We start from the raw sequence: 115,343 nt of genomic DNA on the forward strand, positions 1-115,343 counted from the left end.
ACGGCGGCTTTGGCCAGAGCATCGAGGTCCGCGGCGAGGTATACATGCCCAAGCACTCGTTCGTGCGCCTTAACGAGCAGAACGACGCCGCCGGACGCGCGCCCTTCGCCAACCCGCGCAACGCCGCCGCCGGCAGCCTGCGCCAGAAGGACGCCAGCATCACACGCGCCCGCGACCTCGAGACCTTTATCTATGCGGTGGCCGACGAGGGCCCGCTTGCCGTCGACACCCAGCACGACTTCCTCGACTGGCTGCGCGACTGCGGCTTCAGCGTGAACCCGCACGCGCGCCGCGTGGACAGCTCGGCAGAGGTACACCAGTACTGCGCCGACGCGCTCGCGCATCGCGAGGAGCTCGACTACGACATAGACGGCGTCGTCGTGAAGGTCGACAGCTTTGCGGGGCAGGACTCGTTGGGCTTCACCGCTCGTGCGCCGCGCTGGTCCATCGCGTTCAAGTTCCCGCCGGAGGAGAAGAGCACGGTCCTTCGCGAGATTCGCGTCCAGGTGGGACGCACGGGCGTGCTGACCCCGGTCGCGGAGTTCGACCCGGTCGTCGTCGCGGGGTCGACCATCGCACGCGCCACTCTGCACAACATCGACGAGGTACGCCGCAAGGACGTCCGCGTGGGAGACACCATCGTCGTCCACAAGGCGGGCGACGTCATTCCCGAGGTCGTTGGGCCCGTCGACTCCAAGGACGAGGAGCACCTGCTGCGTCCGCTCTGGAACATGCCGGCCACCTGCCCCAGCTGCGGCAGCCCCGTCGTTCGCGAGGAGGGCGAAGTCGCCTTCCGCTGCGTGTCCATCGACTGTCCCGCCCAGGCGACCGAGCGTCTCATCCACTGGGGGAGCCGCAACGCCCTGGACATCGACGGTCTTGGCGACGAGATAGTGACCCGCATGGTCGAGCAGGGCATCCTGACCGACGCGGCCGACTACTACGACAGGCTCGACGTCGACACGCTTGCGGGCGTGGGCACGGGGCGCGTGTACGAGACCAGCACCAAGGACCACCTTGAGGGCGACGACATCGTCGTCGGCGCCACCATTGCGCGTAAGATCATGGCACAGGTGGAGGAGTCCAAGGGTCGCGGCCTCGGTCGCGTCCTGTTTGGCCTGGGCATCCGCCTGGTCGGCACCAACGTGGCGAACCTTCTGGCCGACCACTTCGGCTCGATGCAGGCCCTCATGCTTGCGAGCGAGGAGGACATCGCGCAGATCGAGGGCGTCGGCCCCAAGATCGCCCACAGCGTGCGCGAGTTCTTCTCGGTCCAGAAGAACGTCGCCGTCGTCGAGCGTCTGCGCGAGGCGGGGGTGAAGCTCGAGCAGGAGGGCTTCGGCCAGGAGCCCGAGCGTCCCCAGACGCTTGCCGGCCTGACCTTCGTTCTCACGGGCTCGCTCCAGAAGTACAGTCGCACCGAGGCCGGCGCCCGGCTGAAGGAGCTCGGCGCCAAGGTGTCCGGTTCGGTCAGCAAGAAGACCAGCTTCGTGGTCGCGGGCGAGGCCGCGGGGTCCAAGCTCACCAAGGCGCAGCAGCTGGGCGTGCCCGTGTTAGACGAGGGCGAACTCGATCGCATCCTCGAGACGGGAGAGGCTCCCCAGACGTAGGGGCCTACCGCTTTCCACGCATGCGAGAAGGGCGTCAACGCCTTGAACGCCACGCCCTCCTCGCTTATGCAATAAGGCATAAAGTAGCTGGTAAACGGTATAAAAACGAATGCAGGCGGAGGTCAGATTACGATTCTGTTTTGAGTCAATCACCCTTTTGCATCAACCTATGCGGCAGAGGTTTGGCTCCGTTGAGGTCGCGGTATCTTCATTGCTGACAACGATTGCAGACCACGACGGAAAGGATGACGCCATGAGTGACAGTGCCGGCATTGCCAAACCCGTTGAGACCAGAAGAGAGCAGCGCCTGCAGTGGATAGACGATGACGAGGCACAGGTTGTTCCCATCGAGAAGGCGCAGACCTGGCTTGAGGAGCTCGGTGAGCGCAACGAGCATGGGCACGAGCTCGACGACCTCAACCTGATGTTTCACTCCTCCTCGTTCAGCCGTACCAAGAGAGAAGAGGAGGAGGGCTGGCTATAGCCTTCCGACGGCTCTGAAACCGGCGTGTGCAGCCACGCGAGCGAATGCGGGCCGCCCTCCTTGCGGAGGGTGGCCCGCGTGCTTTTGCGCGTGGTTTCGCTAGTGCCCTACGCGTCTTGCGCGTCTGCCGCGAAGACCTCTCCGGCGATCTTGGCAGTCTCGGTCGCGTCCTTGGCGTAGTAGTCGGCCCCTACCATCTTCGCGTATTCGGGGTTCAGGACGGCCCCGCCGACGATGACCTTGCACCAGGGAGCCTGGTCGTGCAGGAGCTCGATGGTGTCGGCCATGGCGGGCACGGTGGCGGTCATGAGGGCGGAGAGGCCTGCCACCTTGATGTGCTGGTCGACGACGGCGTCGCAGAAGTCCTGGGGGTCTACATCGCGACCGAGGTCGACTACGTCGTAGCCGTAGTTCTCGAGCAGCATCTTGACGATGTTTTTCCCGATGTCGTGTATGTCGCCCTTGACCGTGCAGATGGCGACCCTGCCCTTTCGAGCCGAGGGCGCGCCCGCATCGGACGCTTGTGCCTTGATCGTGTCGAAACCCGCTTTGGCGGCCTCTGCCGAGGCCATTAGCTGGGGCAGGAAGAAGCTGCCCCTCTCGAAGCGGAGGCCCACCTCGTCGAGGGCGGGAATCAGGACCTCGTTGATTGCGAAGAGGGCGTCGTGGCCCGCGAGGATGTCTGCGATGACCTGGGGCATGGGGCCCTTGCGTCCCGCGATGACGAGCCCCTTGGCCTTTGCCACGGGGTCGGTCTCGCCCTCCGGACTGGACTGGCTTCCGGCTGCGTTGGGGGCCGCTGAGTCCCGACACGGGGCGTCGGATGCCCTGTTGGAGGGCTTGTCGCTTCGGCCGGCGTAGCCCGCCACGTAGGACTGGGCGCTCTCGTCCTCCCCGCTGAGCACGCGCCAGGTATTGACGACGTCGGACATGCGCTGCTGCAGCGGGTTGATGATGCAGAGGTCCAGCCCGGCCGCGAATGCGCCGGCGAGGAAGGTCGCGTTTACGAGCGGCCTGAAGGGGAGCCCGAAGCTGATGTTCGACACTCCCAGGACGCAGCGCACGCCGGGCAGCTCTCGCTTTACCAGGGCTATGCCGTCGAGGATCTCGCGTGGGGCGCGCTGGTCGGTCGAGGCGGCCATGGCGAGGCAGTCGATGATCACGTCGTGGCGCGCTATGTGGTAGGCATCGGTCTGCTCAACGATCTTGCGCGCTATCTCGAGGCGTCCCTCGGCCGTGGAGGGAATTCCCTTCTCGTCAATCGTGAGGCCGATGATCGCGCATCCATAGTGGGCCGCGAGGGGGATGACCGCCTCCATCGTCTCGCGCTTGCCGTTGGTCGAGTTGATGATGGGCTTGCCGGGGTAGGAGCGGACGGCCGCCTCGATGGTTTCGGGGACGGCGGAGTCCACCTGGAGCGGCAGGCCCGAGATTCCCTGGAGGTCCGCCATGAGCTTGAGGAGGGTCGCCCGCTCGTCGATCTCGGGTAGTCCCGCGTTGACGTCGAGCACCTGCGCACCCGCCTTCTCCTGTGCGATGGCTTCGGCCATGATGGCGTCGTAGTTGCCCGATACCAGGGCTTCCCTCATCTTCTTCTTGCCAGTGGGGTTGATGCGCTCGCCGATCACGCCGACGTGGCCCATGGGAAGCGAGAAGAGCCTCTGCGGGCTTGCGACGGCAAGGTCGTCGCGCATCTCGCGTGGGGAGGGCGTGCGGCCGAGCAGGCGGTCCCCCAGGCCCGCGATGTAGGCGGGGGAGGTGCCGCAGCAGCCGCCGACGATCGTGACGCCGGCGTCGAGCATGCCGGCCACGGCCTCGCAGAACTCTGCGGGCTTGACGTCGAACAGCGTGGCGCCGTTCTCCATGCGGGGAAGCCCGGCGTTCGCCTGGGCCATCACCGGGCAGCTGGCCCAGGGGAGCATGCGCTCGACCAGCGGCGCGACCTCCTTGGGACCGAGCGAGCAGTTGATTCCCACCGCGTCGGCGCCCGCCGAGCTCAGGGTGGCCGCCGCGACCTCGGGAGTGGTGCCCAGGAAGGTGCGCCCGTCTTCGGCGAAGGTCATGGTCACGAACACGGGCAGGTCTGAGTTCTCCTTGGCGGCGAGAAGCGCGGCCTTTGCCTCGGCGAGGTCGGCCATGGTCTCGATGATGAAGAGGTCCGCGCCTGCGGCGTCGGCTGCGCGGACCTGCTGTGCAAAGAGCTCGTAGGCCTCGTCGAAGGGGAGCGTTCCCATCGGCTCGAGGAGGGTGCCCGTGGGGCCGATGTCTGCCGCGACGTAGCGTGCGCCGCTCTTGCGGGCGCAGGCGATGGCGGCCTGGAAGACGTCTTCGACCGAGGCGGCGTCACCCAGCTTGAGCGCGCTCGCACCGAAGGTGTTGGCCGTGACCACCTCGGAGCCCGCATCGACATAGGCCTGGTGGATCTGGACGATCTCGTCGGGATGGGTCAGGCAGAGGAGCTCCGGCAGCTCGCCGGCGGCGAGGCCGCGTTCCTGGAGCTGCGTGCCCATGGCGCCGTCGAAGAGCAGGAAGTCCAATCCGGCCAGCACACGGGCGAGGTGGTCGTCCTTTATGCGGAGCCTGCGCTCGTCGTAGGCGCCAAAGTGGCGCCTCGCGTTCGTCTGTTTGCTGCTATCCACGGCAGGTCCTTCCCGTCGGTCGTATCTTGCAGAAGTCGTGGCAGGGACAGTGCGCACAGCTTGCCCGCGTCGAGCTCTGGCGCTGCTCAAACATGCCCACCACGGCGGTCACGCTCTTGGTGGGCGTCATCAGCAGCGTCGGCGAGAGCGTGATGCCCAGGCGCTCGCCCCCAAGTTCTCGGAGCAGGGGAGGCTGGGTCTCCATGGGCAGGTCTCCGTAGCCGGGCGAGAAGCGATAGTTGGTGAAGAGCCCGAACTCGTGCGCCCGGGCGATCAGGCTTGCCTCCGCGGCGTCCGCCGCGCGCTCGACCAGGGCGGTCGCCGCCGCGTCGAAGAGGAGCTGATCGAGGTGGTTGGTGAGGGACAGCCGCCTTAGCTCGCGCTCGACTCCCATGCCTATGGTGACGGCGAACGCGCCCACCTTGACGGCCGAGTCCAGATGCTCGCGCATGGATTCGCCCGCAAGCTCGAGCGGCGACCCCGCGAGGTGGACGACGTGCGTGCCGTCCTCTCGCTGGGAGCGGCTCTCGACGTCGAACACGCGAAGCGATGCCTGCGGCCTTGACGTCCGAATGCAATGGTCGATCTCTTCGTCGAGGCGGGCGTCGAGCTCGGGCGTGACATCCTGTCCCCTGTAGCCGAGGTAGCGAAGAACCTCGGTGCGGTCTACCAAATCGATTTCGTAGCTCTCGAGCACTAGGCCTCCAAGTATCCTGCCGCGACGAGGCACTCGTGCGCCGCGCGGGCAATCTCGGGCTTGTTCATGCTGTAGACGTGGATGCCGTCGACTCCGTTGCGTGCGAGGTCCTCGAGCTGCTCGCAGGCGTACTCGACTCCCGCCACGCGCTGGGCTTCGGGGCTGTCACCGGCTCTGACCAGACGCTTCACGACCGCCGCGGGGATGGACGCGCCGCAGTTGAAGGCCATGCGCTGGATCTGGTTGACGCTGGTGAAGGGCATGATGCCGCAGATGATGGGCACCTTGATGCGCGCACGCGTGCACTTCTCGCGGAAGCGGTAGAAGTCCTCGTTCCGGAAGAACAGCTGCGTGACCAGGAAGTCGACGCCTGCGTCCTGCTTGAGCTTGAGGTTCTCGATGTCGGTCTTGAGGCTCTCGCACTCGACATGGCCCTCGGGGTAGCAGGCGCCACCCACGCACAAGCCGCGCTGTCTGAGGTACGCGATGAGGTCCGAGGCGTGGTGGAAGTCGCTCGCCTCGCGACCGGGGGCGCGGTCGCCGCGCAGGGCGAGGATGTTCTCGACGCCGTGCGACTCGAGCCTGTCCACGATCGAGTCGACGTCCGCCTTGGACGAGCCCAGGCAGGTCAGGTGGGCGAGTGCGGTGGTCTTGCCCGCCTCCTGTATGTCACGCGCGATCTCCACGGTGTTCTGCGAGTTGCCCGAGCCTCCCGCAGAGAACGTGACGGAGATCCAGTCAGGCCGGCACTTCTCCATCTCGTTGGCGATGCCGCGTGCCTGTTCGACCGAGAGGTCGCCCCTCGGCGGGAATATCTCGAACGAGAAGCTCTGCTTGCTTCTGAGGATGCTGTCGATTCTCATGGATCGCCCCTTCGGTTGCTGGCAGGCCGTGCCGAGCGATTCGGTCATAACGATTGGTGATATGAGTATCCTACTTCTTGTATGGTCGCATCTGCGTGCTACGTGCCGATACGAAACCTGTCGCTTGCCGATTGTTCGCGCTCGTGTCGCGTTTGATGAGGTGAAAGGTGGCTTGGGGCTGCCTTTCGAATATAGCTGAACGGGTTATCGCTCCTGTCTATACCCCTTGGCGTCACGGTCGCCCGCTTGCCTTCGATACAAAAAAGCCCGCACGTCACGCGCGGGCGGTTGGGCCTCTATGCTTGGCCTATGTGCGAGGGACTAATAGAGGGGAAGCCCTCCCGTGATGGGGTCTATCTCATCTGCCGACAGGGGTTCGAATGCCAGACAGGTGAAGGTCGCCTCACCGTGGAACTCCGTCAGCCCGGCGTCGCGGACCAGCGATACCACGAAGCCCTTCTCGCGGCCCCTTGCGGCAATCTCGAGCAGCTCCTCCTCGGAGTCAACGTAGACACAGACCTTAGCGACACCGGCATCGAACCAGTCGAACAGGGGGGTGCGGGGCTCGCCTTTGTCCTCGAGGTAGACCCAGCCGTAGTCCTCGGTTGCGCGGACCTCGTCGAGGCGGCCCTCCCTGGCGAGGGCCAGAAGCGTCGCCTCGACGCAGGCGTGGCCTGCCTGGGCGGCAATCTTGCCCTTGCGCATCTTCAGGTCGCGACGCATCACGATCATCTGCTTTGCCTTGTAGGACGAGACTCCCATGCTAGTCCTCGACCTCAAGAAGCTCGATCTCGAAGTTGAGCGCCTTGCCGGCCATCTCGTGGTTCAGGTCGAGGGAGATTGCCTCGGGCGTCACCTTGCAGACCGTCGCGGGAACGGGCAAGCCCTGTGGGGACTGGAGCATGACCTTCTCGCCCACCTTGATGCCGTGCATCTGCTCGGGAACCTGGGACATGGGGAACTCCTGGATGAGGTCCTCACGGCGCTCGCCATAGGCCTCCTCGGGCTCGAGGTGCACGTTGGCGGTCTGGCCGACCTCCATGTCCCTGACGGCCTTGTCGAAGCCGGCGATCATCTGGCCTGCCATGCAGGTGAAGCCCAGCGGCTCGTTGCGGTCACGGGACGAGTCAAACTTGGTGCCGTCGTCAAGGGTTCCGACGTAGTGGACCTTGACCTTCTTTCCTTCGTTGCTCACGTGTGCTCCTGTCGTTTGTCGCGTGCGTACTGTGTCACTTTACCTAATAATGGATGGTAGCCATACCGTGCGTACCCTATCCCGCCACGGCGGGTTCACATATTGAAGGCGAATGACATGATCGACAAGAGTATCAGGGAGATCGTGCGCCGTTGCCGACCACACATGTGGGCGGCCGCCGCTCTGTTCTTCGCGTGCTATCTGGCGGACGTCGTACTCATCACGTGCGTTGCCTATGCGCTGACCACCATCATCTATCCGCAGCAGCCGGTTCTGTGGGTGATTGCGCCCATCCTGCTGGTCGTGGCCGTCCGCTGCGCCCTGCGCATGCTCTCGCTGAGCCAGTGCTCCAAGGTGAGCTCCATGGTCGAGCTCGAGCTATCGGAACGCATCACCGAGAAGCTCACCCGCCTCTCTTGGACGCGCGTGGCCGAGCGCCGCGAGCGCGAGTTCGTGTGGTGCGCGCGAAAGGGCGCCACGTGCATCGGTGACCTCCTGGGCAACGTCGTCCCCGTGGCGGTGGGGACCTTGGGCCTGGTCATCGTCATCCTGATAGGCGGCCTGTACCTGGGCTGGCGCATGCCCGCCACCCTGCTTGCCTTCGTCGTCGCCGTCGTCGCGCTGAGCGGCGCCGCGTATTTCCTGGTCAAGCGCGAGCTGCGCGAAAAGGGGCTCATCGAGGCGGGGGATGACTCCGGCGCGTACTTCGACCTGGTCGTGAAGGAGGCCGACCTGCTTCGCGACTATCGCGTGGGAGAGGACTTCGCGGGCCTTGCCGCAGAGAGGAACAGCCGCGACTCGGACGAGACCCTGATGGGCGAGAGGCGCCGTCGCTACCCGCTGCTCGCCACCCTGATTACCTCGGCCGTGGGCCTGGTGACAATCGTCTACACGACGGCGTTCGACGCGTCGTTTGCGAGCGCGAACATCGTGCACGCCACCTCGATGATCCTCTACACCTGCTACGGACTCCTGCGCGTCTCGATCATGGCCTTCAAGTCCGGCGAGGTCGCCGAGGCCGAAGAGGCCGCGCTGCTCATGGCCGATCTGCTGTCGCTGCGCGTTCCCGACGAGAACGGCTCGCTTGCGACCGTCGCCGGCGACCACCTTTCGACAAACCGCCTCGCCTACAGCTATGACGGCGAGAAGTTCGTTCTCAAGTCCGTGACGATCGACGTCCCCGCGGTGGGGCTCACCGCCGTCGTGGGGGTCGAGGGAAGCGGCAAGTCGACCCTGGCGGGCGTCCTCGCCGGGCACCTGCGCGACTACCGCGGCAACGTTCTGCTGGGCGGAAAGCAGCTGCGCGACGTGCTGCGCACTTCTCGCCTGCGCTACATCACCTACGTGGGCATCGACAGCGAGCTTTTGAGCTCGACCGTCCGCGAGAACCTGCTCATGGGCGACCCTGCGGCCACCGAGGGCGAGATGTGGAGCGTCCTTTCGGCCGTTGGCCTCGACAGTGAGTGTCGCAGGCGCGGCGGGCTCGACTTCGAGCTCGTTGCTGGCGGCACGAACGTCTCGCGCAGCGAGCGCCTGCGCCTGGCGCTGGCCCGCGCCGTGCTGCACAACACGCCGATCATCATCATCGATGGCCTGATGGACGAGATCAACCCCGTCGACCAGCGCAAGGCCATGCTTGCGCTGCGCGGCATAGCCCGCTTCAAGGCGGTCGTCGTGCTGACGCGCTATCCGGTCCAGGCCCAGTTTGCGAAGGTCGTGTACCTGCTCTCAGAGGGGGCCATCATCGCGTCTGGCTCCCACGAGGAGCTCATGGCGAGCTACGAGCCCTACAGAAGCGCGTGCGAGCAGCAGGAGCGCCTGCTTGCCCTGGAGCCTCCCCAGTCGGAGGCCGTCGACGGAGCCGAGCACGACGCCGCGGGCGACCAGGATCCCGACGCGACCAACGTGCTTGTGATGCCTCATCCCGAGGGCGTGGTCAGAACCGGTGAGCCTCGTTGGGGAGAGGGGGTCGAGGGCCATGAGTAGCCTTCTGTCAATCTGGCGAGTCGCGCTCCTGGCGCGCAAGTCCTTCTCGAAGCTCGTCGTGGCGACCCTGTGCGAGCTGGGGTTGTGGCTGCTTGCCACGCACGTCCTTTCCGTCGGCGTCTCGAGTGTCATGCGCGTCGCGCTTCCCGACGTCGGCATCCTTGCGAATTACTGGCTCGAGCTCATGATCGGCTTCTGCCTGGCCGCCTCGGTCTTCTTCTTCGTCTGCCGATGGACGCGCAGGGTCTACCTTCACGACGTCGCCCGACAGGTTCGTGCCTCCATTCTGCTCGACGCCGTCAGGCCGGGCTCACGCCTCGCGGGTGACGGCTCGATCAAGGCCCCCGCAAGCGTCGCGCAACGCCTGGTGAGCGAGATGCTGCCCGTAGTCGAGACCATCTCGACCCTGGCCGCCTCAGTCGTCGCCTGCCTGATCCTGGCCATCGCCTCGCCGCTCTGCGGCTTCGTCACCCTCGCCTGCGTCGTCGCATCGACCGCGGGTATCGCGATCGTCGTCAAGCTGCGCGCGAATGACGTCCAACTCACCGAGCACTCTCTCACGCGCTCGCTCACAGTCCTGGTGAACGACAACCTGCGCTGCGCGGGTGAGGTCGAGCAGTATGGTGCCGGCCCGCAGCGCAACGCACGGGTGATCGCGGATGCGGCCGCACGAAGCCGTGCCGCGCTGAGCGCCACCGTCACCGTCGGCATCGCCCTTGCGGTCGACCTTGCCGTGCTGCTCGCGATGGCGGTCCTGCTCTACGTCAGGCTCGCCTCCGACGTCGCCGCCGGCCAGATGCCCGCCTTCTCGGCACTCCTGGCTGCTGCCGGGGCGGCGACGCTGCTCATAGTCAACTACCGCCCTCGTACCATTATGGAGCTTCCCGTCGCCCTCCAGGCGGTCAAGCGGATCGATGCCATCCTGATGGCCGACGCCGACGACGTTGCCGACGCGCTCGACGCCGAGGCCATGCTCTCGATGGAGGTCGTCGATGGCGGCGGTGTCGACGGCGGTGGAGAAGGCCTCGATTCCGACGGCTCTTCCGAGAATGCCTCCGAGCAGGTGGACCGTGCTTCCGCGAGCGCGGACCCGACGGCGTTTGCCGGCGTCCTTCTCCACGACGTGTGCTGCTCGATCGACGACGGCCGCGGCCTCCAGGGCATCGACCTCGCGATCGCCCCGGGCGAGTTCGTGAGCGTCCAGTGCGACGACGAGGCCGAAAGGGACGTGCTCTGCGCGCTGCTCCTGAGGCACGCCGAGCCTGACCGCGGCATCATCGCGCTCTCGGGCACGCGCCTGGCGAGCGTGTCGGAGGACGAGCTGCGCTCCACGATTGTTCCGGTCATGCGCGAGACGGCGCTCTTCCCCGGGAGCATCCGGCAGAACCTTCGCCTGGGCAAGCCTAGCGCCTTCGACGACGAGCTCGAGGGGGTCCTTCGCAAGGTCGGCCTCGACTTCGTGCTGGAGCTCGAGGACGGCCTGGGGACGGGCGTCGACGAGCCTGCCGCGAGCCGCCTGAGCGAGGACGGGCTTATGCGCCAGCGCCTGGGGCTCGCCCGAGCCATCCTGAGTCCCGCGAAGCTCATCGTCATGAACGACCCGACCGGCGACCTCGGTCCCATTCAGGAGGCCGAGCTGCTCAGGTCCATCGTTGCGCTCAAGGGAAGTCGCAGCGTGCTCTTCGTCTCGAGGACCGATCGCCTCGAGCGCCTGGCGGACGCTTCATACAAGCTTGACGGCGGACGTATACACTAGAGCGCTCAGTTGCGGTTTCGAGGCTCGGCCCGGCTTTTGGCTGGCACCGGCCCTCGTGGTGTTTCGGGCGGGACGTCTTCCCGCGCGATGGGGAGGAAGAAGTGGACAAGCGGGGATTCACGGGTGTGTTCGACTCGGGTGTCGGTGGTATCAGCGTCTTGAAGAGCCTGGTGCGCGAACTGCCATGCGAGGACTTCGTTTTCTTTGGCGACTCTGCGAACGCCCCCTATGGCGAGAAGGACACCGAGCAGGTCATCGAGCTATCTCGCGCAATCGTCGACGACTTCGTGTCGAAGGGTGCCAAGGCCATCGTCATCGCCTGCAATACGGCGACGTCCGCGGCCGCACCCACGCTGCGCGAGGAATACCCGCAGGTTCCCATAGTGGGCGTCGAGCCGGCCCTCAAGCCCGCCACCCTTGCCCCCAAGAGCGACCGAATCCTCGTGATGGCCACGCCCGTCACGCTTCGCCTCGAGAAGTTCCACCGCCTCGCGCAGAAGTGGGGCGTGGGCTCCGAGGTCATTCCCGCTCCCTGTCCGGGCCTTGCCGCACGCATCGAGCAGGGCAGGCTCGACGATCCCGATCTGGTCGAGCTCATCGAGAGCCTCGTGGGGCGCTACAGGGGCGAGGTCGACTCCGTCGTCCTCGGCTGCACCCACTATCCTTTCGTGAAGAGCCAGATTCGCGAGGTCCTGGGCGACGTTCCCTTCTTTGATGGGGCTGAGGGCACGTCTCGCCAGCTGCGCCACCTCCTGGAGCACGGCGGGCTTCTGAACGACTCCGACCGCGCCGGTACGTTAACCTTCCGCTCGAGCAAGAAGGCGGAGGGAGAGCTCGACTTCTATCAGTGGCTCTTCCAGCAGGAGATCTAGCGGCCATGGGAAAAAGGCGCTTCTCGCCCGCCTCACCATATCGGACAAAAAAGAGACCCCATCGAGGGTCTCTTTTCATTGGCTTGGTTTGCCCGCGTCTGGCCTACGCCGTGCGCCTGTCTCCCCAGAAGAAGACGGCTACGGTTCCCGGGCCGGTGTGGCAGCCGATGGTCGCGCCGATGTCGAAGTGCTGCACGCTGCCATCTATCTTCGCGAACTTCTTCTCGAGCAGCTCCGAGACGACCTCGGCGTCGCTCAGGCAGGCGGAGTTCGAGATGAAGACCTTCTTGTCGTAGTCAAGCCTTCCGTCGGCAAGTTGCTCCATGAGCTCGACGACGCGCGCGGCGGCCTTCTTCTTGGTGCGGATCTTCTCCTTGACCGCCAGCGAGCCGTCGGCCTCGACGCTCATGAGGGGGCAGATCTTGAGCATGTTGCCAAAGAAGCCCGCGGTCTTCGAGATGCGGCCCCCACGGATGAAGAACGTCAGGTCGGTCGAGAAGAACCAGTGCTGCACCTCGAGACGGTGCTCCTCTGCCCAGACAGCGAGCTCGTCGATGCCCATGCCGCCGTTGCGAAGCTCTGCCATCTTGTCGACGAGCAGGCCGTAGCCGGAGGAGGCCGCGAGCGAGTCAACCACGACGACCTTCAGGCCGGGGTAGTCCTTCATGCACCGCTCGGCGGCCATGCATGCCGACTGGTAGGTTCCCGAGATGCCCGACGAGAGCGTGACGTGGAGGACGCTCTTGCCCTGCTCGAGGAAGGGCCTCCAGAACTCGATGTAGTCGCCCATGGAGACCTGGGAGGTCTTGACGTCTGATCCGGCGAGCATGCGCGAGAAGAGGTCGCTCGAGGTGTGGGTCCTGCCGAAGTCATCCTTGCAGGCGATGCCGTCGATCTCGTAGTTGAAGTAGACGCACTCGACGTCTATGGCCTTCAGCATGCCCTCGGTGAGGTCTGCGGTCGAACAGCAGCTTAGGATGTAGTCGCACATGCGATGCCTTTCGTCTGATGAGACTTAACGATTCGTACAATGCGTCTATAGGATAGTGTATCGAGACTTCCCCGCGTGCGGTCCCTAACGTGACAAAGAGTCCCTCCCACAAAGAACGCAGGAGGGTGCGGGACCGAAGCTCCGCACCCTCCCGTTGGCGTCTTAGAAGGACCCTACTCTACGACCTTGACCTCTATCTGATTCGCGAGCTCATCGACGCGCGCGAGGTCTCCCAGGCCCGCGCTCGACGCGACGTCAGCTCCCGTGGCCATGGCACGGGTGAGGGCGGGTACCACGGCATCTCGGTCGTCGTGCCAGATCGAGAGGAACGCCGCGAGCGTGGCGTCGCCGGCGCACGCGGTCGAGAGGATCTTGATCTTGGCCGCGCTGGCACGGTAGATGTGCCTGTCGTCCAGGAAGAACGCCCCACGTCCGCCCAGCGTGCACAGGATGTTCTTGGCGCCCAGCTCGTGGATGTGGTGAAGCGCGCTCACGATGTCGGAGTCCGACTTGGTGTCGACGCCGAAGATGGCCTCGATCTCCTCGTCGTTCGGCTTGATGAGCAGCGGCTCCTTCTTGACGAGCTCGGCAAGGCTCTTGTGCGACATGTCCAGGACGATCTCGGCACCCTTCTTGTGGCAGATGTCGGTGAGCTCCTCGTAGTAGTGGGGCTCCATCAGGGGCGACAGCGAGCCAGAGACGACGAGCGTGTCGAGGTCTTCGAGGCCCGCGATCAGGTCGAGCATCTCCTGCTGCTGGGGACGCTCCACGGGGGCGCCCGCATTGGGCATGGTGTACTCGTCCTCGCCGGCGTTCACGAACATGTTCACGCGGGTGATACCGTCGATCCAGACCGGCTTTACGGGACAGGTCCTGGCCGCCTCCTCCGCGATCCACGTTCCCGTGAAGCCGCCGAAGAAGCCGAGAATCGTGCTGGGCACTCCATAGTGCTCGAGCACGAACGAGACGTTGAGTCCCTTCCCGTTTGGTGAGTACGAGGCGTCGCGGGTGCGGGTGACGCGGTTGGGTGTCAATCCATCGCAGCTAACGACCACGTCAACAGCTGGGTTAGGGGTAAGGGTGTAGATCATTGCGACTCCTCGCTTGCTTGGTATGCGTTGCGTACGTTTGGTCGGCGATTGCCTCTTGCGGGCCTAGTCCTCGATGCCCGCGCAGACCAGGGAGGCAATCTCCTCGGGAGAGGTAGACGTGAGCACCTTGGTGCGGAAGTCCTCCTTCATGAGCAGGACGGCGACTTTCGACAGCAGCTTGATGTGGGTGGTTCCCGCCTCGCCGTCGGGGACGAGAAGGGCGATGCTCGCCTTGATGGGCTTCCCGTCCAGTGACTCCCAGTCGGCAATCGGCTCTGCGTACTTGGTTACCAGGACTGCGGCGTCCTGGATGGCGTCCGACTTGGCGTGGGGGATCGAGAAGCCCTCGGTCATACCGGTCGTGCCCAGCGCCTCGCGCGCCTGGAACGCCTTCAGGACGGCGTCCTCGTCCTGTGCCACGCCCAGCTCGACTGCCCTGTGCGCCAAGAAGGCGAGCGCCTCGGCCGTGGTGGCTGCGGGGTTCTCGAGGGAGACGTGCTCTTTCCTGACGAAGCTCTCCATGGTGGTGCTTCCTTTCGGCTTGTCGTTGGTAGAAAAAGCTGGCTCGACACGGGACGCGTCGGGCCAGCCTTCAAGCAATGGGGGCGAAGCTATACGGCCTTGTTGCCGTTCTTCTCGTACTCGTGCTTCTTGAAGAGCATCAGAAGTATTCCACCCACGACCGCGCCGGCAAGGATGGCGAGGACCCACTGGATCGGGTTGGTGACTACGGGGAGCACCAGGAAGCCGCCGTGGGGGGCGGGGTCATGCACGCCAAGGAGCAGCGAGCCGACGGCGCCGATGGAGGAGGAGAGCATCATGATGGGCATGACGGGCCAGATGTTCTTCGCCACGAAGGGGATGGTGCCCTCGGTGATGTGCGTGCAACCCAGGATGAAGTTGACCAGGCAAGCGTTGTAGTCGTCGTTCGTGAAGTACTTCTTGCCGATCACGCCGGCGACGGTGGTCACCAGGGGAGGGACGATGCAGGCGGCGGAGACGGCTGCCATGATTGCGGTGCCGGAGCCGTCAGTGATGCCTGCGGCGACGTCTGCGCCCATGAGGGCGGTGCCGGTGACGTAGGCAGCCTTGTTGACGGGGCCGCCCATGTCAAAGGCGCACATGCAGCCGATGGCGATGCCCAGCAGGATGGCGTTGTTGCCCTGTGCGAGGCCGCCCAGGAAGCCCATCATTGCCTCGTTGATCGAGACCATGGGACCGGAGATTGCCAGCATGGCCAGGCCGACGATGAAGGTGGAGCAGAGCGGGTAGAGGAAGATTGCCTTGAGGCCGTTGAGGTTCTCGGGAAGCTTTGCGAAGACCTTCTCGAGGAGAAGGACGCAGTAGCCGGCGAGGAAGCCGCCAACGATGCCGCCGAGGAATCCGAAGCCGGTGCCCGTTCCGGAGGGGTCGATCATGCCCGTCTCGGCAAGCACGGGCAGGCCCTGGATGGCAATCATGCCGGCGATGAAGCCGGGGACCAGGCCGGGACGCTTGGCGATGGACTCGGCGATGTAGGCCGCGAGGATCGGGACCATCAGGTTCATGCCGATTCCGCCGATGTACTTGAGCATTGCGGCGAAGGTGTTGTACTGGGCGTTGGTGGAGTCGAACGAGAAGATGCCCCAGAGGAACGAGACCGCCGTGAGGACGCCGCCTGCGACGACGAACGGGAGCATGTGCGAGACGCCATTCATCAGGTGCTTGTAGATGACGTGTCCCACGGACTCCTTCTCGCTGGTGCCCGCTGCGTCAGAGGCGTTCGCAACCTCGTCGGAAAGCTCGCCCTGCGGCTTGGCAGCGAGCGCACGGTCGATGAGCGCCGCCGCGGCCTCCTGCGAGAGGCACTTCGACACGCCGACGGAAACCATGGGCTTGCCCGCGAAGCGCTCCGCCTGCACGTCCTTGTCCGCCGCGATCACGACGGCCTTTGCCGCCCTGATCTCTGCGGCGCTGAGCTCGTCCTCGACGCCAACCTGGCCGTGCGTCTCGACCTTGATGGTCAGGCCCTTCTCCTTGGCCGCCTGTATCAGCGCCTCTTTGGCCATGAAGGTGTGGGCGATTCCCGTGGGACACCCAGTCGCGGCAACGATGTCATAACTCATTGTGCTTCCCCCTTGTCTTTTCTTGCCGTGCCCTTCCTTACATTGCTTGTCAGTTTAGAGATATTGTGAAGCGCATGTGAGAGAAAACGGCTGTTTACCTGCGCATACCTAAATAAAAGCGATGTGAGGAGAATTGCGTTTTCTTTCGGTGGTATTACTTTCGTGGACCAAGGTGATGTGGCTCTTGCTAAATGCAAGAAATGCGTAAGTTATTTTCTTGCTACAGAGAAAAGAAGTACGTTCACAAACCCTCCACATTCGATTTTTAGCCGAACGCCAGCAGACATGCATCAAATTGTCGACGAATGGGCACTGCAAGACGGTAGCGGGCCATAATCTGCGCTGGAAGGGGGTGCTGTCACGTCTCTTGGGTTGGTAACATACAATGGTCGTGGTTGTTTATCCAACGCCTAGCAGTTCCTCTGACCATGATCGGAGCGGACATGTCCTTGGATGCCCACTCTATAGAGCGGCTCGTCGCCAGATCCGTCGAAGACGCGCCTGGTGGCTTCATGGTCTGTCTTGCCTCAAAGGAGGCGGAGGACCTCATCCTGTATGCCAGCGACAGCTTGGTCGCGCTTTTCGACTGCGACGACCAAGATGACTTCATGCGGTTCTCTACGGGAAGGATCAGCGGCCTTGGTGACCCCTACGAGGTCAATCGCATGTTCTCGGGGGTGGGGGAGCAGGTCGCCGAGGGACACTGCCATTTTGCCGTTACGACGCACATCATCACCAAGACGGGAAGACGCGTGGCGGTCGGGCTCTCGGGCCTCACTGTCCAGGACTCGGAGCTCGGCCTGGTGGCGATCGTCACCTTCGACACCGACGTCGTTGCCTTCCTCCCCCAAGACGACGACCCCCTCACGGGGCTTTCCGGCATGAGGAGCTTCCTGTCTCGCGCGAAGAGGTCGATGGACGAGGCGAGTCGCTCGGCGCGCGAGTCCGGCGGATGCTACGTGTTTTTCAACATCCACAACTTCAAGCTCGTCAATGCGGCCCTCGGTGTCGCGAGCGGGGACGAGCTCCTGGTCAAGTTGGCCGAGCTCCTGCGCGAGACGTTCCCCAGTGACTTCGTCGCGCGCTTTGCCGATGACCACTTTGCCGTCCTCACGTTTTGCGAAGACGTCGAGAAGCGCGTGACGCACGTGCACGATGCGGTGACGCTCCTGCATCCCAGCGTCGACATCGAGCTCAAGGCAGGCATCTATCCACGCGACCTGACTGTCGACCCCAGCGTCTCCTGTGACAGGGCGAAGCTCGCCTGCGACAGCATCGCCCATGCCGTCGACGTGTACCAGCGTTGGTACGACCCCTCCATGAGCGCGGTGTTCCTTGCGGGGGCGTTTGCGGCCAACAGCCTGGACGAGGCCCTGGCCGCCGGCGACATAAAGGTGTACTACCAACCGGTCATCCGGTCCATCACCGGAAACCTTTGCGGCCTCGAGGCTCTGGTTCGCTGGGACGACCCCGACCACGAGCTGCTCTCGCCCGCGTCGTTCATACCGGCCCTCGAGACGAGCAAGCAGATTCACAAGCTCGACTGCTTCGTCGTGCGCGAGATCTGCCGCAACTATCGCAGGGTCGTCGACTCGGGCGCCGCGACCGTTCCCGTGTCGTTCAACCTCTCGAGGCTCGATTTCATCCTCTGCGATGTGTTTCAAGAGGTGGAAGACGCCGTCATGAGATACGACGTCCCGCGCGACATGATTCGCGTCGAGATCACCGAGAGCATGCTCGCGACCGACGCCGAGCGCGTACGGGGCCAGATGGAGCGCTTCCGCGCGGCGGGCTATCAGGTCTGGATGGACGACTTCGGCAGCGGCTACTCGTCGCTCAACCTTATGAAGGACAATGACTTCGATGCCATGAAGATCGACATGGAGTTCCTCTCGAACTTCAACGACAAGTCGAGGGGAATCATCGAGTCGGTGGTGGCCATGGCCAAGAGGCTTGGCGTGCAGACGCTCGCGGAGGGCGTGGAGACCCAAGAGGAGTTCTGCTTCCTCCGAGACATCGGCTGCGAGAAGGTCCAGGGCTACCTCTTTGGCAAGCCTATGCCCTACGAGCGGTGCATGGTGCGCTGCGAGGAGCTAGGGCTCGAGGTCGAGTCGCGCTCCTGGAGGCACTACTATGACGCGATTGGCCAGGTGGACTTCATGACCGACCAGCCGCTGAGCCTGCTCGAGTACGATGGGGAGTCGTTCAGGGTACTTTTCGGCAACGAGGGGTTCTACGCCCTGGCGCTCCGTGGCCGCTCGAAGAGCGCGCACAAGGTCGAGAGCATCTTGAACATGCCCGACAACCCGGTCTACCGAAGGTTCAGGGAGGCCGTCGAGCGGCAGGCACGTACGGGGCGCACTGAGTTCATCACCTTCATCGACAGGGGCAGGTACTTCTCGGCGACGTTCTCGCTCGTCGCGGACAACAAGGAACTGCGCGCCTTCGTCAACTCGTGGCGCGACGTTTCGGACAGCGAGGAGGCCCGCGTACGCGGTGACCTGGACGAGACGCTCAGGAACCTCTACCTGCTGTACGACTCCGTGCTTTTGGTTGATCGTCAGGACGACACTGTGACGTCGCTGCTCTCGGGAATGAGCGCGGCAGAGTCCGGAGACAGGACCGTGTCGGGGATCGACGCCGTGAGGACGCGCTACGCGCTCGAGAAGGTCTTTCCCGAGGACCGTTCGCGCTATCTCTCGTTTACCGACCCCGAGACCATGCAGGAGCGCTGCCAGGAGGCCGTGGACGGAAAGGTCATGGCCTACTTCCGCACGCGTGGCCGCTACGGAAGCTACGCCTGGAAGTCGTACACGATTCTTGCCCTGCACGAGCTTGGGCCGGAGGGGAGTCGGTTCATGCTGTGCATCGAGGATGCGACCATCAACAACAAGGAAGCGCTGTCGGTGCTGCTCAACGGCTACGGCCTGAGAGAAGGAAGCCTGGTGTCCGACGACCCTTCGGTGCTGACTCCCGAGCTCCTTTGGAACAACCTGCTGCTCAACTCTCACGTGAACTACTTCTGGAAGGACCGCAAGCGTCGCTTCCTTGGGGCGAGCAGGGCCTTTTTGGACTACTACGGATTCCTGTCCGTCGACGAGATCCTGGGCAAGACTGACGAGGACATGGGCTGGCACGTGGACAACGACCCCTACCGCTCGGACGAGCTTGCGGTTCTGAACGAGGGGAAGCACATCTTCTTTGCGCCGGGAAAGTGCATCATCCGAGGCGTTGTGCACAACATCCGTGCGAGCAAGGCACCCATCTACAAGAACGGGAAGATTGTCGGCCTGCTGGGCTACTTCGTGGACCTCGACACATCAGGATTCGAGATCGGCGGGAACGACGAGGCCACCATCACCGACCGCGTGACGGGCGTGACGAACGCCCGCGGCCTGTGGGAGGCGGCCATCGACTACACCGAGGACTACTACCTCCATGCGACGCGCTTTGCGGTGATTGCGCTGGTCGTGCCCGAGTACCTTCGCGAGCTGGACGAGTATGGGCGCGTGGTGTCCGATGCGCTTCTGGCCACCATTGCAAGAAGAATCGTGGGACGAGTCGGGGTGAGCGGGACGGTCGCGCGACTGTCCAACGCGGAGTTCGTCGTGATCGTCCGCTACGGACGCGCCCGAGAGGTCGACGTCCTGGCGCGGGCGCTGTGCAAGGACATCTCGGAGATCCATGAGGCGCAGGGACACGACTGCACCGTGACGGCGCGCTATGGCGTGGCGCTCGAGGACGAGGCAGCGACCGTTAACGAGCTGGTTGACGTGGCGCTGGCCGCTGCTCGCGAGAAGGTCGGCAGGGGGAGCTCGGAGTAGGGCGCCCCGCACTTCTCATCACACAAATATACGTTAGGTTGGCGGACGCCTTGGAGCGTCCGCTTTTTCGTGCGTGGCGTCCCTCTGCCGTCGCAGCGCCTAGGGGAGAAATGCTACCCACCGTCCGCAGATAAATGTGCGCCGTTTGTGAGTTTGCGCGGACTTCATCGTCATCGGAGCGATTCATTGCTTTAATTTGTCTCCCGAGGGTATAACAAAAACATACCAAGTCATACCTTAAACGTAGTAGTGGGGGACCTTGTGAAAGAGAAGATGACCCCAATAGTTGCCAAAGTCATGCCTGGCGAGAAAGACAGGTTCTTCGAGGCAACGGAACAAATCGGCACCACACCCTCGAACGCCATACGTATGTTCATCGCGGCCTTCAACCGCGCCGGTACCTTTCCTTTCGAGATATCGGCGCCTGACCCGGGGGAACTGGTGAATAGGGATGCAGTCTAAATTGCGCTGGCGGGTGTTGGAGTGGGCCCTGTGGCTGGCACGGCGGATGCCGTGCCACGCTACGTCGCGTCTGCGGAGCATGTCCATCAGCACGTGCATGCATCACATGTGGTATTAGATGGGGCCCGGCCGCCTGCTGCGGTCGAGCCCCATCTGCATAGGGGATGGCTTTGTCCTCAAAGAAGGGACCCCGCATGGCGAGGTCCCGGGATGTCTTCCTTGTGGCGAAGCGTGTCCTAGAGGCAAGCATCCTCGATTAGGCTGCGCAGCTCTGCGATGCCTTGTCCGGTCTCGGACGAGGTGACGAGCATCTGCTGGGGGTCGAGCCCAAACTGTCTGGCGAGTGATGCCCTCTGCTGGTTTTGCTTGCTGCGGCTGAGCTTGTCGGCCTTGGTGAGCGCGACCACGAAGGGAAGCTCGCTCTCGACTAGAAAGCCAAGCATGTCACGGTCGAGCTGCTGCGCGTCGTGGCGGATGTCCACGAGCGAGACGACCAGGTTGAAGCTCCTCTCGCTGTCGAAGTAGCCGCCGATGAGGTCGGCCCAGCGCTGCTTCTCGGCGCGGGAGACCTTCGCGAAGCCATAGCCGGGAAGGTCGACGAAGCGGACGCCGTCCACGTCGAAGAAGTTGATGTTGGCTGTCTTTCCGGGCTGGCTTGATACCTTTGCCAGGGACTTGCGGCCGATGAGCTTGTTGAGAAGCGAAGACTTTCCCACGTTAGAGCGACCCACGAACGAGACCTCAGGCGTGGTGGGCTCCGGGAGCTGCTCGATGGTTCCGTAGGAAGATTCGAAGCGAGCGGTCTCGTATTTGAGCTTGGCCATGGGACCTCCTGGCAGCGAGGGGGACATTACAATTCCCGATTGTACCTGAGGCCCACGCCGCCGCATTTGCCGCAAACGGGGTACACTCCATTTCAGCAAACGACGACGAGGGGACGAACATGGACATCCGCCAGCAGATCCATCAGATGAAGCTCGACGCACCCCTGATGGCCGCGAGTGACATCGAGGTGCGCAACGCCGCCCTCGGCCTCATTGCCCGCGCACTTGAGGAGGGACAGGACGAGATCTTTGCGGCCAACCGCAAGGACATGGAAACCGCCGTCGCCTCGGGCGTCCCCGCGACCGTTCAGAAGCGCCTCCGCTACGACGAGGGCAAGCTCCGCGACGGAATCGAGGGACTGAGGCAGCTGGCAGGTCTCGACGATCCCGTGGGGAAGGTCCTTCTGGAGCGCGAGCTGGACGAGGGTCTGCTGATGAAGCGCGTGACCTGCCCAATTGGCGTCATCGGCGTCATCTTCGAGGCAAGGCCCGACGCGCTGGTCCAGATTTCCTCCCTGTGCATCAAGAGCGGCAACTGCGCCGTCCTGAAGGGTGGAAAGGAGACCGCGAACACCAACCGCGTGCTCTTCGGCATCATCCACGATGCGGCGACGAGGGCGGGTCTGCCCGAGGGCGCGCTCCTCCAGGCGGAGCTGCACAGCGAGATTGACGAGCTCCTCGAGTGCGATGAGGACGTCGACCTCCTCATTCCCCGCGGATCCAACAAGTTCGTGCGCTACATCATGGATCATACGCGCATTCCCGTCATGGGCCACTCCTCCGGTGTCTGCCACGTTTTCGTGGACCGCGATGCTGACCAGGACATGGCCCTGCGCGTCCTGGTGGATGCCAAGACGCAGTATCCCGCCGTGTGCAATGCGGCCGAGACCCTGCTGGTCGACCGTGCCATAGCGGCCGAGTTCCTGCCCAAAGCCTCGCGTGCGCTGGCCGAGAAGGGCGCGCGCCTCCGCGGCACCCAGGAGGCCGTCGACCTGTGCCGTCCCGCCTGGGAAGCGGGGGAGGCCCCCGAGGTCGAGCTCATGGGCGACGACGAGTTCAGCACCGAGTACGGAGACTACGTCATGAGCTGCAAGGTCGTCGAGGACGTGTGTGAGGCGGTGGACCACATCAATCGTTACGGTTCGCACCACACCGATGCGATCGTCACCGCGAGCGATGCGGCGGCGGATTACTTCATGCAGATGGTCGACTCGGCGGGCGTCTACCGCAATTGCTCGACGCGCTTTGCCGACGGGTTCCGCTATGGCTTCGGTGCCGAGGTCGGCATCAGCACGGGCAAGCTCCACGCACGTGGCCCCGTCGGACTTGAGGGTCTTGTGACCTACAAGTACCGCATCGTCGGCCACGGAGACATCGTTGCCGACTTTGCAGAGGGCAGAAGGCAGTTCCACTATCGCGACCTGCGATAGATATACCCTGCGACGTGGCTTGCGCCTATGACTCGCAGCCCTCGTTAGCGCGCATCTCGTTGCGCACGAAGTCCTGGAGGGCACGCTCGGCTGCGGCGACCTTGGAGGGGTCGCCGCAGCGCTTGGCTGCCCTGAAGGCGTTCACGGCCTTCATGAAGTCCAACTCCCCGCTCTCGTCGTCAGCTGCGGGAGCGGCGTCCGTCTGGGAGCCCGCGTCCTTCTCGGCGTCGAATGCCGTTGCATAGCCCTGCTTGCGAAGATCGTCCTTGAGCTGGTTGATGAGCCGCTCGTCGCTTTGATCCATGGTGGACCTCCTCGTGCCTCGTGCGTTCTGTCGCAACCAATGCTAGTGGATTGCGGCGGCGGAGTGGGCGCGTGCCTCCTGCGGGGCTCACTTTGGGGCGCCATTATCAAGGAAGTGTGGAGCGCAGGTGGCTTGTTCTTGAGGTTGCGCCCAGCTGACCTACGGTTGGGTAAAACTGTGGCAATGGGGCGGCGTCCGGCCGCCCTCGTCTTACGTTGAGGTGGGGAACATGGTCACGATTCTGACCGCTCTCATTCTTGTCGGCATCGCCTGGCTCTGCATCAAGCTCGTGGGCTTCGGCCTGCGCCTGGTGGGATTCCTTCTTGCCGCCCTCTGCGTCCCGGTGCTCCTCGTCTTCGGCTTTGTTGCCTGGCCCCTCACCGTGCTGCTCATTGGTGGATTTCTTGTCTACAAGGGTGCCCAGCGCGCGCTGTAGGGTTTCTGGTGAGCCCAGCCAGGGTGCTCCCGGCGGGTTGCATGGCTAAAGAAGAGGGTTCGCTCCGTGTGAGCGAACCCTCTTGCTCTACTTGCCCTCGCTCTCGAGGAGGTCTTCGATGAAGCCGACCTGGAAGCGACTGAAGATGGCCTCGCCCTCCTCCTGGGTGGCATCGAGGTCGACGTCTCCCGAGATGCCGAAGTCCCGTTCACCGTCCTCGTCCAGGAACATCTGGCGAACGCGCCAGACATGCCTGCCCTCGGCGTCACCGTGCTCCAGCGACTCGTCGACGAGAAGGAGCTCGCTCGAGTGGGCGTCTGCCGTGAGCAGGATCTCCTCGTGCGCCTCGTGGTAGTCGTGGAGCGCCTTGGACCAGCGTGGACTGCGCCAACCCCAGTCGCCGTCCATGTCGCCCAGACGGTCGGTGTTTCCGAAGGCGGCGTCGCGAACGCGCGCGAAGAGGGCGTTCCTGACCAGCAGCGTGAGAGCTCGCCGATCGCGTACGACCTCGTCGGGGTCCTGCGGCGCGGTTCCCGCCTCGTCGATGCTGGAGCCACCTTGCTCCCACTCGTCTATGAGGCTGGAGTCGACAGAGCGGACGACCAGGCGAAGCCATGCCACGATGTCGTACAGGCGGTCGGTCATCTTGTCTTGGGGGACGGTTCTGTCCAGGACGTGGTACGCGTCCGAGAGGTAGCGCAGCAGCGTGCCCTCGGAGCGGGCGATTCCACAGCGCTGGACGTATCCCTTGAAGTCCGAGGCGGTTTCGATCATGTCTCGCAGGACGGACTTCGGGCTGAGCTCGTAGTCGCCTGCCCAGGGGACCTCCTCGCTGTAGCGCTCGAATGCTGCGTCCAGCAGCTCCTCGAGGGGCTTGGGGTAGGTGACGTCCTGAATGAGCGCCATGCGCTCGTTGTAGTCGACTCCGTCGGCCTTCATCTCGTCCATGGCCTTGTTGCGCGCCCGCCTCTGAAGGGCGCGAAGAATCTGGGGAGGGTCCTCGAGCGTGGCTTCGACCATGGAGATGAGGTCCATGTCATAGTCGTCGTTCTCGGGGTCAAGCAGCTCGAGGGAGGCGAGCAGGAAGGGCGAGAGTGGCTGGTCAAGCGCAAAGTTGTCGGGGAGGTCCACGGTCAGGACGTAGCTCGCCTGGCCGCCCTCCTCTTCCTTTCTCACGACGCCGGCGTCGATGAGGGTGGCGAAGATCTCATCGGTTCGGGTGTGAAGCCTGTCCTTCTCCTCTGCGCCCTGTGCGGAGTCGTCTATGAGCTTATGGGTTCGCGCATAGGCGTCGCCGCCCTGCTCGACCTCGGAAAGGACGAGCGAGTGCGAGATTCGCATGTGCGGCTTGAGGGCCTCCGGCTCGGATGCGATGAGCTTGTCGAAGGTCGCCTCCTTCCAGCCGACGAAGCCCTTGGGAGGCTGTTTTGTCTTGATCTTGCGGGCCTTTTTGGGGTCACCGCCGGCCTTCGCGAGCGCTCGGGCGTTCTCGATGTCGTACTCGGTCGCCTCTGCGATGACGAGGCCCTCGGTGTCGAAGCCCGAACGACCTGCCCTGCCGGCGATCTGGTGGAACTCTCGCGCATTCAGGTGGCGCATGCGTCTGCCGTCGAACTTGCTGAGCGCGGTCAGCAAGACGGTGTGGATGGGCACGTTGATGCCCACGCCCAGGGTGTCGGTTCCGCAGATGACGGGGAGTAGGCCCTGCTGCGCCAGACGCTCCACAAGAAGTCGGTAGCGCGGCAGCATGCCCGCATGGTGCACGCCCACGCCGGTGATGAGCAGGCGCCTCAGGGTCTTGCCGAAGGTCGTGGTGAAGCGGGTGCCTGCGATCGCCTCTTTGACCTTCTCCCTCTGCTCCTTGGTCGAGACGCCATAGCTCGAGAGCGACGTCGCGCTCTTGACGGCCGCCTCCTGCGAGAAGTGCACAATGTACAGGGGCGCCTCGCCCGACTTGAGCGCGAGCTCGACGGTGGCCTCGAGGGGCGTGTCGACGTAGCGGTAGCTCAGGGGCACCGGTCGCTCGGCGCCGGCCACGAGCTCGACGCTGCGGTCGCTGTGTGCCTCGAGCGACGAGGCAATGCCGCTCGTGTCTCCCAGGGTTGCGCTCATCAGCAGGAATTGCGTGTGCGGAAGCGTCAGCAGCGGGACCTGCCAGGCCCAGCCGCGGCCATGGTCGCCAAAGTAGTGGAACTCGTCCATGGCGACGCAGCCGATGTCGGCATCCTCGCCACCGCGCAGGGCGTCGTTGGCGAGGATCTCTGCGGTGCAGCAGATGATGGGCGCGCCCGAGTTGACGGTCACGTCTCCCGTGATCATACCAACGTTATCGCGGCCAAACAGCCTTACCAGGTCGAAGAACTTCTCGCTCACGAGCGCCTTGATGGGGGCCGTGTAGTAGGCGCGGCGATTGGTGCAGACCGAAATGAAGCACAGGCCCAGCGCGACGAGCGACTTGCCCGAGCCCGTGGGGGTGCCCAGGATCACGTGGCTTCCCGACGCGAGGTCCAGGAGCGCCTCCTCCTGGTGGTCCCAGAGCTCGATTCCCCTTGACTCGCACCATTCCAGGAACAGGTCAAGCGCCTCGTCAGCGGGGATGTCCGCATAGCTGTCGTCATCCGGCCAGGGGATGAGCCTGCCCAGCGAGGCCTCGCCGTTGGCTCCCTCGTCGACTTCCTCGCGCTCGACGGCGCTGCTGCTTTGTGTGTTGTCTACCATGAACTGCCTTTGACTTCGAAGTGTCTGCGCCGATGGCGCGGGAATACATGATACGCGCCGCGTGCGGGTCGGACCTTGCACCGTGCCGCGTTAGAGCTTTCCGGCCCAGCGCTCGTTGTTGAGGATGGCTCGGCCGACGCCCGCCAGGTCGCACGAGCCCTCTGCGAGCAGCGCGTCGGCCTGGGACGGCAGCTTGATGCCGCCGGTGAGGAGCACAGGGGTCGGCTGCGCGCCGCGTTCGTCGGCGTCGCCCACAAGCGCGTCTCTGACGGGCCGTGACATGTCCTTGAACCATCCGGGTTCCAGCGTGTGCAGGCGCGAGTAGTAGTTCATTCCGCCCGAGAGGCTGATCAGGTCGACGCCCGCGCCCTGGAGAAGGACCGCCGCCTTGGTCGCGTCCTCAATCGTAGAGCCGCCCTCTCGGTAGTCGCAGCCGCCCAGACGTACGCTCAGGGCTAGGTCGTGCCCGACCTCGGAGCGGATTGCATCGACGACCTGCAGGATGATGCGCATCCTGTTTCGCAGGGGGCCACCGTACTCGTCGTCCCTCCTGTTGGTCATGGGCGAGAAGAACTGGTCGAGCAGATAGCCGTGGGCGGCATGGACCTCTACGCCGTCAAATCCCGCGAGCCGCGCGCGTGCGGCCGCGCGTGCGAAGCACTCGACGATTCGACGGATTTCGTCGCGTGTGAGCTCGCGCGGGAGGGGATGGCCCACCTTGGCTCCAGGGCAGGTCACGGGCGAGGGTGCCACGGCCACCTGGCGTATCACGCTTTGCGGCGCGGCCGATCCCGCATGGCTTATCTGCACGAACACGGGGGTCTCGCAGGCGTGAACGGCTTCCGCCTCGCGTGCAAGTCCGTCGACATCGGAGTCGCGGCTGATTGAGGCCTGTCTTGCCGCCGCGCGGCCCTCGTTGCTCACATAGTGGTGCTCGGTCTCCACCAGGCCGAGGAGGCCGCCCTGCGCGCGCTCGGCGTAGTGGTCACACAGGGCCTGGGTGACGCTGCCGTCGCGCTCCGACTTGGCTGAGGCCATGGGCGCCATGACGATGCGGTTCCTGAGTGTGATCTTGCCGAGCGAGAGGGGAGTGTGGACGTGTGGATACACTATTCGGCCCCTCCGGCGTCTCGCAGAACGGAGCGGCTGGGCGACAGCACGCTGGGCTCGTTGAACCCAACGATCGTCTTCTTTAGCTCGTTGAGGTACTCGCATGCTAGGGGGCTCAGACGCCTGAGCGCATGCGTGATGTAGCCCACGTTCATCACCTCGTCGGTCTCTAGTGGTATCGAGACGATTCCCTGGAACATCTCGTCCGACCTCACGCCGGTCGAGATGAGGAAGCCGTCGTAGTTGGTGAGCAGGCTGGTCATGGTCCCGCGGTCGCTTGCAACTATCCTGCGCGTGTGCGGCAGGTTGCTGAGGGGCTCCTCGGACAGGTAGAGCGAGCTCTTGGGGCCCTGCTCGAATGTGCAGCGCGGCCACTGCGCCAGGTCGTCGAGCCTCACCAGGTCGAGCTTGGCGAGGGGATGCCCCTTGCGGACGAAGACGTGCGGCCTTGCCCGGAAGAGCGAGGAGAACGAGAGGTCAGCGTCGTCAAGTTGGCGCTTGAGCACGTGCTCGTTGTAGTTGCAGAGGTAGATGATGCCGATGTCGCTCCTGAACGAGCTCACGTCCTCGATGACGTCCCTCGTGCGCGTCTCTCTGAGCGAGAACTCGCAAGAGTCATCCTGCCTTCCGCTCACGAAGCTGATGAAGGCTCTCACGGCAAAGGCGTAGTGCTGGGACGAGACGGAGAGGCGCTGGTGCTCGACCTGTCCCGCCTTGGAGTAGTGTCGCTCGAGCAGGTCGGCCTGCTCGACCACCTGACGCGCGTAGCCTAGGAACTCGACGCCCTCGCTGGTGAGCGTGATGCCGCGGCTGGAGCGGTTGAAGATCCTGATGCCCAGCTCCTTTTCGAGCTCGCGCACCGAGACCGAAAGGCTCGACTGCGAGACGAAGAGGGTCTTGGCGACCGAGTTCATGGACCCGTTTTCGGCGATGGCGATAACGTATCTCAACTGTTGTAGCTGCATGCTTGCTCCGATGCCTCGGATGATTAACCTACACGAGCCTTTAGTTTATCGAAGCAGGCGATAAGCGAAGGCCGAACTAGAGAATCTTCTCCATTCCGATCTTATAGGGCACGAGGCCCATCTTCTCGTAGAAGCTTTGGGCGCTCGGGTTGCAGCTCCATACGTTGAGCGTGACGTTGTAGAAGCCCTGCCCGCGCGCGAAGTCGATCACGTAGTTGTAGAGCGTCGAGCCTATGTGCTTGCCGCGGTAGCCCTCCCTGACGCAGAGGTCGTCTATGTAGAGGGTCCTGACGTCCGTCATGTTGTTGCTGTTCACGTGCTGCTGGTAGACGCAGAACGCATAGCCTTCCACCAGCTCTCCCTCGACAGCGACGAAGACGGGGCGTCTCTCGTCGCCGATTATCTCCTCGAGCTCAGCCGAGGTGTATTTGCGCGTGTTCGGGACGAAGAGGTCCGGACGGCCCTGAGCGTGTACGTTTAGCACCTGGAGGAGAAGTTCTTCGATCTGCGGGATGTCGCTCTTGCGTGCGCGTCGGATGTCCATGACTGCGTCCTTTCAAAAAAGTCGGTGGTGCGAACCAATCGCACCACCGACCAGATTAGCCCTTATTTCGCGCCTTCTTGCCTGACGTTCTCGCGTTACTTGCGCTTTTTGGAGCCGCCCTTCTTGGCGGACTTGACGGACGTCGGCTTGGATGCCGCTGTAGGCTTCGCAGCGGGCTTTGCAGCCGGTGCGGCAGCCTTTGCCGCGTGCTTGGCAGCAGGCTTTGCGGCAGCGGCGGCAGGCTTTGCGGCGGCGGGCTTTGCAGCCGGTGCGGCAGCCTTTGCCGCGTGCTTGGCAGCAGGCTTTGCGGCAGCGGCGGTAGGCTTTGCGGCGGCGGGCTTTGTGGCAGCGGTGGCCTTTGCCTTCGACGCAGGCTTGGCGGCGGGCTTGGCGGCCGTGGTGGCCTTTGCCTTCGACGCGGGCTTGGCTTCGGGCTTGAGCTCGACCTTCTTGGTGGCAGTCTTTGCCGCGGCCTTCTTGGGGGCGTCCTTCTTCGTCGCCTTGGCCGTTGCGGGCATTGCCGCGGACGCGGACGCCGCGCTCTTCTCGGCTGTGGTGACCTTCGTCACCTCATCGATGACCTGGGGCATGAAGTAGGCGATCTGCTTCTTCCACCAGTACCAGTCATGGGTGACGTCGAAGCCCCAGAAGTCGCACCAGTGGCTCGCGCAGAGTCGGCTCAATTGGGAGTCGATTTGGCGAAGGTCGTCGACGACATCCTCGTGCTCGCCCTGGCCGACGCAGAAGACCAGCTGACGCTTGCTGTAGAGGTCGACGTACTCGTGGTCCTCGGGCATGTTCGGCAGGAAGGTAGTGATGTCGTTGTCGTAGAGCGTGGGGCTCATCCAGCTTCCGAAGAACCGGCTTGCGCGGTAGAGTCCTGAAAGGGCGATGCAGCCCTGGAACAGGTCCGGACGACGCAGGACGGCGAGGGCCGCCTGGTTCGCGCCCAGGGAGCAGCCGATGGCCAGGGGGCGCCTCGTGCTCCCGTTGACCTTCTGCACCTCCTCGAGCAGCTCGCTGGTCACGTAGGAGAAGTACTCCTCCTGGCGCTGCGCGCGGGCCTCGGGGTCGATGTCGTATGCCGACCAGGACTGGGTGTCGACGCCGTCGACGCAGAAGAGCTGGATTTGGCCGCCTTCGATAAGGTCAGCGAGGGCGTCGACCATGCCGACGCTCTCGAATTCGTTGCAGGATGCGCCCTCCGTCTGGAATGCGATGACGGGGATCCCGCCCTCGCCGTAGGCGATCATAGACATGTCTTGGTTGAGAACGGTGCTGTGATTCTGGTACTGTTCGCGCTTCATGTGAACCAATCCCCTAGATCTCGTGCTGACAAGCTAGGCCGAACTGTCAAGAATGGCCTTGCATGATTCTAGCAGCTAGTTGGGCATAGGGACGCAAATTGTTGACGGAAATGCAAATTGGTACCAATCGAAGGGGCTATTGCGGCACGTTGTTTCATCCTGTTTCGTGTGCGCCGGACGCCCTGACGATGCGGCTCGGCATTTGCTCTCGATTCCGATTTCGCACTTGCTTGTCCGACGTCGAAGTCCCGCGATAGAATTTGGCTCTACGACGCGATTGGTCTTGTGGCTCGTGGTGCCGAAGCTGGCCGTATGGAAGCCTTGGGCGCCTGGGCGTGCAGATGGTGGAGGTTTTGCATGAAGACGGACGACCTTGTATATGTGAGCGCGGCAGGTTGCTACGCCAGCGTCTTCGAGCAGACGGACGAGGGCCTGTGCGAGGTCGGCCTTATCGACCCCAGGGCTGATGACTACTCGCTCACGGTTCCCGCAAGCACGCTCGTCGCGGTCGAAGATGCCGGCCTTGAGGACATGGGCCGCGTCGCACGGGAGCTTGTCCTTCTCCACCTGCGTATCAACCATGGCTTTGAATTCGACCGCAGCCTCCATCTGTATGTGGGTAGGCGCGAGGACGCCGACCTGGACGTGATGATGTCGATCGGCCCCAAGACCCCAGTCCTCATCGCCCGTTGGGGCGAGGTGGAGCGCGCTGCTCTGGAGGGGGCGCTCTCCTCCTTTGACCTGCCTGCATGGCGCGACGGTGGCGGGCTCGCCCCCGCGCTCGACGGCTGGGGCTGGTCTATGCAGGTCATCGGCGCGGGGATGGGGTGCTCGGGCTTCGGGCACAACGACTGGCCCGCGTCGCTCGAGCGTCTGATCGCGACCCTTGGGACCCTGGGGATTCCCGTTTGCTGGTGCGACGGCGATGGCCCTCACGCCAGCTGCTCCTGGGATGAGCTCGTCGAGCGTCGCATCGGGGACCAGGGGGATTCGGCGTCGGGCTCCGAGGACCCCCGGCTTCCCCAGGGGTTTGACCTTTCTGTGTTCAAGGAGCAATTGTGACGACTAGGGAGGTTGACGGCGCCGGGCGTGCCGGTGGCCTTCCTGACTACTACGTCTACGTGCTTGAATGCGAGGACGGGTCCCTGTACTCGGGCATAACGGTGGACGTCGAGCGTCGCATGGCCGAGCATCTCTCGCAGGAGGCGCCGGGCGCCAAGTACACTAGGGCGCACAGGCCCGTCGCGCTCGTCGCCCTGTGGCGCACGAGCGGCCGGTCCTTGGCGTCAAAGCTCGAGTACCGCCTGCACCGCGCCCGGCGTGCGCAGAAGCTGGCGCTCGTTGAGAATCCCGATGCGGCAGGGGAGGACTACGTCTCGCTGGGCGAGGCGGAGCGCGAGCGCTACTGGAAAGCGGCGCTGGAACCTAGAGCCTAATCTTGTCGTAGGAGGTCTTGTAGTCGTCGAGTGCGTTGCTGATCGCGCCGCCTTCGGCACAGTCGTTCTCGAACGGGTCGGTCAGCAGCTGCGGATAGTAGCTGGGGTAGTTGTAGCCCAGGTCATAGCGCCAGTAGTAGTTGACCTTGTCCATGGCCTCGAGCAGGCTCGTATAGCAGCTGCTGATGTTCTGCCAGTCCGCATGGTACTTGGAGTCGACAGGTAGTTCGGTGGAGTTGACCGCCTCCTGCGCGGCCGTCAGCTCCTGGGTGAGCGCCACGGCATCCGCCGCGTTCTTCTCGCGCAAGCTCCTGTCGTCCTCGTGGGTGCCTCGGTAGGTCTCGACGGCCTCGTTGACCCTCTTCGCGTCGTTGGTCAGCGTATCGTAGTAGCCCTTGACCGTCTTGTAGTCCCCGCCCTTGCCCTCGGCCTCGTCGGCCTCCTTGTCGGACTCGCTTTCCTCCTTGGTCTCGGCTTCGCCATTCTTTTGGTCGCTCTGGTCATTCTGGTCATTCTGGTCCGAGGCGTTGGATTCGTCCTTGCTCTGCGTCTGGCCGTTGACGATGTTGCTGAGGTTGCCCTTCTGCGAGTCGGTGTTCTGAGAAGTGCACGAGTGAATCAGGATGAACACGACCACCAGGATCGCGAGGGTGACGGCGCCGAAGATCTTGAGGTAGCGGTGCCCGTCACCGTCCCACTCCTCCTCGACCTGGTAGTGCTTGCCCTTGTGGGGGTCGATGGCCAGAGGAGAGATGATCGTGGGGGCGCTGGGGTCCTCTCCGGCGTCGATCACGGTCGCGGCGTCTACGAGCCTGCCGACCTCGTCGTCCTTGGCTGCTTCGTTCGCGAGGGTTGGGTCCTTCTCGCCCTTGAACTCGCCGGAATCGTGGTTGTCGCCATTTGGGCCTTCCGCGTCGCCCTTCGCATGCTCGTCGTCTGCGTCGACGGCCTGGTTGATGCGGTCCATGATTTGCGTGACCTCGCCAGGGGCCTTCGTCGAGGCGGTCGGGTCATCTTCAAGCCACGCCTCAAGGCGTGCGCCGCACTCTACGCAGAAGACTTGGCCCTCCTTCAGGGGGGCGCCGCACTGGGGGCAATACTTGAGTGACATATGCTCTCCGATGAGGTTGCTTATAGCTTTGTGTATCGTTTGCAAGCAAGCACACTATACGGCAAAAAGTCGCCTTCTTGCAGTTGACACTGCGTGGACGTGCAATTTTGCCCTTGGGACGTTGCATGTTCGGTGCCGTCCCGCGCGCCTGCGCTACTCCTCGGGCGCCGCGACCACGTGGACCACGACGGTGCTTCCCACCGAGGCGGTCGTGCCCATGGCCGGCTCGACCGAGTCGACGGTCCCGACGGGGTTATCGGAACTCGTCACGTCGTTTCCGCGCTCGACCACGAGGCCCATGCCGGTCAGGAGCGTCTTGGCGTCCTCGAACGCCATGCCCTGCAGGTCGGGGATCGTTATGGTCGCCGCGTCGCCCGAGGGCCTCGACGAGCTGCTGCCGGCGGGCTCGGGACCCGCCGAGATGACCAGGTCGATCTTGGTGCCCTTGGTCTTCTGGCTGCCCGCGATGGGACCCTGGCTGATGACGACGCCCTTGGCGATTGTGTCGGAGTACGCGTAGGTGATGTCGTCCTTCACGAAGAACGACGTGGCCGTGATCTGGTCGAGCGCGTCCTGCTCGCTCAGGCCGACGAGCATGGGGACGCGCTGGGTCTCGCTGGAGACCTTGCCCACCATGATCGTCACGGTCCCCATCGTCTCCTCGCCGGAAGACGGCGTGGTGGCGAGGACCCTCCCGTTGTCGTTGATGCTCTGGGTGTCCTGCTCCTGCACGCTCACCTTGAGGCCCTCTGCCTCGAGCAGGTCGCGCGCGTCCTGCTCGGCATAGCCCACGACGTTAGGAACCTGCTTGCGCGTGAGCAGGCCAAAGCCGCCCGTGATGATGGCGGAGGCAATGAGGATTCCGGCGAGAAGTGCCCCCAACAGGGCCACGGCCCAGTGCGGGAGGCCTGCCTTGGTGGTCTTCGAGGGGGTCTTCGGAGGCAGCTTGTAGTCCGTCTGGGGAACGTAGGGCGTCTCGAAGTCCGCTGCGAGGACCGCTCCGGTCGAGTCGTCGTCCGACGGTTCAGCGGGGTCCTCGGGCTCGGCATTGACCTGCGGGTCAGGAAGGGTGCTTGCAAGGGGGTCAGGCACGGCGTCGGCGCGTGGCGTGGCGCTGGCCGCGGGCGCGGTGGAGTCCGTGGGGGTGGCAGGGGTCGCGAAGGCGGCATCGTCAGAAAGAGGGGAGTCGGACGCGGGTACGTCGTGTTGCGGAGAGATGACCTCCGGAAGGTTCTCCAGGCCCCTCCTCTCGCGATCGTTCGCCACGGATGCGTCCTTTCCTCGTCCTGCAGATTCGCGCGCATATTGCACAACAACGCAGAATAATACGCTAACTGTCGATAAAAGCCTAATTCGCTTCCGTTATTGCAGCATAAGGCCCAGGATGACCCGCAGCCCATCCTCGAGGCTGGCCAGGTCCACCCATTCGTCGCGCGTATGTAGAAGGGCTCCGCGAACCGTGCCGACGGTGTTTGCGGGGATGCCCAGGGACAGTGGGATGTTCGCGTCGGTCGAGGCGGGCGAGGGGTCGGGCTCCTCGCCGGTGACCTCGCGGATGATGCGCTCGGTCGCCTCGCTCATGCGACCGAGCTCCTCCTGGTCGACATCGCCGGTGCCGGGGCGGATGCCCAGGGTGCTTACGCGCAGCCCCGCCTCGGGGGCGTCGTCTGCGTGGGACAGGGCCTCGCCTCTGCGCGACACCACGCCTGCGAAGTGGGAGCGCGCCTCCTTGAGGGCGAGGGCTGACGTCGAGCGGAACTCGAAGCGCAACCGTGCCCTTGAGGCGATGGAGTTCACGCTCGTCCCGCCCTCGATGGTCCCCGCGTTGATCGTGATGGGGGTGCCGTCGGAGCCCTCGCGCGGCATGGTCTCGTAGAGCTCCTGAACGAGTCCGCTGAGCTCGACGATGGCGTTGGGTCGGCCGAAGTCGTGGTAGGAGTGGCCGCCCTGGCAGTGGGCCTCGACCTCGTAGCGCTCCGAACCCACCGCCTCGCTGATGCACTGCGGAAGGTACAGGTCGAAGGAGTAGAAGCGCTCGATGCGTTCGGCGTAGCGCTCGAAGAGCGCGCGCGTCCCGGCGAGGTTCCCGAGGCCCTCCTCGCAGGAGTTCGCGACTATCAGGAGGTCGTGACCCTTGGTGGCGCGCTCGAGGGCTGCCTCGTCCTGAAGCAGCAGCTTGGTCGCCATAAGAAGTCCCGCAAGGTTGGCGGTGTCGTCGCCGACGCCCGGGGCGTACATGCGTCCGCCTTCCTCGCGCACGGGCAGCGCGTCGACGTCGGGAAAGACTACGTCCATGTGGGCGGCAAACACCACGAGCGGTCGTAGGTCCGGCGTCGCGCCCTTGGGCGCGAGGTGGCAGATCACGTTGCTCGCATGGTCTATCTCGACCTCGCGCGCTCCCTCCTCGCGAAGCCAGCTTGCGACGAGGCTCGCCCTTTCCTGCTCGTGTCCCGATGGCGCCGGAATGGTCGCGAGCGTGCGAAGGAGGTCCTTCTCGCCCTGCTGTGCGGCGCGTGCGTACGTTCGTATTGTCTCTGTTATCGTGCTGTCCATGTTTCCCTCCACGAGATTGCCCACAGACAGCCTACTCGTTTGCCGACCGGCATGTCTGTGACCTCGCGGAGAGTGCGGCTAGAGGGCGCGCCCGACCGCCGTCCTCCAGCCCGCCAGGAGCTCGTCGGCTCGTGCCTGGTCCATGTTCGGCCCGAACACGTCGTCTGTCGACCGCAGAGAGCGAAGCTCGTCCGTTCCGGACCAGAACCCGCTCGCGAGTCCCGCCAGGTAGGCCGCGCCCAGCGACGTCGTCTCGATGTTCTGCGGGCGCCGTATGCGCGTTTGGAGGACGTCTGCCTGGAACTGCATGAGGAAGTCGTTCTGCGATGCGCCGCCGTCCACGTTGAGCGTCTTCAGGGCAACCCCGGCGTCGTACTCCATGGCGCGCGCCAAGTCGCAGGTCTGGTAGGCGAGCGCTTCGAGCGCAGCGCGCGCTATGTGGGCGGGGGTGGTGCCGCGCGTGAGACCGCAGATGAGCCCGCGCGCGTCCGGCTGCCACCAGGGCGCGCCCAGCCCGGTGAACGCGGGGACGATGTAGACGCCACCCGTGTCCGGCACGCTCTTCGCCAGAAACTCCGTCTCCTGGACGCTGCGAATTAGGTGGAGCTCGTCGCGCAGCCACTGTATGAGGGCGCCCGCGACGAAGACGCTCCCCTCGAAGGCGTACTCTACCTCACTCACCGAGGGTGGGGAGGCGACGATCGTGGTCACGAGGTTGTTGCGCGAGGTGGCGGCGGTCGCCCCCGTGTGCATGAGCAGGAAGCAGCCCGTGCCGTAGGTGCTCTTGGCCTGGCCGGCCTCGAAGCAGCACTGCCCGAAGAGGGCGGCCTGCTGGTCTCCGGCCACGCCGCAGATGGGAATGCCTGCGGGAATGCCGGGGTAGCTCGTCTCGCCAAAGGGCGAAGCCGAGGGCCGTACCTCGGGCAGCATCTCCGTCGGCACGCCGAAGAGCTCCAGAAGCTCCGGGTCCCAGCGGCACTCATGGATGTCGTAGAGCATCGTGCGACTAGCGTTGGTGCGGTCGGTCGCGTGGACAAGTCCGCCTGTGAGCACCCATACCAGCCAGGTGTCGACGGTGCCAAAGAGCAGCTCTCCCGCCTCGGCGCGCTCGCGGGCGCCCTCGACGTTGTCCAGCAGCCACTTTATTTTGCTAGCCGAGAAGTACGCGTCAGGCAGGAGCCCGGTCTTCTGCCGGACCATGCGTCTGACGTCCTCGGAGCCGCAGAGCTCGTCGACCATCTGGGCCGTTCGGCGGCACTGCCACACGATGGCGTTTGCGATAGGCTCTCCGGTGGCGGGGTCCCACACGATGGTCGTCTCGCGCTGGTTGTCGATTCCGATGGCGGCCACGTTCTCTCGAGAGAGACCGTGCCTGTTAATGAGCTCGGTCAACGCGCCCAGCTGGGAGAGCAGGATCTCGTGCGGGTTGTGCTCGACCCATCCCGGCTGAGGATAGATTTGCTCGAACGTCCTCTGGACGCAGTCGACCATGGCGCCCGTCCTGTCGATGAGGACCGCCCTCGACGAGGTGGTTCCCTGGTCGAGGGCGATGACGTAGCGCTCGGCCATGCTAGTCCTTTCCGATGCGGGACTCGACCCACTCGAGGATGTCCTCGTAGACCACGTCGTTGCTCTTCTCGTTCAGAATCTCGTGTCGCATGCCGGGGTAGAGCTTGCAGCTGACGTCTGTCGACCCGGCGCTCTTTGCGAGGTCGGCGGCGGCCGTCACGCCGTCTCCGTTGTCGCCTACGGGGTCCTCGGCACCCGAGACGAACAGCAGGGGCAGCTCGTGCGGGACACGCTGGGCGCAGGCGGGCGAGCAGGTGGTCGCCGTGAGGTCGAGCATCATGGCGTAGCCGCCCGCGGAAAACATGAACCCGCAGTCCTCGTCGGCAAGGTAGCGCTCGATGTTCTCGCGGTTGTACGAGATCCAGTCGTAGGGGGTCTTAGCGTCCTTGACCGCCTTCGAGAACGCCCCGTCGACAAGGCCATGCAGCAGCGCGCTCTTGTGGTCTGCGCCGCGGGTGCGGCAGATGGCGCGCGCGAGGGTGCGGCCGGCGGCGGAGGTGGCCACGGGCACGAATCCCGTGCCACACAGGATCGCTCCCGCGAGGCCCCTGCCGTAGTCGGCGATGTAGTTGCGAACGACGTAGCTTCCCATGGAGTGGCCGAACACAAAGTAGGGCGTGCCGTTCTGGACATGCGGCGTGACGAGCCGGCGCAGGCGCTCGACGTCCTCGACGATGGCCTGACGACCGTAGGGAGGGATGCAGCCCCTGCGCTCGCGTGCGACACTCGAGCCGTGGCCGATGTGGTTGTGGCCGCAGACGAGAAAGCCTCTACCCACCAGGAATCGTGCGAAGTCGTCGTAGCGCTCTATGTGCTCGCACATGCCGTGCACCAGCTGGACCACGGCCCTTGGGGCTACCGTGGTCTTGAGGGGGTCCTCCGTCCACCAAATGGACCCTCGGATGGTGGAGCTTCCGTCTGCCGAGTCGTACTTCAGGCCGAAGCGCTGCGGTTCGCCGTAGTTGTCCTGGGGCATGGCAAGATCCTCCTGCATTTGGGGTGCGTTTCGTCGCGTGAGGTTGCTACAGTTTACGTAGTATATGCGGTCGCGAACCCGTGCCCGCGGCGCATTTGGCGAGCCGCTCCTATGATTCGCCGTACGGCGAGGCCTTGTGCGCCCTGCTCACCCGCGACGGTGGTTGCCTGCATCGGTGGTTCGCCTATGACACGCCCGCCAAGCTACGCCACGCCCGCCTAGAGGACCTGCACGTCCGTGAGGGCCCTTCCTCTTGGGGTGGGCGAGAGGGGCGTGGCCCCCTCAGCCGAAAGCGGGCCGTCCGAGGCGATTACCACGTTGTTGTCGATGGCGTGCGGCTCGTCCGGGGCCATGGGGAGCACGAGCACGTTCTCGAACTGGGTCCGGAGCGCGGCGCAGACGTCCCGAATGAGCTGGGAGTGCGAGCCGCTGAGGGCCGAGACGACGTTCGTCAGGTAGATGCCGTCGTCGGTCAGGTTCGCCCGCAGCGCCCGCGCGCCCTCGACCGTGGTGAGGGTCATGAGCGGCTTCTCGTGAGCGAAGCAGTCGTTGAAGATGAGGTCGTAGCGATCTTTTTTCTTGGGGCTGTCGAGAAATGCCCGCGCGTCCAGGTGATGGATGCGAAGGGACGCATCGGGGTCCTGGGCGGCCAGGCGCTCGGCTCGGTCGAGGAAGAACCACTCGCGCGCGAGTTCGGTCATCCTGGGATCGATCTCCACCACGTCGACCGAAAGGCCGCCGTGGTGCGTGAGGAGGTGCTTGGGGTAGGCATAGCCCCCGCCGCCCAGTACCAGGATCCTGGACGCCTGTGGCCTCTGCATGAAGGCGCATTCGTAGGCGCGGTGGTAGGGGAAGGCCAGTTCGCTCCATCCCTCGTCGAGATAGGTCGCGCTCTGCCAGGTTCCGTCGACGTCCAGGACGCGCAGGGGCACCCCGTCGGGGTCCTGCGTCGCCAGCACGCGGACGGTCCCGAACAACGCGGGGCGCTCGCAGAGCACCTCGCTCTTGGGGGATTCGCAGCGGCGTAGCCACGAAAAGAGCCACTCGAGCGCGATGGGCATGTCCTTCTCTCCTTCTTTCGTACGTGGGACTATCGTATCCGAACGCCGGGGCGTCGGCCCGCTCGTGCGCGTGGCGTCCTGTGCTTAAGGGCCCCGGCCTGCGCCCCGCTCGCGAAAAAAGGCAAGCTTCCTGCGGCATTGTGCGGCCGTGGGCCGCCCCTGCGTGCGAATATGGACGCGCGGGGCCCGATCGCCCCGCGCCTTGCGCGGCCCTAGAATGGGCTCCGGACGTTGCCTGCCGAGTACAGTGGCGCTGCCACGGAGAGGACGCGATATGGGACTTCACTGCACCGATTGCCTGTACGGTTCGTTCTCGTTCAACGAGGAGTATGGCAAGTACCAGGGGTCCTGCAGCCGAGGCTACACGCTTGCCGACCCGCACTTGACCAAGGATCCCGAAAGGCGCTTTGCCGACCACCCCTCCAAGCTCGTCCCGGTGGTCGATCCGTACGGGGCCGAGTACCTGAGGACCGACAACATCTGCAAACGCTTCCTGAGGCCGACCCAGGGGACCGTGGACGAACCCGGTCGCAAGAAGCGCTGGGGGATGCTATAGCCTCTCGCGCCGGCGGGGTTCGCCTTGCCCCCCACGTCCGACCTTGCGCGGCAGATAACATGAGCGGGCGGCCCGAGACCGTGGTCTCGGGCCGCCCGCATCTTCTTGCGTCACGGTCGCATGCGCGACCCCGCGACGGGCCTCTACTTGGAGCCCTTTGCGCCTCCGGGAATCTCGCCGCCGCAGTGGGGGCAACGGGTAGCGCCTTCCTTCACGACCTCAAGGCAGTGCGGGCAGATGGGCACGGGAGCAGCCTCCTCCTGCTGGTGGCCGGTCAGCTTCGCCGTGGTCTCCTCAAGTTTGTTGACGCTCTTGACCAGCATGAACACGATGAGGGCGACAATCAGGAAGTTAATGATCGCGCTGATGAAGGCACCGAAGTCGATGGAGGTTCCCGGAACGACCAGACCCGAGACCTCGGTGCCGCCGCCCGTGATCAGGGTGATGAACGGGTTGATGATGTTGTCGGTCAGCGAGGTGACGATGGCTGTGAAGGCACCGCCGATGATGACGCCGACGGCCATGTCCATCACGTTGCCGCGCAGGACGAACTCTTTGAACTCAGATGCGAACTTTTTCAAGGCAGGCTCCCTTCAGACGCACTTGGCACACCGTGATGCTATCGCAAAACGACGCCCCGTCGCTGACGACGTATGACAATCGTCAGCGACGGGGCGGTATGCGTGCTATCTTGGGCCCGGTGCCGGTGACTAGGAGCTCTGGTGGCGGGGCCTCGTGAGTTCGTCGGTATCGAGCCAGATGGTGACGGGGCCGTCGTTCGTGAGAGAGACCTGCATGTCTGCGCCGAAGCGGCCACGACCCACGTGGCGCACGTCCTTCTCGGCGAGGCTGCAGAACCGCTCGTAGAGCTCGTTGCCAAGCTCGGGTCCCGCGGCATCCACGAAGGAGGGGCGACGTCCGCGGCGACAGTCTGCGTAGAGCGTGAACTGGCTGATGACCAGCACCTCTCCGTCGACCTGACCGAGCGAGAGGTTCATCTTGCCCTCACCGTCGTCGAAGACGCGTAGGCCGAAGATCTTGCTCCACAGGAGCTGAGCGAGTTCGGACGTGTCCTGCGGGCCGACCCCCAGAAGCACGACGAAGCCTTGGCCGCAGCTGCCTGCGACTTTGCCGCCTATGGTCACCTTCGCGTCTGACACGCGCTGTATGCAGGCTCGCATGGACCTGCCTCCTACAGGTTGTAGAGCGCAGAGAACTTCTGCGTCAGGTACTCGGTGTAGTAGGAGGGCGAGAAGGGCTCGCCGCAGGCCTTCTCCATCAGCTCGGGCGCGTCAAGGGAGCGACCGTAGTGCCAGATGCGGCTGCGCAGCCACTCGCGGATGGGGGAGAGGTCGCCGGAGGCCAGCGTTGCGTCCCAGTCCATGCCCTCGGCGATCATCTGGTGCCTGAGCTGCGCGCCGAAGGCGCCGCCGAGCGCGTAGGTGGGGAAGTAGCCGAACAGGCCGTCTGCCCAGTGGGTGTCCTGCAGGGCGCCGTGCGCGTCGTCGGGAACCTTCACGCCCAGGTAGGACTCGTACTTCTCGTTCCAGATCTGGGGAACGTCGGCCGCCTTGCACTGACCCGAGAAGAGCATCTGCTCGATCTCGTAGCGGATGAGGATGTGCAGCGGGTAGGTGAGCTCGTCGGCGTCGACGCGGACGAGCGACCCCTCGACGCGGTTGATGGCCTGGTAGAACTGGTTGGCGGTGACGCGACCGAGCTGACCGCGGAAGTGGTTTGCCATGGCGCCCAGCAGGTGCGGGGCGAATGCGCGACTGCGGCCGACGTAGTTCTCGAAGAAGCGCGACTGCGCCTCGTGCATGCCCGAGGAGGTGCCACCCTTGAGCGAGGTGTAGTTGAAGCTGGGGTCGACGCCGAGCTCGTAGAGGGCATGGCCGCCCTCGTGGAGCATGGTGAACACGTTTGAGGTCACGTCGTCCTCGAACACATGGGCCGCGATGATGGCGTAGTTGGTCGTGAGGGCGTCGGAGTAGGGGTGCTCGGTGCTGGTGAGGAACATGGTCTTGCGGTCGAGCCCCTCGAGGTCCATCAGGTCATGGGCGAGCTCCCACTGGCGGGCGACGTCGAAGCGGCCCTCGACGACGGAGTGGTCGGGCTGCCAGCCCTTCTGCTGGATCTTGGCGAGCAGGGGGACGACGGTGTCCTTAACCTGATTGAAGAAGTTGTTGTAGAACGCGCGATCGGTGCCGTGCTCGAAGTCGTCGAGCCACACGTCGTAGGGGTCTGCGTGCGGGTTCCTGAAGTTGGCGATCTTGGTCATCTGGCTGACGATGCGGTCGAGGTAGGGCTCGAAGCTCTTCCAGTCGTTATCGGCCTTGGCCTTGCGCCAGACGGCGTCGGACTCGGTGGTGAGGCGCGTGAACTCGCTCGTCATCTCGGCAGGCACGTCGACCAGCTGCGAGCGGTCGCGCTTGAGGATCTTGACCTGGGCGATTTGTGTGTCCGTCAGGAGGTCGTCCATCGTCGAGAGACGCTCGAGCAGGTTGCCGGTCTCCTCGGAGCAGAGAAGCGCCTTGTCCTCCTCCTCGAGGATCGCCATGGCCTCTCCGCGGTCGGGGGTCGCCGCCTCGGGGTCGATCGAGGGACCGTAGCACGAGAGGCCGATCTCGGCGTAGCGGTGGGCGAACAGGTGGCGCTCCAGGTTGTCGAGGGCTGCGATGTCCTGTCTGGGATTGCCGAGCGCAGCGGGCGCGGGACGAGAAGGCGTGCCGGGAAGCTGCTGCTGACCAGCTGCCTGGGCAAGAAAAGAGGGGACGGCGCCTGCGGCGCCCGTCGTGCCCTCGGGGGTGACGTTGTCTTCGGCCATGTAAGACTCCTCGTTGTGTCGCGGGTTATCATTCACGACCTAGTCTAGCGGTGTTTGAGCCGACCATCGCACGCTTGGCCCCCAGGCGCGCGGGCATCCAGACGTACGGCACAATTGGCCGCCGTTGGCACTTCTTGCTGGAACCGCTCGCTTGCGACGCCTGGCCACGGGGATGACCGACTTTGTTTCAAGTCCGACCAATTGCGATAAGCGTGTCCCGCAACCCTGACGATTGAGCGATACTGTAACGGCTTGAGCGTTACAGTCGTTTTGGATGGAAGGGGATCTCATGGGTTGCGTGTTGGGCATCGACGTTGGCGGCACGAGCATCAAGGCTGGCGTGTTCACGACTGAGGGAGAGCTGCTAGACGTCAAGAAGATTCCGACGGGCGACCTTGCGGACCCCAAGACGTTTGCCCGGGTGAACGACGGGCTTACGGAACTCATCCAGTCTCGCGGCTTTGCCTGCGAGGACGTCATCGCCGTGGGCCTTGACGTGCCCGGTCCCGTGGACGACCAAGGCAAGGTCGGCATGCTGGTCAACATCTCGCTCGACGCCGACGGGCTTCAGGACGCAATCAGGTCCACCTTCACCAACGCCGCGCTCGCCTTCGTGAACGACGCGAACGCCGCGGCCTTGGGCGAGCTTTGGCGAGGCTCGGCGATGGGGAAGGACAGCTTCGTCATGGTCACGCTCGGCACGGGCGTGGGCGGCGGCGTCGTTGCGGGTGGAAAGCTCGTGTCTGGCTCGGTCGGAGCCGGTGGCGAGATCGGCCACATCACCGTCTGCGAGGACGAGGAGCTCGTCTGCGGCTGCGGTCGCCGCGGCTGCCTGGAGCAGTATGCCTCCGCGACGGGCATCGTCAGGCTGTACCAGAGGGAGTGTGCGGCCCGCGGCGTCGAGGGCGCCAAGGTCGAGCACGCGACGGACACGCTTACCGTGTTCAAGGCATGCCGCGAGGGAGACGAGGCCGCTGCGGCCGCGATCAAGACCATGAGCGACAGGCTGGGCTTTGCCCTCGCCCAGATCAGCAGCATCGTCGACCCCTCCTGCTACCTGATTGGCGGTGGCGTGGCCGGAGGCTTCGACCTGTTCTGCGATGACCTTCACGAGGCATACAAGAAGTACTGCATCGCCCCGTGTGCCCAGACTCCTATTGTGGCCTGCAAGCTGGGCAACGAGGCTGGCATGTACGGCGTGGCCTACGCCGCCCTTCAGGAGGCGACCGAGTAGCGCAAGGGACCACGGCGCTGTCGCCGGCTCGCGGGGGAATGCACTTCTCGCATGCAAATGACTACTGATGCGTGCACATCAGTGTTTCAAGCGTTGTTGTTTTTCTATCTCGTATTGCCGCAGTTGGTGACCTCGATAAAATAGAGGGCGTTTGGTAGTGCAATTCAATCAAGGAGTGCGAATGAGCGAGATTCTCGAGGCATCCCACGTTTATCTGGACAACCCCGCAAAGACCGTCGACGAGGCCCTGGAGTTCATCTCCCAGAAGGCCGTCGAGCTGGGCTTTGCCAGTGACGCGCAGGCAGTGCTCGACGCACTCAAGGCTCGTGAGAACGAGGGCACCACGGGCATGATGGAGGGCTTCGCCATTCCTCACGCCAAGCTCGACAACTTCAGCAAGGTTGCCGTCATGGTCGTCAAGTTCGCCGGCGACGTCGAGTGGGAGACCATGGACAAGAAGCCCATCAAGGTCGCCATCGCGCTCCTCGTCCCCAACGCCGAGGGCGCAGCTACGCACCTGCAGCTGCTCTCCAAGGTCGCAGTCATGCTGATGGACGAGGGCTTCCGCAGCTCCGTTCTCGATGCTTCCGACGAGGCGACCATCGCCGATGTCATCAACGCTGGCTTCGAGAAGTAGTCGAGCGTCATATGACGTGCTCGTGGAGCCTGGCGCCAGTTTGGTGCCAGGCTCCTTTTTTTGGCCGCGTGGTCGCCCGATGCGTGCCTGCACGCGGTCGCGCCCTGCCCTTGGCCTACACTGGAGAAAAAAGCGAAAGGGGCTCTCATGTCAGACTTTGCCATCAAGGCGGACAGGTTCGTTCTTCCCGGCGTGCTGCGCGGCGCCGGCTACCTTAGCGTTCACGACGGGACCTTTGGTGCCTGGACGGCCGAGGCGCCGGCTGGCTACGAGATCGTCGACCGCACGGGCTCGTGGGTCGCACCCGGCTACGTGGACACGCACATCCACGGCTTCGTTGACCGCGACGTGATGGACTGCGACCCCGACGGCATCGACGAGGCGTCGCTCGCGCTCGCGAAGAAGGGCACCACGTCCTGGGTTCCCACCACGCTCACGCAGCCGGCGGGGCAGATCGAGTCCGCTTGCGCGAGCGTGTCTGAGGCCGCCGAGCGCCGCGGGGAGGACTTTCCGGGCGCTCGCATCGAGGGCATCTACCTCGAGGGGCCGTTCTTTACCGCCGAGCATGCCGGCGCACAGAACCCCGACAACATGTGCGACCCCTCGGTCGAACTGCTTTGCTCCTGGCAGGAGGCGGCGCACGGTCTGATCTGCAAGAGCGCCATCGCCCCCGAGCGCGCGGGCTCCGAGCGCTACTGCGCCTCGCTCAAGGCCATGGGCGTCGCGGTCGCCCTGGGCCATTCCTCCGCCACCTGTGAAGAGGGTCTCGCGGCCGTCGCCGCGGGCGCCTCTCTGTTCGTCCACGTCTACAACGGCATGAGCGGACACCACCATCGCGAGCCCGGTCTGGTGACCGCCGCGATGATCAGCAGGGGGACCTACGCCGAGCTCATCTGCGACGGCATGCACGTGACGCCGGCCGCCATCGACGCGCTCGTTCGCGCCAAGGGCTGGGAGCACGTGTGCGTCATCTCCGACTGCCTCAGGTGCGGCGGCATGCCCGACGGCGACTACACGCTGGGCGACTTTCCCGTGCGCCTGCAGGGCGGCATTGCGCGCCTGGTGCAGAAGGACGGCTCGCTGGGCAACATCGCCGGTTCCTCGGCGACCCTCGCGCAGGAGGTTCGCAACCTGGTCGAGTGGGGCATCGTGACCCCGGAGCAGGCCATCCGCATGGCTACCGAGGTGCCCGCACGCTCTGCCGGCATCGACGACGTGTGCGGACAGATGCTGCCCGGCCGTGCCGCCGACTTTAACGTGTTGACGCAGGACCTGAGCGTCCAGGAGACCTACCTGGATGGCAGGCTCGTTCGCTAGCGCTGGACCGAAAGGGGAGTGGGGCAATGGGCGTGAGGCTCATCCTGAGCGACATTGACAGGACGATCCTACCCTGGGGCGACAAGCGCGTGTCCGAGCGCACGGTTCGCGCGTTTCACCTGGCTCAGGAGGCCGGCATCGCCTGCGGCGTGGCCTCTGGTCGCGGAGTCGAGTGGATTCCGCCTTTCTTCGCGGGTGACGAGGTCTGTATCAGGACCTGCGTCGCCACCAACGGCAACCAGGTGTTTCTTGATGGGCGCAAGCTGAGGCAAGCCGATATGTCGGCGCTTCTTGCCCCCGTTGTCGACGTCGTGCGCGGCTGTGCGCATGCGGGCCTTCTGCGCTTCGAGGGCTCGACGCCCGTGCTGGCCGAGGGGCGCATCGAGGACCTGACGGCTTCGTATCCGGCCTATGCCGCGGTCTGCGAGCGTGCGGGCGACGGAGGTGCCCTTGGCCTTTTGGACCGGCTCGTGGGCAAGGCGAACGTCTTTCTGGCCTGTGAGGGAAAGGACGGGGCGCTGGCCCCAGCGCCCTTGGAGGACACCTCCGCGCTGGCTGAGCGCCTTGGCCGCGAGGTGCCTGGCCTCGACTTCGACGTCCCGCAGCCGGGTTTCCTGAACGTGATGCCCGCCGGCTGGAACAAGGCCTCGGGCGTCGAGCTGCTCGCCCGGGAGCTGGGCATCGGCCTCGACGAGGTGGTGGTCTTCGGCGACGCGGGCAACGACCTGAGCATGTTCGAGCTCGTCGAGAACTCCGTTGCGGTGGCCAACGCGACCCCGGAGGCGGCCCGTGCGGCTCGCTGGCACATCGGGCCCTGCGAGGAGGACAGCGTCGCGGACGCGATCGAGGCGCTTGCCAGGGAAGAGTGGCCCTTCAACGAGTAGTGCCTGGGCGAGAGGGTCTTGCGCTTCTGGTTATGGGCTCGGCGTGCGCGCGCACGTTCTTCTCGCCTGCGAAAGTGGGCTGTGCTATCCTTTGCAACCAGGCAATGACGGAGAGGTCTGGACGTCGCGTCGCCTTTGAACAGAGAGGGAGCCCACCGGCTGAGAGGCTCCTGCGAAGGCTGACGGCCAGAGTTCACTCCAGCAGCCGCGACCTTAACGTCCCTCGGGGCCAGTAGGGAAGCCGTATGCCCCACGGAACGGGGATTAACGAGTGGGTGCTCGCGAGAGACAACGTGAACACCAAGCAAGGTGGTACCGCGGATAATCCGTCCTTGGGCAATGTGCTCGAGGGCGTTTTTTGTTTTTGAAAGGGGTTTATCAATGGCAATGTCCGATGACCTGAATGCCATTCAGGAACAGGTGCAGAAGGCCCTGGCCGATGCGCACTCTCTTGACGACCTGGAGAAGATCCGCGTCGCCGCGCTGGGCAAGAAGGGCTCGCTCACCGCGATCATGCACATGATGGGCAAGGTTCCCCCCGAGGAGCGCCCCGCCATGGGCCAGCTGGCCAACACGGTCCGCGCCAACGTGGACAGTGCCATCAAGAAGGCCAAGGTCGAGCTTGCGAAGAAGGCCATGGACGCGCGCATCTCCGCGGAGGCCGCGGACATCACCCTGCCGGGCCGCCGCCTGACCCCGGGCACCGAGCACCTGATCAACTCCATCCGCGAGGAGATCGAGGACATCTTCGCCGGCATGGGCTACACCGTCGAGGACGGTCCCTACGTCGAGACCACCTACTACAACTTCACGGCGCTTAACGCTCCTGAGGATCACCCCAGCCGCTCTGCCAAGGACACCTTCTACGTCGTCGACAACGCGCCCGAGGGTAAGGAGAGCCACGTCCTGGGCGAGTCCGACGTCCTGCTGCGCACGCAGACCTCCGGCGTCCAGGTCCACGTGATGGAGGAGAAGAAGCCCCCTATCTACATGATCTGCCCGGGCACCGTGTTCCGTCCCGACACGGCCGACGCCAACCACCTTCCCCAGTTCACGCAGGTCGAGGGCCTCGTCGTCGACGAGGGCATCACCTTCGGCGACCTGAAGGGCACCCTTGACTACTTCTGTCGCGAGATCTTCGGCAAGGACCGTGCGACGCGCTACCGCCCGCACTTCTTCCCGTTTACCGAGCCCTCCTGCGAAGTCGACGTCTCATGCGGCGTCTGCCACGGCAAGGGCTGCCGCTTCTGCAAGAACACCGGCTGGCTCGAGATCCTGGGCTGCGGCATGGTCGACCCCAACGTCTTCAAGTACGTGGGCATCGACCCCGAGAAGTACTCCGGCTTCGCCTTTGGCATCGGCGTCGAGCGCGTCGCGGCACTCCGCTACGACCTGCCCGACCTCCGCATGCTCATGACGGGCGACATGCGCTTCCTCAAGCAGTTCTAAGGCGCGTCCTAGGCGAATCCACCAACGAGAGCGCGGCACTTCTCGCCCAGAGGGGCGTCCGCCGAGAAAGGCAAGAACAATGCGAGTCTCCTATGAATGGCTCAAGTCCATGGTCGACGTGCCCGAGGATCCCCAGGACCTCGTGAGAGAGTTCGTCCGCACCGGCACCGAGGTCGAGGCTGTCGAGCGCGTGGGCGCAGACATCACCAACGTCGTTACCTCCCAGGTCGTCGAGAAGGTCCCCCATCCCGACTCCGACCACATGTTCGTCTGCAAAATGGACGTGGGCATGCGTAACGTGGACGAGAACGGCAACCCTGTCCCCGTGCAGGTCGTCTGTGGCGCCCAGAACTTCGAGAAGGGCGACAAGACGGTCACGGCCCTGGTCGGTGCCACGCTGCCCGGTGATGTCAAGATCAAGAAGGGCAAGCTCCGCGGCGTCGAGTCCTATGGCATGAACTGCTCCTCCCGCGAGCTGGGCATGGACTCCGACCACTCCGGCATCATGATTCTCCCCGCCGACACGCCCGTCGGCCTGGACTTCATCGAGTGGAAGGGCATGAGCGACACGGTCATCGACTGCGAGATCACGCCCAACCGCCCAGACTGCCTCTCGATGTGCGGCATGGCGGTCGAGGTCTCGGCTATGCTCGACGAGGACACCCACATGGACCTGCCCTCCATCCAGAACGAGAGCGCCGACTTCGGTCGCACGGCCGACCTCGTGGATGTCAAGATCGACGACCCCGAGCTCTGCGGGCGCTACACCGCACGCGTCGTCCGCAACGTCAAGATCGGTCCCAGCCCCGAGTGGCTCGCCCGTCGTGTGATCGCCGCCGGTGCACGTCCCATCAACAACGTCGTGGACGTGACCAACTACGTCATGTTCCTGACCGGCCAGCCGCTGCACGCCTTTGACCTGGGCAAGCTTGCCGAGCGCGACGGCAAGCGCCACATCGTCGTTCGCGCGGCCAAGGACGGCGAAAGGCTCACCACCCTGGACGAGCAGGAGCGCGAGCTCACGTCCGACATGGTCGTCATCACCGACGACGGCAACGCCCCCGTGGCGCTCGCCGGCGTCATGGGCGGCCTGAACTCCGACATCGACGAGGACACCGTTGACGTCCTCCTGGAGAGCGCCGTCTTCGACAGCGGCCACGTCTCGCGCGCGAGCCGCAACCTCGACCTCATGAGCGAGGCCTCTATTCGCTTCGAGCGCCAGGTTGACGGCGAGAAGTGCGCGCTCGTCTCGGACATCGCTGCCGCCCTCTTCGAGCAGTGCTGCGGTGCCCAGGTCTGTGAGGGCATGGTCGACGAGTATCCCGCTCCCGTCGCCGCGCCCCAGATTGAGCTGCGTCCTGATCGCGTCCGCACGCTCTGCGGCGCGCCCATCGAGACCGGGTTCATGGCACGTCGCCTCGAGCGCCTCGGCTGCACGGTCATGCGCGGCGCGGATGAGCATGCTGCGATGCAGGTCGTCGCCCCCACCAACCGTCCCGACCTCACGCGCGAGATCGACCTGGTCGAGGAGGTCCTGCGCCTTTGGGGCGAGGGTGACGTTGAGCCCACGCTTCCCGCTGCCCGCAACCACGCCGGCGGCCTCACCGTCGAGCAGCAGCGCCTGCGCAAGATCGGTCGCGTCCTTCGCTCCAGCGGCCTCTCCGAGACCTCGACGTACAACTTCGCCGACCCGCGCGACCTCGAGATGCTTGGCATGAGCGAGGAGGGGCGTGGCGTCCCCGTCAAGATCATGCGCCCGCTTGTTGCCGACCAGTCCGAGATGCGCCGCGACATGATCCCCGGCCTTCTCCGCTCGGTCGCCTACAACCTGGACCATGGCGTGAGCAACGTTCACCTCTACGAGATCGGCCGCGTCTTCTTTGGCTCCGAGCATAAGAGCCAGCCCGAGGAGCCCAGCTTCGTCGCCGGCGTCATGTGCGGTGCGTGGAACGACGACCAGTGGAACAGGAAGTACCCCAATCTGGACTTCTTTGATGCCAAGGGCATCGTCGAGAACCTGCTCGAGGCGTTGCGCATTACTAAGGTCCGCTTCAAGGTGGCTGATCCTGGGAAGTACGGTTGGCTGCAGCCTGGCCGTGCCGCCGAGGTCATCGCCCAGGGCGAGCTGTTGGGATGGGTCGGCAACATCCACCCGATGAGCCTCAAGAACTTCGACATCGACGTTCCCGTCATCGCCTTCGAGCTCTCCGTCAAGGCGCTCCTGCGCCTGGCCAAGCGCGAGCTTCCCTACGAGGACGTTCCGACGCTGCCGGGTGTCTCGATCGACCTCGCGCTCGTCGTCGGCGAGGACATGTCGTTTGAGCAGGTCACGCAGCGCATCAAGAGCGCAGGCGGCAAGCTCCTCTCTGACGTCCAGCTCTTCGACGTCTATCGCGACCCGGTTCGTGTGGGCAAGGGCAAGAAGTCCATGGCCTTCTCGCTCACCTATCGAGCCGCCGACCACACCCTCACCTCCGAGGAGGTCGACAAGGCCCATAACAAGCTCGTGACGAAGGTCATGAAGTCCACGGGCGGAGAAGTCCGCAGCTAATTTGCTCGATTACCCTTGCGGGGCGCGGTCGCGCCCCGCTTTTCTTGGATGGAAGCGCTATGCCGAGTTGGAACATACACACCGCGCACGTCGAATACGTCTTGGGACTTGGAAAGCCCTCGCACCTGGGCATTCTCGACCCCAATGCGTTCTTGTTCGGCAACCTTGCCCCTGACGTCTACGTGGGCTATATGGTCAGCCCCATCAGCAAGGTTCTGTCCTACAACTTCACGCACCTCGCGGACGCCGACTTCATACCCCTGCCGGACTACCGACTCTTCTGGAAGCGCTACTGTCAGAGCGACTATGAGGCCGAGGGCCGCGTGAGCGACGTCTGTCTGGGCGCGTTCTGCCACCTCATCGCGGACTGCGTGTACAACGATCACACGAACGAGTTCATCCGCCGTGCGGGCATCGAGACGGGCGAGCGCACGCGCATTCGCAAACAGGGAGACTTCGACCTGTTCGGCAAGACCCTCGACATATCGCTCAAACCGGCCGTCACGAGCGAGCTTCTGGTGCAGTGCTCGACGTTTTCCCAGTACAGCATCGAGAAGGAGGATGTCGGACGTGCCGTCGAGGCTGCCTCTCGCATCGTAGACGCCAACATCGAGGGGCATATCGGGTGGGAGCCGGGCTACGACATGCTCACGCCCGCGTTTTTCTTACAGACCTTTGATGAAGTAAATGCTCTGGTACTTTCATACCTAATGAAATATGCCAATGGTGAAATGCTAACCTGATTAGATAGACATAAGCGATATTCGACAGACCTAAATAGGACAAGAAGAAGGATCACCACATGCCTCCTAAGTTCGACAAGTCTGATGGCGAGCTCCTATACGTGCAGGTCTCCGACTTTGTGCGCGAGAAGATCTACTCCAAGGATTGGGGCGTCGACGAGCCTATTCCCTCCGAGCACGAGCTGATGGAAATGCTCCAACTCTCGCGTGGAACCGTCCAGAAGGGCATCCGCCAGCTGGTGGACGAGGGCTTGCTGGTTCAGCAGCGTGGTCGTGGCACCTTTGTCGTTCAGCCCGTGATGGCCCGGCCTACCTCGAACAACCTACTCTCGTTTGGCGAGTCCATGAGCAAGCAGGGCGTCAAGTACACCACGAAGGTCGTCAAGTGCGAGGTCAGGCCCTCTGAGCCCCTGTGCTCCGAGAACCTCCAGATTGAGCTTGGCAGTCTCTTTCTGTATCTGTGCCGCGTGCGCTACGTGCGCCGTCGTGCCGTCATGTTCATCGAGAGCCACCTCAACCTGCTCGCATGTCCCGGGCTCGAGAAAGTCGACTTCGAGCACGAGTCGCTCTTCGCCGCCGTCGAGCGCACAAGCCGCCACAAGATCGGTCGCTCCGAGATGGTCTACACCGCCCGCACCGCGGGCAAGGTTCGCGGCGGCTACCTCGAGTGCGACGAGCATGCTCCCGTCCTTGAGCTTGACCAGTTGGTGAGACTCGACGACGGAACGCCGTTCGAGTGGGGTAGCGTCTGGCTTCCCGCCAACCGCTGTGTCATCTCCAACGAGACTCGTCGCGCATAGCCACATCGGCCTTTAGCCGAACCTATTCCGCCCACACCGTCGTGTAATTCCCTCCGAGCGGTGTGGGCGCTCACTACAATCGGCCGCTGGAAGCTCTCGGTCACCAAAATCGCCCGGAGGAAGCTCTCTCCTCCACGTTTGCCCAGCAAAACCAAGCCCAAAGAGCTTCCGCGAGCCGATTTGGGTGACCGAAGAGGGCAACCGTTCGATGTGCCGCGCGAAGCTCTCCTTTCGCAAGGCCGCGAGATTCCTTGGTGGGCCCTGCGCAGAAGGGGCACGCGCGCCGCTACTCTTGTCAAACGCCGCTTGCAATCAACCACCCTTCAAGAATCCGTCGCCAATTCCTGTCGGCTACCGCAAAAGCGCATAACGCGCGGGTTACGGTGGTCGAAAGCGTTGCGGCCGCATATGTTGACTGAACTACAATTGCGTAAAACCCAATCAGAGGAGCGCGTATGAGCTGGTACGAGGAAGCGGTCGTCTACCAAATCTACCCCCTGGGCCTGACGGGGGCTCCGTATGAGAACGATGGGTCGTCCGAGCCCGTTTCTCGGCTCGGCCAGCTCGTAGATAACGGTTGGATCGAGCACATGGCCAAGCTTGGGGCGACGTGCCTGCTGCTGAACCCCGTGTTCGAGAGCCTCTCGCACGGCTACGACACAAGCGACTATAAGGTGGTCGACCGGCGCCTTGGCACCAACCAGGACTTGCGTGACGTGGTCGACGCCTGTCACGAGGCGGGCATCAAGGTGCTGCTTGACGGCGTGTTCAACCATGTCGGCCGAGGCTTCTGGGCCTTCAGGGACGTTCTTGAGCATCGTGAGGGGAGCCCCTACGCCGGTTGGTTCAACATCGACTGGGGCGGAAACAACCAGTGGAACGACGGCCTCTCCTACGACTGCTGGGAGGGCGTGCCGTACCTTGTGAAGCTCAACCACAACAACCACGAGCTCAACGCCTACCTCGCCGACGTCATCCGCGGGTGGGAGAGCGAGTTCGACGTCGATGGCGTCAGGCTGGACGTGGCGTACTGCCTAGATGCGGGCTTCCTGGGATACTTGCGTGACATCGCCAACGAGCTGACCGAAATGCGCAGCGAGCGCCTTGGCGAGCGCGACGGCAAGTTCGTGCTCGTGGGCGAGACCATGTTCGGCGACTACAACCAGTGGATGGGAGACCGCGCCTGCGACTCGGTGACCAACTACGAGGCGTACAAGGGGCTGTGGTCGTCGGCCAACTCCGCGAACATGCACGAGATCGCCTATGCGCTCGCGCGACAGAGCGGCAGCGACCCCTGGGACCTCTACACGGGAAAGCACCTCCTGAACTTCCTCGACAACCACGACGTGCCGCGCATCGCGACGAAGCTCGACGATGTCCGACACCTGCGCCCTCTCTATGGCCTGCTGTTCGGCATGGTTGGCGTGCCCAACGTCTACTACGGTAGCGAGTGGGGGATCGAGGGCGAGCAGAGCTTTGGCGACCACGAGATACGTCCCGCGCTCGACGCTCCCGAATGGAACGAGCTGACCGATTGGATCGCGGCGCTCTCGGCGAGGCGTGCGAGCGGGGCTGCAGGCTCAGAGGCTCTCTGCTGGGGCGACTATGCTCAGATCGAGGTGCAGCCGCGTCAGCTCCTGTTCCAGCGCAAGAGCCAGCACGAGCGCCTTCTGGTGGCCATCAACATGGCCAATGAACCCTACGTATTCCACTTCGACGCCGGCTGCGGCAGAGCGGTCGACGTCATTGACGGCTCCGAGCACGACTTCGGCGGCGGCTCCGAGGTCGAGCCCTTCTCCTGCCACTATTGGCTCTGCGAGCGCTAGCGCAGAACGAAGGGCATAGGGGAGAAGGACACGGCACCAAAGAAGGCGCCCGGCACGAGCCTGATGGTCGTGTCGGGCGCTTGCGTTATCGGGTGAGGCTACGGGCGAGTTGCTGGGCCCTGACGGCTACGAGTGGTAGCTGCGGAAGAAGGCCTGCGTCTCGGGGTCGGAACTGTTGTCCATGACGTCCTCGGGCGTGCCGTTCTCGGCAATCGTGCCGTGGCGCAGCAGCACGATGCGGTCGGCCGCCTTGTGGGCGAAACTCATCTCGTGGGTCGCCATGAGAATTGTGGCACCCTGGTCCTTCAGCTCGGCGACCATGTCGAGGACCTCGCCGACGAGCAGCGGGTCGAGGGCGGAGGTGATCTCGTCTAGCAGGAGCAGCTCCGGCTCGGTCATGAGGGCGCGGCAGATGGCGACGCGCTGCTGCTGGCCGCCAGACAGGCGGTCCGGGTACTCGTTGGCCTTGTGGTCCATGCCGATGCGTTTGAGCAGGCTCATGGCCTTCTTCTCCGCCTGGGCGCGGTCCCACTTGAATACCTTGCGTGCCGCGAGGGTGACGTTGTTCAGGACGGTCATGTGGGGGAACAGGTTGAACTGCTGGAACACGACGCCGATGCGTGCGCGGGCCCTGTCCATGTTGATGCGAGGGTCGGTGATGTCGGTGTCGCTCAGCCAGATCTGGCCGTCGTCGACCTGCTCCAGGAGGTTGACGCACTTCATGAGCGTGGACTTGCCGGAGCCCGAGGGACCAAGCAGCGCGACGACCTCGTGCTGCTTGATGTCGAAGGACACATGGTCCAAAACGGTGTTGCTGCCGAAGCGCTTGCAGACGCCATCCAGGCGCAGGACGGTTTCGGCGGATGCGGACTCGGACATTAGACAAGACCTCCCGTACGCTCTCGAGAGCGAAGCTTTGCGGTGTACCAGTCGTTAAGAAGGATGAAGGGGACGCTGAGCAGGATAAACAGGATGCTCGCCACGACGTAGGGCGTGAAGTTGTAGGTCTTGGCGACGGCAATCTGGGCTGCGCGAACCGCGTCCACGGCACCCAGGGTCGAAATCAGGCCAACGTCCTTCTGCATCGAGATGAAGTCGTTCATCAGGGCAGGTGCGATCTTGCGGAGCGCCTGCGGGATGATGACCAGGCGCATGGTCTGGCCCGAGGTCAGGCCGAGCGACCTTGCGGAGGCGCGCTGCGAGGGGTGCACGTCCTGGAATCCCGCGCGCAGAACCTCGGCGATGTAGGCGGAGTAGGACATCACGACGGCCACCGTGCCCAGGATTGCTGGGTCGACGCGGCCAAAGAGGCCGAGGCCGGGTATGCCGAATCCGATGAGGTAGAGCACGACCAGCATGGGGATGCCGCGCATGACCGTGGTGTAGAACCTCGCGACGACGCGCAGCGGGAACATGACCGCCGAGGTGGTGATGCGGATGAGCGCGAGCGCGCCGCCCAGAACAGCGACGCCAATCACTGCGACCACGAGCACGCGGAGGTTGAGCATGAGGCCGTCGAGGACCTGAGGCCAGGCTTGGGCAAAGTACTCAGCCGAGAAGAACGACTCCTGGACCCTGGGCCAGCCAGGGGAGTTGGAGAGTCCGAAGGCGACGAGCCCTACGAAGATGAGCGACGAGGCGATGCTCGTCAGGACAGAGCGTATGCTCTGCTTCTTGCGGTATGCCTGCCGCTCTAGCTCGATGTCACTCGTGGTGACGGTGGTGCAGTCATTCATGTGGGAAGACTCTTTCTCGTGAGCGTGTAAAACCGTGCGCATACACAATAAAAGGCCGGAGCGTATGCCCCGGCCCCCTAAGTGAATTGGAAACACTTATTTTTCAAGCATCGGGACGTTCGAGGTGTAGTCCGCCAGCCACTCGTCCTGGAGCTTCTTGACGGTGCCGTCGTCGATCAGCGCGTTCATCGCGTCGGTGACGAATGGGGTGAGGGGAGAGTCCTTTTTCAGGGTGACGCCGGTGCCCTCAGGATCCTCGGTGCCAGGGATCTGACCAACGACGATGGCGTTATCTACCTGGCCGGACTCGACCATGTAGACGGCCTCGGGCGTGTCGGTGACGAGCGCGTCGCACTGGCCGGACGTTACGGCCTGAGCCGCGATGGAGTTGTCGTCGAAGATGCTGATGCCCTCGTCGCTCCCGTCCTTGATCGCGTCCTTGACGTAGTCGCCGGCGGTCGAGCCCACCATGACGGCGATGTTTGCAGAGGCGAGGTCCTTGCACGACTTCGCGCCTGCATACTTTCCGTCCTTGAGCACGACGACGGACTGGGTCGCGCGGAAGTACGCGGGCGAGAAGTCGACGGCCTTCTTGCGATCGTCGCTGATGGAGACCTGCTGGATGTTAAGGTCCCAGTTGTGGTCGCCGGGGGCACAGGCCTCGTCGAAGGACGTGCGGGTCCACACGACCTCGTCCTTGGAGAAGCCCATCTTGTCGGCCAGCGCATATGCGAGCGCGGCCTCGAATCCCTTGCCGGAGTAGGGGTCGTCGCCGATGACCCAGGGCTCCCATGCGGGGTCGCCCGTCGCGATGGTGAGCTTGCCCTGCTCGAAGGTCAGCTGCTTGGGGTCTTTCGAGTCTGCTGCAGCGCTGCTGTCGCTCGACGAACCACCGCAGGCCGCAAGGCCGAGCGTGGCGAGTGTAGAGGCGCAGACGGCGATGGCCTGGCGCCTGTTGAGGTTGGGGTTGGTCGAGAAGTGCATGGTTTCTCCCTTTCGCGCTCGCCTTGGCGGACGGGTGCTTGCTGTGGTGGGTGTATGTGTGCGACCTGCTATTTTCGCACTGTCGTGAGCATAGCAGAGGCGCTGCCTCGCGATTGTTAGGTGATAGTTACAACTAGTTATCTCGCGCTTCGATAGCCCAGCTCAGACATGTTGCGAGGCGAGCTCTCCCGCGCCTCGCCCGGGTCTTGTCTATACTGGCAGGAGCAAAATTACGGAGGGGAGACACATGATGCATACCGTTGCGGTTCTGAGTGCCCTGCAAAAGGAGTCGCTGGCCTTCTTCGAGCTTCCGGGCGAGAAGAGCTTGCGCCATTGCGGCGTGGAGTATGCGGAGCGCGAGGTTTCGGGCGTCAGGGTGGTCGCCGCGAACGGGGGCATGGGGACCATAAATAGCGCGGCGTCAGCCCAGTTCCTCATTGACCGCTTCGGTCCGGATGCCCTCCTGTTCTGCGGAATCGCCGGAAGCCTCAATCCCCGCATCGGCCAAGGCGACGTGGTCGTGGGCGCGCGCCTGGAGTGCCTCGACTCCGACATGCAGATCATCGCGGAGTCCGAGCCCAACCTGACAAGCTTTCCCTCAGACGAGGGACTCGTGAGCCTGGCCCAGGCCGAGCTCGAGTCGCGTGGCTTCGAGCGCGTGCCGTCGGTCGAGCAGATGGGTGGGGAGGTGCTTGATGCGGCGTATGGCACGCTCGAGCAGCACGAGCCGCGCTTCGTGACGGGCGCCATAGCGACGAGCGACCTGTTCTCGACCGAGCCTGACGTGCTTCGCAAGGTCCGTAGCCGCTACGCGGCGGACTGCGAGGAGATGGAGGGCGTCGCCGCGGCGCAGGTCGCCGCCCGAGCGGGCATCCCCTTCCTGGCCGTGCGCTCCATCAGCAATGTGTGCGGAGAGGCCTATGAGGAGCTCGACGGACGTGACGATGACCTTGCCACGACGGCACGCCTCGCGGCCCAGGTGGCTCTGGGCGTTATTCGCAGGATGCCTGCCCAGAGGCAAGGGTAAAGCCCGCGTACATGAAGCCGGGGCTCACCATGCACGAGACCAGCGCGTCCTCGTCTGCGGGCACGGTGCGCTGCCAGACGCCGGCAGGCACCACGAACTGAGTCCGTGCGCCCTTCTCGTCCAGGGAAAGGACAATCCGCTCAACCTGGCTCTCGTCGGGCTCGCTTCCCGAGCCGGCGATCTCGAGTGTGACGGCGCCGGGTCCGTGCCAGAGCCAGGCCTCGTCGGCGTCCACGACGTGCCAGGCGCTCGCGTCACCTGCGGGCAGGAGGAAGTAGATGAGAGACGCCAGGGGACGCCCCTCGGTGGAGTCCTCTCCCATGTTGGTGGCATCGCCCGTCGCGGCGGCGCTTGACTGCCAGGTTCGGCGGTACCATCCTCCCTCCGGGTGCTTCGCGAGTCCCAGCGAGTCGACCAGGTGCTGGGCGTACGGGCTAATTCCAGATGCGGTCATACACGACACTTCCCTCGATGATTGTTGCCTTGCAGCTGCCGGACCCATGGCGCACGAACTCCTCGAGCGTGTCCTCGAGCGCCTGCGGAGAAGAGACGTTCACCGGGATGTCGAAGAACGCCAGGTCCGCGGAGGCGCCCACGTTGATCTGGCCGATGCGCTTGGGGCCGCAGTTGAGTCCCATCGATTCGGCGCCGCCCAGGGTCATCATGCGGATGAGCCTGTGCGAGAGGTCCGCTCCCTCGTAGCCCTGCGCGATGGCGAGGTCATACAGGACGGAGACGTCGTCCAGCACGTCGAGGCTCGGACACGACGAGAGGGAGTCGGTGCCGACGGAGAGGGGGTTGCCCTCCTCGAGGTAGCGTGCGATGGGCGCGTTCTTCTGGGTGCAGGTGATTCTGTTCGAGCGCGGGCACAGGGCGACGGAGACGCCGCGCTGGCGCAGGATCCTGCGGTCCTCGCGTGACGCGTGGACGCCATGGGCTATGTGCACGTCGGGCCCGAGTACCGCAAGCTGGTCCAGGAACTGGATGGCGCTTGCGCCGGCGCCCGCGCGCTTGAGGTCGTTGAAGCCGCTCCACTCCGTGCGGTTCCACGCCCAGGATGTCTGGTTGGTCAGCTTGGAGGGGAGCTTTCCCGCCTCGGCAGGAGTCTCGCCAAGGTGGACGTGGAGCCTCATGCCCAGTCGACGTGCGATGTCGGGCAGGTCGAGCAGCGGACCAGATCCGAGCGAGTAGGGGGCATGGGGGCTGATGCCGATCTCGGTGACCCCCATGGACCTGATGACCTCGATCTGGGCCAGCAGGTCCTGGACGCCCTTGCGCTGCCAGTCCTCGTTGTTCCAGTCCATTACCTCCCAATACGTGATGCCATGCATGCCCTGGGAGGTCAGGGCGTCGGCTGCCTCGAGGTCAGAGGCGATGTCTGCTGCCGCCGTGGTGCCGGCCTCGACCATCATGCGCGCGCCCTCGTGTGCCCACTCGCGCCAGGGCTTGCGCTCGGGGCTGTCGTATATCTTGTTGAAGGCCAGCTCCCAGTCGCGGAAGCTCGGGTAGGTCGACTGGCCGACCGAGGCCATGCCGGTGTACTGGAGGTGCGTGTGCGCGTTGACGAGGCCTGGAGTGACAAGGCCGTGCCAGTTCCTGGTCTCGACGTCACCCGCGTCCTTACGGTCGTCGCGCAGCTTCTGCTCGACCCAGTCGCGCGTTCCCACGTGGAGAACGCGACCGTCACGCACCGCCACGGCTCCGTCGCAGATGACGGGCCCGGTTACGGGAATGACGAGGGGCGCAGTGTACAGGGTTACCGTTGCTTTGTCGTTCATTGCTTGCTCCAAGGTGCCGCGAGGGCGGTGTTGCGTATTGGGATGTGGGAGGCGCTACTCCTGCGTGATGGCGTCCGAGTAGTGCGTTACGCGCCAGTCGGGGACGAGGGGCTTCTCCTGCTGCTCGACGTCGATCGAGATGCCGCGCGCGGCAAGCGCCAGGCTCGCGATGCGCCTGTCGGTATCGGGTCCCAGGCGGTGCACGCCGACCGGCAGCTTATCGCCGCTGACGATGCGGTCGACCGCGCACAGCTGGACCGCGAAGCTGAGGTCCATGATCTGGATGGGGTTGCCGGGTCCGGCTGCGTAGTTCACACCGTCGCCGGCCGCGAGCAGTCGAAGGCGGCGCCCGTTGGGAAGGGCGAGCGAGAAGATCCTCTTGTCCTTCTCCGGACGTAGGGACCCGCCCGTCTGGATGACCTCGTCGAGGGCGATCTCGTTCTGGATGCCGCCTATGACGACGACGGCCGCGCCCTCTCGAAGGGTCTGAAGCGCGTCGAGGGCGAGCGTGTGGCGCACTCCTGTCGCGGACACGACCACGTCTGCGTCGTGCAGGACGTCAGACTGGGTGGCCACCTCGAAGCCCGCGAAGCGCGCCTCGAGCGCCTTGACGGGGTCCGTCTCGACAATGGCGACGCGCGCACCCAGCGCGCGGACGCGCCGCGCGAAGCCCTCGCCCACGGGGCCGTAGCCGATGACGCACACGCTCACGTCTGGTGAGCTGAGGGCGTCGGGGCCCAGGAGCTCCATCGTCGTGCTGACGCAGGTCTCTCCCGTGCCGTGGCGGTTGTCGAAGCAGGTCTTGAGTGCAGAGTCGTTCACCGCTATGACGGGGAAGGGGAGCTCGCCCTCATCGGCCATGGCCTGAAATGCGCGCACCCCGGAGGTCGTCTCCTCGGCGATGCCCCTGACGTTGGCGACGAGCTCGGGCCGCTCCATCACCAGGAGTCGCGCGAAGTTCGCACCATCGTCGATTATCAGGTCGGGCTTGAGCCTGTCCATGAGGCGAAGCGCCCCCTCGTGCTCCTGCGCAGGGGTCCACGTGCTGTTGGCCTCGATGATGTGGCCGCGTGCGGCGAGCTCGTCGGCTACGCGCTGGTCGCACTCGTGAGCGTGGCAGTAGACTCCGACGTTTGCGCCGGCAGCCGCCAGACGCTCCACCAGGACGGCAGTCTTTGGCTCGACGATGAGGCTGAGGGCGATGCTCATGCCCCTGAGCTTGCCTGACTTGGCAATCTGGTTGGCGAGTGCGGCCGAGACAGACATGCCCTTCTCAGCACGTGCGAGCATTTGGGCGCCCGTGAGGTTCTCGTGCGCGGGAAGCTCGGGGTACAAGAAGTCAGCGGCCTCTCTCTTGTCAGTGGGCACCAGGCCCCATTCGGCCATGCGCAGCGGCAGCGTCGGGTCCGCCTTCGCCAGTGAGTCGGGTGAGATGTAGACCCGTGCGCCGGCAAGTGATGCGTTCGTCTCCTGCGCCCATGCGCAGATCCAGGTAGAGAAGGTGTTCGTAATGACCTCGCTTCGAAGTGTCTCGTATGTTTCGCAGGCCCATCATAGGCCATGGGCACAGGGCGGGACCGCGTTGCCCGCATCGTGAAATTTGTTGTTCAAATCGCGTTGGCTACAGGTACGGTGCCGTTTGGGATGATCTTGCAGCCCATGAAAAAAAGCCCCGCTTCGCAAGATGCGAGGCGGGGCCCATGAGAATATGCAGCCAGGTTTACTGGATCTGGGAGACCATCGTCATGTTCGTAGAGGTGATGTAGTCACCCTGGGAAGGCGAGGTCTGCGGGTCGCCGGCGGTGATGACGACGAGGTCGCCGGTCTTGACGACCTCCTTCTCCTTGGCGACGGTCAGCGCGTTGTAGCAGGTCGCGGAGAGAGAAGCCTGCTCAGAGGTCTTGAAAGCCTCGACGCCCCAGAAGAAGCAGGTCTTGCGCATGGCGTGGTTGGAAGGCGACATGGCGTAGATCGGCAGGTGGGGACGGAAGTTGGAGATCAGGCGAGCGGTGCGGCCGGAGTGCGTCGGGCAGATGATGCACTTGGCATCGGAGCGGTCGGCGACCTCGACGGCGGCAAGGCCGATGGCGGCGTTGACGTTGCGCAGGCCACCACGGTCGTGGAAGGCGTGACGCTCGGCGAGGTGAGCCTCGGTCTCACGGCAGATGGAAGCCATCATCTTGACGGCTTCGACGGGATAGGAGCCGGCAGCGGTCTCACCGGAGAGCATGACGCAGTCGGTGCCATCGTAGACGGCGTTGGCGACGTCGTTGACCTCTGCACGGGTCGGACGCGGGTTGCGGATCATCGAGTCGAGCATCTGGGTGGCGGTGATGACGGGCTTGTAAGCGTCGCCGCACTTCTTGATGATCTCCTTCTGGATGTGGGGAACCTCTGCGGGCGGGATCTCGACGCCGAGGTCGCCACGGGCAACCATGATGCCGTCGGAGACGGAGAGGATCTCGTCGAAGTTCTTGACGCCCTGGGCGCTCTCGATCTTCGGGAAGATGTAGACGTTGCGCATGCCGTTGTCAGCGCAGATCTGACGGATCTCCTCGACGGCAGCGCCGTTGCGGATGAAGGAAGCGGCGATGGCGTCGATGCCGAGCTCGCAGCCGAACATGATGTCGGCCTTGTCCTGCTCGGTGACGGAAGGCAGGCCAACCTCGACGTTGGGGACGTTGACGCCCTTGCGCTCGCCGAGCTCGCCGCCGTTGTCGACCATGCAGAACATGTCGTTGCCCTCGACGTGGTCAACGGTGAGCTCGATCAGGCCATCGTCGATGAGGATGGTGGAGCCCTTCTCGACCTCCTTGGGGAGCTGCTTGTAGTCGAGCGAGAAGCGCTCGGAGGTGCCGATGACGCCGTCGTCGGTGGTGACGACAACCTGCTTGCCGGTCTCGAGGGTCACCTTCTGGTGGTTCTCGAGCTCGCCGGTGCGGATCTCGGGGCCCTTGGTGTCAAGAAGGATGGCGACGGGCTTGCCGAGCTCCTCGGAGATGCGGCGAACGCGGTCGATGTTGTTGCGGTGATATGCGTGGGAGCCGTGGCTGAAGTTGAAGCGGGCGACGTTCATGCCGGCCTTGATGAGCTCTCGCAGGACCTCATCGCTCTCGGTCGCCGGACCCATGGTGCAGACGATCTTCGTCCTTTTCTCGGTCATTTCTCTTTTTCCTCTCTTCGGGTTGCCTCGCCCCCGCTTGGGGCTTGGCGCGATAGGTATTCCAGCGCGCCGTGGCGCGCAGAATTGTTAGCAGACGACGCTGCGCTCGACGAAGTCGGTGCCGGTTGCGAAGGCCTGGGCGTTGTCCAGGGTGACGCGGGCGATCTGGCCGAGGGCCTCGTGGGTGAAGAAGGCCTGGTGGCTGGTCATGACGACGTTGGGGAAGGAGCAGAGGCGCGCGGTGACGGAGTCGATGACCTCGCCCTCGCGGTTCTGGTAGACGTTCGCGTTCTCCTCCTCGTAGACGTCGAGGCCGGCGGCGCCGATCTTGCCGGAGATGATACCGCGGATGAGGGCCTGGGTGTCAACGAGGCCGCCACGGCCGGTGTTGATGAAGATCATGCCGTCCTTCATCTTGGCGATGGACTCGTCGTTGATCATGTGGTGGCTCTCCTCGTTGAGGAAGGCGTGCAGCGAGATCATGTCGGACTTGGCGTAGATGGTGTCGTAGTCCACGTACTCGTCGACGATGCCCTGGTCAACGAGGGACTGGTTGGGGTAGAGGTCAGCGCCGAGGACCTTCATGCCGAAGCCCTTGCAGATGCGGCAGAGGGCAGCGCCGATGCGGCCGGTGCCGATGATGCCGGCGGTTTTGCCGTGGAGCGTGGAGCCAACCAGGCCAGTGAGGTCGAAGTTGTTGTCGCGAACGCGGTTGTAGCCCTTGCAGATGCGACGGTTGGCGGCCAGGGCGAGTGCCATGGCGTGCTCGGCGATTGCCTCGGGGGAGTAGGCGGGAACGCGGGTGACCTTCATGCCGACCTGCTTGGCGTAGTCGACGTTGACCGCGTCGAAGCCGGCACAGCGCATGAGGACGAGCCCGACGCCGAGACCACGGAGGATCTCGAGGGTCATCGGCGAGATGTCAGCGTTGACGAACGCGCAGACGGCGTCGTAGCCCTGAGCGAGCGCTGCGGTGACCGGGGTGAGGTTGGAATCGATGAACTCAACTTGGACGTCGGGATAGTCGACAAGCTCCTTCTCGAAGGATTGACGATCGTAGCTCTTGGTGCCGTAGAAGAGAACCTTCATTCCATGTCCTTTCGACGAGTTCTCCGCCGCGCTTGCAGCAGTGTTACTAATGGTTCCAAATAAAAATAGTAACGCAGCCAATATGGCAATGAGCTGTGTATTTGCATCTGTGGCGGCCTCGTAGAGCTTGTATATGCGAGGGGGGTCAACTTCCCGATCGCGTTCAGGCTCCCGCCCGCCGACGACTAGCGCTTTTCCGTTTTTCGGGCTTCCTCCTGTCGTGATTTCGCGTCTGGCGACCCTATAGGTTGCACACGCTTCAGGGCACAATCGCGCAACGGGCGAGAAGAACGTGCGCAACTGCTGGAAATGGTGTATGGCCCGGTGGCGTTTGGTAGTATTGAAGCTGTTATTTCCGGTTGTCCGGCATGGCAGCCTTGGTGAGCCCTTGCCCCTCCTGGGGAATTACGATCGGGCATCAATCTGCCGGACGTATTACATTCCAGGAGGGATATATGAGGGAATACCTGTCCAATTCCGCGCAAGTCCTCGCCGACCTTGCGTCGGATGGGACTGCGGGCATCACGAACGTCGAGGCCGCAAGTCGCCTCGAGCGCGACGGCCTCAACAAGCTGAAGGAAGCCAAAAAGACCCCGCTTTGGATCCGCTTCTTCCAGCAGATGGCCGACCCCATGATTGTCATGCTGATCGTCGCCGCGCTCATCTCGGCGCTCACGAGCATCGCACAGGGCGAGGCCGACTTCGCGGACGTCGTCATCATCAGCTTCGTCGTCATCGTCAACGCCGTCCTGGGTGTCGTGCAGGAGTCCAAGGCCGAGGAGGCCCTTGCGGCGCTGCAGGAGATGTCCGCGTCCCAGAGCAAGGTTGTCCGTGACGGCAAGCTGGTCGGCGTGCCCTCGCACGAGCTCGTCAGGGGCGACGTCATACTGCTTGAGGCTGGAGACGCCGTCCCGGCCGACTGCCGCATTCTCGAGAGCGCCTCCATGAAGATAGAGGAGGCCGCCCTCACCGGCGAGTCGGTTCCCACCGACAAGGTCAGCGAGACGCTCGAGCTCGCCGAAGGCGTCGACGACGTTCCCCTGGGTGACCGCAAGAACATGTGCTACATGGGCTCGACCGTGGTCTATGGCCGTGGTCGCGCAGTCGTCGTCGCGACGGGCATGGGCACCGAGATGGGCAAGATTGCCGACGCCCTCTCCCAGTCCGCCGACGAGGAGACGCCGCTCCAGAAGAAGCTCGACGAGCTCTCCAAGGTGCTCTCCATCGTCTGCATTGCCATCTGCGTCGTGGTCTTCCTGGCGACGTGGTTCAAGCACGGCATGGGGTTCTTCGATGACATGACGCTCGTGCTCAAGACCTTCATGGTCGCCGTAGCGCTGGCGGTTGCTGCGATTCCCGAGGGCCTTGCGGCCGTCGTCACCATCGTCCTCTCCATTGGCGTGACGAAGATGGCAAGGCACAACGCCATCATCCGCAAGCTCTCCGCGGTCGAGACGCTGGGTTGCACTCAGATCATCTGCTCGGACAAGACCGGTACCCTGACGCAGAACAAGATGACGGTCGTCCGCCATTTCAGCGAGGACCAGGGTCGCCTGGTGCGCTGCATGGCTCTCTGCTCCGACGCCAAGTGGGATGCGACCAAGGGGGAGGCCGTGGGCGAGCCTACCGAGGCCGCGCTCGTCGCCGACGCCGCACGCCTGGGGTTCACCACCGCCGACCTTGACGCGGCCAACCCCCGTGCCGGCGAGGCACCGTTCGACTCCGGCCGCAAGATGATGTCGGTCGTCAACGTCTCGCCCGACGGCAACTACATCCAGCACACCAAGGGCGGTCCGGACGTTGTACTTGACCGCTGTACCAAGGTCAGGACAGAGCATGGCGACGTCCCCATGACCGACGGGTGGCGCAGGCGCATCCAGGACGCCAACAAGGAGATGGCTGATGGCGCCCTCCGCGTCCTCGCGGCGGCTCGCGTCAACTATGGCAAGACGGCCCCCTCGGACTACTCCGCCGAGGCTCTCGAGAAGGACATGACCTTCCTCGGTCTCTGCGGCATGATCGATCCGGTTCGTCCCGAGGTTGCGGACGCCGTCGCCGAGGCGCACAGCGCGGGCATCGATGTCGTCATGATTACGGGCGATCATATCGACACGGCCGTTGCGATCGGCAAGGAGCTGGGCGTCGTTCAGGGCGCCGAAGAGGCCATCACCGGGGCCGAGCTCGACAAGATCTCCGACGAGGACTTTGCCAGTGCGGTCGAGAGATACCACGTCTACGCGCGCGTCCAGCCCGAGCACAAGACGCGTATCGTCGACACCTGGAAGCGCAAGAACAAGATCGTCGCCATGACCGGCGACGGCGTGAACGATGCGCCGTCCATCAAGCGCGCCGACATCGGCGTGGGCATGGGCATCACGGGCACCGACGTCACCAAGGGCGTCGCCGACATGGTCCTGGCCGACGACAACTTCGCGACGATCATCAACGCCTGCGAGGAGGGCCGTCGCATCTACGACAACATCAGGAAGGCCATCGCGTTCCTGCTGTCCTCGAATCTCGCCGAGGTCATCTCCGTCTTCGTCGCGTCTCTCATCGGCTTCACCATTCTCGAGCCCACGCACCTGCTGTGGCTCAACCTCATCACCGACTGCTTCCCCGCGCTGGCCATGGCCATGGAGGAGGCGGAGCCCGGTATCATGCGCCGCAGGCCCCGAGAGGCCACGGACGGCATCTTCGCCGGTGGCATGGGGGTCGACTGTCTCGTCCAGGGCGTCTTCATCGGCGTCCTGACGCTCGTCTCGTACTTCGTCGGGCTCAGCTACGAGGGCGTTGCCCTCGCCGACGTCCTCTCCGGGGCGAACAAGGGTCTCGACGGCATGACCATGGCGTTCCTCACGCTCTCTATGGTCGAGATGTTCCACTCGTTCAACATGCGCTCGCGCCGTCAGTCCGTCTTCAAGCTGCCCACCCAGAACGTCTGGCTCTGGCTCTCGCTCGCGGCGTCGCTCATCCTGACCTTCGTTGTCATCGAGACGCCGCTTGCTCAGGCGTTTGACTTTGCCGAGATTGGGCTTCAGGAGTACGCTATCGCCATGGGCCTCGCCTTCCTGATCATCCCGATCGTCGAGGTCTACAAGGCAATCATGCGAACCATCGAGAAGAACAAGTAGGCCATATGGCAAAACGCGCGAACAAGTCAGCACGTCGTCGACTGGACAAGCGCACGGGCGTCGGCGGGGCCTCTCCGGTCCTGCCGGCGCTCTCTTCTTTGGTAGACGTGCCGAGAATGGAAGAGCTCGTGCCGAGCGAGCGGCAGCGCTCCCAGTTCTCGTCCGAGCGCGATCGCATCTCGCGCGAGATGGAGATTGACCCCCAGGAGCTTCACCTGGGGTGCGTCGTGAGACTCGACCGCGGCTTCCCCGCGGTCATGAGCGACCGCGGGCTCGAGCGCTGCGAGTTCTCCGCCGCGCTCACCAAGGGGCGTGGCAACTCGAGTGTCGCGGTGGGCGACTGGGTCGTCGCACGCCTGCCCGAGGGACACGACATGGGCCTGCTGTGCAAGATACTCGAGCGTGAGAGCGACGTCGCGCGCTGGAAGGGCAGGGCGCGTGGCGAGAAGCAGACGCTTGCAGCCAACGTCGACGTCGTCCTGGTCGTGCAGCCGCTCGGCCGTCAGACGCTCGACTGCGAGCGCATCGTGCGCTCTGCGGTCATCGCCCGTGACTGCGGGACTGACGTCGCGGTCGTGCTCACCAAGGTTGACCGCACGGATCCGGAGGTCCTCCGAAGGGACCTTTCGCTTGTGCGCGACGTCGTGGGCGACGAGGTCAAGGTCGTGGTGACCGTCGTCGGCAAGGAGGCGTCGACGTATCCCACGCAGGTTGAGAGGCTCGAGCGAATGGCGAGGGGCTGCGGTGCGCTCTGGGGCGTCGAGGGCGTTCGCTCCCTGGTTCCCGGGGGAGTCAAGGCCATCGTCCTCGGCGAGTCTGGTGCGGGCAAGTCCACGCTGCTCAACGCGCTCCTGGGACACGAGGCCCTCGAAACTGGCGCGGTTCGCGGCTCAGATGACGCCGGCCGACACACCACGGTCGCCCGGCGCATGGTCAGCCTTCCTGGCGCGGGCGTCATAGTGGACGAGCCTGGCCTAAGGAGCCTGCCCATAGTTGGGCACGAGCGCGGCCTTGCCAAGGTGTTCCCCGAGATTGCTGCCGCGGCGGCGAGCTGTCGGTTCCGCGACTGTACGCATACGCACGAGCCGGGGTGCGAGGTCCTCGCCCGGCTTGCCGCGAAGGACTTCGACTCCGTGCGCGTGAAGGCCTACGTGGACCTTGCGTCAGAGATGCGTGAGAGCGCGGGCTCGCTCGACCCGGACGTGGTTTTGTAGCGCAGGCCAAGACATTAACTATTGCTTGGGCGTGACCGGGCGGTGCAGTTTGGCACCAGCTTGGTCACGCTCCTTCTTATCCTCGACGCTTATGCCGGCAGCTTTCACTGTCAAGTGGGTCAGTGGGAAGCCAGCTCAGTTTTCTTTGAGCGCGCCATCCCTCTCTCGCGAATCGAGAATTATCACACGCCTCGAACGAGGCTCGTCTCGATTGCGGGAGGTCCCATGTCACTCAGGTTCCGCATAGCCTTCTCGGCAGCGTGCGCCGTACTTGTCGCCCTGGTCTTTCTTGCCTATGGCAACCACGTGAGGGCAGAGGCGGAGCAGGTGCGCAGCGATGCAATAGCGCGCTATGGGGGCGAGGTTGTGAGCCTGGTGGTGGCCACGCGTTCCCTCGAGCCCGGCGACGTCGTCTCTCCGTCTGATGTCCAAACGCGCGACTGGATTGCCGACCTCGTGCCAGAGGGTTCCATAACGAGCGTCGACGACGCCGTGGGACGCGAGGTGACCGTGCCCGTTTCGGGCAATGCCCCCATAACCGAACTTGCCTTCCGAGACTCGTCAGAGGTTGCCGAGGTGCCGTCGGGAAAGGTTGCCGTGAGCCTGGCGGTCAGCGACAAGCTTGGCCTGCCTCGCGGCGTCCGACAGGGCGCGGTCGTCTCCGCCTACCAGGTCGGCCAGGAGGGCGCCCGACTCATTGCCTCGGAGGCAACGGTGTTGTCCACGCCGTCCGCCGCGCAGGGCATCGGCTCTGCCGGGCAGGTCTCGCTTGCGGCCGCCCCCGAAGACGTTCCCGCACTGCTGTCTGCTGCAGCCTCGGGTGACCTGCGCCTCGTCTTGCCGGCCGACGACGCCCGGGAGGTCCCGAAGGGCTCCGCCGCGGCTCCCGAGGAGCTGAGGCCGATGGAAGAGGAGAAGGCCAAGGCTGCGGAGCCCGAGCCGTAGCGGCTCTCCACGGCGTTGGGGCCAAGGCGCTTTTCACGTTTCGAAGAATTGTCTATTTGGAGGTGAGGGCTGATGACGGAGATGTGGATCGGCTGCTGCGGAAGGGGCAGGGGGCGTGACCTTGCTCGGGCGCTGCGCTCGGTCGAACCTTCCTCGACACTGGTCGTCGTTCACGATGCGATGGGAATGAGGAACCGCTTCGCCGATGAGGTTCCGGGTGATGTCGGGGCGATAGTGGGCCTGAGCGACGAGGGCGTCTCCGACCTCAACCTGGCGGCCGCGATTGCCCATGACGGCAGGGCGGCGAGGGTTGTCCTGGTCACCTCCTCCGCATCCGGCTCGCTCCGCTCACGTGCCCGCCAGGCAGGCGTCAGCCTTGTGGTCGACCTCGACAGGCTGGACAATCAGAAAGACGAGTCGGGGCGTGCTCCCGCGCGCTTTGCCGCACCTCAGGCACCTAGCTCTCCCTCCGCAAGCCAGGGCGCTCCAGTATCCGAGAGCGATGGGGGTCGCCCTGGGGAGGCGCCCTCGCGAGCGGAGGGGGAGCGGGGAGCTGCCGTCGCGGCGCCAAGCGACATCTCGGCAGGGGACGGGTCTGCCCCCGTCCTCGCGTTCGCATCGGGACGTGGTGGGGTCGGCAAGACGGCGCTCGTTGCCGTCTGCGCCGCATTGGCTGGGTCATGGGGGATGAGGGTGGCCCTGGTGGACCTTGACCTCTCGTGCGGAAATCTCTTTGCGTGCTTTGGAATCCGCCAGCCCGTTGATATCACGCGCATCTCGGGAGACGGCTCGCCGAGCAACGAGCTGTTGGGGAGGAGCTGCGCTCGCTGCCGCGACAACGTCTACCTTTGGGGACCTTGCGAGCGGCCCGAGATGGCGGAGCTCGTGATGCCGCATGTCACGCGGCTGCTGGGATACCTGCGCGAGCGCTTCGACCTCGTTCTGGTCGACACCTCGACGACCTTTACCGATGCCGTGGCCCAGGCGGTGCAGGCGGCCGACCGCCTCGTGCTCGTGCACGATGGCGCGGTCGGCGCGATAGGGCCCGTCTCCCGCGCGAGCGGCCTGGCCGTGAGACTGGGCGTGGCGCGCACGCGCATCGTTCGCGTCGAGAACTTCGCCGACCCAAGGAGCAGGGGCGAGCCAAACCTCGGACGTGCCGAGGTGGGGCTAGAGGGCGCGCGGCTCTTTCGCGTTATGGATGGAGGAGGAGAGGTGAGTGAGTGCCTTTCGTCAGGCCATGCCGTAGAGCTTGCGTCCGAGCCCGGCGAGTTCGTCGACTCCGTCTCACTCCTCCTGGCGACGCTGCTCAACGATTTGGGCGCGCTTCCCGAGTCCGCACGCTTCGCACTCGAGCCTAGCGGCCACAAACCCCGGTTCTCGCTCTTCTCGTTGAGGAAGGCGGCCAACTGATGAGTGTCCTCGAACGCGTCGTCCAACGTGAGGGCTCCCAGGAGGTCTCGTCTACCAGGAGGAAGTCGAGGGAGCTCGGCAAGAAGCTGCGCGAGCAGCTCGTGGACTGCCTCGGCTTAGAGGTGATAGCCGGCATGGTCGACGGTGCCGGCGGCAGGAGGGTTCGAGACGAGCTTTCGGTAACGTGTCGTTCGCTGCTGAACGACGAGGCGTATGACAGCCTCTTGGAATCCGAGCGAGACCAGATCGTCCGCGAGGTCCTCGACGACGTCTGCGGGCTCGGCCCGATCCAGTCCCTTCTGGATGACGACGACGTGAGCGAAGTCATCGTGAACGGGCCCGAACGCATCTTCTACGAGCGCGGTGGCAGGCTCTGCCAGTCGGAGGCCTCGTTCGAGTCCTCCGAGCAGGTCTTGACGATCATCGACAGGATCTTGGCGCCACTCGGTCGAAGGCTCGACCGCGCGAGCCCCATCGTCAACGCGCGTCTTGCGAACGGTGACCGCGTCAACGCAGTTGCTGATCCCATCGCGATAGGCGGTCCAGCCGTGACCATAAGGAAGTTCTCGAACAGGATTACGTCGCTCTCGGAGCTCGTGCGACTCGGCGCCCTGCCGCAATGGTATGCGCAGCTCCTGACGTGGGCGGTCAGGACCCGAAGGGACGTGGCGGTCGCGGGCGGCACCGGATCGGGCAAGACGACGCTGCTCAACGCGCTCTCCTGCGAGATCGGCCTGGACGAGCGCATCGTGACGATAGAGGACTCCGCCGAGCTGCGCTTCAATACCCATCCTGACGTGGTGAGACTCGAGGCCCGAGACGCGTCGATCGAGGGTACGGGCGAGATAACCATCCGCGACCTCGTCAAGAACGCGCTGCGCATGCGACCCGACCGCATCGTGGTCGGAGAGGTCCGCTCGTCCGAGGCCATCGACATGCTGACCGCGATGAACACCGGACATGACGGCTCTCTCACGACGCTTCATGCGGGGACGCCGGACGAGGCCATCATGAGGCTGGTGCTCATGGCCCGCTTTGGCATGGACCTGCCCACCGACATCATCGAGGAGCAGATCGCGACGGCGTTGGACGTCCTGGTGATGTCGAACAGGTTCCCGGACGGTGAGAGGCGCATCACGACGCTCAGCGAGGTCTCGCACGCGCCGGGAGGAGGCGTCGGTCTGACGGAATGTGTCGCGTTCGACAAGGGGACGCGCACCTGGCGGTTCGTGGAGGAGCCGCGCTTCGTAGAGGAGTCGCTGAAGTCTGGAGCCCTGTCGCGAAAGGAGGTCGAGCAGTGGAGACGCTTGGTGCCTGTGCAGTCGGCCTGATAGCGGGTGTCTGGTGCCTGCTCGAGCTGAGGAGGAGGGCTCGCCCGGCCGTCCTCCACCGATCGGAGACCATGCGGCTGCTCCGAAGGCTGCTCGCTTTGGTTGGTAGGACAGTGCTCGTCAGATGGCTGTCGAGGCTCGCCTCTTGGTCACGTGTCGGCCTTTCCGTGTCAGAACGTGCCGGGGAGGAGGTCGCTTCAGCCGAGAAGGGCATTGCACTCGTTGTCGTGCTGTCCCTTGCGGCCGGGCTTCTCCTGTCGCTGCTTGCCCAGTCGCCCTTGGGGCTTGCGCTCGTGCCGCTGGCAGCGTTTGCCCTCGTGCCTGCGTTCGACGCGGGTTGCGAAAGGAGGCGGCGTGCGGAGCTGACCCGCGCCATGCCCCAGGCGTTTCGCACCCTTGCGGTTGCGATGGGTTCTGGGGAGACGCTGTCCCAGGCAATTGCGTACGTGGGCTCTCATCAGGGCGGTGCTGTGGGGAAGGCCTTCTGCCGGGCGTCGCTTCGCCTGAGGTGCGGCCAGTCTGCGGGTGAGGCGCTGGGAGACCTGCCCGACGACCTCGACGCGCCTGGGGTGGGGCTTCTTGCGACGGTCCTGACCATTGCCCAACGTACGGGCAGTCCCCTGAAGGAGATGCTCGGGCGGGCGGCGACTCTGGTGGAACGGCAGGGCGAACTTGAGAGGCTGCTTGCCGTCAAGACGGCTCAGGTGAGGATGTCCGTGCGTATGGTGAGCTCTCTGCCCGTGGTGATGCTGGTCACGCTCTCGCTCATATCGCCTGACTTTCGCCAGGGGCTCGCGACACCCATTGGCATTGCGTGCGTGGTGGTGGCTGCCGTGATGGACGCCACGGCACTCGTGATCATCAGGCGACTTATGAAGGGGGTGCTGTGATGGATGCCGTCTTTGTTGTCGCCGAAGCGTCTCTGTCTCTTGTCACCTTCACCTTATTGTTCGTGACGCTAGGCGGCAGAGGGAGGTTGGGAGGAGTCATCGGGAGGCCGCAGCCCGTCGCAGGTGCGGGCCTTGGGCTCCTCGTCAGCCTGGCGCGTCGGCTCCCCCTGGTGAGCAAGCTCGAAAGGCACGAGCGCCTTTCGGAGCAGAGGGCGGCCTGCCTGAGGCAGATGCCCGCCCTTCTCGACGTGTTGGGACTGGGCCTGAGCTCGGGGCTCTCCTTCGACGCCTCCCTCGAGCTTTACTGCGATCGCTACGACAACGAGCTCTCGCATGCGTTTCGTGCGGCTCTCGTTTCTTGGCGGCTTGGTATGGCATCGAGGCAGGAAGCGTTGTGGTCGCTTGCCGACGAGACGGGGGTGTCTGCGGTCCGCTCGTTCGCTACGACCGTCACGCAGGCGCTCGAGTTCGGCTCGCCTCTTGCCGAGGCGCTGGAGAGGCAGTCGCAGGAGATTCGCGACGAGCGGCGCTCGCAGGTGGAGGAGGCGATCGAGAAGGTCCCCGTCAAGATGCTCGTTCCCTTGGGAACCCTCATCGTGCCCGCGATGCTGCTCTCGATTTTGGGGCCTCTGGTCGGCTCGTCGCTCGCCGTCGGGTGAGGAAGGAAAACTGCTGGCAGCTTTTGAGGAAGGGACTGATGGACATGCAGCTAAGCGAGAAGACAAAGTTCATTGCGCTGTTGAGGGACGAATCTGGCCAGGGGACGACCGAGTACGCGATTCTCGTTGGCGTCCTCGTGGTCATCGCGATCCTCGCCATCGTGAGCTTCAGGGGAAAGGTTCAGGAGCTGTGGGAGGCAATCTCCTCCGGCATCGGGTCCCTGTGAGGGGGCCACGCGGCAGGCGCAGGGGGTGCTTGCTCGTCTCGATCGCTCTTCTGGCCGCCTTCCTCGGTGGATTCCTCTCGTTGGGAACGGTGCTCTCCTCTCCCGGCGGCGCTTCGAAAGGGCCGACGGAAGAGGCCCCGCATGGCTTCGCTCCCTCACAGGGCGAGGGAGGCCGCGTGGATGCGGGAGCCAAGGGGGAAACCAGGCAGAGCGGCCGCAGCCTGCAGGAGGAGGCCGCCGACGTCCTTACCTCCTACAGGGGCCGAGGCGACTGTGCCCTGGCCGAGGCGGGATACCTCGACCTTTTGGGGAACGTGTGGTCCTGCATCGTGCAGGGGGACGGCTGGGTCGACATCTGCGTGGTGCGCTCCGTCGGCGAGGGGTCCGAGGTCAAGGTGACGCATCTGGACCGCAACGAATGGGAGAGGGGCTCTGAAGATGTGGGAGCTGGTGCGCCATGAACAAGGACGATTCTCGAGGGGACAGTCCACAATTGAATACCTGCTGGTCTTCGTTGCCTTCATTGCGCTTGCCGTCGCACTTGCGTCGGTTTGGAGGGCGGGGAGCGAGGGGTCTCTGCTTGGCTACTCGATCCGCGCGTCGTCGCATCTTGTCGGAGAAGGGCTTGCCCCTGCGCTCCAAGACGTCTTGCTGTACTGACGGACCTTGGCGGTGTCGGGGGCAGGCGACGATAGAGGCGGCAGTCCTTCTCCCCTCGGTCATGCTGCTCTTTGCGATTCTGCTCGAGCCTGCGTGCCTCTCGTACACGCGGACCATCATGCGGGCCACGGCGTGCGAGACGGCACGGGTCGCGGCAACGGACTACGACGGTGACCTGGACGATTGCAAGGGCTTTGCCCTCCGGCGCCTGGCGGCGGTGCCCGAGGTCCCACTCTTTCACGTGGGAGGAAAGGCCGACTGGCAGGTCGGCATCGAACGAGGCGAGCACGAGGTCAAGGTGGCGATCAGGGGCCATGCGAGGCCACTTCCCCTGATGGGCGTCGTCGCCTCTGCGCTTGGAGAGTCCGACGGGGAAGGCGTCGTGCTTAGGGTCGAGGTAAGCGAGAAGGTCAGACCGGATTGGCTGGGTGGTTCATATGAGTCATGGCAGCAGATATGGGGGTGAGGGCCCATGCGAGGAGGCGTGCGCTCCAATAGGAATCGGGACGTTCGTTCGAGAGGACGGAGGCTACACGACCGTCGCCGTCGCGGTCGCTCTACTCATGAGCCTCGTGCTGGTCTTCGCGACAGCGACGATAGGGTGGAGCGTCGCCAGGGCCGCGGACGTCCAGACGGTCGCTGATGCTGCAGCCTTGTCGGGGTCGAACGTTGTCGCCGCCTACTCGACCATCGCGCAGGTGCTGGACGCCTGCGTGCTCAGCATGGGCCTGCTGGGCGTCGTCGTGTTTGCGGTCGGGCTCATCATGGCGGCTGTCCCCCTGCTTGCGGGCGCCTCTCCGCCCGTGATCGATGCGGGAAAGAAGATTCTGGCCGCCCGTCGCGACTTCGCCAAGAGCGCGGCCGAGGGACTTCGGCGCCTTGAGGCCGCCCTCCCGGCGATTGTGTCGGCGAACTCCGCCTCGACGGTCGCGGCCAACGCGCGGCTTGGGGTCTCGTACTCCGGCCTCGCGGTGGCGTTTCCCACGGAGAGCCAGTCGGACTTCTCGAGCCTGGCCGATGACCTCGATCCTGCCGAGATGGAACAGGCCGCCGAGGAGCTGAGACAGGCAAGCGAGGAGAAGCGCGAGGCAGCCGAGCGGGCGCGTGCAGCGCGAGATCGCGCCTGGCGCGCGGACAACATCGATGACCCGCTCTGCATGAGGAGCCGCGCCCAGACGCTGGCGGGGCTCACCGCGGGCCTCAACCCCTATTACGCCACGCCGGAGTCCTGGCGCTTCGACTACGCGCGCATCAGGGCGTGCAACTACTACCTGACGCGCATGAGGGAGGAGGCTCCTGTCACCGGTTCGGCGGCGGAGCTCACGCGCTCCTGCGCGAGGGCGAGATTCTATTCGTATGCGTACCAGAAAATCTGTGCGGCGACGTGCATCGAGGCCGACGTCGTATCCATTGACCTTCCCGAGCTTCCCCATAGCAGGGATACGGTTCGTGCGACCGAGCTCTATACCGAGCGAATCTGGCCTTGCACTATCGAGGGGAGCAGGAGGGTCCTCCACTGCTCCTCGTCGTGTCCGGGCGCGACGGGTGCGTCATCTGCCTACGCCTCGCTTTCCGACGTAGACCACGGCGGGGCCGAGCGCTGCGACGTCTGCCAGATGGACGCGCTTGCCATGGGCAACGTTGCGAACGCATCCACGAACATCGACAACGGCTTCGAGCACTACTGGCGCATCGTCGTCGAGGCGTCTCGCGACTACCAGCAGGCGAAGGCCGAGGAGGCACAGGCCGAGGAGCGAATGAGGGAGGCGGCCGAGAAGAGCGGAAGTGCCTTCGAACGGGTCATGGCCTACCTTTCGGCGCCCAGGCCCAAACTGTGCCCCCCGGGCGCGCATGGATGTATAGCATTCGTCATGCGCGCGAACCCGAGTGCCCCACCCTCGTCGCTTGTGGGCTCGTTCCTGGAGTCGGGGGAGATACCTGCTGGCGCGGCCGTCTCGGCCGCGACCCTCGCACCCGACGACGCGACAGACAGCCACAACGTCCTCTCGAGCGTCTTCGACGGAATCTCAAGCGAGACGGGGGAGCTTCTGCCGGGTGCCCTCGACGGCATCTGCGGACTGTGGGGCGATCTCCTCGTTGGCTATGGGTCGGCTTACGGGAACGTCAAGGAATCCATGGGCAACTTCATCGACGGGGCGGAAAACGTGCTCGGCGAGAAGACGGGCCAGTGGCTGCGCGACAAGATTCTGGGAACCATCTCGGCGGCCGGTATCGAGCCCGCTGACATGCGCCTTAGGAAGCCAGTTCTCACAAACAGCCAGTATATCCTCGACAAAAACGGAGGCTCGAAGATTGCCGAGGTCAGGGCATTCATTTCGACACTTCCCGATGATCCGGGAGAGGTGGTCGACGCGTGCCTCTCGAAGCTGGGGGAGGAGCTGGGCGAGGTCGACGTCACGGTTGCGGAGATTCCCGTCCCCGGCCTGGAAGGCACGAGCATTCCCTTGACGATCAACTTGGGGGACCTGATGGGGGCGGTGGCATGAGTCGGGAGAACCGTGGCCAGATGACCGTCGAGTTCGCCGTTCTCATGCCCGTCGTGATTGTCGTGGCGCTCGTCGTGTTCAATCTCACGAAATTCTGCGAGATGTGCGCCGTCTTCGACCGCGTCTCGAAGGATGCCGTCCTGTCGCAGGGGGTGGCGCCGTCGGGGGACCAGGCCACGTCGACTTCCGTCGATGCCGTGCGCTCCGCCATCGAGGCGGCGGTTGACTCCAGACAGTGCGAGATAGAGGTCACGGCCGAGCGCTCCTCGGAAGGCGCGCGAGGGGAGGGTGTCACGTTTCCCGTCTCTCCTCTTTTGACGACCTACCACTGCAAGCTGCGCTTTCGGCCGTGGCCCTCGTCCTTCTCCCTTGCGGGCGTCTTGTTCTCTCCGCCGCCTTTTTTGGTCCACGAGCGAACGATCGTCGTCGACAGGTTCAGACCGGGGGTGGTCGCCTGATGGGTGAGGTGCGCGTCTGTTCCGAGCGAGAAGGACTGGTGTATGGGTCGTTCCAGGTGCTGGAAGGCTGGTGGCCAAGGCTTCGGGGGCTCCTGGGGCCATTCGAGGGTGCACGGCCGGTCCTACTGGCCAGGTGCCGTTCCATTCATACGTTTGGCATGGCGTTTCCCATTGACGTGGCGCTGGTGCGCGCCGATGGACTCGTCGTCAGGGTCGCCCGTGCGCTTCCGGCATGGCGCGTCCTGGGGCGTCGCGGGACGGCGTATGTGCTCGAGCGTCCGGCGAGCGTGCTTCCGTGGCCATCGCCGGACGAGCGGATAGTAACGGAGCGAGTGAAGGTGGGTGGTCCAGAATGCAAGTGATGAGCGAGGAGGCAATGGGCGAGGTGTGGGATGCGACCTCGGGCAGGCCGGGAACGAAAACGTGCCCGCGCTGCGGGGAGGTGCTGTTCGACGACATGGACGTCTGCTACGGGTGTCTCTATGACTTCGGGCGTGATCCGCGGGCGCCATTGCTGGGCGACACCTTTGCGGACCTCGAGGAGCCTGACGGCCTTTCCTGTGAGACGGAGCTGGAGTCGACGAGGTCCCTTGCCGGGGCGAGACTCCCCAGTTCGCGTTGGGACACTCTGGGTATCTGGGTGCGGGGTTCCGAGATGGACGTCATCCTTTCCGTTGGAGAGACCCCGCTCTTTGTCGGGAGAGATGAGAGCTGCGACCTGGTGCTCCACTCCAACGCCGTCTCTCGCAGGCACCTTGTTCTGGCAAAGGTTTCGTCGGGCCTTCGCGTAGACGACCTCGGGAGCACCAACCCAGCATTGTTCGAGGGAAGGCCAATTCGGGACTCGATCATCATGAAAAGGGGCGATACCGTGAGCGTCTGCGGCGTCTTGCTGACCTTTCTGGGCTGATGCCCGCACTTAGCTGAGTGCGAAAACCGACTTCTCCAGCTCTGCTATATTGCTGTGTAACCTGCAAATATAGGCCATTGCTGAGAAGAGGAATGATGACCACAGGAAAAGCGATGCCAACCAGACGACTCCTTGCCTGGCTGCTTGCGGCGACCACCCTTCTTGCGACGCTCGCCCTTGCAGCGGCCCCTCGGGCGGCTCGCGCTAGTGACGACTACTCCATTGATCGCGTTGACATTGACGCGACCGTCGACAATACCGGAACGGTTTCCGTCAAGGAGATGCGCGAGTACGACTTCGACGGAGACTTCCATGGCGTGTATTGGAAGATTCCGACGGGGGAGCTCAACGGAAACGAGGTCTCTGCGCTTGTCGACGAGGTGGGGGCTTTCGACCGCAACGGCAACTTCCAGAGCTTCTCCGAGAGTGACTCGGGACAGGACGGCACCTACACGATCACCGAGTATCCCAACTACGTGAAGGTCAAGATCTACTCCGCGCACTCCGACGAGTCGGTTCGCTTCGTCATCAACTACTCCTACAGCTACCTCGCGACCAGGTATGCGGACACCTCCGAGCTCTACTGGAAGTTCGTCTCTGACGGTTGGGACCGTCCCTCCGAAAACGTGACGTGTACGGTCCACCTGCCGGTTCCCGCGGGGGAGACGGTGAATCCGGGTGACAACGTGCGTGCTTGGGGCCACGGTCCCCTTGACGCGACGGTTAACTTTGACGGCAACGACATCGTCTATAACGTTCCTGGCGTTGGGACGGATGAGTTTGCTGAGTGCAGGATCGTGTTTCCGTCCGAGTGGCTCTCGCTGACGCCCGAGTACAGCTCAAACAGGCTCGACACCATCCTTAGCGAAGAGCAGAAGTGGGCCGACGAGGCCAACGCGCGCCGCGAGAGGGCAAGACTCATCCAGAACGTCTTTGCGGGCATCGGTGCGGCTGTCTGCGTCCTCACCATTATCCTGTGCGTCGTGAAGCGCCGCGCCTACAAGGCGAGTCACAGGCCGCTCTTTGATGACAAGTACTTCCGCGACGTCCCGACGAACGACCACCCTGCCGTTCTGGGCGTCCTCTACAACGACGGCTCTGCCAAGGAGTCGGACCTGACGGCATCGCTCATGCGCTTGACGGACCTTGGCGTGATTAGGCTCGACCTCATCAAGAGCCGCCGAAAGGGCTTCCTGGGCACCGACAAGGTCGACGAGGACTATCGCGTCGTAAAGCAGAAGGACCTGTCGAACGACAGAGAGCATGACGGCTCGTATGAGATTGACGACCGGACGCTCCACTTCATCTTTGGGAGTCTCGCTCCGCTGGGCAAACGAAAGTCCGACGATGGGGTGAAGAGCGCGCTGTACTTCTCCGAGCTTGAAAGCATCGCCAAGAAGCATCCCAGCACGTATTCGAATGGCTATGACAGCTGGAAGGGGACGGTCGAGGGCGTCGCGGAGGGGCGTGGCTTCTTCGTGGACGAGACGCCCACGGGCAAGGGTGCCCTTGGCGCCATGCTCACCCTCAACATTCTCGGCGCGATCGCATGCGTCTTTGGGCTCGTCTTCGAGCTCGTCAACTGGTCCGTCGCCGTGCCTGTCCTTGCCGGGAACATCGTCAGCTTCGTTATTGGATGCTGGACCATCGGGTCGATGGATGACCTCTCCCGTGAGGCCATTGAGGTCAAGGCGAAGCTTGAGGCTCTTAAGAGGTGGCTCGAGGACTTCACGCGCCTCGAGGAGGCTGTTCCCAACGACGTCGTCCTCTGGAACAAACTTCTGGTCATGGCCGTGGTTCTGGGCGTATCCGAGGAGGTCATCGAGCAGCTGAGGATGGCGGCTCCGCAGGTCCTTGAGGATCCCGACATCATGCCCGTCTACGGCTGGTACTACGCGCACAGCGTGCTTGGCTCTCCCATGCACTCCTTTGACAGTCTGGCCGCGTCTGCCCATCACGTCTCGAGTGCGGCCTTGGCGTCGTCCTCGTCGAGTTCCGGCGGAGGGTTCGGCGGCGGCTTCTCCGGTGGTGGCGGAGGAGGATTCGGCGGCGGTGGAGGCGGTGGCGCCTTCTAAGACAATGGCGCGTCTCTCTTGTCGTGTCTTGTACCTGCGATTTTACAATCCTCTCCAAACTATTTTCATTAATGTCGAAGAAGTTCGTTGACCTGGCTCCAATCTTTGCTATATTAAACGAGCTCGAAGAGAGCATTTCGGCTGGGTAGCTCAGTTGGTAGAGCAGGGGACTGAAAATCCCCGTGTCAGGGGTTCGATTCCCTTCCCCGCCACCATAAAAAATAGCAGGTCAGAGGCTACGTCTCTGGCCTGCTTTCTTATGCGGGTTCATGGTTGTCTTAAGCTTAGGGAAATGGCCACTCCGTAACGTGGCGAAGCGACCACTTTCGTTAACTTGGAGCGGCCAGCCCGTCTGCTGCACGGTGGGCCGATTGCTTTTCAGTGCGCTACCGCGCCCGACAAAAGACGGGCAGACAAGACGGGGCGCGTAAGGAACGAGGGCACGTGGCCTCGCGCGCCTTGCTCTAGAACTTGACCGAGAAGGACGTGTCGTCTGGGTTGGGCTCGATTTCGTCCTTCTGGTCCATCACGTAGTCGATGGGGTAGCCCGCATAGGCGCGCCCAAAGGCGCCAAAGTAGTTCGCGATCTGCTCGTCGGTTCCCTGAAGCTCGAGGGTCACGCTGCCGTCTGACTCGTTTCTGACCCAGCCCGTGCAGCCAGCCTCGAGGGCGACCCTGCGGGAGGTCCATCGGAACCCGACGCCTTGCACTTCTCCTCTAAAGATGATTCGGAGCCTGCGCATCTCTTGCTCGTCTGCGCATTTCCTGCCAAATGGACTCATGGCGCCTCCTGGCTGCTGCAATGCACTTGCCTGAGCCGTACAATAGCACCTATATATGAGTAGACCCAGAGCGAAAGCTTGAGCGGAGCCTTGCATGTCAGCGAAATTCAACTTGATGACCGACTCGTGTTGCGACTTTTCGGCCCAGGATATCGAGAGCGCAAACATCAGCTACCTGCCCTTCACCTATACCGAGGCTGACAAGCCCGACGGTGGCCTTTCGGGCGTGGACGACCTGTTCCAGAGCCGCAGTGCGCATGACTTCTACGACCAGATTCGCTGGGGCGCCGCGCCGCTTACCTCGCAGCCGTCTCAGATGGTCTACGAAGAGGCGTTCCGCAAGGCGGCGGAGCTCGACAAGCCCACGGTGCTGGTCACCCTTTCGAGCGGCATCTCGGGTGCCTACAACGGCGCCGTGACGGCGCTCCACCGCGTCCAGGAAGAGCTTGGCCGCGAGCTTCCGATTTACATCGTCGATTCGCTGCTGGGATCGACCGCCCAGTACCTGCTGATTGAGGAGGCCGCCCGCCAGAGGGACAAGGGCATCTCGGCCGAGGACTTCGTCAAGTGGGTCGAGGGCGCGCGCTTTCACGTTCACGTCATCTTTATGGTCGACAGCCTGGACACGCTTCGCCATGGCGGACGCGTGCCGAAGTCGGTCGCGCTGGTTTCCGGCGCGCTTGACGCCAAGCCGCTGCTTACCTTCAACGTCGACGGGTCCCTGGCCTTCCTGGGCGTGACCCGTGGCCGCAAGAAGGCCATGCGCAAGATGGTCGACTACTACGCCAAGAAGCACTCCAACAGCGAGTATCCGGCCGTCGCCGCCGTCGGCAACGCGGACTGCGAGCATGACGGCCTCCGCCTTGGCTCGATGCTGTGCGACGTCGACGACACGATTCGCCTTCTGCCCTCCACCATCGGTCCTACCATCGGCTCGCACGTGGGTCCCGGCATGCTCTCGTGCTGCTTCTGGGGAGACGATCGGCGCGACAAGAAGAACGCCCTTGCGAGCAAGGTCAGGGGAGTACGCCAGGCCTAGGATGGCGCGGCGAACGAGCCGTGGGATCATGTGGCCCATGCATGTGAATGAGTGACGAGGCGGCCGTCGGTCGCCCAAGGAGGAATGATGAACGTAACCAGAAGGAACTTCCTGAAGTTTGCGGGTCTGGGCTCGGCCCTTGGCCTTGCCGCCTGCGGCAAGCAGAAGACCGACGGCAGCGGCGATGACGACGGCAACAGGCCTCAGGTCGACCTCAAGGAGTTCGCGGACCTGGACCTCGACATGTCCGCATGGAACTACGACTCGAAGAACGACTGCTACTACCAGCTGGGCCTCGCGTACTGCCTCAAGCCCGCGAGCAAGGCCTACGAGTCGCTGGCGATCTTTGTCCCCGGCAAATACTTCAACGCCGAGAAGAGCGGGGACAAGTACAAGTGCACGATCAACGAGAGCGCGACCGTCGGAAGCTTCACGCCCAAGACCGCGCCTGTCGTCATGCCCATCAACTCGGCGCGCCTCTCGGCCCAAGGCTGCCCCACGGCATATGACTATGGGGGACTCGGTACCTACCTGTCGCAGGGGCTCGTGTACGTCTACGCGGGATTCCGCGGACGCTCCGCCGGCTATGACAGCGGCACGACCAAGATGTTCCCCGGCGGTGCGCCCTGGCCCGTGGTCGACCTCAAGGCCGCCATCAGGTACCTTCGCTACAACGCGGAGGCCTTGCCCTTCTCGGCTGACCGCATCTTTGCGTTCGGCTATGGTGACGGCGGCGGCGCGTCGGCGATCCTGGGCGCCTCGGGAGACAGCGCGCTCTTCACCAAGTACCTCGAGTCCATTGGTGCGGCAACGCACGATGCCAAGGGCAACAGCCTCTCGGATGCGATTTGCGGATCGGCCTCGTGGTGCCCGATGATGTCCTACGACAGCGCCGACGCGGCCTACGAGTGGATGATGGGGCAGTTCTCGTCCGACGGCACGCGTGCCGACGGCACCTGGACCAAGATGCTCTCGAACGACCTCGCGCTGTCATACGGCGACTACGTGAACCAGATGGACCTGCGCGACGCTAAGGACAAGCAGCTGACCCTTGACGCCGTCGAGGACGGCGCATATCTGGACGGCAGCTACTACGAGTACATCCTCGGGCTCGTTCAGAGCGCGGCGGCGGACTTCTTTGGTAGGACGCAGTTCCCGTACACCGAGGCCAAGTCCCGCATGGTCGACCCGGCGTTCCCCGGCGACCCGAACCTCTCTGCCTCGGGTGCTGACGCCCTGGACGAGGTGACGGGCAGTTCGACGACGACGGAGACCGTCCAGCCCGACTCCACGAGTGGCGTGGCACAGGTCCAGGCGACCGTGTACGACTCGCTGGGCAGCTATCTTGCGGCGCTCAACGGCGACTACCGCTGGGTCACCTACAGCTCGGGCCGCAAGGCCGCGCGCGTGAGCAGCCTTTGGGACTTCGTGGTCCACTGCAGGCCTGCCAACAGGGCGGTGAGCGCGTATGACGCGGTCGACCGCTCGTCCACGTCAAACCAGCTGTTCGGCATCGGCGACGAGTCGACGCTTCACTTCGACGCGACGGTCTCGAGTCTGGTCTCGGCAAACCAGGACAGATATGCGACGGCTGCCGGCTGGGATGCCAAGTACGTGACCGAGTGGGCGGAGGACATCACCAAGAAGGACGACCTTGATCAGGACATGTCCACGCGCGTCAATGCGATGAATCCCCTGTATCACCTGAGCGGACACTACGCGGGCTTTGGTACGGCGACGGTCGCTCCGCACTGGCGCATAAACTCGGGCCTGTTCCAGGCGACGACGCCCCTCACGGCCGAGGCGAACCTGGCCCTGGCGCTCCGGCACTACGACGGCGTCCAGGACGTCGACTTCAACGAGGTCTGGGGCAAGGGCTACGAGCTTGCCGAGCGCGAGGGCGACGCCCAATCGAATTTCGTGTCGTGGGTCGTCTCGTGCTGCCCCGCTCCGGCGGAGTCCGGCGAGTAGGGAGGTGGCTCGCTTCCTGTCGAGGCGATTCTCTGGTCACGCGCTGGCGCGTCTACCTGCCCGTATGTCGCACTATGAGCTCTGGTACTATTTGTTTGGAACAAGTCAAATTTTTAAACGATACACAAGCGACTGTCGCTATGCAATAGAGAATCAGTAAAAATTGAAAAGCTTTTCTCCCTTCGTGCTAAGATGCAATGCAAACGGTACGAAGGGAGCTTTTGTATGTACGAAGTTGGCGAGTATATTGTTCACCCCGGCCAGGGCGTCTGCAGGGTAGAAGAGATTGTCGACGCGCCGGCCGCGACGTACATGCTGCTCCCCATTGGCGGCCGCCATCCCATGAAGATCAGCTTCCCCGTCGCAAGCGAGGACAGGCTGCGTCCCGTCCTTACGGAGCAGCAGGCCAAGGACCTGATTCAAGACTACCCCAACCTGGACGTCGAGGAGGTCTCGGCCAAGAGCAACGCCCTCGAGGAGGAGCGCTTCAGGAACGAGATTCGCCGCGGCACCTGCCGCGACTCGGTTCGCATCGTGAAGACCTTCCGCAAGCGTATCGCCGAGGTCCGCGCGACCAACAAGAAGCCACCCGTGGTGTACGACCGCATCCTCAAGCTCGCCCGCGAGCGCTCCCTCCAGGAGCTCGCAGTGGCGCTCAACTCCACGACCGACGACGTCCAGGCCTTGTTCGAGCAAAAGTACGGAGAGTCGTTCGAGGACTAGCCGGCACGTGTTGGGCGCCGGTGCCGCCCTGTCGACGCACCTGGACCGCAACAGTGCTGCCCCCATCACCAATTCGAGCGGCGATGGGGGCAGTTGCCTTACGTTCAGGGCGCAATGGCAGGGGAGAAGTGCGTTGCGGTAGGGCTCGCGGCACCGCCCTAGTCTTGGGGCGCGAAGGCCGAAAGGTAGATGGCGCGGGCGTCTTCGGGCGTGATCTTCTGGAAGTCGCCGAAGCGCCGACCCTTGGTCTTGGCGACGGACTCCACCAGACCGTCGACATCCTCCCTCGTGAAGCCGAACTCGTCGAGGTAGCGAGGCATGCCCAGCGAGGTGAAGAAGAGCTGGACCTGGTCGATGGCGGCCAGGGCGTCTGCGTCAGCGTCGCCAGTGGGCGCGAGGCCGAAGACCTCCCGGCCCAGGAGCGCGAAGCGCGCTGGGTTCTGCTTGCGGACGTAGCGCATCCACGCGGGGAAGATCACGGCCAGACCGGCGCCGTGGGTGACCGTCGGCTTGGCGGCGGAGAGCTCGTGCTCGAGGCCGTGGGAGGCCCAGTCCTCGCTGCGTCCGATCGCGCAGATGCCGTTGTGCGCGAGCGTGGAGGCCCACATGATGGATGCGCGGGCATCGTAGTCGGCAGGGTTGGCAAGAAGCTTGTTTGCCTCGGAGCGGATGGAACGCAGGAGGCTCAGGGCAATGCCGTCGCTTACCGGTACGTCCTTCGTTGCCGAGAAGAAGCGCTCGAAAATGTGCGCGCACATGTCGGTGATGCCCGAGAACGTCTGCCATGCGGGAAGGCTCAGCGTGAGCTCGGGGTTCATAAAGGCCACGCGCGGGCGTACGAAGTCGCCGTGGAAGGACGACTTCGTACGCGTCTGGTCGTTCTGGATGACGACGGAGTCGGAAGACTCGGAGCCTGCCGCGGGCAGCGTGGGGACGGCCGCGATGGGGAGTGCTGCCGTGGGCGTCACGGGGTCGGGCCTGCGGAAGAAGTCCCAGGCGTCGCCGTCGTAGAGGGAGCCGGCCGCGATGGCCTTGCCGGTGTCGATGGTCGAGCCTCCGCCCACGGGCACGACCAGGTCCACGCCCTCGGCCTTTGCGAGCTCGATGCCCTCGCGGACCTTCTCGATCTCGGGGTTGGGGCGCACGCCGCCGAGCTCGACGCGTGCGATGCCCGCCGTGTCGAGGCTGGAGCAGATGCGCTCGAGCAGGCCGCTGCGTATCACGTGGCCCTGTCCGTAGATGACGATGGCCTTGCGAAGTCCCTGCTTGGAGGCCCAGGGACCAACCTTCTCCTCCGCCGAGTGCCCGAAGACGAACTGCGTTGGCGAGGTCCATTCGAAATCGTTCATGATGGCTCCCTCTGTGTCTGTCGCGCCTGCGCGCGCCATACGTTTCAATACGGGCTCAATGGTAACAGGGTGGCTATATATGAGCCGCGCGTTGGCTACAATGATTCGAAATGGTTCGCTATTGAAACAGACAGGAGACACATGGCTACCGCAAACGACGAATCCAAGGCACGCGCAATCATCTCTGTCCTAGGTGGCGACCGTCCGGGTATCGTCGCCGCGGTCACGGGCGCGCTTGCGGACCACGATGCAAACATCCTCGACATCTCGCAGACGATTCTGCAAGGCACGTTCACGATGACCATGCTCGTCGACCTGGCCGACAGCGACGTGGACTTTGCGCAGATTCAGGACCAGCTCCAGGAGATCTCCGACAAGCTGGGCGTTCAGATCACCATGCAGCGCGAAGAGGTCTTCAACTTCATGTATCGCCTCTAAGGCGCTTGCCGCTTCGCCGTCCGACCCGGGCGGCAGATTTGGGAGTTACATATGGCTGACGCGAGAAGGACGCGCATCGCGCGCCCCAAGAGTTTTATCACCCGAGCCAACTCATCGGCTCTGGTACATGCCTCGGACGAGTACCCCATGCCCTCGGTGGGCCTGGGGCTTACCGAAACCTCGGCACTTCTCTACGAGGGCGGCCGCAACGTTGACGTCGTCCCGCCCGAGCTGTACAAGAAGTACGACGTCAAGCGCGGTCTGCGCAACGCAGACGGCTCCGGCGTCCTGGTGGGCCTCACGACCATCTCGAACGTGCACGGCTACAAGAAGGAGGACGGTGCCATCGTTCCCGACGAGGGGGACCTGACCTACCGTGGCTACCACGTCGCGGACCTGGTTCGTGCCGCTCAGGCGGAGGATCGCTTTGGCTACGAGGAGGTCTCCTACCTGCTCCTGACCGGTACCCTTCCCACCTCAGAGCAGCTCTCGGACTTCCAGGCGCGCATCGGCAGCCGCAGGCAGCTGCCCGAGGGTTACCTGAGCATCTTCCCGCGCGCCACGTACAGCCCCTCCATCATGAACGTCCTGCAGCGCGCGACGCTCCTCCTGTACGCGTTCGACGAGAAGCCCGACGATACCGCGCCGGTGCACGAGGTCGACGTGGCCCTCTCGATGCTGGGCCGCTGGCCGCGCGTGGCCAGCGTCGCGCACCAGGCTTTCATGGCGGCCCAGACGGGCGAGCGCCTGCTGGTCCCCCCTGCGCAGGAGGACTTCACCATGGCCGAGACCGTGCTGGACGTGCTCCGCGGCGACCAGGGCTTCAGCCACGACGAGGCCATGCTGCTCGACGTCATGCTCATGCTCCACGCCGAGCACGGCGGCGGCAACAACTCGACCTTCACCTGCAGGACCATCTCGTCCTCGGGGACAGACGCCTATTCCGCCTACGCGGCGGCGCTGGGTTCCCTTAAGGGGCCGAAGCACGGCGGCGCGAACGCCAAGGCCGGTCAGATGGTGGACGACGCCTGCGAGCACATCGATGACTGGACCTCCGACGACCAGATTGCCGACTACCTCGCCAGGGTGCTGTCTGGCGACGCCTTCGACCACAAGGGGCTCATCTACGGCATGGGCCACGCCGTCTACACCAAGAGCGACCCGCGCGCCCAGGTCGTGAAGGGCTACGCGCGGAAGCTTGCCCAGAGCCGCGGGGAGCGCGTCGCGCAGAAGTTCGACCTCATCAGTCGCATCGAGCGCCTGGCCCCCGAGGTCATGCGCCGAGAGCGTGGCATCACCAAGCCTATCTCCGCGAACATCGACCTCTACACCGGCTTTGTCTATGGCATGCTGGGCATTCCCAAGGACCTCTTCACCCCGATCTTCGCCATCGCGCGCATGTCGGGCTGGGCGGCCCACCGCATGGAGGAGCTCTACGGTCCCGCTCGCATCATCCGCCCCGCGTACAACTCCTACATGGAGCATAGGGAGTACGTTCCCATAGACCAGAGGAGCTAGCCATGGCCGCGCCCCGCATCGTCTTCGCAGACATGGACGACACGTTCCTCTCGACAGACAAGACGGTGTGCCGGGAGAACCTCGAGCTCTTGGATAGGCTTGCCGAGAAGGGCGTGCCGTTTGTGCCCTGCACGGGGCGCACCTGGCGCGCCCTTCCGGCCGAGGTGCTGCTGCATCCCGCGACGCGCTATGCCGTCACGTCCGATGGCGCCGTGGTGATGGAGCTGCTTAGAGACGTGGCCGTGCAGGCCGCGTCTCCCGACGCGGCGGGCGAGGCTGACGTCGAGCTCGAGTGCGTGGGGCAAGACCGAAGCGCCGTACTGGCGCGACGCCTCTGCTTGCGCGCGATGGGGAAGGAGCGCACGCTCGCGCTCTATGACCGCCTGGAGGGCGTGCCCTGCACCTTCGACGTCTTCTGGGGCGGTCGCGTCTTCGTCGAGCGATGGCGCTACGACCTGATATCCACCTTTGACATCCGTCCCGACGAGAAGCGCGCCATTCTGCGCCACCGCACACCCGTTGACGCCTTCGTTCCCGAGCTCGTGGAGCATCTGGGAGGCGTCGAGCGCGTGAGCCTGTACTGGGGCAACGATGCGCTCACCCCGGACATCCTGTCTGCCGTCGATGCGGACGAGACCCTCCACCACACGCACTCGAGCGCCCGGAACCTCGAGGTGATGGACGTGCGCACGTCAAAGGGCGCGGGGCTCGAGTGGCTCTGCGCGCACCTGGGAATCGACCCTGCGCAGGCAATAGCGTTTGGCGACTCTCCCAACGACCTCTCGATGCTCAGGGTCGCAGGCAGCGGCATAGCCATGCTGAACGCCTACGACGAGGCCAAGGCAGTCGCCGATTGCGTCACGGCGTACGACAACGACCACGCAGGCGTCGCTCGCCACCTGAGGGGACTTCTCTAGCTGCTCTGGCCGCTTTGGCCTCGCGCGAGGCGCGCGGGCGCCCTGTCCTGACGCACCTCCCCAGTCGCGACACATGAAAAAGAGAACCCCGGCCGCGCTCGGTGCGACCGGGGTTCGCTGTGTATGCTCGTGCGATTGGCTGGGGCATCGACCTTGGCGCTACTCCTTCGGACCCTTGCTCGCGGAGTCGTGGGCCGCGTCGGCCGCGATGGGCTCTTCCTGGTCGGCGTCCTCCTCCTCGGCCTCGATCGTGATGGCCGCGAAGCTCGCGGTGTCCCCGCCGATGACGGACTTCTCGACCTTCTCCACCGTGGCCTCGCGCTTGTCTGCCAGACGTGCGGAGAAGACGTCGACCTCCTCCTCGCGCACGACGTCCTGGGGCAGACGGACGGGCGTGCTGGCCTGCTCAGACTCGGTGACCTGAAGCGTCGAGGTTACGGCCGCCTCGTGGCGCATGGGCTTGCGGCCGGCCACTGCGTTGTGCGCGTGGGAGCTGATGGCGGGACGATGGAACGAGCCGGTGTCGCCTGGGGTCTCGATGTAGTCAAGCTTGTGCTCGCGCTTGGTGTTGGCGAACAGGGGGACGCTCTCGTAGATGATCTTCGAGTTCTCGAGGCCGTACCAGCGCGCCGCCGAGCCGCAGAAGCGGCGGATGACGTACTTGATGCCCAAGATGTTGGAGTCTGCGACCGAGATCTCGGTCTCGGGCGTGACGACCTTGCGGATCAGGCAGAAGCGGAAGGTGCCGACGGGGCTCTTCTTGCGATAGATGGAGTAGTCGCGCGGCTGTGCGGCAAGGCGCCTCTGCTCGACCAGGTTGCTGACGATCTGGTAGAGGTACTGGTTGACACGCTGGTTCACCCTGAAGCCCAGGCGCAGCTGCACCTTGAAGATGAAGTCGGTGCCGAAGTCGTTGACCATGAACGAGTGCGTGTTGGGCTCGTCGGTCACCTGGACGTTCAGGAAGTAGTACGCATGGGCGCGCTTGGGACCCTTGTCCAGAATCGAGTACAGGATGTCGCGGTCGAGCTTGTCCAGCGACGAGTCATTGGTGAGGAACACCAGGTTGTCGGCCATGATGGGGTAGCGCTCGTCGTCGCGGAGCTTAGAGAGCTGATCGATGTAGCTCTTGACGTCAAGGTAGACCGACTGGGTGTGCTCGATTGCCGTGCCGCGGCGCCAGACGTACATGACGAAGAAGATCGCAGCCGCGAGGCAGACGGTGAAGTAGCCGCCGTGCAGGAACTTCGTGAGGCTCGAGAAGAAGAACGTGGACTCGAGCGCGAGGAAGAACAGCGCGAAGGGCACTGCGAGCGCCTTGCCCTTGAGGACGCGCGAGATGTAGGTGGTCAGAAGCACCGTCGTCATGAGCATGGTGACGGTGATGGCCAGGCCGTAGGCGGCCTCCATGTGGCTGGAGGTCTGGAACAGCAGGACGACCACGACGCAGCCGATCCACATGATGGTGTTGACGATGGGGATGTAGAGCTGCCCCTTGGTCTCGGAGGGGTAGCGCACCTGCAGGTGGGGCATGAGGTTCAGGCGCGTCGCCTCGGAAACGAGCGAGAAGGACCCGGTGATCAGGGCCTGGGAGGCGATGATGGCCGCGAGGGTGGAGAGGATGACTGCCATGGCCCTCAGGTTCTCGGGGACCATCTGGAAGAACGGGTTGACGTCCGGCGTCTGGATGAACTCGGGGTTATGGGCGTTCGCAAGGATCCAGGAGCCCTGGCCCAGGTAGTTCAGGATCAGCATGGTCTTCACGAACGGCCAGGACGCGTAGATGTTCGCCTTGCCGACGTGGCCCATGTCGGAGTACAGGGCCTCGGCGCCGGTGGTGCACAGGAAGACGTTGCCCAGGACCATGAGTCCCGCGACGTTGATGTCGCTGAAGAGGAAGGTGATGCCGCGCACGGGGTTGAACGCGCGGAAGACCTCGAGGCCCACTCCGTCGGCGATGTTGACGGCGCCCGCGATTCCCAGGAAGAGGAACCAGGTGGTCATGACGGGGCCGAAGGCCTTGCCGATGGTGGAGGTGCCGGCCCTCTGCACCAGGAACAGGATGCTGATAATCATGACCGTGATGACGATGACGATGGCCTGGTTGTCGCCCATGAGCGCGTAGATGGGCTCGATGGTGCGAAGTCCCTCGATGGCCGTCGTGACGGTGACGGCCGGCGTCAGGATGCCGTCTGCCAGCAGCGCGGCTCCGCCGATCATCGCGGGGAACAGCAGCCAGGCTCCGCAGCGCTTGACCAGCGAGTAGAGCGCGAAGATGCCGCCCTCGTTGTGGTTGTCCGCCTGCATGGCCACGAGTACGTACTTGACGGTGGTGATGAGGGTGATGGTCCAGATGATGAGGGAGAGTGCGCCAAGAACGACGTCCTCGCTCATGGTCTGAAGGCCACCGTTGCCCGTCATGATGGCACGCAACGTGTACATGGGGCTGGTGCCGATGTCGCCGTAGACGACGCCAAGCGTGACGAGGACCATTCCCATCGAGAACGGGATGGCGCCCTTTCTCGCGCGTCCGGCAACCTTAGTCGAACTCATTTCGAACCTCCTGGTCTGAAGACCTAACGGCGTTTCTGTAAACAAGCCAAGAAATCAAACTGCGTTACTCTAACACTTGATGCGCAAAATGCCAGAATCGACCCCGAAAATAGGTCATATATATGGTACTGGTGTGAATGAGGGATTTATTTATCATTATCCCCATTTCACAAGGTGGAAAGGACGGTTTGTGATGTCTGAAGAGATGAGCGAGGCTACGGCCTCCTCCGCCAAAGGCACGGGCATGTCCGAGTTCTTCATGGCGGTTCCCGCCGAGAAGGGCATCGACACTCCCGAGCCCAAGACCGCACGACTCAGCTGGAAGGGCTCGGGCGCAAGCGAGGGGCAGAGCATCGCCTATGACTGCACCGCCGGCCACCTGGACGTCCGCGCCGACACCGGCAAGCTCCTGGGCAAGATGTTCAGCCTGACCTACGTGGCGGCGGACACCCCGGACGCGGGCCCTTCTCGCCCTGTCACGTTCTGCTACAACGGCGGCCCCGGCTGTGCGAGCGTGCCCATCAACTTCGGTGGCATCGGACCCCGTCGTGTCAAGACCGACGGCGTGAGCCACCTTGCGTTCCCCATCGAGGTCGAGGACAACCCCTATACGCTCCTGCGCCAGTCCGACCTCGTCTTCCTCGATGCGCTGGGAACCGGCTGGTCCAGCGTCGCCGAGGACGCCGACACCTCCAAGATCTTCGGCGTCGACGGCGACGCCGATGCGTTCTGCCGCGCAATCACGACCTGGCTCGAGGAGAACGGCCGCTGGACGAGCCCGGTCTACCTCTTCGGCGAGTCGTACGGCACGGTGCGCAACTCTGTTCTGATGCGCTTCCTGGGCGAGCGCGGCGTCAAGGTCGCGGGCGTCACCATGCTCTCGGCGATCTTCGACTGGGTCCAGACCCTCGAGGGAGAGGACCTCTACCACCTGGGCATGATGCCGACCATGGCCGCGGCTGCGCAGTTCTTCGGCAAGGCCGGCCAGGGCGTCGACGAGGACGAGTGGTTCGACCGCGCCATGGACTGGTGCGAGGACGTGATGGCTCCGGCCCTGCTGCGCGGAGACCGTCTTGACCCCGAGCGCGAGGCAGAGGTCGCCGCTCAGATGAGCGAGTTCCTGGGCCTTTCGGCCGAACACATCCAGAGGCGCCACCTGCGCATCACCCTCGACGACTTCCGCCAGAGCATCCTTGCGGACGAGGGCAAGGTCTGCGGCAGGCTCGACATGCGTTTCTCGTCCGACGCGCCCGTGGCCGTGCAAGGCTCCTCGGCCTGGTTCGCTGCCGAGGATGCCGCCGATGACGCCGTCGAGTCCAGCTGGACCAGCGCCTTCAGGGCCTTCGTCCACGACGAGCTGGGCTATCGCGGCCCGGCGCGCTATCTCACCAGCAACTACGAGCAGGTGGGCACCAAGTGGAAGTGGGAGCACCAGGAGCCGGGCAAGGACTGGCCCTCGTCCGCTCCCAACGTGGCCTACGACATCGCCGTCGCGATGCGCCGCAACCCCACGATGAAGCTGTGCATCATGGGCGGACGCTACGACGCGGCCACCACCTTCTGGAACGTGGCCCACGACATGAGCTGCCAGTTCCTCTCGGCCGAGCTGAAGGGCCAGGTCGAGTGGCACCGCTACGGCTGCGGCCACATGGCCTACGTCGACGTCCCTACGCTCGAGCGCATGGGCAGGGACATGGAGGAGTTCTACAAGTAGGGGTCTCCCTCTTGCAAGGACGGCAGTAGGAGCCGGCCGGCGTGCCCTTTGCACGTCGGCCGATTTGCGTCTATGGGGCATGGGCCTTTGGGCCCTGCGTGGGTCGCGCTCGCGAGAAGTGCCTAGCGCCTGAAGAGGTCGCGCGCCTTGCGGGGAAGCGACGTGATGGCGCGGCCGATCCGGAAGGACGACGACTCGCGGATCATCTCTATCTCGCTCTTGCGAGGCACCATCAGCTCGTCGGGTCGGACGTCGAGCGCGTCCTCGACCCGGATGGGGAGGTCGACCGCGATGGGTCTGGCCTCGGGCGCCTCGTGTACGGCGTCGCCGGTCGGCCCCGGCTCGGGCCGCCTCGAGCCCATTCCTCGCTCGCAGTGCGCGAAGAGCTGCTCGCGCCCGTTCACGACGCCGTAGGCGTGGATCTGGTACCTGCCCAGCTGGGCGCCGTAGTAGCCCTCGAGGTCGAGCACGCCCTGGATGAGCCTCTCTCCCGTGTGGTGCAGCGGGAAGTCACGCATGTCCGACTGGTCGGCGGCGTGCCACACCAGCGCGTGCGGGCTCTCGACGCCCGACAGGTCGTCGGGGAGCTCGATCGAGAGCCTGACCAGGGGACCCTCGACGACGGGCGCCTTGTACTGCGCCTCGATGGATGCGGCGCACAGGTCGTGGAAGACGGCCCGGGCCTCGTCGGATGCGGTGACGGCGGCTCTGTTGTAGAGGCGGGCGGGCGTCGCCTTGCGCGCATCGCCTCCCAAGACGATGTCCTCGAGCGCCTCTGCGAAGGCCGCGGTCTCGAGCTCGATGGGAAGCTTTGCCATGGCCTCGCTCGCGCGCGCCGACATGGAGCTCGCGGCCTTCGCGTCGTCGAGCAGGCTCAGGGCGGCGGTGGCGAGGGCCTCCGGCGTGGGCTCGGCGAGCAGCATGCACGAGTCGGGATAGTCGTAGAGGTTGTTCTGCTCGTAGACGTCGATCACGGGCAGGCCTGCCGCCATCATCTCGAAGGGCACGCGCGAGGGGTTCGAACCGCTGATGCTGATTCCGACGGAGCACCTGTTGTAGAGCTCGTTGCACTGCTCCTTCGTGAGCAGGCCCAGGTTGGTCGCCGTGACGTCCTGGGGCGCCAGCGACTGTGAGCCGTACAGGTAGACGCGGACGCTTGGGTCCATGCGGTTGATGATGCGCACGGTGTCCAGGATGATGCCCGCGCAGCGGCGCGGCTTTCCCGGCTGGTAGATCATGCAGACGGCCCTCTCGCGCCTCGCCGCGCCCCTGGCAGCGTCCGTGCCAAGCCGGTGGTAGATGGACGCGTCCGCGCAGAAGGGGGTCACGCGGGCATCGGAGGAGAACTCTTCGTGGAGCCTGCTTGCCAGCCAGTTGCCAATGGTGATGGGCTCGAGTCCCAGCTTGTAGCTGGCAATCGCGTTGATCCGCTCTTCTCCCGCGGGGTAGAACCAGGGCTCGAAGTCCTGCACGAAGTAGCACTTGTGGGCGCAGTCGGACTGCTCGACGTATCGAGCCGTGGGGCTCATGGTGGCGATGGCGACGTCGAAGCCTCCCTCGATTTGGGGGAAGGGGTGAAAGGTAACGTTCTCGCAGCCGTAGCCCTCCGCGATGGTGGCGAGCTCGCCTGCCGTCTTCTCGTAGGGAGGCTGCATCACGAACACCTCGCTTCGGGCGCCGAGCTCCTGCAAGTGCATGATGTGGCGGAAGATCGTCTGGAGTCCCCCGGAACCGGGCACGATGGCCGGCAACACCCATGCGATCGAGCTGTTGGCAAGTGAGGTCTTCATAGCGCGTCTCCCGTCAGGTCGGCCGTCGCGCCCGTCGTGCCTCTGGCTGGGTGGGCGAGAAGTGCCTTACCTTCGACTCCATTGCGACTTCCACAGGTTAATCTCCTCCCAGGGCAGGGAGAGCTCCGTGGCATCGCTACCGTTGATCCAGCGTACCAGTTTATCGCCTGCGAGCTCGCTTCGCTCGATGACGGGCAAACCGGTGTCCCGGGCAATCGAGCGTGCGCGGTTGTCCACGTTCACGATGAGCGAGCGGTGGCCAAGGTTGAGGCTGCGGATGCCAGCGTGGAGGCGCGTGCCCACGTAGTCGACGTCGGGATCTGCCAAGAAGGCGTTGAGCTCGTCGATGCTGGGCCCGATGAGCTGGTAGTCGCCCTTGTTGATGATGGGGTCAAGGCAGAAGTCGATGTCATGGCTGCCCTGGACCCAGATGACGACGTGCTCGTACTCCTGCTTGAGCGTCTCGATCATGAGGAGGTCGCTCGTCGCGTCGGCACAGTAGTCCGTGACGGAGGTCAGCACCGTCGAGGCCTTCTTGCGAGGAATGGTCGCGAGGTGCTCGGGCGTGAGCGTCCACATTGTGGGACAGGCCGTGTTGAGGACGTTGCGGACGCCGGCCTCCTCCAGCTTCTGCTTGGTGGTGGAATTGCGCACCGAGTGGTAGAGGCTCGGGTGGAGGACCGCCTTGTAGAAGAGCCTGCTGTACGCGTCGACTGGGTCGTCCAGGTCCTGGTTGTTCATGCCGACGCCCAGCAGGCACACGTTGCGGAGGCTCCTGAGCCTGTGGGGCAGCGCCCACTGGCGTTGGTCTCCCATGTGGGTGTAGAGGATGTTGGTGCCGCACAGGATGGGGATGCTGCCGCCCAGCGACTCGAGTTCGGGAGAGTAGTAGTGTGTGGCGACGTGTGCCGGCGTGGCGTCGGGGCTCAGTACCTCGGCCATGACCTGGCCACACGCCTCCATGATGATCTGGTCGCCGGAGTTCTCGCTTCCCATCTGCGTGTCGAGAAGGGCCACCTTGGGGATGTAGGGAGGCTTGGCCGCCGTCTTGACGGTTGCGGCCGCGGTCTTGAGCCAGTCGCGCCTGCTTGGCATGTTCATCCAATCAAAAGGCCAGCCGCGTCGCTTTTCGAGCTCCCGACGCGGCTTTCAGTTTGTTTTAGCAGGCAAATACGATACTAGTTTGAAGTTAGATGCGGCATGGCTTTGACGCCATTACACAACTGTGACAGAGTCACTATGCCGTGGCCTGGGCATCGCGGCCTGGCAGGAGAGTGCGACGGACGATGTAGGCGTGGTGCACCTTCGTATTGCGCGAGAAGTCCTCGGGAATGGTCTGCTGCGTGATGTCCTCCAGGCTGACGCCAACCTTCTGGAGCTTCTGCACGTCGGGCCTGAATCTCCTCAGGTTGCACGAGAAGATAGCGCAGCCGTTCCTGGTGAGCAGTCGCGAGATGCCGATGATGAGCTCGGCGTGGTCCCTCTGGACGTCCCAGGAGCCCTTGCGCATGCGGCTCGAGTTCGAGAAGGTCGGGACGTCGCAGAAGATGAGGTCCCAGCGGTTCTTGGTGCGGCGCTGCTCGCTCACCCAGCGGATGACGTCGGCCTGGACGTACTCGTGCGCGACGTCGCGGCCCTCGTTGACGAAGCCGTTGCGCTCCATGTTGCGCTTGGCCCACTCGAGGGAGGGACGGCTCATGTCGACGGTGGTGGTGTGCTTGGCGCCGCCGTCGGCCGCGTAGCAGGTGGCCGTGCCCGTGTAGGAGAACAGGTTGAGGAAGCGCTTCGAGCCCTGCGTCTGCTTCATCATCTCGCGCACGAGGCTGCGAGCCTCGCGATGGTCCAGGAATATGCCGCAGTCGTGGCGAAGCGAGAAGTTCACCTCGAAGGTGAGGCCGCCCTCGTCCACGAGGTGCGCGCCCGGCGCGAGCGGAACGAAGCCGGGCTTGCTTGCACGCCTGGCACGTCCCGGGCGCGCGTCGCGGGGGCACTTCTCTCCCGTGTTCGCCTTGGCCTCGCTGGCGTACTGGGAGCCGCCCTTGCCGTGCGTCCTGACGCGGACGAACACGTTCTGGGGCTCGACGCCGATGACGACGGGGGCGATTGCCAGGACGTCGAGCAGGCGCTCGCGGGCGAGGTTGGGGTCGACGTCCTTGGGGGCGGCGTACTCCGAGACGAGCAGCCAGCGGCCGCGCCCGTTGCGCGCCGGGATGAGCTCGGATTCCTCGAAGAGGTCGATCGTCACGGCGTAGTCGGGCAGGTCGGTGTCGTAGATTCGATAGCAGCTGACGTCCTCGCGCTGCGCCCACTTGCGACGCTGGCGCCAGACCTTGGCGAGGCGGCGTGCGAACTGCTCGCTCGCGCCCACGAAGACGGGGATGTGCCGCTGGCGACCGTCCCTGTCGGCGACGTTGACCTGTTCGCGCGCGGGAGAGAGGCCCCTGCCGTCGTAGGTGCGGATGGTCGCGGGGTCCTGGCCGACGAAGACTGCCTCGGTGGCCTCGGGCACGCCGCCCAGCGCCGCGTCGATGGTCTGGTCTCGCGTGATGGCCACGATTGTGTCCGCGCCGCGAACGGCCGTCGAAGCGACGGCGAGGGCCGAGGCCTGCTGGGCGACCTCGTCCTGTGCCACCCACGAGAGGTCGCAGACCGCGAGGGTGCCCTTGCGGTGCTCGAGGCCGCGCGCGACGTCGGAGGGCGCGACGAGGCTCACATCCAGCCGCATGCCTGCGGCGCGAAGCTCCTGCCTGAGCGACGCCTCGGCTCCGGGCCTCGTCTCGCAGGCCAGGATTGTCAGCTTGCGGTCCTTCGACCTCTCCGCGCGCTCGCGCGCCTCGTCAAGAAGCGACTCCCACGCCTTCTGGTCGTGGCCGGCCCAGCCGTCGAATCCCCAGCGGGCGCGCAGCAGTCCGGGTGCGCGGTCGAGCGCTTGGGCAGCCGCCTCCACGAGGACGGTTCCCGCACCGGAGTAGGCGGCGGCGATGGTTGGGCTGTCGTGGCGGACGCTGCGGAACCAGCCACCCGATGCCAGGAGGGCGGCCGCGTAGTCGGGGCGCAGCGGGGCGATGGGCGCCCTGCCCGAGCGCGCGGACTCGTATCCGCGGCGGAAGAGAGGCGCGCCGGAAAGGTCGATGCCCACGGTCGCGCGGTCGCGCGAGAGGCGTACGACGACGGAGACGTCTGGGCGCTCGGTGTTGACCATGGGGCGCGAGCCGCGTCTGGACATGAGGCGGTCTACGATCGCGTCCTTCGACTTGAGGGCGACGAACTGTGTGTTGCGCAGCTGGTCGTTGGTGCCGTGGGCGTCGATCGCGATGGTCGCGCCAAGAGAGACGTGGTCCTCCCACGCCATCTGGGAGAGGCCCTCGTAGAGCGCGTCGGCGTCCGACGCGTCGATACGGCCTATAACGAGGATGACGCGAGACGCCATGCGGGACCAGAGACAGGCGCGGTATGCGTCGGCAAGCTCTTCTCCGAAGCTCACCTGTCCGCGCAGGGGGCGGACGTGCGGGATGCCCAGGGCGGAGAGCTCGTCGGAAAGGATCTGCTCGAAGCCCTTGGGGCAGGTTGCAAAGAATTCCATCTTGTCAGTCATCGGGACACCTTTCGCCCGTCGAGGCCGCAGCGCGGCAATCCAATGTTTAACCATCATATCGCCCGGCATGGCTCGTACCGTCATGCGTGCCCAGGCTGCCGTTTCTTCCCATAACTCTCTGGTGCGAAATTGCAAGCGTTTTTCCGCGAGATGTCACATGTTCAATTGTGTCAAGCAATTGGGCGAGCGAGGTCGCCTGTCGCCTGGGCGCGGGGGTATTATCTATAAACACGCGAACGGGCGGTCCGGCCGCCTTAGTCAATGTAGGGAGTAGATTCATGAACGAGGAAACTGAGGCCAGAGTCCAGCTGTGGAAGGAAAACGTAAGCGAGACGGACCTCAAGGCAGAGCTCGACGCTCTTATTGAATCTGGCGACGAGGAGAAGCTCAACGACGCCTTCTATCGCGACCTCGCCTTCGGCACCGCCGGCCTTCGCGGCGTCCTGGGCGTCGGCACCAACCGCATGAACGTCTACGTCGTGGCCCAGGCCACCCAGGGCGTGGCCGACTACCTGAACGCCCACTACGAGAACCCCTCGCTTGCACTCGCACGCGACTCGCGCCTGAAGGGCGAGGACTTCCAGAAGGTCGCCGCCGGCGTGCTCGCCGCCAACGGCATCCACGTCTACGTGTACCCGCGCATCGAGCCGGTCCCCACGCTCTCGTTCGCCGTCCGTCACCTGGGCACCTCCGCCGGCATCGTCCTGACGGCCTCCCACAACCCCGCCCAGTACAACGGCTACAAGGTCTACAACGACAACGGCGGCCAGATCACCGACGAGGCCGCTGCCGAGATTTCGAAGAACATCGCCGGCGTCGCCACCTTCGGCGGCGTGAAGATGATGGACTTCGACGAGGGCCTGCAGAAGGGCCTGATCGAGTGGACGCCCGAGGAGGTCCTGGACTCGTTCATCGAGAACGTCAAGAAGGTCTCCGTCCCCGGCTTCAAGGCCGACCCGTCCTACTCCGTCGTGTACACCCCGCTCAACGGCACGGGCATGGAGTGCGTCACGCGCATCCTGAAGGAGGTCGGCGTCGAGAACGTCTCGGTCGTCGAGGAGCAGAGGGACCCGGACGGCAACTTCCCCACGTGCAAGTACCCCAACCCCGAGTTCCGCGAGGCGCTCCAGCTTGCGCTTGACCTTGCGGAGAAGGTCAAGCCCAGCCTGGTCGTGGCCACTGACCCCGACGCGGACCGCATGGGCACGGCGATTCCCCACGACGGCGAGTACAAGCTGCTCTCCGGCAACGAGATGGGCGTGCTCCTGATGAACTGGCTCGCCGAGATGGCCGCGGCCAACGGCGAGGACGTCGCCCGCAAGGTCGCCGTCACCACCATCGTCTCGTCTGCCATGCCCGACGCGCTTGCGAGCGACAAGGGCTTCGAGCTCCGTCGCGTCCTGACGGGCTTCAAGTACATCGGCGACCAGATTGACCAGCTCAAGGCCGAGGGCGAGGAGGACCGCTACCTGATGGGCTTCGAGGAGTCCTACGGCTACCTCATCGGTACCCACGCGCGCGACAAGGACGCCATCGTCGCGGTCGAGATGTGCGTCGAGATGGCAGCGCACTACGCCGCCCAGGGCAAGGACCTCTACGAGGCCATGGAGGACCTGTACCAGAAGTACGGCTATTACCTCAACGGCACGGTCAACGCCCAGTTCCCGGGTGCCGCCGGCGCCGCCCACATGGCCGAGATCATGGACGGCCTCCGCAGCAACCCGCCCCAGGAGATCGCGGGCTACAAGGTCGTCGGCATGACCGACTACGCAACCGCCCCCGAGATGCCGCGCCTCTCCGGCCTGCAGAAGGAGCCCGCTCAGGCGCTTCCTCCCGCGAACGTCATCGAGTTCCGCCTCGAGGGCGACAACAAGGTCATCTTCCGCCCCTCCGGAACCGAGCCCAAGGTGAAGGCCTATCTCTTCTCCAAGGGTGCCACGCGCGCCGAGTCAGAGGCCGTCTGCGACAAGCTTCGCTCTGCCTCCGAGGCGCTCCTCAAGTAAGGCAACGCAGGCATATGGCCGTTCAGGCGAGAAGAACCGCCGGTGCGAGAGAGTCGCACCGGCGGTTCATTTTTGCCGGTCTGGCCGCGTTGGGTAGGGAGAGGAGGAGAAGTGCTCTCCCTGCCGCTAGTCCGAGGTGCTCTCGGACGCGCCTCCCGAAGTGCTCGCGCCCTGAGAGTCGTCTGCAGAGTCCTGGGTTTCGCTCTGCGCCTGTCCGATGGCATACATGATCGAGGAGTTTCCGCCCACGGTCCCCGCAGCCCAGGTGTGGGTCGAGGCGGAGCTGCTGTCCGGATCATAGAGCGTTATCGAGCCGTCGCCATTGACGCCCACGATGACCGCCCAGTGGGCGTAGGGCGTGGTGAAGCCCGCATTGAGCTTGATGATGATCGGCGTGCCGTCTGCGAGGACGGTCGTGATGTTCTCTCCCGAGGACTTGTACTCACGGCAGGTGAGGCCCAGCTTGCCGGCCGCCGCCGCGAAGAACTCGTTTGCGCTGCCAGAGTCGTCCGAGGCGTAGTTGCCGTCGTTGGAGATCTCGATCAGCTTGGTTACCGTGAGGTCGCTCTTTCCGGTGAGGCCCATGTAGGCCATCAGCATCGAGGTGAGGCCTGATCCGTTCACGCCCACGTTGCTGTTGCCGTAATCGAGGTGGCCCCAGCGCGCGTCCCAGTCGTAGAACTGCGGGTAGGCGCCCTTCTCGACGCTCTCTCCGAGCTCCTCTTCCTTCTTCTCGTGGTCGGGGACGCTCAGGACGAAGTCGAGGGCGTCAGGCTCGCGGAGGGCGAGCTCGGGAAGGCGCTCGTCCTTGTACTCGCCGGCCTGCTTGGCGAGCTTCTGGTACTTGTCTCCCTGGTCGAGCTTGGGCGTGAACTCGTTTGTCAGGCTCTCCGAGACGCCGGCGCTCACGCGAGAGTCGTAGGAGTTCACCTCCTCCTGGCTTTGCCCCTGGTTGTCGTCCTTGCGCGCGCAGCCGCGGGCACAGTTGGAGACGATCACGATCAGGAGGACGAGAAGGGCGATGGCCCCTATGAGGAAGATCGCGCGTCTCTGGTCTATCCCATACTGGCCCAGGATGCCGCCATGCCTCCTGGCGCCGCGCCTGAGGTTGTAGCCGGTGTCATGCCCGCTCAGGCTTCGGTAGTTGTGGTTGCTCTTGTAGCGGCTGGCGCGAAGGGGGTCCGCCCCCTGAGGATGTCCCGGTCGCTGGCCGTGATGGACTCCCCCCGAATGGATCTTGCCGCCCCCCTGGCCTCTTCGACCCCGACCATCGGGTCGCGCACCTCTGTGCTGCCTGGGGTCTCGACGTCTGTCGTCTGTGGGGTAGGGCATGTGATGCTCCTCAGTCTGGTGCATATATGCTTTGTGTGCTGAACGATCGTCCACTGCTGCCCATAGTAAGCCACTTCTGCCCTCGCTAGCTGGTGAAGTAGGGGAGCGGCCCCTCGGCCGTCCGGGCGCGATTTCGCCTTCTGGAAAACAGTTAATGTACCTTTAACCAATACTTGTTGACATATATCAATAACTAACGTACTTTTATACAGACCCACGGGATTTTGAAGAGTGCTCTTTCAGTTTTTCTAATTTGCAAGCTCTGGAGGCTGTATATGGTCAAGAGGCGCAACAATAGGCAGGATGCCATCAGGGACATCGTCCGCGGCAAGTCCATTCGCACGCAGCGTGCCCTTGTTGACGAGCTCCAGTCTATTGGTTTCAACTGCACGCAGGCAACCGTCTCGCGAGACATCGCGGACATGGGGTTGCGCAAGCTGTCTGAGGGCATCTACGTTCTGGCGGAGGACCTCCACCTTCAGCGTATGGTATCCGAGTTCGTCAGCAGCGTCGAGCGTGCCGACAATCTCGTTGTCATCAAGAGCCAGCCGGGCACCGCTCCCGGCGTCGCCGCAGCCGTCGACGCCGCGGCACTCCCCGAGGTTAAGGGTTCCGTCGCGGGTAACGACACCGTCTTGGTAGTATCTGGCAGCAACGATGCCGCTCAGGATCTGGTCAACCTCGTCAGCAAGCTTCGCGACACGCGCAAGTAGCCAGATTCTCGCCGAGCCTCGGCAGGCATCATCGATTGTGTGGGCGCCCCTCGCGGGCGCCTTTTTTCGTTGCCTTTGCCACGCAGGGAAGAAGCCCTTCAGTCCTTCTTGCCGCGGTGCGTCTCCTCGCCCATCAGTCGGCACATTCCCCCTCGCCCTGTATGGCGGGCATGAAAACGCTCCCCCGTCCGAAGGGACAGAGGAGCGTTGGTCTTGCTATGCAAGGTGTGCGTCTACTCGCCTGCGGCAGGAGCCTCTCCGCCGCCTCCGCCGGTCTCACCGCCACCCGTGGCAACCTCGTCTCCGTCGTTCGTTGTCGGAGCCGTGTTCGTGTTAGCTGTGTTCGTGTTGGTTTCGGTCGGCGCAGTCTGCGTCTCTGCCGTCTCCTCGGTCTTGGTCTCCGTCTTGGTCGAGGACGAGTCTGTGGCAGACGAGTTGGTGTTCGAGAAGGTCCATGAGCTGTTGGGCTTGTAGCTGATCTTGCCCGTCGCCTTTGGCCAGGACCCGGTATCGACGCCGGCCAGCGCGCTGTTTACGAAGCTCACGAATATGGGGACGGTCGTGTTGTACGGGTGGGCGTAGCTTCCGTAGGCCTTGACGGTGCCCTCCTCGCGGTAGCCGCACCAGACGGCGACGGACAGCTGAGGCGTGATGCCGCAGAACCAGAGGTCTCGGTAGTTCTCGGACGTACCCGTCTTGCCGGCAACGGGCTGCTTCACCTTGAGCGTCGACGCAATGACGCTTGCGGTGCCGTTGCCGCGGCAGACGCCCTCCATCACGTTGATGGCGGCTGCGGCCACCTCTGTCGAGAATACCGTCGTCGGGTTGTCCTGGTGCTCGTACACGACGTTCCCGTTGCGGTCCTCGATCTTGGTGATCGCGATGGCGTCACGGTGCGTGCCTCCCGAGGCCACCGTCGCATAGGCCTCCGCCATCTGGACGACCGGGATGCCAACGGTGCCCAGCGTGATGGAGTCGTAGGCCGGCAGGTCGACGTCTACGCCCATTGCCTTGGTCATGCTGACGACCTTGTCGGCACCAAGGGCACCAATGACCTGGGCGAATCCGGTGTTCGAGGAGTACGCGAACGCCTGGGAGAGCGAGATGTAGCCATAGCTCGCGTTAGCGAAGTTCTGCACCTTCCACGTGGGCGATATTCGCATGGGCGAGTTGCAGTTTATGGTGATGTTGGGGTTCATGCCCTCGCTGAGGGCGGTCACCAACGTGAAGGTCTTGAAGCTCGATCCAGGCTGCCTCTCGGCCTGCGTTGCCAGGTTGTACTGGTTCTGGTTGTAGTCGCGGCCGCCGACCATGGCCTTGATGTAGCCGGTGCTGGGATCGACTGCGACGAGCGCGGCCTCGAGTCGGTCGTTGCCGATCCTGTCGAGGTTCGAGCTGACGGAGTCCTGCGCCGCGTTCTGCATGTTGGGGTCGAGGGTCGTGTAGACCTTGAGACCGCCCTGCATGACTGTGTCGGAGTCGAAGTCCTCCAGGAGGAGCTGCTTGACGTAGTCCGAGAAGTATGGATAGGAGCCGACCGGGTCGGAGAAGCTGCCCGGGTTGGTCACGAGCGGCTCGGCGACGGCGGCGTCGTGCTCCTCCTGCGTGATGTCGCCCGCGGAGAGCATGCGGTCTAGAACGGTGTTCCTGCGCTTCGTCGCGGCCTCGGGGTTCTTGAGGGGGTCGTAGACGGAGGGGGACTGGGGCAGGCCCGCAAGGGTGGCGGCTTCGGCCAGAGTGAGGTCCGATGCGTTCTTGTTGAAGTAGGTGACGGAGGCCGCCTGGATGCCGTAGGCGCTGTGGCCGAAGTAGATGGTGTTGAGGTACATGTTCAGAATCTGGTCCTTGGTGTACATCTTCTCCATCTGGATGGCGATGTAGGCCTCGCGCACCTTGCGCTTGAGGGTGCGGTCATACTGCTCGTCCGAAAGGACGGTGTTTCTCACCAGCTGCTGTGTGATGGTAGAGGCGCCCTCCGAGCCGCCGCCCAGCGAGACGAAGGCCGCACGCAGGATGCCCTGCGGGTCGACGCCGTTGTGCTGGTAGAAGCGGACGTCCTCGGTGTCGACGATGGCGACCTTCACGTAGTCGGAGATTTGGTCCATGTCGACCGACCTGCGGTTCTGCAGGTAGTACTCGGCAATAACCGACCCGTCCGATGCGTATACCGTCGTCGGCTCAGCCACGAGGTACGCATCTGCCGAGGTGTAGTCGGGCAGGTCCTGCAGCCACCCGTTGATCATGACTCCCAGAGACGCGCAAAGTGCCGCTACAAGCAGGGCGACGAAGCCGAAGGCCCCAGCAACGCCGAACCCAAAGGCGTGGGTGCGGGAATGCAGGTGCGCCCTGCGCTTGCGGATGCTCATATAAATCCTCCTCGAATAGCCACATACGTTCCCAATTATAGAGAAGTGCGCGCGACGCAACCCTATGGCGAGCACTCACCATCGCGTCTTCTTAGCTTGCGCGTACCTGAAGCTAGTGAAAGTTATCGGTCGGCTAGTGAAAGTTATCAGTCGAACAGACGAGTGGCGTCGAGGTGAGGTGGGGCTGTGCGAGACTTAAAAGGATGCGCGCCGCTTCGGATGGGGTGCGCTTCGCCGATTCCTTGGGGGAATCACGCACGTTGGGCCGGAAGATTGGTTTTGATATGGGTAAGCACTTCTCTCAGAGCGATGGCAACAAGAACGTTCGTGGCCGGGGGACCTATGTCAGGAAGTCTTCGGGCAAGGCCAGGCCGGTCGGTTTCAACTCCTACGCGGACGGAGGCAGCATGAGATCGAACGGATGGCAGCCCATCGAGCCGGAGCGCGAGAACCGCCACGTGGTCGCTAAGGTGATCGCCGTGATCCTGCTGCTTCTGGTGGCCATTGGTGGCGTCACGGGCTTCCGCCTGTATCGCTCTGTCAAGAGCGTCAAGGCTGACGCGCAGGTGGTCATGGACTCGGTCGACCAGCTCAAGGAGTCCGTCAAGAGCGGTGACGCGGAGACCACCCGTTCCGTCGCCTCCAACATGAACATCTCGGTCCACAACATCCAGAACGAGCTCGACGACCCCGCCTGGACCATTGCCTCCTTCGTCCCCGTGCTGGGCGACGACGTGAGGAGCGTCCGCAAGCTCGGCGACGTGCTCGTCGACCTGTCCGACAACGCCATCGCGCCACTGGCCATCAACGCCGACGAGGTCAACCTGAAGAACCTCGTGAAGAACGGCTCCATCAACGTCGAGGCGCTCGAGTCGCTCTCGGACGTGTTCGCGACCGCGGCCCCGGTCGTCACACGCGACGCCGAAGCCGTCCAGTCGCTCCCCGACGCCCATCTGCCGCAGGTCGCCGGCGTGCTCGACAAGGCGAAGGAGAAGATGGGCAAGGCTGCCTCCGCGATCGACAAGGCCAACAGCCTGCTCCCGATTCTTCCCGACATGCTCGGCAAGGACGGGCAGACCCGCAACTACCTGCTGATTGCCCAGAACAACGTCGAGATCCGCTCGACGGGTGGCTTCTATGGCTCCTGGTGCCTGGTCACCGTGACCGATGGCCACATCTCCCTGACCGACTCCAAGACCCTCCAGAACATCGAACCTCCCGCCGGCGCCAACCCCTCTGTCTCCGGAGGCGAGCTTGCGGCATTCGGCCCCAGCATCGCGACCAATCCCGGGTCCACCGGCTTCATGTACGACTTCAGCCGCGCCGGCAACGTGGCCGCCCAGTTCTGGCAGGCCCTCGTGGGTGGGCACATCGACGGCACCATTGCGGTAGACCCCGTCTTCCTGCAGAGGCTCCTCGCCCTTACGGGCGGCGTGACCACCTCTAACGGCGTCACCGTCGACGGCAGCAATGCCGCCGCGGTCCTCATGCACGACTCCTACTGGACCATGCCCTCCGACCAGACCGACCTGTTCTTCGCCGAGGTCGCCGCGCTCTCGTTCAACAAGCTGACCAGCGACCTGGGTGGCGTGAACGTGAAGGACCTCTACGAGACCCTCAACTCGTCCATGGACGACGGCAGGCTGCAGGTCTGGATGGCCAACGAGAACGAGGAGGCCGCCATGAAGGCCATCGGCGCGTCCGGCCAGTTCACCGAGGACAAGACCCCGACGGTCGGCTTCTACATGAACAACGTCTCGTTCTCCAAGATCGAGTGGTACCTCAAGTCCGGGAGCGAGGTCTCGGCTCCCACGGTCAACGCCGACGGCTCGAGGACGTTCAAGGTGACCACGTCGCTCACCAACATGCTCGACTCCGCGACGGCGGCCGGCGCTCCCGACTACGTCTTGGGCGGCAACCAGAGCTACGACAAGACCAACATCACCGAGTGGCTCTACATCGTGGCCCCCTCGGGAGGCACCGTCTCGAACGTCGCGATAAGCGACGGCAGTGCGGTGAACGACCTGGACGAGACGCTAGGCATCAGCTCTTACAGCGCCCTCGTGTCCTTCGGCATGGGGCAGACCCTCACGGTCACCTACGACGTGACGATTCCCGCCGGCGCGGGCGATACGCTCAACGTTCACATGACGCCCACGGCCCAGGAATCTGCAGGTTGGTAATGCCTTGAGGCTGAACAACGCGCACTAGAGAAGCTCTCGCGGCCTGCCACGCCTTGTGGCGGGCCGTCGTGCTTCATAATGGAGAAGAAAGAATCGTGCGAAAGCCCGTCAGGGCGGGGGAACAAGAGGTAGATAGATGAGCGTCAGCTTCAGGGAGACGACCCGAGGCTCGGGCAAGATCTTCGTTCGCGTCGAGGGCCTTGGGCCAAGCGACGGCCTGAACGTCGCGTCCTCCACGAGCGACGGCACCGCCCTTCCCGCCACCTGGCACAGGGACCCTCAGTCCGGTTACGTCGTCGCGGTGGTCCCCGTGCTCGCCGTCGACCAGACCCTGACCGTCGTCGCGCTTGATGCGGCCGGCAATGTCGAGGGTACGGCCACCAAGACGATTCGCCCCCGCATGGCGCGCCTCGCCTCCCAGGTCAACACCGCGACCCGCAACGGCGCCGCGGCCTCCATCAGAAACAGCGACGCCCGCGCCGCCTCGACGGCGGACGTCAGGATCTACGACCTCATTCCCTTCGACGCTGACGTCGAAGTCATCCACTGCGAGGTCTGCCTGAGGGGTGATGGCCTCGGGCGAGAAGTGCTTGGCAACGTCAGGCTGCTGGACTCCACGGGCTCCGACGCCCTCCTGGCACCGCTCGTGTGCCTCGGCGACAAGGTCGTCGACTCGGACGAGGTGCCGGGCCTGAGAGAGCGCCGCGTCGCGTTCTCGGCGCGCGTGCGCTCCAACATCGACGAGCTGGTGCTCTGCCTCTCGGCGGAGGAGGGGGCTGCCGATCCCCTCGGCGCCAGGGGAGCGACCGAGGCGTTCTGCGTCGCGCTGGGGCACGACCTCGCGGCGCTGCGCGGCTCGTTCTACGCGCGCACGCTCTCGGCTGACCGCGACCCCGAGTGGGAGGGGTGGTTCCTGAGGAACGTGCGCGCGAGCGAGGCCGAGCTCCAGGCGCAGCGCCGCGTCTCGTTCGAGGGCGGTCCGCTCTTCTCGCTCATCGTCCCCCTCTACAAGACGCCCCTCGAGTACTTCGACCAGATGCTCGAGTCGGTGCTGGCGCAGACCTACGGCCGCCTCGAGCTCGTTCTGGTTAACGCGTCTCCCGAGGACGAGCGCCTGGCGCAGGCCGTGAGCGCAGCGTGCGAGCGCGACGCGAGGGTCCGCGTGCTGAACCTGGACGAGAACCGCGGCATCACCCTGAACACCAACGAGGGCATCCGTGCCGCCAGCGGTGACTTCCTGTGCTTCCTCGACCACGACGACGTGATCGAGCCCGACCTGCTGTACCACTACGCTCGCGGCATCGAGCGCTACCCTCGGACGGACCTCCTGTACTGCGACGAGGACAAGCTGATCGACGGCCACTTCTGCCAGGCGTTCCTCAAGCCCGACTGGTCTCCCGACCTGCTGTGCTCCTGCAACTACGTCTGCCACCTGCTGACGGTGCGCAAGTCCGTGGTCGACGGGCTGGAGCTTCCCGACGGCAGCTACGACGGCGCGCAGGACCAGAACATGACCCTGCGCGTGGGCGAGCTTGCGCGCAACGTCTTCCATGCGCGCAAGGTGCTCTATCACTGGCGCGTGCACCCGCAGTCCACGGCCGCGGACCCTGGCTCGAAGAGCTACACCTCGCTGGCGGGGGTCAAGTCGGTGCAGGAGCACCTGGACCGCTGCGGCATCGACGCCGTCGCCCGCATAGACGAGCGCACGCCCAACGTCTACCACGTCGACTACCAGTTTGCCGAGCATCCCCTGGTCTCCATCGTCATCCCCAACAAGGACCAGATCGACGTGCTCGACCGCTGCCTGGCTTCCATCGCGCAGCAGACCACCTATCCCAACTACGAGGTCATCGTCGTCGAGAACAACAGCACCGAGGACGAGACCTTCTTGTACTACGAGCAGGCCGAGCGCCGCTGGGAAAGGGTCCGCGTGGTGCGCGAGAAGACCGAGGCGGGCCGCTTCAACTTCGCCAGGACCGTCAACTTTGGCTTCTCGCACGCCAAGGGTGACTACTTCCTCATGCTCAACAACGACACCGAGGTCATCACCCCGGGCTGGCTCGAGCAGCTGGTGGGCCCCTGCCGCCGCGAGGACATCGGCGCCGTCGGCTGCAAGCTCCTCTATCCCGATGGGCTCATCCAGCACGCCGGCGTGTTCTTCCACTTCGCCGCGCCCGGTCACTTTGGCAAGATGCTGCCGTCCCACACGCAGGACTACTTCAACTTCTGCAACCTGGCGCAGGACCTGACCGCGGTCACGGGTGCCTGCCTGATGACCTCGCGCGAGACCTACGAGGCCGTGGGCGGGATGGATGAGACCTTCGCGGTCGAGTACAACGACATTGACCTCTGTCTGCGCATCCAGGGTCTTGGCAAGCGCGTGCTCTACAACCCTGACGTCGAGATCTACCACTACGAGTCTATCTCGCGCGGGCAGCACCGCCACGGTCCCGCGGCCCTGCGCTCGTGCCGCGAGAACGGCCGCATGATGCAGATGTACCCGCGCTACTTCGTCGAGGGCGACCCGTACCTCAACCCGGGCCTCGTGCGCATGTCAGAGCATCGCGCCCTCAAGAAGTACCTCGACTAGCCTTTGACGATCGACCGCTTGCCCAGATGGGGACGGCGAAAGATGGGATGTGGCCCCGTGCCTTCCGACGTTAGCTTTTCTGATTACCGGGTCATCGCGACCGTGTTCAACACCGACATCCTCCAGCTGCGCGCCTCGTTCGTGCCGGACGGGACCGAGGGGGAGACTCCCTGCGAGGGGCCCCTCTCCGTCAGCTGGAACGGGGGAGAAGGGCCTGCGCCCTCGGTCGTGATCGGCGACGGCACCGATTCCAAGGGGACGCTCCCGCGCATGCGCCACCTCTGGCTCTCGGCCGAGCTTCCGCGCGAGGCCCGTGAGCTCGAGCTGTCGTTCGCGCTCGGCGAGCACCGCGGCTCGGCCGGGCTGGCCCAGGGGCAGCTCGACGCCCTGCGTGACGAGTTCGCGCGCGAGCGCCTTCCCATCGAGGCGAACGACGGCTACGATGCCTGGTTCCGCACGCACCGTACGCCCCAGGCGACCCTGGACGAGCAGCGTCGAGTGCAGGCCGGCTGGCCGGAGCGCCCGCTCTTCTCGGTCATCGTCCCGCTCTACCACACTCCGGTCGACTTCTTCGTCGACATGGCCGACTCCGTGCTGGGGCAGACCTACGACAGGCTGGAGCTCGTCCTGGTCAACTCGACGCCCGGCGATGCCGAGCTCGCGCGGAAGGTGGCGGAGTACCAGGAGCGCGACGGGCGCGTCCGCGTGGTCGAGCTCGAGCGCAACTTGGGCATCACGCTGAACACCGCCGCGGGTACCGACGTCGCCCGGGGCGACTTCGTCTGCTTCTTCGACCACGACGACATCCTCGAGCCCGACGTGCTCTTCAGCTACGCGCGCGCCCTGCGGGACGACGACCAGATCGACCTCATGTACTGCGACGAGGACAAGCTCGAGGGCGGACGCTACGTGTTCCCCTCGTTCAAGCCGGACTTCAGCCAGCTTTTGCTCGAGACCAACAACTACGTGTGCCACATGCTTACCATCCGCCGCTCGCTGCTCGAGAGCCTCCCCGAGGGCTCGAGCAAGTACGACGGCGCACAGGACCATCGCATGACGCTGGTGGCGAGCGAGCGTCTGCGCCACGTGCACCATGCCCGCGGCATCCTCTACCACTGGCGTGTCAACGCCACGTCCACGGCGGGAAACAGCCAGGCCAAGCCCGAGTCCCTCGAGGCCGGTCGCGTCGCCATCGAGGAGCACCTGCATGCGATCGGCGTGCCCGCCCACGTCGAGAACGTCCCCACGATGGCCCACTGCTACGTGACGATCCTCGACGAGGACGCGCCGCGCCCCAAGGTGAGCCTGGTGTTCATGGGCGATTCCGACGAGCTTGCCCGGGGAGAAGAGCTTCCGTGGCCTGGCCTTGAGGTCGTCTGCACCGGTAGGCTCGGCGGCCTTGTCGAGCGTCTGGAGGCGGCTGACGCCGCGTGCCACGCGACGGACGCGGACTACGTGCTGCTCATGGACGGCAGCGCCCTGCCGGGCGAGGCCAATCTGGTGAGCAAGCTCTTCGTGCTCGCGATGAGGGAGGGCGTCGGCGTCGCGGGCGCAAAGGCGCGCCTCGCCGACGGCACCAAGTGGGGCGGCGCGCTCATCCCGACGACGTCCGGACCCCGCCTGGTCGACCGCTACTTCCCGGAGGGCGACCACCAGGCCAGGGGCTACGAGGTCTTCCCGCACGAGGTCTCGGCGCTCACGGGTCAGTGCCTCATGCTGTCCGCCAGCACCCTGCGAGAGCTGGGTGGCATCGATGCCCGGGCAGGCGCCTGGTGGAGCGCGGACCTGTGCGCTCGCGCAAGGGAGGCAGGCCTCTCGTGCGTCGAGGCGCCCATGGCCGCGGTGAGGGTGACGCCGCGCGGCTATGCGCGCGAGCGTCTCTGCATGTGCCCCGACGCGGCCGAGGACGCGTGGCTCATGGAGCGCCACCCGTGGCTGTATGACGGTGACAGCCCGTATTACCAACACGTTTATGATGACCGTGGCTACTATGGCCTGGGTCGTTAGGAGTTTTAGGTGAAAGAAGAAGCCAGCATCTCGTTCGGCAGGGTCACGCGCGGCCGCGGCCAGGTCTTCGTTTCCGTGAGCGTGACCGCGCCCGATGGCGCCCTCGCGTCCGCGCGCAACGGCGACCGCGAGGGCAGGGCCCTGCCGTGCTGCCTGCGCGCGTTGGGACCCGACGAGGCTGTGGCTTACCTGCCGGTGCTCGAGTGCGTCCAGACCCTCACGGTCGAGGTCCGAGACGAGCGCGGCGAGCTTCTGGCATCGGCCTCCAAGCGACTGAGCCCCCTGGGCGCCAGGCTCTCCTCCTCGCTCAACACCCTCCGCAAGGATGAGCGTGCCGAGGCGATCAGGAACGTCGACCAGAAGCTGGGGCCGGCCTCGCTCTGCCTCCAACTTGCGGCCGTCGTCGAGGACGGCGACCACGATGTGCTGGTGGGCGAGCTGGGCTATGACTGCTTCGACGAGGCCACGGCGATCTCGCCCGTGTCCGTCGAGGCCTTCGACCTCTCGGGCGCCAACGTCACGCGTGTGGCCTGCGCGCTCTCGGACGAGTGCGATGTCGAGGGGGAGGGCGGCCTCATGCGGCGTAGGCAGCGCTTCTCGCTGGCACTGACGCAAGGGGTCGAGACCGTCGCCGTCTTCGCGCGCTTGAAGGAGGGCGACCGAAGGTCAGACTTCATCGTCGTCGAGCCGTACGAGCTTGGGCAGCTGAGGGAGCGTACTCGTCTGGCCCAGTCCTCCGTCGCCGAGGTCGAGCCCGCGGAGGGCCCCGATGCGCTTACGCGCGAGGCCGAGCTCGAGGCGCAGCGCCGCTCGCTCGGGGAGTTTGCGCAGCGCCCCACGTTCTCGATCATCGTGCCACTCTACAAGACGCCGCGCGACTTTCTTGACCAGATGGTCGACTCGGTGCTGGCCCAGACGTATCCCGACCTTGAGCTCCTCTTGGTCAACGCGAGTCCCGAAGACGACGGCCTTTGCGCGCGCGTTGAGGAGATCGTTTGCTCCGACGAGCGCGTGCGCAGCGTCGAGCTCGAGGACAACCAGGGCATTACGCTCAACACCAACGCGGGAATCCGTGCCGCCACCGGCGACTTCCTGTGCTTCCTCGATCACGACGACACCATCGAGCCCGATGCGCTCTGGTGCTACGCGCGCGAGGTCAGCCTCCACCCCGAGACCGACCTTCTGTACTGTGACGAGGACCACCTTCTGGACGGGCGCTTGATTGGCCCCTTCCACAAGAGCGACTGGGACCCCATCTTGCTGTGCGCGCAGAACTATGTCTGCCACATGCTCTGCGTCCGCCGCTCCGTGGTGGAGGGGCTCGAAGGGCTTCCGGGCCGCGAGTTCGACGGCTCGCAGGATCACAACATGACCCTCCTCGTGGGCGAGCGCGCGCGTCGCGTCGCGCACGTCCCGCGCGTGCTCTACCACTGGCGCATGCACGAGAACTCGACCGCCGGCAAGGGCGTGGGCCAGAAGTCCTATGCGCTCGAGGCCGAGCGGCTCGCGGTCCAGAGCCACCTTGACCGTTGTGGCATCAAGGCGCGCGCCGACGTGGGCGGCCGCTTCGAGGGTCGCTGCGACCTGCGCTTTGAGCTGCCAGCGGACCTGTCCCTGCTGGTCGTGGTCCAGCGCGATAAGCAGTCGTCCGACGCCGACGCGCTGGTTGGTCAGGTCAGGAGGCAGTTGGAGCTGGCGGCCGTGAACGTCGATGCCGAGGTCGTCGTGCTGGACGCCGGCGCCGACCTTGTGCGCGAGGTCGCCCGGGGTCACGCCGCGGCCTCGCACGTGCTCGTGCTGGGCCCGCGCGTCACCGCGCCTCCCGAGGGCGAGTGGCTTCCGGACATGATCGGCCCCCTTGCCTCTGGCATGGCGGGCTGCGTGGGCGCGCGCTCGGTCTTCGAGAGCGGCCTTCTGGCGTGTGCTGGCGTGCTCGTCGACGGGCACCGCAGGCCCAAGCGCGTCTACCCCGAGTACCCCGCCTCGAAGATGGGCTACTACGAGTACAACAGGCTTCCGCATGCGGCGAGCGCCGTCGGCTCGGACTGCTTCGCCGTCGCGGCGGACGACCTCGCGAGCCACTATGACGCGACGCTCGGCGACTACGCCGTGGTGGGGCTCTGCCTCTCGCTCGCCGAGGAGGGACGCCTCTCCATGCAGCAGAACTACGTGAGCGTCCGGGTTACGGCTGGGCTGAGGACGGCCGGCGCGTCTGCGGAGGAATCTGGCGAGCTCGCATGCCGTCGCGAGCTCCTGAGGCGCTTCGGCTTCCGCTTCGTCGGCTCGGACCCGTACTACACGCCTGACGTGGGGGAGGACAACCTCTACTTTGGCGCCTAGGCACTTCTCGGCTGCCGTTCCCGCCACCTGTATGGATGCCCCGCTCGAGCGATAAGCGGCATTTTTGTGCACGCAGATGCGACTGGTAAACTATATTCGCTATGTCTATTTGCCAGAATAGGTTTCTCAAGGAGGCCAGTTTGAAAGGCATCATTCTCGCGGGCGGGTCGGGCACGCGCCTGTACCCGCTCACCACGGTCACGAGCAAGCAGCTCCTGCCCGTGTACGACAAGCCGATGGTCTACTACCCGCTCTCCACGCTCATGCTCGCGGGCATCCGCGACATCCTCATCATCTCGACGCCCAAGGACCTGCCCAACTTCCAGCGCCTGCTGGGCGACGGCTCGGACTTCGGCGTGAGCCTCTCCTACGCGGAGCAGCCCGAGCCCAACGGCCTCGCGCAGGCCTTCGTGATCGGCGCCGACTTCGTGGCCGGCGAGCCCTGCGCGCTCGTCCTGGGCGACAACATCTTCTACGGCAACGGCCTGTCGCGCCACCTGAGGGAGGCCGCCGCGGCCGCCGCCTCCGGGCGCGCCACGGTCTTCGGCTACCGCGTCGACGACCCCGAGCGCTTCGGCGTGGTCGAGTTCGACGACGACTACAACGCCGTCTCCATCGAGGAGAAGCCCGCCGAGCCCAAGAGCAACTACGCGGTCACGGGCCTGTACTTCTACGACGCCCGCGTGACCGAGATGGCCGCCCGCGTCACCCCGTCGGCGCGCGGCGAGTACGAGATCACCGACCTCAACCGCATGTACCTGGAGGACGGCTCGCTCGACGTCATCACGCTGGGCCGCGGCTACGCGTGGCTGGACACCGGCACCATGGAGTCGCTCTTCGAGGCGTCCCAGTTCGTGCGCACGGTCCAGAAGGCGCAGGACCTGCCCGTGTCCGTCCCGGAGGAGATCGCCTTCGAGAACGGCTGGGTCTCGCGCGAGCGCCTGCTCGAGTGCGCGGACCGCTACGGCAAGAGCGACTACGGAAAGCACCTGAGGGTCGTCGCCGAGGGCGGCATCGTCCCCAGCTGCAGGAACAAGGATTAGGGAGCACATGGACTTCGAGAAGGAACTTTCAGTCGTAGAGACCGGCATCGAAGGGCTCAAGGTCCTCGACCTTTCGGTTCACGGCGACAGCCGCGGCTGGTTCAAGGAGAACTATCAGCGCGCCAAGATGGTCGCGCTGGGCATTCCCGACCTGCACGTGGTGCAGAACAACGTGAGCTTCAACGCGAACAAGGGCGTCACGCGCGGCATCCACGCCGAGCCCTGGGACAAGTTCATCTCCATCGCTGCAGGCTCCGTCTTCGGCGCCTGGGTTGACCTGAGGGAGGGGAGCGAGACCTTCGGCAAGGTCTTCACCTGCACCCTCGACCCCTCCAAGGCAATCTTCGTCCCGCGCGGCGTGGGCAACAGCTTCCAGGCGCTCGAGGACGGCACGGCCTACACTTACCTGGTGAACGCCCACTGGTCCGCCGAGCTCA

Annotated in this window: 92 protein-coding genes and 1 tRNA gene (2 of these 93 running past the window's edge); 52 read left to right on the plus strand and 41 right to left on the minus strand. The window is 64.5% G+C overall.

The genetic code is table 11. The features are described 5' to 3' along the window. On the plus strand, window positions 1-1,610 hold the 3' portion of the coding sequence (ligA, locus tag B5D13_RS00795; RefSeq protein WP_369821280.1) for an NAD-dependent DNA ligase LigA. The gene continues 508 nt to the left of window position 1, outside the view; 1,610 of the gene's 2,118 nt are visible here — the last part of the coding sequence; the start codon falls outside the window, past its left edge; its stop codon occupies window positions 1,608-1,610. Window positions 1,611-1,863: 253 nt separating this feature from the next. Continuing rightward, window positions 1,864-2,094, plus strand: coding sequence for a hypothetical protein (locus tag B5D13_RS00800; RefSeq protein ID WP_078686392.1), 231 nt, complete (start codon window positions 1,864-1,866; stop codon window positions 2,092-2,094). 107 nt (window positions 2,095-2,201) lie between these two features. Here B5D13_RS00800 and B5D13_RS00805 read toward each other — a convergent pair whose 3' ends face one another. The 5 genes from B5D13_RS00805 to B5D13_RS00825 form a co-directional block, all read right to left on the minus strand. Continuing rightward, window positions 2,202-4,733, minus strand: a complete 2,532-nt coding sequence (locus B5D13_RS00805) for a homocysteine S-methyltransferase family protein (protein WP_234970615.1) — start codon at window positions 4,731-4,733, stop codon at window positions 2,202-2,204. Continuing rightward, window positions 4,726-5,430: a methionine synthase family protein gene (locus B5D13_RS00810; RefSeq protein WP_078686393.1), complete on the minus strand. Its 705-nt coding sequence runs from the start codon at window positions 5,428-5,430 to the stop codon at window positions 4,726-4,728. The genes B5D13_RS00805 and B5D13_RS00810 overlap by 8 nt, the downstream gene beginning before the upstream one ends. Continuing rightward, window positions 5,430-6,293, minus strand: a complete 864-nt coding sequence (locus B5D13_RS00815; RefSeq protein ID WP_078686394.1) for a methylenetetrahydrofolate reductase — start codon at window positions 6,291-6,293, stop codon at window positions 5,430-5,432. Before B5D13_RS00815 ends, B5D13_RS00810 begins: the two co-directional genes overlap by 1 nt. Window positions 6,294-6,614: 321 nt before the next feature. Further along, entirely contained in the window at window positions 6,615-7,055 is a 441-nt protein-coding gene (pth2, locus tag B5D13_RS00820) for an aminoacyl-tRNA hydrolase (protein ID WP_078686395.1), read from the minus strand. A 1-nt stretch (window position 7,056) separates the two neighbouring features. After that, window positions 7,057-7,488: an FKBP-type peptidyl-prolyl cis-trans isomerase gene (locus B5D13_RS00825; protein WP_078686396.1), complete on the minus strand. Its 432-nt coding sequence runs from the start codon at window positions 7,486-7,488 to the stop codon at window positions 7,057-7,059. A gap of 117 nt (window positions 7,489-7,605) precedes the next feature. Between B5D13_RS00825 and B5D13_RS00830 the strand changes: the two genes are divergently transcribed. The 3 genes from B5D13_RS00830 to murI all read left to right on the plus strand — a co-directional run bounded on the left by B5D13_RS00830 (window position 7,606) and on the right by murI (window position 12,102). Continuing rightward, window positions 7,606-9,474 (plus strand): ATP-binding cassette domain-containing protein, encoded by a 1,869-nt coding sequence (locus B5D13_RS00830; protein WP_078686397.1) that lies wholly within the window; start codon window positions 7,606-7,608, stop codon window positions 9,472-9,474. Next, window positions 9,467-11,230, plus strand: coding sequence for an ATP-binding cassette domain-containing protein (locus B5D13_RS00835; RefSeq protein WP_078686398.1), 1,764 nt, complete (start codon window positions 9,467-9,469; stop codon window positions 11,228-11,230). The genes B5D13_RS00830 and B5D13_RS00835 overlap by 8 nt, the downstream gene beginning before the upstream one ends. A 101-nt stretch (window positions 11,231-11,331) precedes the next feature. Then, a complete protein-coding gene (gene murI, locus B5D13_RS00840; protein ID WP_078686399.1) occupies window positions 11,332-12,102 on the plus strand; it encodes a glutamate racemase in 771 nt (256 codons plus the stop codon). A gap of 103 nt (window positions 12,103-12,205) precedes the next feature. Here the strand turns inward: murI and B5D13_RS00845 are convergent, their stop codons facing one another. The 4 genes from B5D13_RS00845 to B5D13_RS00860 form a co-directional block, all read right to left on the minus strand. Beyond that, window positions 12,206-13,093, minus strand: coding sequence for a DegV family protein (locus tag B5D13_RS00845; protein WP_078686400.1), 888 nt, complete (start codon window positions 13,091-13,093; stop codon window positions 12,206-12,208). 173 nt (window positions 13,094-13,266) lie between these two features. Next, window positions 13,267-14,184, minus strand: a complete 918-nt coding sequence (locus B5D13_RS00850; RefSeq protein ID WP_078686401.1) for a 1-phosphofructokinase family hexose kinase — start codon at window positions 14,182-14,184, stop codon at window positions 13,267-13,269. A 63-nt stretch (window positions 14,185-14,247) separates the two neighbouring features. Continuing rightward, window positions 14,248-14,706, minus strand: coding sequence for a fructose PTS transporter subunit IIA (locus B5D13_RS00855; protein WP_078686402.1), 459 nt, complete (start codon window positions 14,704-14,706; stop codon window positions 14,248-14,250). An 89-nt stretch (window positions 14,707-14,795) separates the two neighbouring features. Continuing rightward, window positions 14,796-16,289, minus strand: a complete 1,494-nt coding sequence (locus B5D13_RS00860) for a PTS fructose transporter subunit IIC (RefSeq protein ID WP_078686403.1) — start codon at window positions 16,287-16,289, stop codon at window positions 14,796-14,798. Window positions 16,290-16,732: 443 nt separating this feature from the next. Here B5D13_RS00860 and B5D13_RS00865 point away from each other — a divergent pair, with 443 nt between their 5' ends. Together B5D13_RS00865 and B5D13_RS00870 are read left to right on the plus strand one after the other, a co-directional pair. Beyond that, window positions 16,733-20,113, plus strand: coding sequence for an EAL domain-containing protein (locus B5D13_RS00865; RefSeq protein ID WP_159443954.1), 3,381 nt, complete (start codon window positions 16,733-16,735; stop codon window positions 20,111-20,113). Window positions 20,114-20,374: 261 nt separating this feature from the next. Next, entirely contained in the window at window positions 20,375-20,575 is a 201-nt protein-coding gene (locus B5D13_RS00870; protein WP_078686405.1) for a type II toxin-antitoxin system RelB/DinJ family antitoxin, read from the plus strand. Between the two features lie 236 nt (window positions 20,576-20,811). Here the strand turns inward: B5D13_RS00870 and yihA are convergent, their stop codons facing one another. Further along, the gene (gene yihA, locus B5D13_RS00875; RefSeq protein WP_078686406.1) at window positions 20,812-21,399 is read right to left on the minus strand and encodes a ribosome biogenesis GTP-binding protein YihA/YsxC; all 588 of its coding nucleotides are present in this window, start codon (window positions 21,397-21,399) and stop codon (window positions 20,812-20,814) included. 119 nt (window positions 21,400-21,518) lie between these two features. On the opposite strand from yihA, the gene B5D13_RS00880 reads away from it, so the two are divergent. Then, window positions 21,519-22,829, plus strand: a complete 1,311-nt coding sequence (locus B5D13_RS00880; RefSeq protein ID WP_078686407.1) for a glutamate-5-semialdehyde dehydrogenase — start codon at window positions 21,519-21,521, stop codon at window positions 22,827-22,829. Window positions 22,830-22,854: 25 nt separating this feature from the next. Here B5D13_RS00880 and B5D13_RS00885 read toward each other — a convergent pair whose 3' ends face one another. Next, entirely contained in the window at window positions 22,855-23,133 is a 279-nt protein-coding gene (locus tag B5D13_RS00885; RefSeq protein ID WP_078686408.1) for a hypothetical protein, read from the minus strand. Between the two features lie 229 nt (window positions 23,134-23,362). On the opposite strand from B5D13_RS00885, the gene B5D13_RS00890 reads away from it, so the two are divergent. Beyond that, on the plus strand, window positions 23,363-23,569 hold the full coding sequence (locus B5D13_RS00890) for a hypothetical protein (RefSeq protein WP_078686409.1): 207 nt from the start codon (window positions 23,363-23,365) through the stop codon (window positions 23,567-23,569). Between the two features lie 87 nt (window positions 23,570-23,656). Here the strand turns inward: B5D13_RS00890 and B5D13_RS00895 are convergent, their stop codons facing one another. The 5 genes from B5D13_RS00895 to B5D13_RS00915 form a co-directional block, all read right to left on the minus strand. Then, window positions 23,657-26,287, minus strand: a complete 2,631-nt coding sequence (locus B5D13_RS00895; RefSeq protein ID WP_078686410.1) for a DEAD/DEAH box helicase — start codon at window positions 26,285-26,287, stop codon at window positions 23,657-23,659. A 90-nt stretch (window positions 26,288-26,377) separates the two neighbouring features. Further along, window positions 26,378-27,397 carry an NADH:flavin oxidoreductase gene (locus B5D13_RS00900; RefSeq protein WP_159443955.1) on the minus strand — a complete coding sequence of 340 codons (1,020 nt, stop codon included), beginning with the start codon at window positions 27,395-27,397 and terminating at the stop codon, window positions 26,378-26,380. Next, window positions 27,397-28,362, minus strand: a complete 966-nt coding sequence (locus B5D13_RS00905; RefSeq protein WP_078686412.1) for a LysR family transcriptional regulator — start codon at window positions 28,360-28,362, stop codon at window positions 27,397-27,399. Before B5D13_RS00905 ends, B5D13_RS00900 begins: the two co-directional genes overlap by 1 nt. A gap of 76 nt (window positions 28,363-28,438) precedes the next feature. Beyond that, a complete protein-coding gene (locus B5D13_RS00910; RefSeq protein WP_078686413.1) occupies window positions 28,439-28,906 on the minus strand; it encodes a GNAT family N-acetyltransferase in 468 nt (155 codons plus the stop codon). Window positions 28,907-29,001: 95 nt separating this feature from the next. Next, on the minus strand, window positions 29,002-30,213 hold the full coding sequence (locus B5D13_RS00915) for an esterase family protein (protein ID WP_078686414.1): 1,212 nt from the start codon (window positions 30,211-30,213) through the stop codon (window positions 29,002-29,004). A gap of 357 nt (window positions 30,214-30,570) precedes the next feature. Here B5D13_RS00915 and B5D13_RS00920 point away from each other — a divergent pair, with 357 nt between their 5' ends. Continuing rightward, on the plus strand, window positions 30,571-31,275 hold the full coding sequence (locus B5D13_RS00920; protein WP_078686415.1) for a hypothetical protein: 705 nt from the start codon (window positions 30,571-30,573) through the stop codon (window positions 31,273-31,275). After that, window positions 31,272-31,649, plus strand: coding sequence for a GIY-YIG nuclease family protein (locus tag B5D13_RS00925; RefSeq protein WP_078686416.1), 378 nt, complete (start codon window positions 31,272-31,274; stop codon window positions 31,647-31,649). The genes B5D13_RS00920 and B5D13_RS00925 overlap by 4 nt, the downstream gene beginning before the upstream one ends. Here B5D13_RS00925 and B5D13_RS00930 read toward each other — a convergent pair. The 6 genes from B5D13_RS00930 to B5D13_RS00955 form a co-directional block, all read right to left on the minus strand. Next, entirely contained in the window at window positions 31,639-32,760 is a 1,122-nt protein-coding gene (locus tag B5D13_RS00930; RefSeq protein WP_078686417.1) for a zinc ribbon domain-containing protein, read from the minus strand. The genes B5D13_RS00925 and B5D13_RS00930 overlap by 11 nt on opposite strands. Window positions 32,761-32,913: 153 nt before the next feature. After that, window positions 32,914-34,026, minus strand: a complete 1,113-nt coding sequence (locus B5D13_RS00935; protein ID WP_078686418.1) for a PASTA domain-containing protein — start codon at window positions 34,024-34,026, stop codon at window positions 32,914-32,916. A gap of 96 nt (window positions 34,027-34,122) precedes the next feature. Further along, complete coding sequence (locus B5D13_RS00940) at window positions 34,123-35,313, minus strand: M20/M25/M40 family metallo-hydrolase (protein WP_078686419.1); 1,191 nt, start codon at window positions 35,311-35,313, stop codon at window positions 34,123-34,125. Window positions 35,314-35,391: 78 nt separating this feature from the next. After that, window positions 35,392-36,882: a glycerol kinase GlpK gene (gene glpK / locus B5D13_RS00945; RefSeq protein ID WP_078686420.1), complete on the minus strand. Its 1,491-nt coding sequence runs from the start codon at window positions 36,880-36,882 to the stop codon at window positions 35,392-35,394. Window position 36,883: 1 nt separating this feature from the next. After that, window positions 36,884-37,858, minus strand: coding sequence for an alpha/beta hydrolase (locus tag B5D13_RS00950; protein ID WP_078686421.1), 975 nt, complete (start codon window positions 37,856-37,858; stop codon window positions 36,884-36,886). 218 nt (window positions 37,859-38,076) lie between these two features. Continuing rightward, window positions 38,077-38,919, minus strand: a complete 843-nt coding sequence (locus B5D13_RS00955) for a spermidine synthase (protein WP_078686422.1) — start codon at window positions 38,917-38,919, stop codon at window positions 38,077-38,079. Window positions 38,920-39,193: 274 nt separating this feature from the next. On the opposite strand from B5D13_RS00955, the gene B5D13_RS00960 reads away from it, so the two are divergent. Beyond that, complete coding sequence (locus B5D13_RS00960; protein WP_078686423.1) at window positions 39,194-39,475, plus strand: hypothetical protein; 282 nt, start codon at window positions 39,194-39,196, stop codon at window positions 39,473-39,475. 143 nt (window positions 39,476-39,618) lie between these two features. Here the strand turns inward: B5D13_RS00960 and mscL are convergent, their stop codons facing one another. The 3 genes from mscL to B5D13_RS00975 all read right to left on the minus strand — a co-directional run bounded on the left by mscL (window position 39,619) and on the right by B5D13_RS00975 (window position 42,302). Then, window positions 39,619-40,056 (minus strand): large conductance mechanosensitive channel protein MscL, encoded by a 438-nt coding sequence (gene mscL / locus B5D13_RS00965; RefSeq protein WP_078686424.1) that lies wholly within the window; start codon window positions 40,054-40,056, stop codon window positions 39,619-39,621. Between the two features lie 129 nt (window positions 40,057-40,185). Beyond that, on the minus strand, window positions 40,186-40,656 hold the full coding sequence (dtd, locus tag B5D13_RS00970) for a D-aminoacyl-tRNA deacylase (protein WP_078686425.1): 471 nt from the start codon (window positions 40,654-40,656) through the stop codon (window positions 40,186-40,188). Window positions 40,657-40,667: 11 nt separating this feature from the next. After that, the gene (locus B5D13_RS00975) at window positions 40,668-42,302 is read right to left on the minus strand and encodes a carboxypeptidase M32 (RefSeq protein WP_078686426.1); all 1,635 of its coding nucleotides are present in this window, start codon (window positions 42,300-42,302) and stop codon (window positions 40,668-40,670) included. A 289-nt stretch (window positions 42,303-42,591) separates the two neighbouring features. On the opposite strand from B5D13_RS00975, the gene B5D13_RS00980 reads away from it, so the two are divergent. From B5D13_RS00980 to B5D13_RS01020, 9 genes are all read left to right on the plus strand, one after another. After that, the gene (locus B5D13_RS00980) at window positions 42,592-43,536 is read left to right on the plus strand and encodes an ROK family protein (protein ID WP_078686427.1); all 945 of its coding nucleotides are present in this window, start codon (window positions 42,592-42,594) and stop codon (window positions 43,534-43,536) included. A gap of 181 nt (window positions 43,537-43,717) precedes the next feature. Beyond that, entirely contained in the window at window positions 43,718-44,173 is a 456-nt protein-coding gene (locus tag B5D13_RS00985) for a PTS sugar transporter subunit IIA (protein ID WP_078686428.1), read from the plus strand. A gap of 147 nt (window positions 44,174-44,320) precedes the next feature. Beyond that, window positions 44,321-45,490, plus strand: a complete 1,170-nt coding sequence (nagA, locus tag B5D13_RS00990) for an N-acetylglucosamine-6-phosphate deacetylase (protein ID WP_078686429.1) — start codon at window positions 44,321-44,323, stop codon at window positions 45,488-45,490. Between the two features lie 26 nt (window positions 45,491-45,516). Beyond that, complete coding sequence (locus B5D13_RS00995) at window positions 45,517-46,374, plus strand: HAD family hydrolase (protein ID WP_078686430.1); 858 nt, start codon at window positions 45,517-45,519, stop codon at window positions 46,372-46,374. Between the two features lie 381 nt (window positions 46,375-46,755). Beyond that, a complete protein-coding gene (gene pheS, locus B5D13_RS01000) occupies window positions 46,756-47,823 on the plus strand; it encodes a phenylalanine--tRNA ligase subunit alpha (RefSeq protein ID WP_078686431.1) in 1,068 nt (355 codons plus the stop codon). A 79-nt stretch (window positions 47,824-47,902) separates the two neighbouring features. Continuing rightward, the gene (gene pheT, locus B5D13_RS01005) at window positions 47,903-50,374 is read left to right on the plus strand and encodes a phenylalanine--tRNA ligase subunit beta (RefSeq protein ID WP_078686432.1); all 2,472 of its coding nucleotides are present in this window, start codon (window positions 47,903-47,905) and stop codon (window positions 50,372-50,374) included. 59 nt (window positions 50,375-50,433) lie between these two features. Beyond that, complete coding sequence (locus B5D13_RS01010) at window positions 50,434-51,117, plus strand: zinc dependent phospholipase C family protein (protein WP_078686433.1); 684 nt, start codon at window positions 50,434-50,436, stop codon at window positions 51,115-51,117. A gap of 59 nt (window positions 51,118-51,176) precedes the next feature. After that, window positions 51,177-51,917, plus strand: coding sequence for a GntR family transcriptional regulator (locus tag B5D13_RS01015; RefSeq protein WP_078686434.1), 741 nt, complete (start codon window positions 51,177-51,179; stop codon window positions 51,915-51,917). A 455-nt stretch (window positions 51,918-52,372) separates the two neighbouring features. Further along, window positions 52,373-53,743: an alpha-amylase family glycosyl hydrolase gene (locus B5D13_RS01020; protein WP_078686435.1), complete on the plus strand. Its 1,371-nt coding sequence runs from the start codon at window positions 52,373-52,375 to the stop codon at window positions 53,741-53,743. A gap of 126 nt (window positions 53,744-53,869) precedes the next feature. Here the strand turns inward: B5D13_RS01020 and B5D13_RS01025 are convergent, their stop codons facing one another. The 3 genes from B5D13_RS01025 to B5D13_RS01035 all read right to left on the minus strand — a co-directional run bounded on the left by B5D13_RS01025 (window position 53,870) and on the right by B5D13_RS01035 (window position 56,463). Continuing rightward, window positions 53,870-54,622 carry an amino acid ABC transporter ATP-binding protein gene (locus tag B5D13_RS01025; protein ID WP_078686436.1) on the minus strand — a complete coding sequence of 251 codons (753 nt, stop codon included), beginning with the start codon at window positions 54,620-54,622 and terminating at the stop codon, window positions 53,870-53,872. Then, window positions 54,622-55,479, minus strand: coding sequence for an amino acid ABC transporter permease (locus B5D13_RS01030; RefSeq protein WP_200802588.1), 858 nt, complete (start codon window positions 55,477-55,479; stop codon window positions 54,622-54,624). Before B5D13_RS01030 ends, B5D13_RS01025 begins: the two co-directional genes overlap by 1 nt. 96 nt (window positions 55,480-55,575) lie before the next feature. Next, the gene (locus tag B5D13_RS01035) at window positions 55,576-56,463 is read right to left on the minus strand and encodes an ABC transporter substrate-binding protein (RefSeq protein ID WP_078686438.1); all 888 of its coding nucleotides are present in this window, start codon (window positions 56,461-56,463) and stop codon (window positions 55,576-55,578) included. Between the two features lie 247 nt (window positions 56,464-56,710). On the opposite strand from B5D13_RS01035, the gene B5D13_RS01040 reads away from it, so the two are divergent. After that, window positions 56,711-57,490, plus strand: coding sequence for a 5'-methylthioadenosine/S-adenosylhomocysteine nucleosidase (locus B5D13_RS01040; protein WP_078686439.1), 780 nt, complete (start codon window positions 56,711-56,713; stop codon window positions 57,488-57,490). Here the strand turns inward: B5D13_RS01040 and B5D13_RS01045 are convergent. From B5D13_RS01045 to B5D13_RS01065, 5 genes are all read right to left on the minus strand, one after another. Then, on the minus strand, window positions 57,456-57,944 hold the full coding sequence (locus tag B5D13_RS01045; protein WP_078686440.1) for a cupin domain-containing protein: 489 nt from the start codon (window positions 57,942-57,944) through the stop codon (window positions 57,456-57,458). The genes B5D13_RS01040 and B5D13_RS01045 overlap by 35 nt on opposite strands. Beyond that, window positions 57,925-59,268 (minus strand): amidohydrolase family protein, encoded by a 1,344-nt coding sequence (locus B5D13_RS01050; protein ID WP_078686441.1) that lies wholly within the window; start codon window positions 59,266-59,268, stop codon window positions 57,925-57,927. The genes B5D13_RS01045 and B5D13_RS01050 overlap by 20 nt, the downstream gene beginning before the upstream one ends. 54 nt (window positions 59,269-59,322) lie before the next feature. Next, window positions 59,323-60,780 carry an adenosylhomocysteinase gene (locus tag B5D13_RS01055; RefSeq protein ID WP_078686442.1) on the minus strand — a complete coding sequence of 486 codons (1,458 nt, stop codon included), beginning with the start codon at window positions 60,778-60,780 and terminating at the stop codon, window positions 59,323-59,325. Window positions 60,781-60,988: 208 nt separating this feature from the next. Beyond that, on the minus strand, window positions 60,989-62,431 hold the full coding sequence (pyk, locus tag B5D13_RS01060) for a pyruvate kinase (RefSeq protein ID WP_078686443.1): 1,443 nt from the start codon (window positions 62,429-62,431) through the stop codon (window positions 60,989-60,991). A gap of 87 nt (window positions 62,432-62,518) precedes the next feature. Further along, the gene (locus B5D13_RS01065; RefSeq protein ID WP_078686444.1) at window positions 62,519-63,520 is read right to left on the minus strand and encodes a 2-hydroxyacid dehydrogenase; all 1,002 of its coding nucleotides are present in this window, start codon (window positions 63,518-63,520) and stop codon (window positions 62,519-62,521) included. A gap of 455 nt (window positions 63,521-63,975) precedes the next feature. Between B5D13_RS01065 and B5D13_RS01070 the strand changes: the two genes are divergently transcribed. From B5D13_RS01070 to B5D13_RS01140, 15 genes are all read left to right on the plus strand, one after another. Next, window positions 63,976-66,651: a cation-translocating P-type ATPase gene (locus B5D13_RS01070; protein WP_078686445.1), complete on the plus strand. Its 2,676-nt coding sequence runs from the start codon at window positions 63,976-63,978 to the stop codon at window positions 66,649-66,651. 5 nt (window positions 66,652-66,656) lie between these two features. Further along, complete coding sequence (locus B5D13_RS01075; protein WP_078686446.1) at window positions 66,657-67,865, plus strand: ribosome small subunit-dependent GTPase A; 1,209 nt, start codon at window positions 66,657-66,659, stop codon at window positions 67,863-67,865. Between the two features lie 225 nt (window positions 67,866-68,090). Beyond that, window positions 68,091-68,810: a Flp pilus assembly protein CpaB gene (locus tag B5D13_RS01080; protein WP_078686447.1), complete on the plus strand. Its 720-nt coding sequence runs from the start codon at window positions 68,091-68,093 to the stop codon at window positions 68,808-68,810. 72 nt (window positions 68,811-68,882) lie between these two features. Next, a complete protein-coding gene (locus B5D13_RS01085) occupies window positions 68,883-70,223 on the plus strand; it encodes a nucleotide-binding protein (protein WP_078686448.1) in 1,341 nt (446 codons plus the stop codon). After that, on the plus strand, window positions 70,223-71,554 hold the full coding sequence (locus B5D13_RS01090) for a CpaF family protein (protein WP_078686449.1): 1,332 nt from the start codon (window positions 70,223-70,225) through the stop codon (window positions 71,552-71,554). Before B5D13_RS01085 ends, B5D13_RS01090 begins: the two co-directional genes overlap by 1 nt. After that, window positions 71,521-72,444, plus strand: coding sequence for a type II secretion system F family protein (locus B5D13_RS01095; RefSeq protein ID WP_078686450.1), 924 nt, complete (start codon window positions 71,521-71,523; stop codon window positions 72,442-72,444). Before B5D13_RS01090 ends, B5D13_RS01095 begins: the two co-directional genes overlap by 34 nt. After that, window positions 72,444-73,103, plus strand: coding sequence for a type II secretion system F family protein (locus B5D13_RS01100; RefSeq protein ID WP_078686451.1), 660 nt, complete (start codon window positions 72,444-72,446; stop codon window positions 73,101-73,103). Before B5D13_RS01095 ends, B5D13_RS01100 begins: the two co-directional genes overlap by 1 nt. A gap of 38 nt (window positions 73,104-73,141) precedes the next feature. After that, complete coding sequence (locus tag B5D13_RS01105; RefSeq protein WP_078686452.1) at window positions 73,142-73,330, plus strand: Flp family type IVb pilin; 189 nt, start codon at window positions 73,142-73,144, stop codon at window positions 73,328-73,330. Between the two features lie 29 nt (window positions 73,331-73,359). Continuing rightward, complete coding sequence (locus B5D13_RS01110) at window positions 73,360-73,791, plus strand: hypothetical protein (RefSeq protein WP_078686453.1); 432 nt, start codon at window positions 73,360-73,362, stop codon at window positions 73,789-73,791. 119 nt (window positions 73,792-73,910) lie between these two features. Further along, entirely contained in the window at window positions 73,911-74,456 is a 546-nt protein-coding gene (locus B5D13_RS01115) for a TadE/TadG family type IV pilus assembly protein (RefSeq protein ID WP_234970616.1), read from the plus strand. After that, complete coding sequence (locus B5D13_RS01120; RefSeq protein ID WP_090991409.1) at window positions 74,428-76,497, plus strand: hypothetical protein; 2,070 nt, start codon at window positions 74,428-74,430, stop codon at window positions 76,495-76,497. The genes B5D13_RS01115 and B5D13_RS01120 overlap by 29 nt, the downstream gene beginning before the upstream one ends. Beyond that, entirely contained in the window at window positions 76,494-76,955 is a 462-nt protein-coding gene (locus B5D13_RS01125; RefSeq protein WP_234970617.1) for a hypothetical protein, read from the plus strand. The genes B5D13_RS01120 and B5D13_RS01125 overlap by 4 nt, the downstream gene beginning before the upstream one ends. A 361-nt stretch (window positions 76,956-77,316) precedes the next feature. Next, complete coding sequence (locus B5D13_RS01130; protein WP_180363865.1) at window positions 77,317-77,865, plus strand: FHA domain-containing protein; 549 nt, start codon at window positions 77,317-77,319, stop codon at window positions 77,863-77,865. A 113-nt stretch (window positions 77,866-77,978) separates the two neighbouring features. Next, window positions 77,979-79,940, plus strand: a complete 1,962-nt coding sequence (locus B5D13_RS01135) for a DUF2207 domain-containing protein (RefSeq protein WP_090991410.1) — start codon at window positions 77,979-77,981, stop codon at window positions 79,938-79,940. Window positions 79,941-80,079: 139 nt separating this feature from the next. Beyond that, window positions 80,080-80,155: transfer RNA gene (locus tag B5D13_RS01140), tRNA-Phe, on the plus strand. A 249-nt stretch (window positions 80,156-80,404) separates the two neighbouring features. Here B5D13_RS01140 and B5D13_RS01145 read toward each other — a convergent pair. Continuing rightward, on the minus strand, window positions 80,405-80,722 hold the full coding sequence (locus tag B5D13_RS01145; RefSeq protein ID WP_200802589.1) for an acylphosphatase: 318 nt from the start codon (window positions 80,720-80,722) through the stop codon (window positions 80,405-80,407). Between the two features lie 94 nt (window positions 80,723-80,816). On the opposite strand from B5D13_RS01145, the gene B5D13_RS01150 reads away from it, so the two are divergent. The 3 genes from B5D13_RS01150 to B5D13_RS01160 all read left to right on the plus strand — a co-directional run bounded on the left by B5D13_RS01150 (window position 80,817) and on the right by B5D13_RS01160 (window position 84,455). Next, entirely contained in the window at window positions 80,817-81,761 is a 945-nt protein-coding gene (locus B5D13_RS01150) for a DegV family protein (protein ID WP_078686457.1), read from the plus strand. 87 nt (window positions 81,762-81,848) lie between these two features. Beyond that, the gene (locus B5D13_RS01155) at window positions 81,849-83,732 is read left to right on the plus strand and encodes a subtype A tannase (protein ID WP_078686458.1); all 1,884 of its coding nucleotides are present in this window, start codon (window positions 81,849-81,851) and stop codon (window positions 83,730-83,732) included. A gap of 225 nt (window positions 83,733-83,957) precedes the next feature. Beyond that, entirely contained in the window at window positions 83,958-84,455 is a 498-nt protein-coding gene (locus B5D13_RS01160; protein ID WP_078686459.1) for a CarD family transcriptional regulator, read from the plus strand. 158 nt (window positions 84,456-84,613) lie between these two features. On the opposite strand, the gene B5D13_RS01165 is transcribed toward B5D13_RS01160, so the two are convergent. Beyond that, window positions 84,614-85,804, minus strand: coding sequence for an iron-containing alcohol dehydrogenase (locus B5D13_RS01165; protein WP_078686460.1), 1,191 nt, complete (start codon window positions 85,802-85,804; stop codon window positions 84,614-84,616). 141 nt (window positions 85,805-85,945) lie between these two features. Between B5D13_RS01165 and B5D13_RS01170 the strand changes: the two genes are divergently transcribed. Genes B5D13_RS01170 through B5D13_RS01180 form a run of 3 tightly spaced genes read left to right on the plus strand, consistent with a single transcriptional unit; the run spans window position 85,946 to window position 88,677 of the window. Further along, window positions 85,946-86,242 carry an ACT domain-containing protein gene (locus B5D13_RS01170; protein WP_078686461.1) on the plus strand — a complete coding sequence of 99 codons (297 nt, stop codon included), beginning with the start codon at window positions 85,946-85,948 and terminating at the stop codon, window positions 86,240-86,242. Between the two features lie 51 nt (window positions 86,243-86,293). Then, complete coding sequence (locus B5D13_RS01175; RefSeq protein WP_078686462.1) at window positions 86,294-87,760, plus strand: citrate synthase; 1,467 nt, start codon at window positions 86,294-86,296, stop codon at window positions 87,758-87,760. Between the two features lie 2 nt (window positions 87,761-87,762). Next, entirely contained in the window at window positions 87,763-88,677 is a 915-nt protein-coding gene (locus B5D13_RS01180; RefSeq protein WP_078686463.1) for an HAD family hydrolase, read from the plus strand. 159 nt (window positions 88,678-88,836) lie between these two features. On the opposite strand, the gene B5D13_RS01185 is transcribed toward B5D13_RS01180, so the two are convergent. Then, the gene (locus B5D13_RS01185; RefSeq protein WP_078686464.1) at window positions 88,837-91,230 is read right to left on the minus strand and encodes a KUP/HAK/KT family potassium transporter; all 2,394 of its coding nucleotides are present in this window, start codon (window positions 91,228-91,230) and stop codon (window positions 88,837-88,839) included. A 193-nt stretch (window positions 91,231-91,423) separates the two neighbouring features. On the opposite strand from B5D13_RS01185, the gene B5D13_RS01190 reads away from it, so the two are divergent. Then, window positions 91,424-92,944, plus strand: coding sequence for a S10 family peptidase (locus B5D13_RS01190; protein WP_078686465.1), 1,521 nt, complete (start codon window positions 91,424-91,426; stop codon window positions 92,942-92,944). A gap of 122 nt (window positions 92,945-93,066) precedes the next feature. Here B5D13_RS01190 and B5D13_RS01195 read toward each other — a convergent pair whose 3' ends face one another. The 3 genes from B5D13_RS01195 to rlmKL all read right to left on the minus strand — a co-directional run bounded on the left by B5D13_RS01195 (window position 93,067) and on the right by rlmKL (window position 98,329). Further along, window positions 93,067-94,734, minus strand: coding sequence for a rhamnosyltransferase WsaF family glycosyltransferase (locus tag B5D13_RS01195; protein WP_078686466.1), 1,668 nt, complete (start codon window positions 94,732-94,734; stop codon window positions 93,067-93,069). Window positions 94,735-94,800: 66 nt separating this feature from the next. Next, window positions 94,801-95,829 carry a polysaccharide pyruvyl transferase family protein gene (locus tag B5D13_RS01200; protein ID WP_159443957.1) on the minus strand — a complete coding sequence of 343 codons (1,029 nt, stop codon included), beginning with the start codon at window positions 95,827-95,829 and terminating at the stop codon, window positions 94,801-94,803. 142 nt (window positions 95,830-95,971) lie between these two features. Further along, window positions 95,972-98,329 (minus strand): bifunctional 23S rRNA (guanine(2069)-N(7))-methyltransferase RlmK/23S rRNA (guanine(2445)-N(2))-methyltransferase RlmL, encoded by a 2,358-nt coding sequence (rlmKL, locus tag B5D13_RS01205; protein ID WP_090991411.1) that lies wholly within the window; start codon window positions 98,327-98,329, stop codon window positions 95,972-95,974. A 278-nt stretch (window positions 98,330-98,607) separates the two neighbouring features. Here rlmKL and B5D13_RS01210 point away from each other — a divergent pair, with 278 nt between their 5' ends. Then, window positions 98,608-100,332, plus strand: a complete 1,725-nt coding sequence (locus tag B5D13_RS01210; protein WP_078686468.1) for a phospho-sugar mutase — start codon at window positions 98,608-98,610, stop codon at window positions 100,330-100,332. A gap of 126 nt (window positions 100,333-100,458) precedes the next feature. On the opposite strand, the gene B5D13_RS01215 is transcribed toward B5D13_RS01210, so the two are convergent. Further along, a complete protein-coding gene (locus B5D13_RS01215; RefSeq protein ID WP_159443958.1) occupies window positions 100,459-101,664 on the minus strand; it encodes a C39 family peptidase in 1,206 nt (401 codons plus the stop codon). A 275-nt stretch (window positions 101,665-101,939) separates the two neighbouring features. Between B5D13_RS01215 and B5D13_RS01220 the strand changes: the two genes are divergently transcribed. Then, entirely contained in the window at window positions 101,940-102,377 is a 438-nt protein-coding gene (locus B5D13_RS01220) for an arginine repressor (protein ID WP_078686470.1), read from the plus strand. Between the two features lie 233 nt (window positions 102,378-102,610). Here B5D13_RS01220 and B5D13_RS01225 read toward each other — a convergent pair whose 3' ends face one another. Further along, entirely contained in the window at window positions 102,611-104,743 is a 2,133-nt protein-coding gene (locus B5D13_RS01225) for a transglycosylase domain-containing protein (RefSeq protein ID WP_078686471.1), read from the minus strand. Between the two features lie 407 nt (window positions 104,744-105,150). Between B5D13_RS01225 and B5D13_RS01230 the strand changes: the two genes are divergently transcribed. From B5D13_RS01230 to B5D13_RS01255, 6 genes are all read left to right on the plus strand, one after another. Then, window positions 105,151-106,926, plus strand: a complete 1,776-nt coding sequence (locus B5D13_RS01230; protein ID WP_143786722.1) for a DUF4012 domain-containing protein — start codon at window positions 105,151-105,153, stop codon at window positions 106,924-106,926. A gap of 136 nt (window positions 106,927-107,062) precedes the next feature. Next, complete coding sequence (locus B5D13_RS01235) at window positions 107,063-109,516, plus strand: glycosyltransferase family 2 protein (RefSeq protein ID WP_078686473.1); 2,454 nt, start codon at window positions 107,063-107,065, stop codon at window positions 109,514-109,516. Between the two features lie 57 nt (window positions 109,517-109,573). After that, the gene (locus tag B5D13_RS01240; protein ID WP_143327720.1) at window positions 109,574-111,523 is read left to right on the plus strand and encodes a glycosyltransferase; all 1,950 of its coding nucleotides are present in this window, start codon (window positions 109,574-109,576) and stop codon (window positions 111,521-111,523) included. Window positions 111,524-111,532: 9 nt separating this feature from the next. Then, window positions 111,533-113,863: a glycosyltransferase gene (locus B5D13_RS01245; protein WP_078686475.1), complete on the plus strand. Its 2,331-nt coding sequence runs from the start codon at window positions 111,533-111,535 to the stop codon at window positions 113,861-113,863. A gap of 140 nt (window positions 113,864-114,003) precedes the next feature. Further along, the gene (gene rfbA, locus B5D13_RS01250; protein WP_078686476.1) at window positions 114,004-114,906 is read left to right on the plus strand and encodes a glucose-1-phosphate thymidylyltransferase RfbA; all 903 of its coding nucleotides are present in this window, start codon (window positions 114,004-114,006) and stop codon (window positions 114,904-114,906) included. Window positions 114,907-114,913: 7 nt separating this feature from the next. Continuing rightward, window positions 114,914-115,343, plus strand: the beginning of a protein-coding gene (locus tag B5D13_RS01255; RefSeq protein ID WP_078686477.1) for a sugar nucleotide-binding protein. 1,022 nt of this gene lie beyond the right edge of the window; only the first 430 of its 1,452 coding nucleotides appear in the window; the start codon lies at window positions 114,914-114,916; its stop codon lies off the right edge, out of view.

Source organism: Olsenella sp. KH1P3 (genome assembly GCF_900167315.1).
GTDB classification, from domain to species: domain Bacteria; phylum Actinomycetota; class Coriobacteriia; order Coriobacteriales; family Atopobiaceae; genus Olsenella_J; species Olsenella_J umbonata_A.

What these genes read in the sequence shown, in the direction of transcription:
- B5D13_RS00800 (WP_078686392.1), top strand. Translation starts at nt 1,864, where the DNA reads ATGAGTGACAGTGCCGGCATTGCCAAACCCGTTGAGACCAGAAGAGAG.
- B5D13_RS00815 (WP_078686394.1), bottom strand. Translation starts at nt 6,293, where the DNA reads ATGAGAATCGACAGCATCCTCAGAAGCAAGCAGAGCTTCTCGTTCGAG.
- pth2 (WP_078686395.1), bottom strand. Translation starts at nt 7,055, where the DNA reads ATGGGAGTCTCGTCCTACAAGGCAAAGCAGATGATCGTGATGCGTCGC.
- B5D13_RS00830 (WP_078686397.1), top strand. Translation starts at nt 7,606, where the DNA reads ATGATCGACAAGAGTATCAGGGAGATCGTGCGCCGTTGCCGACCACAC.
- B5D13_RS00835 (WP_078686398.1), top strand. Translation starts at nt 9,467, where the DNA reads ATGAGTAGCCTTCTGTCAATCTGGCGAGTCGCGCTCCTGGCGCGCAAG.
- B5D13_RS00845 (WP_078686400.1), bottom strand. Translation starts at nt 13,093, where the DNA reads ATGTGCGACTACATCCTAAGCTGCTGTTCGACCGCAGACCTCACCGAG.
- B5D13_RS00850 (WP_078686401.1), bottom strand. Translation starts at nt 14,184, where the DNA reads ATGATCTACACCCTTACCCCTAACCCAGCTGTTGACGTGGTCGTTAGC.
- B5D13_RS00855 (WP_078686402.1), bottom strand. Translation starts at nt 14,706, where the DNA reads ATGGAGAGCTTCGTCAGGAAAGAGCACGTCTCCCTCGAGAACCCCGCA.
- B5D13_RS00860 (WP_078686403.1), bottom strand. Translation starts at nt 16,289, where the DNA reads ATGAGTTATGACATCGTTGCCGCGACTGGGTGTCCCACGGGAATCGCC.
- B5D13_RS00865 (WP_159443954.1), top strand. Translation starts at nt 16,733, where the DNA reads ATGTCCTTGGATGCCCACTCTATAGAGCGGCTCGTCGCCAGATCCGTC.
- yihA (WP_078686406.1), bottom strand. Translation starts at nt 21,399, where the DNA reads ATGGCCAAGCTCAAATACGAGACCGCTCGCTTCGAATCTTCCTACGGA.
- B5D13_RS00880 (WP_078686407.1), top strand. Translation starts at nt 21,519, where the DNA reads ATGGACATCCGCCAGCAGATCCATCAGATGAAGCTCGACGCACCCCTG.
- B5D13_RS00885 (WP_078686408.1), bottom strand. Translation starts at nt 23,133, where the DNA reads ATGGATCAAAGCGACGAGCGGCTCATCAACCAGCTCAAGGACGATCTT.
- B5D13_RS00890 (WP_078686409.1), top strand. Translation starts at nt 23,363, where the DNA reads ATGGTCACGATTCTGACCGCTCTCATTCTTGTCGGCATCGCCTGGCTC.
- B5D13_RS00895 (WP_078686410.1), bottom strand. Translation starts at nt 26,287, where the DNA reads ATGGTAGACAACACACAAAGCAGCAGCGCCGTCGAGCGCGAGGAAGTC.
- B5D13_RS00905 (WP_078686412.1), bottom strand. Translation starts at nt 28,362, where the DNA reads ATGCAGCTACAACAGTTGAGATACGTTATCGCCATCGCCGAAAACGGG.
- B5D13_RS00910 (WP_078686413.1), bottom strand. Translation starts at nt 28,906, where the DNA reads ATGGACATCCGACGCGCACGCAAGAGCGACATCCCGCAGATCGAAGAA.
- B5D13_RS00915 (WP_078686414.1), bottom strand. Translation starts at nt 30,213, where the DNA reads ATGAAGCGCGAACAGTACCAGAATCACAGCACCGTTCTCAACCAAGAC.
- B5D13_RS00920 (WP_078686415.1), top strand. Translation starts at nt 30,571, where the DNA reads ATGAAGACGGACGACCTTGTATATGTGAGCGCGGCAGGTTGCTACGCC.
- B5D13_RS00930 (WP_078686417.1), bottom strand. Translation starts at nt 32,760, where the DNA reads ATGTCACTCAAGTATTGCCCCCAGTGCGGCGCCCCCCTGAAGGAGGGC.
- B5D13_RS00940 (WP_078686419.1), bottom strand. Translation starts at nt 35,313, where the DNA reads ATGGACAGCACGATAACAGAGACAATACGAACGTACGCACGCGCCGCA.
- glpK (WP_078686420.1), bottom strand. Translation starts at nt 36,882, where the DNA reads ATGGCCGAGCGCTACGTCATCGCCCTCGACCAGGGAACCACCTCGTCG.
- B5D13_RS00950 (WP_078686421.1), bottom strand. Translation starts at nt 37,858, where the DNA reads ATGCCCCAGGACAACTACGGCGAACCGCAGCGCTTCGGCCTGAAGTAC.
- B5D13_RS00955 (WP_078686422.1), bottom strand. Translation starts at nt 38,919, where the DNA reads ATGCCCATCGCGCTCGAGTGGCTCTTTTCGTGGCTACGCCGCTGCGAA.
- B5D13_RS00960 (WP_078686423.1), top strand. Translation starts at nt 39,194, where the DNA reads ATGGGACTTCACTGCACCGATTGCCTGTACGGTTCGTTCTCGTTCAAC.
- dtd (WP_078686425.1), bottom strand. Translation starts at nt 40,656, where the DNA reads ATGCGAGCCTGCATACAGCGCGTGTCAGACGCGAAGGTGACCATAGGC.
- B5D13_RS00975 (WP_078686426.1), bottom strand. Translation starts at nt 42,302, where the DNA reads ATGGCCGAAGACAACGTCACCCCCGAGGGCACGACGGGCGCCGCAGGC.
- B5D13_RS00980 (WP_078686427.1), top strand. Translation starts at nt 42,592, where the DNA reads ATGGGTTGCGTGTTGGGCATCGACGTTGGCGGCACGAGCATCAAGGCT.
- B5D13_RS00985 (WP_078686428.1), top strand. Translation starts at nt 43,718, where the DNA reads ATGAGCGAGATTCTCGAGGCATCCCACGTTTATCTGGACAACCCCGCA.
- nagA (WP_078686429.1), top strand. Translation starts at nt 44,321, where the DNA reads ATGTCAGACTTTGCCATCAAGGCGGACAGGTTCGTTCTTCCCGGCGTG.
- B5D13_RS00995 (WP_078686430.1), top strand. Translation starts at nt 45,517, where the DNA reads ATGGGCGTGAGGCTCATCCTGAGCGACATTGACAGGACGATCCTACCC.
- pheS (WP_078686431.1), top strand. Translation starts at nt 46,756, where the DNA reads ATGGCAATGTCCGATGACCTGAATGCCATTCAGGAACAGGTGCAGAAG.
- pheT (WP_078686432.1), top strand. Translation starts at nt 47,903, where the DNA reads ATGCGAGTCTCCTATGAATGGCTCAAGTCCATGGTCGACGTGCCCGAG.
- B5D13_RS01010 (WP_078686433.1), top strand. Translation starts at nt 50,434, where the DNA reads ATGCCGAGTTGGAACATACACACCGCGCACGTCGAATACGTCTTGGGA.
- B5D13_RS01015 (WP_078686434.1), top strand. Translation starts at nt 51,177, where the DNA reads ATGCCTCCTAAGTTCGACAAGTCTGATGGCGAGCTCCTATACGTGCAG.
- B5D13_RS01020 (WP_078686435.1), top strand. Translation starts at nt 52,373, where the DNA reads ATGAGCTGGTACGAGGAAGCGGTCGTCTACCAAATCTACCCCCTGGGC.
- B5D13_RS01025 (WP_078686436.1), bottom strand. Translation starts at nt 54,622, where the DNA reads ATGTCCGAGTCCGCATCCGCCGAAACCGTCCTGCGCCTGGATGGCGTC.
- B5D13_RS01030 (WP_200802588.1), bottom strand. Translation starts at nt 55,479, where the DNA reads ATGAATGACTGCACCACCGTCACCACGAGTGACATCGAGCTAGAGCGG.
- B5D13_RS01035 (WP_078686438.1), bottom strand. Translation starts at nt 56,463, where the DNA reads ATGCACTTCTCGACCAACCCCAACCTCAACAGGCGCCAGGCCATCGCC.
- B5D13_RS01040 (WP_078686439.1), top strand. Translation starts at nt 56,711, where the DNA reads ATGATGCATACCGTTGCGGTTCTGAGTGCCCTGCAAAAGGAGTCGCTG.
- B5D13_RS01045 (WP_078686440.1), bottom strand. Translation starts at nt 57,944, where the DNA reads ATGACCGCATCTGGAATTAGCCCGTACGCCCAGCACCTGGTCGACTCG.
- B5D13_RS01050 (WP_078686441.1), bottom strand. Translation starts at nt 59,268, where the DNA reads ATGAACGACAAAGCAACGGTAACCCTGTACACTGCGCCCCTCGTCATT.
- pyk (WP_078686443.1), bottom strand. Translation starts at nt 62,431, where the DNA reads ATGACCGAGAAAAGGACGAAGATCGTCTGCACCATGGGTCCGGCGACC.
- B5D13_RS01065 (WP_078686444.1), bottom strand. Translation starts at nt 63,520, where the DNA reads ATGAAGGTTCTCTTCTACGGCACCAAGAGCTACGATCGTCAATCCTTC.
- B5D13_RS01070 (WP_078686445.1), top strand. Translation starts at nt 63,976, where the DNA reads ATGAGGGAATACCTGTCCAATTCCGCGCAAGTCCTCGCCGACCTTGCG.
- B5D13_RS01075 (WP_078686446.1), top strand. Translation starts at nt 66,657, where the DNA reads ATGGCAAAACGCGCGAACAAGTCAGCACGTCGTCGACTGGACAAGCGC.
- B5D13_RS01080 (WP_078686447.1), top strand. Translation starts at nt 68,091, where the DNA reads ATGTCACTCAGGTTCCGCATAGCCTTCTCGGCAGCGTGCGCCGTACTT.
- B5D13_RS01085 (WP_078686448.1), top strand. Translation starts at nt 68,883, where the DNA reads ATGACGGAGATGTGGATCGGCTGCTGCGGAAGGGGCAGGGGGCGTGAC.
- B5D13_RS01090 (WP_078686449.1), top strand. Translation starts at nt 70,223, where the DNA reads ATGAGTGTCCTCGAACGCGTCGTCCAACGTGAGGGCTCCCAGGAGGTC.
- B5D13_RS01100 (WP_078686451.1), top strand. Translation starts at nt 72,444, where the DNA reads ATGGATGCCGTCTTTGTTGTCGCCGAAGCGTCTCTGTCTCTTGTCACC.
- B5D13_RS01105 (WP_078686452.1), top strand. Translation starts at nt 73,142, where the DNA reads ATGGACATGCAGCTAAGCGAGAAGACAAAGTTCATTGCGCTGTTGAGG.
- B5D13_RS01120 (WP_090991409.1), top strand. Translation starts at nt 74,428, where the DNA reads ATGAGTCATGGCAGCAGATATGGGGGTGAGGGCCCATGCGAGGAGGCG.
- B5D13_RS01125 (WP_234970617.1), top strand. Translation starts at nt 76,494, where the DNA reads ATGAGTCGGGAGAACCGTGGCCAGATGACCGTCGAGTTCGCCGTTCTC.
- B5D13_RS01130 (WP_180363865.1), top strand. Translation starts at nt 77,317, where the DNA reads ATGAGCGAGGAGGCAATGGGCGAGGTGTGGGATGCGACCTCGGGCAGG.
- B5D13_RS01135 (WP_090991410.1), top strand. Translation starts at nt 77,979, where the DNA reads ATGCCAACCAGACGACTCCTTGCCTGGCTGCTTGCGGCGACCACCCTT.
- B5D13_RS01145 (WP_200802589.1), bottom strand. Translation starts at nt 80,722, where the DNA reads ATGAGTCCATTTGGCAGGAAATGCGCAGACGAGCAAGAGATGCGCAGG.
- B5D13_RS01150 (WP_078686457.1), top strand. Translation starts at nt 80,817, where the DNA reads ATGTCAGCGAAATTCAACTTGATGACCGACTCGTGTTGCGACTTTTCG.
- B5D13_RS01155 (WP_078686458.1), top strand. Translation starts at nt 81,849, where the DNA reads ATGAACGTAACCAGAAGGAACTTCCTGAAGTTTGCGGGTCTGGGCTCG.
- B5D13_RS01160 (WP_078686459.1), top strand. Translation starts at nt 83,958, where the DNA reads ATGTACGAAGTTGGCGAGTATATTGTTCACCCCGGCCAGGGCGTCTGC.
- B5D13_RS01165 (WP_078686460.1), bottom strand. Translation starts at nt 85,804, where the DNA reads ATGAACGATTTCGAATGGACCTCGCCAACGCAGTTCGTCTTCGGGCAC.
- B5D13_RS01170 (WP_078686461.1), top strand. Translation starts at nt 85,946, where the DNA reads ATGGCTACCGCAAACGACGAATCCAAGGCACGCGCAATCATCTCTGTC.
- B5D13_RS01175 (WP_078686462.1), top strand. Translation starts at nt 86,294, where the DNA reads ATGGCTGACGCGAGAAGGACGCGCATCGCGCGCCCCAAGAGTTTTATC.
- B5D13_RS01180 (WP_078686463.1), top strand. Translation starts at nt 87,763, where the DNA reads ATGGCCGCGCCCCGCATCGTCTTCGCAGACATGGACGACACGTTCCTC.
- B5D13_RS01185 (WP_078686464.1), bottom strand. Translation starts at nt 91,230, where the DNA reads ATGAGTTCGACTAAGGTTGCCGGACGCGCGAGAAAGGGCGCCATCCCG.
- B5D13_RS01190 (WP_078686465.1), top strand. Translation starts at nt 91,424, where the DNA reads ATGTCTGAAGAGATGAGCGAGGCTACGGCCTCCTCCGCCAAAGGCACG.
- B5D13_RS01195 (WP_078686466.1), bottom strand. Translation starts at nt 94,734, where the DNA reads ATGAAGACCTCACTTGCCAACAGCTCGATCGCATGGGTGTTGCCGGCC.
- B5D13_RS01200 (WP_159443957.1), bottom strand. Translation starts at nt 95,829, where the DNA reads ATGCCAAGCAGGCGCGACTGGCTCAAGACCGCGGCCGCAACCGTCAAG.
- rlmKL (WP_090991411.1), bottom strand. Translation starts at nt 98,329, where the DNA reads ATGACTGACAAGATGGAATTCTTTGCAACCTGCCCCAAGGGCTTCGAG.
- B5D13_RS01210 (WP_078686468.1), top strand. Translation starts at nt 98,608, where the DNA reads ATGAACGAGGAAACTGAGGCCAGAGTCCAGCTGTGGAAGGAAAACGTA.
- B5D13_RS01215 (WP_159443958.1), bottom strand. Translation starts at nt 101,664, where the DNA reads ATGCCCTACCCCACAGACGACAGACGTCGAGACCCCAGGCAGCACAGA.
- B5D13_RS01220 (WP_078686470.1), top strand. Translation starts at nt 101,940, where the DNA reads ATGGTCAAGAGGCGCAACAATAGGCAGGATGCCATCAGGGACATCGTC.
- B5D13_RS01225 (WP_078686471.1), bottom strand. Translation starts at nt 104,743, where the DNA reads ATGAGCATCCGCAAGCGCAGGGCGCACCTGCATTCCCGCACCCACGCC.
- B5D13_RS01230 (WP_143786722.1), top strand. Translation starts at nt 105,151, where the DNA reads ATGAGATCGAACGGATGGCAGCCCATCGAGCCGGAGCGCGAGAACCGC.
- B5D13_RS01235 (WP_078686473.1), top strand. Translation starts at nt 107,063, where the DNA reads ATGAGCGTCAGCTTCAGGGAGACGACCCGAGGCTCGGGCAAGATCTTC.